This is a genomic window from Anditalea andensis (assembly GCF_000714815.1).
Classification (GTDB): domain Bacteria; phylum Bacteroidota; class Bacteroidia; order Cytophagales; family Cyclobacteriaceae; genus Anditalea; species Anditalea andensis.
The window spans coordinates 519044-601346 of sequence record NZ_JMIH01000024.1 but is presented as its reverse complement, the minus strand read 5'-3'; the positions used below and the strand labels follow the sequence as shown (position 1 = coordinate 601346).

Sequence of the window (82303 nt, the reverse complement as noted above, 5' to 3'; positions counted from 1 at the left end):
CATGATCTGGCGGTCGTATTTTTGGGAGACTTTGGCGATGTTTTGCTCCAGGTCCTCGAGGTTGCCGTGCCACTTGGGATAGTAGGAAAGGCCGATGATGTCATAGGGTACGTTCCGCTCCTGCATGGCGTCATAGAAATATTTAGTATCCTTGGCAGGGCCTACATGCAAATTGATCAGTGATTCGGGGCTTACGGCTATTACACCTTTGAAACCTGCATACAGCAGCTGGGAAAGGTTATTCCGTTCCTCGCCTCTAAGAAAAAGAGCTTATAATGAATTATAATTAATCAATTAATTACCAAAACTTTTATTGATCCAAATTTTCCTTATCTCTCCCAAAACTAAAGTACTTAAACCAATGACTCCAGTGATAACGGACTGTAATTCTGTCAGGAAAGAACTATCAAAATAAGAAAGCAGTCCGAATGCTACTAATAAAAAAGACAATAAGGCCCATTGTATATTTAAGGCATTGGCATTTTTCTTTCGGTAATTTTCTATTTTTTTTATTTCTTCCTCAGTAGAGATGGCTATAATAAAATATCTAAAAGTCTTGCTGAAAAGGTGAAGCTGTCCTCCAAATATGTCTTTAGTAAAAATCCCTTTTTGAAAAAGTTCTATAATTTCCTCTTTATTTCTATAATTTAGAAACCCCTCTTTACTAAAGGAATAACATACGTTTTTTTCCTCAATGCTTAATTCCGACCAAATATTATAAAAATATGCTTTACCATAACGTTGCAATAATAACCTAAGGTTTGCTCTATCATTAATTTTGGTATGCTTAGAAAAATAATCTTCAATAATTTTTTCATTATATACATTAGCATCATTGGTGACACCAGGAAGTGTATAAGTAATAGATACAAATTCAAAATAAAATTTACTAAACATTTCAGAAAATTGTATTTTATCAACTTCTGAATTCAAATTGTTATATAATTTTTTCCATGCTATACCAGAACTGATTATCAAATGTATGCCATCAGCGGACTTTAAATATAAACTGAATTTAGAAATAAAATCCTTTATTTCACCTATACAATGTATATTTTCCACCAATAAAACTTTTTTATTATTTTGTTGCAGACCAATTAATGCCTCATTATTTATTGGTTTAGTATAATCTACTACTTCTATCTCATTTAAAGAAACTTCTAAATTTTCATATATCCAATCCCTATTTTTTAAGTTGTCACATCCACAAAGAAAAATTCTCATATCCTTTACACTGCTTAATTTTTGTTTAATAAAAGGTCCTAAATGATTCAACCCTCTAATATTAAAATCAGTCCAGTATATATTTCTTACTAATTTTTTTATTAGCATAAATATTCCAAAAAACACTATGCAAATAAGTAAAAACACAATAAATATAAAAAACAAACCATTTTGACTACTTAGGCTAGGTAAAAAACCTATATTATTGCTAAAGCTATGTTGAAACTGAAGGAAATTAGGATAAATTAATTCCCTTAACAAGGGATCGAATCCATTGCTCATAGATGAGAAAATATGAGAACGACCCCTATAATATACATCGATATCTCTTGTAGGGACTATTTCAAAAAAATTATTTTGCTCATCAATATTCCCCACTTCACTATGATTTTCCTGGATCCTGTCCCAAAGTAGCATCTCATAATTAAATACGCTTGAGCTTATTATAAACCCAGGTATAAATCCAATGAATACTAACCAGCAAAATAAAGCTAAAGAATATGGATGAGTAGCAATACTTGATGCGGACTTAGATCTGGATGGAAGGAAAAAATGGTTGAATATCATAAAAAAACCGGCAATAAAAACACATACTATAAATACGTGTTTCAAGTAGTGGGTAAATTCAAACAGGTATAGCATTGCAAATGTAACCAATAAAAAAATTAGCAAGGCTATTACCCCTCTTTTTAACTGAACTATAGTTATTTTTTTTGGATGGAAGCTATTATAAGAAAAATTTTCCCAGTTATAGCCTTTATTTTTCTTCAAGAATGATTTACCTAAAGAAATTAATATCAATAATACGGTGTACAAAGCTATCCAAATTAAACTCTCTACAACCATTAACCCAGTTAGACTGTGGTTCATATTATCATTTATAAGATAAATAAACCAAATAGGACTGTCGGTGTCTGCAAGTCCAAATTTTGTGACCAGAGCAGTGTATTCTTTTCCATTTAAGTGCAATGGAAACTCCCACAAATGATTTGATCCATACTTATTTGTTTTAAACAGGGTTTGAAGATTCTCCCATTTATCCTCAGGAAGTGCCGTCCTAATTTGGGTGAACATAAATTCGAATTTGTCACTTGACAAAATAACTTCACCATTATCTTTTACTAAAAGGTATCGTTTAGATTTAGTGTGAAGGAGGGTATCTGTAAATTGAAATGTAATAGCTTTAAGTATTGAATCAGACTCAGCTGCGCTCATAACTATTTCTGGCTCACTGTTTTTTTCAGAAAAATTTCTATCTATAAAGAATTCATTTTTTGGTCCAAACCTAATATCGTCTGATCGGTTTTTATTATAAAAATAGCTTAAATACCGTCTATGGCTAATATTTATAAAAGAAAAATCAGCCTCTGGTGTCAATTCATGATTGGAAATCTGTAAATCCACAAGAGAAGCTTTGGTATCTGCTCTTATTACTTCATTGACTTTTAGAGATTTTACTCCTTCAGTTACATTTGGAAAATAATCAGTATATATGTTATTTTGGATAAAGCGAAAATCTCTTTGAAGGATATATCTGATTTTTTCAGCATAAGTTTTTTCGATTTCATGTGGATAAGTATAGTAAATTACAAAGGATAAAGCAAATCCGCTCATTATAAATATCAATAAAAGAGATACTCCCATTAAATATACCCTGTTTTTGCTCAGCACATCTCCTTTACCCATTTCAAAAAAAGAAATAAGGGGAAGGCTTAAAAGAAGTAAGCCAAGAATTAATGCCGTTATTACCATCAGGTTATAATTTACACTATAAGCAGCCTGGTTCATTTCCTCTTGTTTCTTCAGTCCTCCTACCCATAGTATGGAAGTACCAATCTGAATGGGAGAAAGATAACCTTTAAAAGTCGCTGCACTTATATCCATGGTAAATTGGCTCACATCTGAATTCGAAAAGCTATCTAACATCGATTTGCCGGCAAAAGGAATTTTAATTCCTGCTAAAACGGAAGGATGAAGAATTTCTCCCTTTTCATTGGCTAAAAAAATCACATTAAAAAAGCTGCTTTTTCTAAGCCCTCCTTGCATCCAATGGGTAAATGAAATATCAGTGCTTAAATAAGCAGTATCTAAAGACCCGAGTTTTGGATCATGCCCCCATTCACTCCATAAATTGGTATTTATACTATCAAATGAAGCATTTTTATAAACACTTTGAAATATAGATTTCAGCGGTATTCCGGATAAAGCTAAGGTGTTTCCAAATGAAAAAGTGGTGGTATCATTATAAAGCTTAGAATAATAATCGACCGTAAATTTAAATTTATTTTTATCCCTTTTTATAGACTCAGCCGCATCATAGTAATGATTTTTATCATTGGAACTTAGGATTAATCTATAGACAATAAAGGCACGGATTTCGATTTTTAATGCTTCTAAAGATTCTTGAAGATTTTCCCTGATTATCAGGACATTTCTAGCAGCTTGTTGTTCCAGCTCATATTTGTTTTTATTTGATTGCGCAAATAGATACGCCGCCATAAGACCTAATAGACCTATCCCAACCAACCAGATTATAATACCCCTTCCTTTCATGGCTCCTTAATTTGAAAATGATCTTTTAAGGATTTGATTATTCCATTGAGTATTATATCAGTTATTCTTCTATTTATAAACAACTTACCTCCTGCCCAAAGCAGAAACCTATCTCTTTTTCTGAAATTAATAATATTTAAAAGAATCTTCTCGGTGCGGTTGTAAATTTTATCCCTATAGCTTATTACCTTTTTCAAATCTATCTGGGGCCATAATGGCAAGGGTGTTTTATCATCGCGAGTAGAAAAAATAGGAATTATCTGTAATCCAGGAGATGGGTCAGTTTTTGATCTGAATCTAGGTTTCTCACTACTATCGAGATGTGCGTATCCATTCTTGAATATGGGATTATCTTCACTTTCCGGGACTGTAAAATGGTCTCGAAGAAATTTTTCACAATTGGCCCTGCCCAAATAAAAATCATGGATTCGAAATGACTTCGAAAGAAATCCTCCGAAGCCGTCTAAAGAGCCACAGGCTATGGCCTTATCCCCTTTTATCTTAACTTCACCGTTTTTCCCAAACACATACCGGACAGGTGAAATGATATATTGGCCTGCTTTATCTGATGCAAGAGATGCTGCCAGGTGTTCCGGTTTTACTCTCACCTGATTGAGCAAAGTTGAAATAATATTACTTATTGTACTTATAATGTTTTTACCAGGAATAATGGCTATTGATTGACTTGGAAACGGATCCACCATTAGTATGGTACTTCTAAATTTAGCATAATCCTGATTATCATTATCTCCAGGACCAACGAGGTCGTCCAGTATTTCTCTAACCTTTTCAAAAGGTTCATTATTAATCATCCCTCCATCTACCACAGTGGTAATATAGTCCTTGCCCGGTATGGGACGCTGGCCAAAATTTGTAATATAATTCAGCCAAGCATGCCTATTTAAAATGTCGGATCTCCTTGATACCTCTACTGGCGCCAATCCCAATGGGAAAGCTCCGGTTCCCATAGCAATCTTTTTATATCTTTCTAGGACACTCTCGTTACTATAATCGACCCTTTCCCATCCCTTAATGTCGGACACATCATCTTTTGAAAAAGTAAAACATCCATAGTCCTTATGATCAAGAATATGATAAAGTGTGTTTTTTTCATCATCCCCCTTAAACTCCACGATTTGCTCCATCCCGATTACATTGGTCATCGTGGCAAACACTTTTAGGTTTTTATGTACATATGATCGATAATATGGATGAGCCGAAGGGGCTTTAAATGTCCTATTGGCTATCTCTTCTATAAAAAAGGAATTGAATAGTGATTTAACTTCTCCTGATTTAATATCTCCGTTATCCAAGAGATAATCAAACATTTCCGGGTACCTAGCCGGATCCTTAGCATCTAATAGATCAACCCATGAATGATAAAGGGGATTAGATGGCTTATCATTTAGAATGGAAGTTTCATCTTTCCCTAGCTCATCAATGGGATCAAATTTTTTGTTAAGCGCAATACCCATTATCATACCTGTCATCCCTCCTGCAGAAGCGCCTCCTATTACAGAAATTACTACTTTGTGTTGAGGCACACCCTTAATATCCTTCCTTTTTTTCAGTTCTTCCCATTGATCCAATGCTTCCAAAAGGTAGTCCAGCACCCCTGCAGTATATGCTCCTGCCGAGATGGCTCCCGCAAGACAAAGACCAATATGAAACTCATTTGTGTTGTTCATAAAAGTTTAATTATTAATGGCACACTATCTCTCCCGCTGATTATATTAAGCCATTTAGTAATTTTATTACCCATGGTGCATTTACTGTTCTTTTTTCAGTTAATCCAGGAAAGATTATTTGATATTTATATCCAAATGGCAAACACTATAATAAAATTTCGATTTAGGCTATGTAGGGTTAAGACGAAGGCACCAGATAATTTAGAAAGTCAAACAGCTTAATTTTCTTGAGAATTTAGTTTAAATCCTACTCCTATGCTTATATACCAATCCCCATCCCATACTTTCTGAATTAAACTAGTATTGGTCAGGTCAGGTAATGAATTCAAATCTACATTTCTATATTGTTCGGCAATAGCGTTGACTTTTCCGAAAGCCATTCCTCCTGATATATTCAGACTAACATTTCTATCCGTAAAGGAAAATCCTGGTCCTATACCGACAAAAGGAGTTATATCTTCAGCAAAGGGCACAAAAAAAGCAAGGTTAAAATTAGGTCTAAACATATAGCCGGTCCTGTAGGAAATTTCTGAATTCACACCGATACCTAAGGATAGCTGATTATCCTGATCCATAACAGCCCGTAATTCGCCACTTTCATTTATCCGGGTAAATACATTATTATTTCTCAATCCGGTAATGAATAAAGAACTTCCCACATGCACAGCCAGGGAACGGGAAGTTCGAAATACTCCTGTATTGTACTTCTCCTCTATACCTTTACTACCATATTTTATTGTTGCTTCGACGGCAACTTCGTCAGCATTGGGTACAGTCAAAGAAAAAGGAGTGAGATTGATGAATTGAGGCTGATAATTTAAAATATGAAAATAGTAGTTAAAAGATTCTTCATCTAATAGGATAGAAGCATCAACAACTGACTTTTTAAGTTGCTGTTTGAATGCCTGAAGGGACCTATAGTCGACAATATTGAAATACTTTACCTTATTTAAAGCATAGAAAGTTGATTTAAAATAGTTCTTTATCTGTTCTGATTGAGATAAAATAGCCTTATCTCCATTAACGGACGCTGTTTCTATTAAATCATTAGTCTTAGGTAGTTCAGTTTGTTTTTTATAAATATCCGCTACTCCTGCATCATACTTATACTCTGTACCATTTAACGAAAATTTAATGCTTTGAAGGGAATCTAAATTAATATTAGAAGATATTATTGACAGACTCTTATTAACCACCAGAGATCTTTGCCTTCGGGTTGCAAAACTTGTATCTTGACTAAAAGATACTATTTGAAAGCCTCTGTTTTTTAAATGGCCTGATCCATCCAATAATAATACGCGGTGAGTTTTATTCCAGTTAAGGGTATCTTCATTGATCGAAGTAATGTTAGGTAATGGAGGGGGGATAAATAGGAAAGAATTGTTTCTAGATAGAATAGTGGACGGTTTTATATCTAATTTTATATCCATTTCTTCATCCTTATTGCTAAATATTGTTATCTTTATTTGGACAACTTCATTTATTGAAAAGAATTGATCGTAATTTTTAGATTCATAGGACTTTTCCAAATAATTTTTAAGAGATAGCACAGTCATCTGTTCTGCACTTGATTTATCGATATCATTTATTTTGAGTTTTAAGCTTTCTCTGCTGACTGGTTTGGAAGAATCAAATCGAATAGAATCAATATTTTCGGGTTTTATACCCTTTAATTTTATTTTCAGATTATCAAAATTTTTCTCTTTGGCCAAGTCGTACGTCACGGTGTTCTCACTATCATTTTTCCATATGATGGTATCCTCATTTTGAGCTAAGCTAATGATGGCTAAATGAGTAAAGAATAAGAATAAGGAAGTAAATTTGTATATCATAGGAATAAGTTTTAAGAAATCCATGGTTTAAGTTCATCATCAAATTCTAATAAATTGAGTATTTTCCTGATCTTAATGACATAAGAATAGGCATCGCTTCTTGCTACCAGTATTCCAATTATTTTATTGGTAGAAGATTCTATCACTACAGCACCGGAATCACCTTTTTCTGATTTAAAATCACAGACCAATAGTTCTCGCATTATTGATTTGCGGTTGGTAATCTTTACTACAAGTTGTGAATAATCCACTATCCTACCCTCCTTTTCATGGGAAGTTCTCCCATACATTTTCACCACTGTACCTTGGTCTCTTTCTGAGTTAATATCTTTAATTCCAGCTACTTCTTTTTTTTTCTGATGAGGTATATTTGTCAATTTAGCTGGGTCTATTAGTTCTGCTAAAGCTATATCTAAAAATGAATCATACCACCCCGCCTCTAACTTCCCTATCATTTGATATTTATTGCCATCCATGTCTACTGTGCCTGGGGATATAATATCTATAGCATTCTCTTTGAAAAATGTCCTATCCGGGTTTAAATCAATTTCATTTTTAAACAGTACATGACAGCAGGTCATCAGATAATATTTCTCTTTCCAAAAAACTTTTAATCCTATAGTACCTGTATCATTGGCATCCCTTCTAGAAACAGATAGTCCTAAACATTTTGTCGTGAGGTCTTTCCCTGTCCATACAGCCTCTTCTATAAGTCCTTCTTCTATGACGTCAGATGGAATCATATACTTTACTCCATTACTTCCTTCATAGTCAAAAAATGGAGGGATCTTATCAATGGTTTTTAAGTCAGGATTTTTTATGGCCACTTTAAATTGTATGGAGTAATACTCATGTTGAGTACCATTTATTATTTTTTTAAAATCACTTATGCCTTGAATTTCAGGAAACTGTTTAACCAAATCATATCCATTATATTGTATAAATTCTCTTATAATACCTTTTTGGGCATCCGGATGAAGATTTTCAAATAGTTTAAGAGTAGGAGTATTTAAGCTTACAGATAGTTTTCCACCAAATTCTGAATATATCCTCACATCTGTTGGGATAGAATAAGTTTTACCTTGATAATCAAAGCGAACAATCGAGGGAATACTATTGGTAGACGACTCTTCTAATGAAGATGGTCCTTTTTTGTTATCTACTAAGAATACTAGACAATCCATGTTAATCTGACCGTCTTCTGTCTGCTTTTTGCCCAATCGAATATCTCTACATTCATATTCTTTTATCCAATCATCCTTATGCTGCGAAAGAGCTTCTTGAATAATTTTAGGGTCTATAAGATATTCGTTATCATTTCTTTTTTTGCTTTCACCCCAGATCCTAGTAGCTATTTCGCTACCTTGTTCAGTAGCTTTTACACCAAAATAAAAAGACACGGCAGATATAACAAGCGTAGCCAGGGTAGTCAATATATTCTCTACTAATCTCTCATTTTTTGCTTCAACTTCAAATTGAACAGCATAGAATGCAAACAATATGAAAAATACAATTAGGAGTAAAGCTAAAGTAGCCCTAACTGTACCCGCAGGTAATCCAAAAGAATGGAATGCTTTTTTATCACTATTTATACTGGCCTTTTTAATAAAATTTACAACCAAAATACATATAATAATTACGCTGATGATGATCAGGTTTCCTATAGTAAACTGAAAAAAATTCAATTTTGAATAATCAGATACATATCTAGTAAATATAGCACCCACCAAAATACCTATGAGACATACAGCAATCCATCCAAAGGGAAATTTTCTTTTCATTATGAGTTCATAATAAATGATTGAATATTTTATTACTAATTTTTTTTTTAGTATAAATGACTTAAAATATCTAAAAAAGCTTTGAATATTATACTAGCTTTTTCATATATAGTACTTTGATTAAAAAATATTTTTTTTATAAAAAAGATATTAATTTAATTTATGTAATATCAAGATCTACGTAAATCTATCAAATTGTAAATCGGCATAAAATACCCCCTAAGGGGTATTTTTTTAAATAATTTAATCGTATGTGCATCAAAATCTAATAAATCAAGGTGAATAACAGAAATATTTGAAAATGGGTAGCACAAAATATATTATTAAAAAATATTTTATGTATGTTCTAATACTATCCATACCCTGCTTATTTATGGTTATGACAAGTACAGTCAAATTCTAATTTGCTAGAATAGTGGTCAGATTAATTGGTTAGGCAATTGGATAGTGGCATCCCCTTATCTATACTGAACTTCTGCTTCAATTAATTTGACGCTTATTGTATTTAAATTTGAGAAACCAAATATCTATTAGGAGTCAAGCTTACTTTTATATTTATATGATGAAGTAACTATTCGATAGTTTCTACTTCGCTGAAAAGTCTTTTACCTGAAAATAAATAGAAAAAATAGCTTTACGGGGACGCTGGCAATAATTAAGCAAAGATTGAAATTTGGGAGCAAATGAGAGGCGTGACAGAGGAATTCACATTTTTATTAATAAGGAACGATTGGATTAATGCCTTAATGCTTTAAAATATAGCATTTTTTTGAATTATCGATACATAAACCTTATTATTTTCAATATTCCAGGGATCTTAGGTAAACCTACCAATAATCAATTCACAACCATACATTTATCCCCGATATACTAGCATCAACATTCGCTGTTTTTTATATTTATCCAATAATCAATGCTAGAGGGTAAAGATGAAAATAAAAGGCTTTATAACCGAAATATGTGCCCTCCTATTGGCTTTGCTCTTTGCCTATACTGCCATCAGCAAGTGGAAAGACTGGGAGGGCAGCCGACATGCTTTATATAACCTGATCTTTCCTTTATGGATGGCCAAAATCTTGTTTTGGATACTACCTGTGGCAGAAATAAGCCTGACGGTAATTTTGCTGGTCCCAGGGTGGCGTAAGAAGGGCTTTTGTTGAGCAGTATACTGATGGGAGCTTTTACGCTTTATATAGGGCCTGCTGAAAAACTCAAAAACGGCAAATTCTTAAAACCAGTCCAGATTTGAATCTGAACTGGTTTTTTGTTTTTACTTCCTCCCTGGCCCACTCCATACCTGCAATTAACAGGTAATTTCGGATTGGCCATGCTAAAAAACTCAGGCAAAGGAGTGCCTCCACGGCCAATTTGACCAGGTTAAGCACTAATATGATGGAGGCGATCCACGATTGGCTTGTTGTTTTAAGCCTTGCCCTTATACGGTTCATTCCGTAGGCGTTCTTTCCCGCCCAAACTTTCCCTCTATCGGGTTCCTCTCTCCGGGACTTACGTGGTTTTCCACTGCCTACGCCGAGGGCCTTCCCAATGGCTTGGCCACAAGTTTTATCCCTTTTTCTATAAGCCATTTTCAGTTTTCCCTGGTGCAGTACAGTTTGTCCGCAAGTACTTTTGCCGGATAGAACCCAAATCTCTCCCTGTATTTTTCAACATAGTCCTTTAGATGGCTCCCTTTATTGAAGGCATCCCAGCAAACCGTGTCAAAAAAAGAATATCTATTTACTAGGCCAAAGTGGATCTCGGCTCCAAACTCAGTCTTGGCCCTTGCTTTCCCCGCACTATGGGACGTAAATGTGGCTCGTGAATACTCAGTATTCGGTCGTCAATCTGATGGTTTTTGCTTTCAACCATATTTAGCTGCTGGTCGTAAAGTGTTTGGATGATCCAATATTTCCGCTGATGCTTATGGTCAAGGGGAAAGTCTTCAAAATAGTCAAGCTGCTTTTCAATTGTCTTGAAGTTCCTCCTCAGATACTGAAGCTGTGATTTTAACTCTTACCGGATCGTCTTTTTTGATGGGTTTTTGTTCTGGGCTACCTTAGATAGGCTTTGCGGGCAGTTTGGCGGTAGGTCCGTGGTTTCTTTCCCTCTGACTTTTTTTGGCGTTGAACATCTATAATCTCTTCTGTGATCACACGTGCCTTGTTGAGCAATCCATGGTCGGTAGGATAAGCGATGTCCTGTGGGAAGACGGTTGCATCATAAATAACTTCTCCTTTGTTCTTGATGTCTCCGTTAGATGGGGGATCCCTCTCTTCTTTTTCACCTCCTTGACTTCCTTTTTAGCCGCTATTTCCATGGCAAAACCATATATCTTTTCATTCATCTCTTCAATGAACTTCTGACTGAGTCGCTTTCTTATATCAACAAACATTGACGGATCAAAAGGAGCCTCTTTCGTATAGTAACTGAAGCCCAGGAAGTACTGGAGGTACATATTTTTGCGTAATGGGCCACCGTTTCACGGTCATCCAAATTGAGTATATGCTTGATGATCACCGCTCCGATCAGTACACAGGGATTAAGTGCAGGTCTACCGGTCTGTTTGGGAGGATTACTTTTGTTGAAAAAATTGACCAGGACATCCCAAGAAATCTGGGAGCTGAGCACAACTCAACGGTTATTGGGTTCAAGCTGGTTGCAGAAGGGAGTCTCAAATCCGGAAAATGAAAGCTGGTTTGGACTCGAATATTCAATGCATGATGCACGCCTTTTGGAGTTCTTTTGCATATTCCCTTGCACTTGTACTCCATTAATTTCCGATCTTTTATGCATTTTTATACTTTATCGCAGACCCTATTTAGGACCAAAAGTATCAATTGTTGAGTTAATGTATTGGTTTGTTTAAAGCTATTGAATGTCTTCAGGTTTTAAAACTAAAAAGTGTCCAAATCCTGTATGATTATCCAAAACAGGGGAAATGCTTTTGTGTTGGTCTTGGATGTTGGCTCGGTCGGTTTCTTATTTGTTTGATAGTGCTGTGGGTGCATATCCAAACTGCTTTTTGAAAGCATAAGAGAAATGCGACAAATCTTCAAAACCTAATTCCAAATAAATGTCAGTCGGTTTTTTGTTCTTTTTGTCAATGAGAAAATGTGCTTCTTGTAAGCGTTTCTGAATTAACCAACGATTCGGTGCTTCATTAAAAATTTCTTTGAAGTCTCTTTTGAAAGCCGATAAACTCCTCCCTGTCATATAGGCTAAGCGCTGAATGCTTACATTGAACTTGAAGTTTTTATTCATAAACGCTTCCAAATTTATTTTTTCAGGTATGCCGTAGTCAAAAAATATCCCTGCAAGTTCGGGTTGGTTTTTCAGCAAAATGGTAAGCAATTCTTCTCGTTTTATGTCTGCAAATGCTTTATCAATTTTTCCCGAACGATTGTAATAGGGTACAAGTGATTGAATAAAGTTTGGTAACCATTCACGTTTGTCTAATTTTAAAAATGCTCTTTCTGATTTGAATTTTATAACTGTAGGCCTATGTTTTTCCTGAAACTTTTTTAAAAACGCTTCATCAAAAATGATGACTACTTTTTCAAATTCATTTTCTGTTTTTTCCTTGTTGTATCTCGCCAAGTGATTTTTAAAAAACAAACAGTATTCGTCTGCATGGATAGTTTGCTTTTTGTTTCCGTCATAGCCGTTAATTATTCCTTTTGCCAAATACAAGAAAAAATGTTCTGCAATAAATTGTTCAGGCGAAATTTCGGGGCCGATATAACAAGATTTTATGTCAGTTACTTTCATTGTTTACTACTATACATTTTTCCACCATTGTTTAAATATTTGACTGCTGTCGTTGACCCTTACTGTTTCGCCAATCATTGGTGTAGCTAACGTGTACGATTTTGAAAATCAGCTTAGCTGTTTCATTGAGCCATCATTTTTATATCTTTCTCGTCTAAAACATTTTTTGAATGCCTTTTTAAAGTTACGGTTATCATAGCATTACCAATTTCCTGAATAGTGCAGGTAGGAAAGAACAGGCTAAATAATGGATAAAATATTTTATGGGCCCAACGATTGTAGCCGTATAAATGCTTTTGTCCTTTGGCGGGTTTCATCAAAGACGGACGAAAATTGTATTCGCTTTTGAAAGGCATCTGTTTTAAGGTGTTTTCTGTTTTTCCTTTTACCCTTGTCCACATAATTTTACCCTGTTCGGTGCTGTCAGTGCCTCTTCCGCTTACAAAACAAAAAGTAATATCGGGGTTGGCTTTTAACAGTGCTCTTGCAAATGCTATCGTGGTATCATATGTGATGTAATGATATTTTTCTTCGGACATTCCTGCGGAGCTTATCCCTGCACAATAATAGCAGGCGTCGTAGCCTTTTATATCGTTTTCAAATTCCTGCAATTTAGTAAAATCAGGCACTAATAATTCTTTAAGTTTTTGATCCTTAATTCCGCAGGGCTTTCTTGAAATGCTTAGCACTTCTGATACTTTGTTGTTTTGCAGGCATTCCAATAGAACGCCCTCGCCAACCATTCCCGTAGTTCCTGTTATGATTACCCTCATTTTCTTATTTCTATTACGTTACTCATCGCATTCCTAATGTTATTAACTATGCTTTTACATCATCCATCGGGCCACAGAATAGTTCATTAACCATAATGGTATCCAAATATTCGTAAAAGCCACTGATTAAACCCTCTTTAAAGGTTAAAAGCAGCATCACATGATTTTCGTAAATACGGCCATCTTTTCGGATTCCACGAATATGAACATACAATGCTGCCCGCTCTTCGTCTGCTGTGATAGATTGAAGCGTCATTTTCATCCCATCCGGGAATCGTTCTGCTACGGTGGCCCATAGTTTTGCCTGGTTTTCGAGGGATTGGTAACCTCCAAACGGCCAGGATCCCTCACCGCCTAACCAATAAACACAATCAGGCGTTTTTAATTTGTTCATTTCATCGAAGTTTCCGGCCACCATTGCGTCGAAATACTTTTTTGCTGTTTCTTTATTTTCCATTGTCTAAGAATTTTATGCTGCAAAGATGAGCATAACATTTTCAAGTAGCTTTGTTGAAAAGCCCAATGTCCTTTTGCTGAGAAGTCCAATTTTTTGGGTGGTGGGTGGGATTTGTTTTCGTGGTGACCTATGTCTGCAAGGCAGGTGTTATGTCGGTCGGGGATGCCGAAAAAAAGAGAGAAAAGGAAAATTTCATCTGTTTATATTTTCTTTTCAACGGTCATAACTTGTCCCGTACGGTAGCGTCCTGAAAACGGTTGACACTTTGCCTATTCAAATATAGGTACTGTTTCTATTTCTGAAAAGATTATTCTAACTTACAATACCACGATGAAGCGGAATCAAGCTCTGCTGAGGAGCAACTTGCCGAAGAATAATCGTTTGGTCCGATAGCGTTGGTAACAGCAGGCCGATCCAGTAATGGTTCGGCTTTTTTGTTCCACTCATATTTTTTGCCTATAACGCGTTCGGTACCATGGCTTTTAAAACCTTTATCGTGTACCAGGACAGGGACAATATTTCCAAGTCCGTTATGGGGTCTAAGCTCATTGTATATGTTGATAACCTGTCCTATTGCTTTTTTTTTCATCCATATCTTCCCTTTTTTCAAGATCAATCAGCCATTCCTCTTTAAGTATGCCGTTGATACGTTCCGCAATAGCTTTCTCATGAGGGGAAGCAGGCTTGGTCATACTTATCCATACCATATTCTGTTCCGGCAACCCCGTGTAATCATAATTGCAATATTGGAAGTCACGGTCTGAATGGGGAACCAATGAATATGGAGGCAGGTTTTTGTTCGATGACACTGCCATTTTCAATGCAATTAAAGCGGATTCAGCTTTCAGATCATTAGAGACGTTCCATCCCACTATTTTTTGGGAATACGCATCAGTGATAAGGTAAAGATAGTATACAGTTCCGTTGAACTGCACATAGGTAATATCTGATACCCATAACTGGTTGGGCCTGGAAACAACCATGTTATTGACAAGATTTTTATGTTTTCTCAGCCAGTGGTGACTTTGTGTAGTGAAGAATTTTCGCTTTCTTTTCCTCACCAAAAGGCCGTTCACGCGAAGCAGATCAAAGAGCTTGTCCCTTCCCATTTTTATTCCCAGGAGGTCCATATCTGCCTGTAATAGCGGATATAGCTTCCTTACTCCCCAACGCGAGGTTTTTGATCTTTTCCTGATCTTAGCCACCAGACCCAATACCAGGTCTTCTTTAAATGCTTCCTGGGTATTGTATTTTTAAGCTTTATAATAAGCCAGTCTACTCTTGCCAAACAATGTACAAAGTTGTCACAAACCTACTTCCGGTTCTTCTTTTTTGAGTCTTTCAACTGTTTGGCACCAGACTTTTTTTCAAGGTCAAGACCATAGTCCTCTTTGGCAACATCAACCATGATCTTGTATGCCTTACCCTTTGGCTAAGGGCAAGCTTCTCTTCCAGCTGTTTTACCTTTTCTTTAAGCTTTTCAATATCGCCGTTTTCTACAGACATATTTTTCAATAGGGGAATAGGGTCGATGGTTGCTGCCCGTGATAGGCCCGCAAACATCCTCATCCATTCCAATATAGCAGATTTACATTTAATTCCATAAACCCGCCTTGCCTGTTCTTTTGTCATGGATCCTGAAAGCACCTCACTTACAATTTCTCTGCGGGTTACTTCTGAATAATGATTTAGATCTTTCATTTTTGTCCGATTATAGGTTGACAATATTTTTTTAAATTGTGTCAACCTATTTCAGAACACGACCCTTGCTTGGCTTCGGGACTGCCTGTCCCGATTCCTCGGGATTACCCCCGCGCTTAAGGGACTTTATTCACTTTATTATTATTTTCAAAGGTGTTCATGAATGCTCCGCATTTCACCCGTTGGAACGGTCAACTTTTTGACCTATATTCACCATTCAAGGCACACACATCACCTATACGCAAGCAGGGGTTTCGTGCTTTGTAGGACAGGAAAGTGGTATATTTGAAGTTCAGTTCTTCGTAGGAAAGTTTAGTGCTAAAAATCCCTGCCTGCGTATAGCTGTACTACGTTACATACCATTTAAAAACATGATGAAATATCTTCTATTTATTATAATGATTTTGCCATTTATAGCGAACGGACAACTACTAAAATCTGACAACATACTAATTGTTTATGATACAACAGCCGTAATCAAAACCGCTGATCTAAAAGACAAGAGCATTAAAATAATTAGCCCTGATTACACGATTAGTTTTGATAGAATCCAGGTATTAACCTCCATTGACAAACAAATAGAAGAACTTGAAGGTGATAAAAACCTGAAAGAATGGCAACTTGAAGCTATTAATAAGATAAGGAGGGTTCGTGATTTTTTAGCAAATGACCAAACTCATATATGGAAGGATTTTTGGAATGAAGGCGAATTTACCCCTATTGATGAAATCAAAAGCGATGAACTATTAACAAAAAAACTGTTTTGGGAACTGGCTTGTCCAATGCTTGATGAAGGACAATTTGAACTTATTATTAACTCAGAACCTCAGAATCAAATTCTAAAAACAACTTCAAACATTAATGGAGCAATTGCAACTGTTTTCGTAACTGAAGGAGGAATGGGTTTTTGGATGTGTCCCCCAATAACTATAGACTAAAACGGTATGTAATCGAGGTACTGTCTTAAATTCCAAGTAATTTTAAAGGTTTTTATTAAATTTACAATAGCGAAAAGCGGCGATTCTTTGCACGGAAATTCATCTACTGTAGGACTGGTTTTCTAACTTTTTTGGTGGATCCTTCGGATTCAAGCGAAAAGAAGGACTTAGACTCATCAAGATGACTACTTAAAGTGGGTCTGTGGTTTTGCTAATGCCATTGGCGGCACTATTTACATCGGTAGAGACGATAAGGGTAATGTGGTAGACTTATCTGATTATCAAAAGCTGTTGGAGGACATCCCCAATAAGATCCGCAATGCGATGGGCATTATCTGCGACATCAATTTGCAGGAGGCGTCGGGTAAGAAATTCATTGAAATTAAGGTAAATCCCTATACTGTACCCGTTTCTTTAAGAGGTAGATATTACTACCGTTCAGGTAGCACCAAAATGGAACTTACTGGGGTGGAGCTCAATGAGTTTTTACTTAAAAAAGCAGGTAAAACCTGGGATGATGTTATTGAAGAAGGAGCAAATATTTCGGATATTGATAGCCAGAGCATCAAAAAGTTCATAGAAGATAGTAAAGTGCAAGGTCGATTACCAGACACTACGGGTTTATCTACCGTTCAGATTTTAGACAAACTGCGATTGGTTGAAGAAAAAAAGCTAAAACGTGCCTCTATAATACTTTTCGGTAAAGACCCCAGTCGTTTCTTTCCCAACGTCACGGTAAAAATTGGTCGTTTTGGTTTAGATGGTTCGGATTTGAAATTTCAAGAGATTTTAGAAGGAAATTTGGTTCATTTGCTCAATGAAGTTCAGGTGCAGCTCAATTATAAATTTCTTACCCGTCCAGTTGATTTTGCAGGAATGCACCGCATTGAAAAAGGCGAATATCCGGTGGCTGCGCTTCGTGAAATGCTCTTGAATGCCTTGGTGCACAAAGCATATATGGGTGCTGCAATTCAGATTCGGGTGTTTGACACCAAGCTCTCCATTTGGAATGAAGGGCTTTTACCCCAAGGATTGGACATTGATAGTCTAAAGTCTGACCATAACTCAAGTCCCAGAAATCCCAAAATTGCTGATGCTTGTTTTAAAGCGGGATATATAGACACTTGGGGACGTGGTACGTTGAAGATTATTAATGCTTGCAAAGAAGCGGAACTACCTGAACCTGAAATTATAGAAAAAGATGGTGGTGTTCAGGTGACAATTTTTAAAATTTCTGATGGTGGTCCAATAGGTGGGCCAATAGGTGGTCCAATAAAAAAAGAAGATAGTGGCTTAATAGCTGATCTAACAGAAAGGCAAAAAGAAAACCTTGCAATAATTTTAGAAAACAACACAATCAGTAAACGAAAGCTAGCCGTACAATTGGGCATTAATGTATCTGCCGCTCAAGGCCATCTAGATACACTAAAAGAAAAAGGAATACTGGAAAGAAAAGGAGGAACAAGGGGTTCCTGGATTGTCAAAGATAATCGAAGCTAAGAAGGAGAGTAATGGGAGATAAAATGGAAGTTTAAAGATGGTACAATGAGTAAATTCACAGAATCAAAATTAGAGCAAGCATTTATAGAACTTTTAGGAAATGAAGGCTACCCGCATATTGTTGGTGGAAGCATTGTCCGTAGTGCTGATGAGGTTTTGATAGAGGAAGACCTTAAAAACTTTTTGCTCCATCGATATCAATACGCTAATCTTACCGAAACAGAAGTACAAATCATTATCCTTCAACTCAAATCTCTTCCTACGTCAGATTTTATACGAAAGTAATAAGAAAATCATGCAGTGGCTGGCGGATGGCTTTATTCTAAAAAGGGAGGACAGGTCCCAAAAGGATATTCATATCACGCTGATTGATTATGCAGGACTGGACCGTCAGCGGAAGAGCAAAAATCTGGATATTATAGCTGCTGAACCTGAAGTGCCCTATTCACCGGACACCAACATTTACAGATTTGTCAACCAACTCGAAATAGTAGGAGCTGAAAAACGGATTCCAGATGGAATCCTGTACATCAATGGATTGCCTGTAGTTGTTTTTGAATTCAAAACGGCCATACAGGAAAACACCACCATTCATGATGCCTATAGACAACTCACCCTCCGCTATAAAAGAGATATTCCTGAAAAAAAAAGAGTGAGATTACCTTTATAAAATGGGTTCTATGTAGACATTACTCCTTAAGATCGGAGTAAGGGAGACAAAGAAAGCACAGTAATTACATTACCATCGATGTTTATTTTCTTACTGGTTTAACAAAGTAAAAAATTTTTTATGTATCTATCTCATGGACGATGCTAAGGCTTGGTTATTCATCCATAATTCTTCCTCCTGCCAATTAGGATGCATTCCAAGGGCATTTGGATCAACATTAGGATATTTATCAAATAAAACTACTAATTTTTGAGCCATACTATTACCAGGAGCAACAATGTTGACTAAGTATTTCATAATGCAAAGATGAGCATATAGCTTTTGAAATTCATGTTGTTGAAGACTCACTGATATCCAGTTAAAAGGAGGCTTGGGAAGAACTTTGAAAGTGCCGGGAAGATTTCTATTCCACAATCTAGCATGATGGGCACAGTAATTTCTGATTTGCGCAATAGATTGCAGCCAACTAGGAAGGTAAGTATGGTTTACTGCACCATATTCTTTGGCAATTACATCTTTTGATTCCACTGTATGATTTAAGTTTCCGTACAATTTAGATAATGATCCAAAACTGGTATGTTCAAGCGTTTTCCAAGCAGGAGGAAATCGGCTGTCATCCTTATGCTTTTTAAAGTGATTTTTTATTATTGAATCTTTACTTCTACTTAATTCATCTTCAATTCCAGCAAGAGTTTTAACCAAAGAACGACTGTCTATAAAATGATCGAAATTTTGAAACCACCACGGATCGAACTCGTGGGAAAGGTGATATATTAAATTCGTTCTCAGACTAATTTCAATTTTTTCAATCGTGTCAAAAATTAACAGTCTAAGCTCTCTATCAAAGTTGTATAAAGCTATAACATCAGAAAATTTACTATTGGGCTTAAAAATATGGGCTTCCTTATCAGCCTGCATCGAGTGCCAATATTCTCCTAATCTATAATAACTTATATGAGTTAGAAAGTGATGGGCTTCTGAATCTGAAGCGATGTCTAATCCCCGACTTTTGAGCAGGGCTATTTGTTCTACGATGGTACTGGGTTTCTTTTCAAACATACAAAACAAAATACATTAATAACCCTTAAAAAGCAAAAGACACGCCCTGGGACGCTGATCTTACGGGTAGCGCGGCGTGTACTGTTGCCACAAAGGTAAGAAATAAATTAGAATTGTAAACATACTATTTACATTTTCATAGATGAAACCGAGCATGAGCAGAAGCTCCCACATTGGGATGCCTCGACAGCTTTCGGGGAAATATGCGGGATTCTCCCAAATAAATTCTGGACAGGCTATACTGTCCTTCGTCACGGGACAGGACGGACTGGGGGTATTATCATGCTTGCATAAGCTAACCAAGGTTATGTATACTCCTAAATTATCTGATACAAGAAACTGGCTACTGATACAATTATTTGCCTAAAATTTTCTTCCGATGGTTCACTCCCCAATCATGCAATTCTGCTATGACACTTTTTAGGGTCTCAGAATATGCTGTTGCCTTATATTCAGTCCTAACCGGAAAACCGTTGATGACTGTGCGTGTGATCAATTGATTGGCCTCCATGTCTTTTAATTCACTGGAAAGTACTTTGGTACTCAGCTTGGGAATACTTCGCTCGATCTCCCTGAAGTGTTTATTGCCTTCCCATATTGAAATCAGGATTAAGATTTTCCATTTGCCACCGATTATATCCATTGTATCTCTCACAGGCAATAATTTGGATATACATTCGTGATGCTCCATTTTTTTCATTTGTTTATATTTTGCTTTTCAATGGTCAATGAATCTTTGATGACTAAAATAATCATTGCCTTATGAGTCTAACAATTATTTTAGTCATGTCGATTTCATCATGCAACCATTAAGTGATTACCTAAAGGTAACTGATTACCTTTAGGTATCTGATTATAAATAGTAATCAAATATAGCTAAGTTTGATTCATTGAAAAACAAAACCAAATTAAAAAACAAAAAACAAGATACTTACCGTTTTATGTGTGCTCTTTGGCTTGATGATGTCAAACTCAGGTTTAAATAAATTCCTCAACTATATTCCTATGCCTGAAATGTCCGAAGAAATGATGCAGGTAATGAGTGGTTTTGTAGCCATAAAATGGATTTTTCCCTTGGTGGCAATTGTTGAAATTATTGCAGGAATATTAATTGCCATCCCTAAAACTAAGGCGTTGGGAGCCATTGTTATTCTTCCGGTTATGGTAGGCATTGTTATTCATCATGCCGTGCATGATGTAGAAACTATTGGAATCGCATTGGTTTTATTTGGAATCAATATCTGGGCAATAGTTGCAAATTGGCATAAGTATTTAATCCTTATAAAATAATATAAAGGGTTTAAGCTACTTATAGAAGAACACTTAGACCCAAATTATTTTTCATAGGATGATCAATTTCAACGAAATATCACCCGGCTCCTTCGCCAAAAATGTCCAAAGGGACATTTTTTTAACGCTCGGCCCTATATTTCAGTGCCTGTGTTACTGCCTTATGGATGTTCTTCTCGGGGCGGATGCCGTAGCTGTATTCTTCGAACGTAAGTTCATATTTAGTCATCAGCACCTGGCTTACCGCCTGTTGGAGCCATCTATCTACCACTGTGGGAACTCCAAGCAATCTTGTTTTTCCGTTTTCTTTGGGCCTCCCCGCATTCTGGCCCGAAGCTCCGCTTCGTCCTCCCTCTGATAGGCTGAGGCACATACCTATGGTTGAGAATGGACGTGGCAATCCTATCCCTGTTGCTTTCCAGAAAGGAAAGCATTTCGGTGACCTTCATGCCGTCCACCCCAGCCGATCCTTTGTTCCGCACCACCTGTCGGTAGGCTTTGTAAAGGTTCTTACGGTTGAGTACTTTTTCTATCATAATTTGTTAACCCTCCCCACATCCCGGCCCCTCACTAAAAATGTCCAAAGGGACATTTTTCTTAACGTTCGGTCCTGCTTAAAATGAGGCTACACCAATTTGGTACTCCCCAACGAATTTGGACGTAATCCAGCGTTCAGTCCTTCGTTACCCAGTGAGACCTCTGTAGATCTTACAGCTCGTTACCAATAACTACTATGACTTCGGCTGACTTCTTGGCTCATAGAAACCGAGTCTATTCCAACCCACCCTGCCATCTGGCCCATCGCTAAAAATATCCACTGGATATTTTCTTAACGCTCTGTCCTCTTGGTAAGGTGAATATCCTTGTGCCTATCCCGGCCATATCTACTACTTCGGCACTTCCTCCCTTGCGGAAGGTTTGGACTTCGGTTCTTGGATCAAAAAAGAAAGTTGGGCTTAGTTAAGAGAATAAAAAAACAAATCGATAAATTCGGTCTGACTAATGAGGATTAGAAATCAGCTCAAATTGAAGGATTTTCTTTGCGTTAGTCAGAATTTTGACAGGCCCGAAAATTTAAAACGAAATCTAAAAATGTACATTCCAAAAGTAAACTTGTCTACAGACAAATCAGAAATTATAGAGTTTATGAAACGGTTTAGTTTTGCGACAATTATTACTTCAAAAGGCAATTTTCCTACTGCAACACATTTACCATTTGTTGTAACGACCAAAGGCGACCAAATAGTTTTGACTTCACATTTTGCAAAAGCTAATGGGCATTGGCAAGACATTGAAAATAATTCTGTTTTGGTTATTTTTAGCGAACCCCACGCCTACGTTTCAACAAAAAACTATGACAAGGAACTAAATGTACCGACTTGGAACTACATTTCAATTCACGCCTATGGAAAAGGGAAATTAATAATTGAACAAGAAAAAACTTTTGAAATTCTTGAAGCAACAATTGACAATTACGAAACAGAATATCGACAAAATTGGGACAATTTTCCAGAAGAGTATAAGTTAAAAATGTCAAAAGGAATTGTTGCATTTGAAATCCTTTTAACAGACTTACAAGCTAAAAAGAAATTGAGCCAAAATAGAACGGGTACTGAGCAGAAAAAAATCATTGAAACTTTATCAAACAGCAAGGACACTAACGAAATAATCATCGCAGAATATATGAAGAAAAACTTAACGGACAAATAAAACAGCCGATAGTCGAGGTACAGTCTTAAATTCTAAGCAATTTTTAAAGGTTTTTATTAAATTTACAATAGCGAAAAGCGGCGATTCTTTGCACGGAAGTTCATCTACCGTAGGCTGGTTTTTTAACTTTTCTGGTGGATCCTGCGGATCCAAGCAAAAAGAGGGGCATAGGCTCATCATTTCTTATATCTAAAATGGAAGTATAGATCAAGGTATACGATTTTAAGTGGCATAGGAATTCAAAAGTCTAAATAGTAGCTACAAGTGGTGGAACCTACTACATTTTTTTTCTTAGATCCATATCTTCAAAAATGGCAGTATAAAAGGGCGCTTTTGAAATCCCCTATTTCTTTTCTGTGGGTCACCTTATCCTTGGCGGGTGGTTTTATTAATATTCCTTTAAATAAATTTGGGAACCCGTCATAAGTGTGTCATTGGATATATTAAATTCTCTTGTCATTACTCCCAAATTGCTAATATATCCTCCATTATCAGCCTTATAAATTTTACCACCTAGTTCACCCCAATTGAAGATATAATTATTTTCTTTTTGAATGATGCTAATTGAGGGCCAACCTATTGTGCTTCGATATACCCCGAGAATACCATCGTGTGATCTATTTATGGTCATTAGTTGACTTTCATTTGGATGGGAAATATTATTTTCATCATCAAAAGCTTTTTGAAAATTATCTTTTTCAATAGTAAAAGTTCTTTCTGCGTCATTGGAAGCAAATTTATTATAAGCATAATTAGCCATCAAATGAGGCAATAAATATGCTCTGTTATCAGTGGAAAAAGCAATGATTCCAATTTTGTTCTCTGGTATAAAAGATATATGAAAGCTTATTCCTGCTAGACCACCAAATCTTGTCAATATAGTTTCACCTTGATATTCGGCCACATCCCATCCAAGGGAATACCCTTTTCGTTTGTAAGTAAAATATTCTTTGTCCTGTGTTGTAGATGATTGGTGTAAAGCTTCCCATGAATTCTTGGTAAGTAATCTAGTATCCTTCCTGATATTAGCGCTTAACCATTTTGAAAGATCATTAATTGTTGATATTATACCTCCGGAGGCATGCATAGTGATGTCTTGTTTATAAAATCCAGTTTCAACAATGCCCCCTACTTTTGAAAAAGTATTAGAATGTCGAATACTTTTATAATCCACCTCACTGACTTTTGTGGTTGTATTAAACATTTTTAAAGGTTTAAAAATATGTTTATTCATTTCGTCTTTCCAAGAATTTCCCGTTTCTTTTTCAATAATTATTCCTGCTATTATTGGGCCTACATTGGAGTATCTAAAACTTCCAGATGGATCATAAAAATAATCTTTGTTGAAATCTTCAATTAATTCGGAATTATTACCACTATATCCCAAATACGCTGTCTTCCAAGTCAACGAAGAACTGAAGATCCCATGGGTGTGATTTAATAAATTTTTAATTTTTATTTTATCCGTATCAATCTTGGAATGGAAATGCAGATCAGGAAGATAACCGGTAAGGGATTTATCTAGGTCTATCTGACCCTTTTCTTCCAAGATTTTAATCAAAGTACCTGTGAATGATTTGGTATGGGAAGCTATGTAAATTGGAGAATGATTATCTAAAGATGTGATATTACCTTTTAAAATTTCATTGTTGAGTGCATAAGAATAAACTAGACCTTTTTCGTTTACTACTGCAAAAATAAAGTCACCCTGCATTTCATTTTCCGTATATATTGATTTTATTTTTTTTTCGAAATTTAACGAAAATTCAGAACTATTTTTGCTGTCAATGTGCTGACTTTTGCTATCAGTAGTTTTACATAATATTAAAATAAAAATTAAAATGTAAGTTCCAATATTTATAATAGTAGCCTTTAATAATTTTTTCATATTTATATGGTAATCATAAATCTTAATTTTGTTAGAAATTGTCTTTTTACTGTTTAGATTCATTATTATAGTTAAATAATTATACTATCTACTGAGGCTATATAAAAGCCATGTGAAATTTTTGTTTTTTTCATATAAACAAGATTATGTATTTAATTTTTATCGAAATAATAAAAGTGATGAAGTCATCCTTATTTGGGATGAAAAACCTATTGGGACCAAAGTGAAACCCTTTACAGTCGGCCGCAAAGCCTACCTGTTTGCAGGATCCCATGATGCGGCAGAAATGACAGCTGCCATGTACTCCTTCATGGCCAGCTGCAAAAAGAACAAAATCAATGAATTTGAGTGGCTCAGGGATGTCTTCGAAAGAATACACAGACACAAGCGAAAAGACCTTTATCAGCTTTTACCCTCTAACTGGGAAGAATACAGGCTTAAATAATAATCCCAGTTAAACAACATGCGGTTCGTCGGATGGATACAAATAATTACTCTTCTTGTGGAGTTACACAACAAAAGGTAGTTAAACAAAATCCTCCACTGCCAGCACATTGCATATCTCGATAATTATTACTCAAAACTACTGCATCTTTTAATTCCAAAAGATTTTCTTCAATCACTCCCACTGATTCATTAGTAATAAAACAAGTTAAAAATACCATAGCTGATGCTACAGCTAACGCTAAAACCATTGATGAGAAATAAAATAAAATATAGTCACCAGAAGTGACGAAGAAAAATTCCCCATTAAAAGTGAAAGATGGGATGGATCAGTCCGAATATCTGGGGATTTAGTATTATAACCATAGATTTTTGATAGGCTGAAAAGGAAAAACTCGACATTGGGTACGCGTCTAAACTGTGTTCTGAATGCTTTTATTTTAGCGTTGAACGATTCAGCCGAAGCAATTGTGCTTCTGTTTTCAAAGAAGTTGAGGATGGTTTCGTAGTGGTTTTGGATGGTTCGGGACACGGTGTTGAAGGATTTGAAACCTGCCTGTTCCACCTCCTTGTACCAGTGCGCCAGTTTGGTAAATGCAATTCCTTTGATTTCACTTGTCTGATAGAGTCTTGCAAGAGATCTTGCAAGTTTATATGCTTTTTGCAGATCAGGATAGCGATTGATTTCATGGAATTGGACTAATGAGCTCTGTTTTAGATAAATGCTTTGTATTTATCCTTTTGGTTTCTTAATAGTAGGTGATTGCTCTTTCTTTGCTTATGGTATGCAGTGTATCATTATTTTTTGAATCAAGTACTATAGATTCAGATTTTATCCAATTGCCATATTCGTCGTACGATCGAGTCTCTATTTCCAGTCTTTCTTTCTCCGGCTCTTCTATAATTTGTTTTATGACTTTATAGTCGCTGTTATAGGTAAATGTTTCTATTAAACTAATATCCCCATTTTGGTTATGTATTATTCTTTCTAGCAAGTTGTCATCCCTATCAAATTTTCTACTTACTTCCTCAATAGCTTCTCCATCGGGGTTTTTGACAGCATAATGAATTTCATTGCCTCTTTCATCAAAAGTAATTTCAAAAATTTCCTTTCGTATAAGTTTTCCACTGTAATTTTTTACCGTAAGTTCGATCAAATTTCCTGTGGTGTCATAAAGATATGATTTAACTATAGACGCCTCCTTGTCTAAAAAATACCCCTTGGTCTGATCCTCCAAATGTCCATTTTCATTAATTTTGGAAGCACTTTTTGGCATGTAATGTAAAGAGGTTTCCTGAGTGATCCTATTGTCACTGTCATACTTGTATTCAAAAATCCATTCTAAATTGTTTTCAGGACCTTTATATTTTTTGAATTTCACAAGATTGTCAGATCCGTCATACTCCCATGTATTTTTGTAACCAAACGCATCAGAATAGGGATAAACAGTCTTGAATTCAACTATCCTGGATTTTTCATCTTTAATCTCTGCGATTGTATAATCTATTTGACCGTCATCTTTGTAGACGGTTACCCGTTCATTACCATTATCTTCCATTAGACGGTCGGTTCTCATAAATAGCCCTTCATGAGGAAGGTTAGGGATATTGGCTTTATGCGTTTCCCATTCCTCTTCAGATGAAAACACCTTGCCCTCATAACGTCTTTTGTTTAGTAGAACTCCATCAATGGAATAGGTGTAAATGTCCTTTGACAGCGGATTCCCTGACATGTATTCTCTCCGTTCTATAATTTGACCTTCCGCATTGTACTTGTATTGAAAGACATGACCCTGATAGTCACTGATTAAAAATTTCCCGTATTTATTAAAGTCTGAAGTGGCAATGCTCACTTTTGGTTTTTCTCCATTATACACGATAGTGGTTGTTTCTTGGACTGATTTGACATGACCTGATAAATCTGCATTTTTCCAGTCGGAGTCTTCATAATCAATAGGGGCATGCTCAGCCGAAGGTTTTCTATCATTTTTATAATCCGGTGTAGCTGTTCTATTTTTGCTTAATTGACAGCTTACAAGCAGGTGGGAGCAAATAATCAATAAAATTATTGTAGCATGAAGGCGATTTTTTTTCATTGTGTTTTTAAGCAATTAAATTGGTTTTAAATCCACCACTATAGATAGTTTATTCAAAAAAGCAATCCTAATGCCTAAGGCAAGGTTTCTTGGTGTTAAGTGGCCGAGGGAATTTTAATCTAAAGAGAGCAGGCATCTAAAAGGAATCTTCAAATCGTATTTTTTACAAATAATTGAATATAAAATTGTCACATCTTTCAAATATTTTCAGCAGATCAAATGTTTTTATAGACGGTTACTGAAGATGCACCAAATATGGCAAAAGGAACGGACCACTCTGTAAATATACACAGGGTAGTGTTTTTTATCAAGGAAAGCATAGCTGTTTTCCATTACAGGCCGGATTCAACTGATATTCCTGCGGTCATGAACCAGCGTGATGGGCCCTCATTATTCCAGATCTTCTTAATTCCATCATGTCTTTTCTTTGTCCTGCCATGTTGGAATTTATTAAATTACGAGACCTGTATGTTTCATGAAATTGGCAAAATGAACGCTGTAATCATCGACTAATTTAATGATTCCCGGAATCGCGGACCCGGTAAGGGCGTAAACACTGGCCCAGTGCATTCATTGCAGTGTCTGTTCCGGCAGCTGTTATAGCTGATGCGGACAGTTGCGCAGTCGGTGCAGGCATCGATATGTCCTCCGAGGTCGGATGTGCGGCAGCGTTTCAGGGCCGACAGGGTGCGCAGCTGCCAGCTGTTGCGTTCTGATGGTGTTCTGCCTGATGCCAATGCTGCCTGGGTACGTCTGCCGGTTCATGGTCCGCACTCACCTGGCCATGGGATAGCGCCTGTCCAGCGGACTTTAAGCCCGACCCTTCCTGAGTGTGGGACATGAAGATAGACCATAGAAGTTTGGGGGCTTTGAGCAATTTTCTGACCTCTTCCCTGCTCAATACAACGGGAAGTCTCTTACCCCGCCTGATGGATGGCAGCTCAGTGAGATTATCTTTAAGCCCCTCCATACGGTAGGCTAAGCGCAGGGCATAAACAGTAAATTTAAAATAGGATCCGGAAGGGGTGCTGTGCTGCTGTTTGACCAGGTAGAGATAATCGATGATCTGTTCCGAATCGACCTGCGTAGGCAGGTCCTTGAAATGAAGGACCGGTTTTGCCAGATCGTGGGAATAATAGCCTAGGTTGCTTTCCCCTCTGCCGGCCACTGTGATTTTTTGGCGGAACTTCCCGTAAAGTTCCCTGAATCCTGCTACCTTGGTGCAGGCTGTCTCGATAAGGTTTCCTTTTCTTTATGATTGAAAGGAATAAATGATTGAATATAAAAGTTAAGCCTTATCGGCCAGTTTTTAAAACTACCGTAGGTTTAGTGCAACACCCAGTCTACCACACACCATGAGGTCTCAGACCGTCTACGGGATTAACCTTATCGTTAGCATTTATTAAAAAAAGATCCCCACTTTTATCTTGAATATATAGGGAAAAAAGTATTGTCTGAATTTGCCAAAAAAAATCCGTGGGGACAAAATATGCAAGTTCTCCATCAGGTAAAAGATGACAATGAACGGAGCTACTATTTAGAAGCAACTGCAAAATCAGGGAGCTGAACTGGTGCGAAAATCAGAACATATCTTTGATTCAATACTCATTTTGACTACACAAATCCTCAATTAGCCAACAAACAGTAAATTCTACCATACGACCTTTGTATTTCATAAATTAAAAAGAGCAATATGAAAATTGTATTAACAGGATCATTGGGTCGTATAGGAAAGCCACTAACACAAAGTTTAGTAAAAAACGGACATTCGGTAACCGTCATCAGCAGTAAAGCCGAAAGACAGAAAGAGATCGAAACACTTGGGGCAAAAGCAGCTATCGGCAGTATGCAGGATGTCGATTTTTTAAGTGCAACATTTAAAGATGCTGATGTTGTTTACCTGATGATAGCTTGGGATGCCATAGGTCACATCTTCGATAAGGATATAGACTTTCCCACTGAATTCAGCAATATCGCCGGCAAATACAAACAAGCAATAGTGCAGTCGGGTGTTAAAAAAGTGGTATACCTCAGTAGTATTGGGGCACATACAAACGAAGGCATTGGCAGTCTTTCAATTTATAATGGGGTTGAGCATATTATGAATCAATTACCTGCTGATGTGTCCATCAAATTTATGCGCCCGGTCGCATTTTATCCCAATATCTTCAGATTTATGGGGAATATCAAAACCGATGGGGCTATTATACAAAGTTATGGTGGCGACAAAAAAGAGCCTTGGGTTTCACCGTTAGATATAGCAGAAGCTATAGCAAAAGAAATGGAAGAACCTTTTAACGGCAGAAGCATTGGCTATATCGCAAGTGACGAAGTATCTCCAAATGAAGTGGCTAACATTTTAGGCGAAGCAATAGGAAATGATGACTTAGTTTGGCAGGTAGTTCCAGCTGAACAACTACTAAATGAGGTGCTTGCATCAGGTATGAATGAATGGGTTGCCAAAGGCTTTATAGAAATGCAAGCCGCACAAGGAAGTGGTCTATTATACGAAGATTTCTATAAAAATAAACCAAACTTAGGCAAGGTGAAAATGGCAGATTTTGCCAGGGAATTTGCATCAGTTTATAACCAATAAGTATTAAGACGATGAAGAAAATATTAATAACAGGAGCCAACAAAAGTATTGGTTTTGAAACCGCCCGACAACTATTGCAACAGGGATATTATGTCTATTTAGGTAGTCGTAGCATAGAAAGAGGGAAACTTGCCATAGAAAAACTTAAAAGCGAAGGGTTAACTAATGTAGCATTTATTCAAATAGATGTAAACGATTCTAATTCCGTAAATAAAGCAAGAATTGAATTGGGTAAAAAGACAGCTGTATTGGATGCACTTATAAACAATGCAGGTATTAATGGCGGAATGCCACAGGGAGCATTGCGTACAAGCATAGACCAATTGCATAATGTATTTAACACGAACCTGTATGGCGTAGTTAGAGTTACTCAGGCATTTGTAGATTTATTGCATAAATCAGAACAGCCACGTATTGTTAATGTATCATCAAGTGGCTGCTCATTAACTTTGCACAGTGACCCAACCTGGAAGTATTATGACCATAAATCTGCTGTGTATGCTCCTTCCAAAGCAGCTATGAATATGTACACCATAGCTTTAGCTTATGAACTGAAAGATACAAATTTTAAAGTGAATGCTGTTTGTCCGGGGTTTGTGGCAACCGATTTTAATGGGCATCGAGGCACAGGAACAGTTCAAGAAGCAGGAGCTAGAATAGCAAAATATGCCATAATTGGCGAAGATGGACCCACGGGAAAATTCATTAGCGAAGAACATCATTCGGAAACAGGCGAATGTCCATGGTAGAATACCAACCAAATATTTGGTAAATTTATAGAATGAAAAGAGCTAAAAATAATTTTCAAATATTTCAATCCTTATCCGACTTGCATCGAGTGCTTGGCTTACCGAAGCCATTGCACCCGATGATAAGTTTTACAGACCTCAAAGACATAAAAATCCTGTCAGAAGAATTAGGTAATTCTTTCATCCTTAACTTTTACAAAATTTCATATAAATCAGATCTTTGTGGACAAGCAAAATATGGGCAGAATTATTATGATTTTGGTGAAGGCGGTCTAGTTTACACAGCACCAAATCAAATATTTGAATTAAATCACAATCCGAGTACGGGGTATTTATTGCTAATTCATCCAGATTTTTTGTTAGGATATCCATTAGCTATAAAAATCAGGCAGTTTGGTTTTTTTGGGTATTCAGCCAATGAGGCATTACATATTTCTGATAAGGAGAAAAATATTATCTTTTCGATTTTTAAAATAATTGATGAAGAGTTACAAAGCAGAATTGATGATTTTAGCCAAGATGTAATTATCTCTCAAATAGAGTTACTGTTAAATTATAGCAATCGATTTTATAAGCGGCAATTTATAACCCGAAAAGCAGTAAACAACGACTTGTTACAAAACTTGGAAGTAATTTTAGGTGATTATTTTAACGGCGAAAAATCAGTCTTACAAGGAATTCCTACCGTACAATATCTTGCTGAACAATTAAATATTTCGGCAAGTTATCTAAGCGACCTTTTACGTTCTTTGATTGGGCAAAGTGCACAACAATACATTCATGATAAACTTATTGAAAAAGCAAAAGAAAAATTATCGACTACTGATTTGACAGTATCAGAGGTGGCTTATCAGCTTGGGTTTGAGCATCCGCAGTCGTTCAGCAAATTGTTTAAAACAAAAACTAATCTTTCACCCTTAGCATTTAGGCAATCTTTTAATTAAAAAACAGAAAAACAGGTAAATCGGATGTAGCCAATACTTTTACATACCTAAATATGTATCCGTCCGATTGGCCCCTTATTTCAGGTTTAATAAATAGGGGTTAATTTTGCGTTATAAAAAAGATCAGCAACGCAGCGTATCAGAACCTTTTTATCAGCAATTTTGAATCAGCAAATCGGAATTCGCCAGTTGGGAAGATCTATCAAAGTAGTATAAAACTATAACATCAGAAAATTTGCTATTGGGCTTAAAAATATAGGCTTCCTTATCAGACTGCATGGAGTGCCAATATTCTCCTAATCTATCATAACTTATATGAGGTACTGTCTTAAATAGCAAGTGATTTTTCTTAAATTTTTGATAGGCAAAAGCAGCGATTCATTGCACGGATTTCATTTACTGTAGGACTGGTTTTTTAACTTTTTTGGTGGATCCTGCGGATCGAGTTAAAAAATACCGTGATCAGGGTGGTTTCCAGGTTTAAATAATCATCTATATTAGGGTAATGAAATCATAAGCATACTGTGGATCAGCTTTTTCTATGGTAAGGGTGGAGTATGCGTACCCATGGCGGTAAATTTCCCAAGTTAGTCATAATTCGAAACCAAATGAGCAAGAGAAATTTTATTTTAGCAGGGTTCATTGTTCTAAAATTTGTTTTACAATATACCTTGATAAGTCCTGAATATGACTTACAGCGAGATGAATACCTTTATCTAGACCAAGCAAATAATTTGGCATTTGGTTATTTATCAGTTCCACCCGTTACTTCATGGATATCTTTCATTATAAAGCTTTTAGGGAATTCAGAATTTTGGATTAAGTTTTTCCCCGCATTATTTGGAGCATTGACAATTTTAGTAGTCTGGAAAACCATTGAGGAGCTAAAGGGGAATTTATTTGCATTAATCTTAGGTGCTACCTGTGTATTGTTTTCCCTACTGCTGCGACTGAATACCCTTTACCAGCCTAATTCATTAGACGTTCTATGTTGGACAAGCCTTTATTTTGTGGTTATCAAGTATTTTAATACAGAGAAGCAAAAATGGCTGTTTATAGGCGCATTGGTATTTGCAGTTGGCTTTCTGAATAAATACAACATTGTCTTTTTGCTAATAGGTTTATTCCCTGCCATCTTAATGACCGAACAACGTAATCTACTGACAAACAAGAAGCTTTATGCCGCCATACTTTTAGGACTGCTGATTATTCTTCCAAACCTGGTTTGGCAATACAACAACCATTTTCCTGTTTTTCACCATTTAAAAGAATTGGCCGACACCCAACTGGTGAATGTGGATAGGTGGAGTTTTTTAAGGTCACAGTTGTTGTTTTTTACCGGCTCTTTATTTGTTATCCTTTCAGGCATCTTTGCCCTAAAGTTCTATCGACCATTTACAAAGCATCGATCCTTTTTCTGGGCAATAATTTTTACCCTGGTTGTATTCTTGTATTTCAAAGCCAAAGATTATTATGCTATTGGAATCTATCCTGTTTATATTGCCTTTGGGGCAGTCTATCTTTCAGACATTCTAAGTAAAGGATGGAAAAAATATTTGAAACCCATTGCCATCTCAATTCCTGTATTGTTTTTTATTCCAATGTACAATTGGGCATTTCCAAATAAAGGCCCGGAATACATTGTAAAAAATGAAAGTACTTATAAGGCTTTAGGATTACTACGATGGGAAGATGGGAAAGACCATTCATTACCACAAGACTTTTCAGACATGTTGGGATGGAAAGAACTGGCATACAAAGTTGATAAGGCCTATTCAAATGTTCCCAATCCGGATAAAACGCTTGTTCTTTGCGATAATTATGGACAGGCTGGAGCGATAAATTATTATACAACGAAAGGGATTAGAGCTGTTTCCTTCAATGCAGATTACATCTATTGGTTTAATCTTCAACAAGATAACACTAACCTCATAAGAATCAAGCATAATTGGGAAAGAGAAAATGAATGGAGAGAAACAAGCCCCTATTTTCAAACCTCTATGATTGCAGACTCAATCACCAATAAATTTGCACGTGAATATGGAACTACCATCTTTGCTTTTATCGGTGCCAAGGTTGATATTAATGAAAGGATAAAAAACGAGATAGAAGAGGTGAAAAACTATCGCTAACTGCATCTAACACGTTTCTTAGTTGCAAACCATTAGCTGCCACCATAACCTCCCCCGTTCAAATATCAAAAGATGAAAAAATGGACGTTTCACGAAACCTTAGTTCTTTGACTTGAACTAACTTTGTACCATAAAATTACATTAATTATATTAAAGACAATTTTAGTCGCAGGAGCTTTATGGATATAGTACATTCAACTGATTAGTAGACCATATCCCCAGCTGGGTGTAGTATGCATATACACTCTTATATCCTTTCCACTTTGCAATTGGAAATGGCCGGAATTATCAATAATCCACATCTTTAAAACCATACCATCCAGCATAATTTATTGCATTTGAATACATATAATCCTAAGGTTTTTCCACGATTCATGGCCTTACCGGAATCTCATTTGGATTAGGCCTTCATTTTGAACACAAACTACCTGATTTTGAACACAAGTGGCAGGTACGCAAAATAGAACTTTGTCATTCATAAAAAATAAAACAGAATGAACAACAGTTTAAAAAACAAAGTCGTAATAGTAACGGGTGGCTCCAAAGGAATTGGTGCCGGTATTGCCAAGCAAATGGGTTTAGCAGGAGCCAAAGTGGTGGTAAATTATGCATCGAGCCAAGAAAGCGCAGATACAGTGGTCAGTAGCATCATCGAGCAGGGAGGAAACGCGATGGCAATAAAGGCAGATGTATCCAATCAAGCGGATGTGGAGCGTTTGTTTGAGGAAACCATCCATGCTTATAGACAGGTGGATACATTGGTAAACAATGCGGGGTGCTACGAATTTGCACCGCTAGAATCCTTCACGGAATCATCCTACAGAAAAATATTTGACCTCAACGTGCTGGGTATTTTGCTGGCATCTCAGGAAGCTGTTAAACATTTCAGTCCCAAGGGTGGGAGTATTATCAACATCACTTCATTTGCGGGTCCAAGACCAGAGCCCTATTCGGTGGTGTATTCGGCATCTAAAGGTGCTGCTGATTCCATTACTTATGCATTATCACAGGAGCTGGGGCCCAAACAGATCCGCGTAAACTCCATTCGTCCAGGTGGAGTGCTTACTGAAGGCGTAGCTAAATGGGGAGCCACTGAAGATTCCGAGGCAGTTAAAGCGATGATCGCCAGAAGTGCACTAGCCCGTATGGCCACTCCTGATGATATTGGTCAGATGGCCGTGTTTCTGGCCTCGGATGCCTCTGGTGTCATTACCGGACAGACCATAGAGGTTTCAGGTGGATTAAAGTAATCTTTAACTTAGTTTTATCATTACCTTTATACCAAAGGAAAAGCTGACAGGTTTTCTCCTTTGGTAACTTTACGTACGATATCATGAAGAAAACGGGGATTACCATAAAAAATGTTAATACGGTGTCTGAAATCCATCGCCTGCTGGGGCTGCCCCGGCCAAAACACCCTTTGATCACACTTATAAATCATACTGTCAACGCACCTGAACAGTCGGTCGGGGGCTACCGGTTAGTTTTAAACTTTTATAATATTTCCATAAAAAAAAGTTTTAAGGGTAAACTGAAATATGGCAAAAGCTATTATGATTTTGACGAGGGCACCATGTCATTTATGGCACCTCATCAGAGCATGAGCATCGATGGTGAATCGGAAAGAAATGCAGATGGATGGTCGCTATTGTTCCATCCCGATCTGATAACAGGGTATCCGCTGGCAAAGGATATAAAAAAATATGGATTTTTCTCCTATGCCGAAAATGAAGCACTTCACCTTTCAGGTGAAGAAGAAAAAATCGTCGAATCAATTGCCCAAACGATACAAGATGAAATTAACGGCAGACTAGACCAGCACAGCCAGGATATTATGGTCAAAAATTTAGATTTGCTATTAAGCAACTGCAACCGATTTTATAACAGGCAATTTTTATCCAGAAAAATGGCAAATAATGATCTACTGGCAAAATTTGAAGAGCAGTTAGAAAATTATTTTAAGGACAGTTATCCAGAAAAGTTGGTGACAGTGGAACAAATAGCCGCTGATCTTTGCATTACGCCATCCTATCTGAGCGACATGCTCCGTCAGTATACAGGGCTAAATACCCAACAGCACATCCATCAAAAGGTAATTGAAAAAGCAAAAGAGATATTAAGCACAACCCATTTATCCGTCACGGAAATTGCTTATCAGCTGGGCTTTGAGTACCCACAATCTTTCAGTAAACTGTTTAAGAAAAACACGCAGCAAACACCCCTGGAGTTTAGACAATCATTTGACTAACAGGTCACTATCCTCAATGCACCATCCTACCTGACCCTATGGGCTAAGCCATCATTGTGCCGTGTGCCTTATACCGAAAAAACGGTGGCAAAGGTACCCTCTCTGGCGCAAGGTTAAATATAAAAATAAAATCTACGCCAAACTGTTCAGCTAAAATTTAAAACATCACTCCCACCTTATTGGGAGATAAAAAAAGAGGTATTGGAGGCTTCCGTTTTGCCGGATCAGTCATCGGAAATTTAATTCATGTTTATCATATAACCTCCCTCCTACCCCATCATAGAATCTAATAAGAATGGGCTATGAAAAAAGTTAATTGTTTTTTTAAAAAAAGGATGAATACATACCGTGTTTAGGGTATTGTCTAGGTGTGGGTATAGGTATTCTTGGTGAATGTTGGGACAGGCAAAGACACCTGACCGAAGGATCCAATAAAAGCCATAGACCTAATGATAAGACTGATTCTATCACTCAAACACTTTTGGCTAAAACAAAAGGCGTTTTGGCTAAATCTGATAGCCAAAGTCGATGCAAATTTGCATAAACTAAAATAAACAGAAAAATGGAATTAAAAGGCAGCACTATTCTTATCACAGGAGGCACCAGCGGTATTGGGTTGGAGTTTATAAAACAACTCACCTTGCAGGGATCGGTTATCATCGTAACAGGGCGTAATATGGAGGCCTTGAAAAAAACGAAAAAGCAGTTCCCAAACATACATACATTTCAAAGTGATGTGAGTAAACCGCATGAGGTCGAACAACTTTACAGGGATGTTACCCGCCAGTTTCCAGGATTGAACATCGTTATCAACAACGCGGGAATTATGCGAAACTTGGATCTGCTGGATCATAATATAGGGCTGGAGGACCTTACAAGTGAAATCCAGACTAATTTATCAGGGACAATATGGATGACCCATCAGTTTCTACCCCATTTGATAAAACAAAAATCTTCGGGAATTATCAATATTTCATCTGGGCTGGCATTTTTACCATTTCCACTTTCTCCCATCTACAGTGCCGCAAAATCAGGTATTCATGCTTATACACAGGTACTGCGTCTGCAGCTGAAAAACACCAACGTAAAAGTATTTGAACTTGCACCACCTGCTACCGATACTCCTTTGATGGATAATGATAGTTTTTCGAAAGTCCTGGACAAGGACAGTGTCGGTCCAGTTATGAAAGTAGAAAAAATGGTCCAGGTAGCCATCAAAGGAATCCTTCATGACAAATTTGTAATTAAGCCCGGAATGTCCAAGGCATTGAGTGTAATGGGAAGGACTGCCCCCAATATATTTTTAAACTATATCGATAAAACCCTGGGGGAAGCCATCACTAAAAAGAAAGCTAAGTTATAAAATCGAGCATGGGAAAAACCTCTTAAAGAGGAATGATTATCAAATCACGGTTCCATCCCTACCTCCGGTACGGGGCAAGTTCTGGCCATTAAAAACAAATATCTAGAAATGAAAAATATCATAGCCTTACTACTATTATTGATGTCGGTCTTTCTGTCATTCAAACACGGATGGGACTCATTTAACTACCAAAAAAATCCTGCCTCATTAAAAATGATGAATGAATTAGGGATTGGCGAAGCACTAATTCCTTACCTTGGTCTTTTGACCATCGTGATAGGTGTATTGCTACTGATACCGAAAACATTTTTCCTGGGCAATGTACTGAATGCAATCTCCATCGTTTTGATAATGTCGTTAGCCCTGAGAGCAGGTAACTACAAAATAGCTTTGATAGAAATCCCGTTCTTAGCACTCCCTTTGATCATGATAGGGCTTAAATATCCGTTTAAAAATATAATTAGCTAATTTTAGGTATGGCAAATTCAAAACCATATAACATACAATCCATAACGGAAATTCACCGTTTGATGGGGCTTCCAAAGCCCCATCATCCCCTTATCGGAATAATAGATGCTTCGGAACTGAAAGATGATCCGAAAATAAGAGCGATACGATTTGACCTGTATGTCATATCGATGAAAAGAGGTTGCGACAAACTGATTTACGGGCAACAAAAATATGATTTTGATGAAGGCTTGATGGCTTTTTTTTCACCCGGGCAAATTTTGCGCGGCGATGAGACGGGTATGCCTACTAATCTTGAGGGTTGGATGTTGTTCATCCACCCTGATTTTCTATGGGGCACATCGCTGGCCAACAGGATAAAGAAGTATGAATACTTTGACTATTCCGTAAATGAGGCCCTGTTCCTTTCCGAAAAAGAAGAAATGCTTATCAATGGCATAGTAGAAAATATCAAAAATGAATATCACGCCAATATTGATAAATTCAGCCAAGACATCATTGTTTCGCATTTGGAAACCTTGTTAAACTATGCTGACCGCTTTTACCAACGACAGTTCATCACCCGAAAAATAAGCAGCCATCAAATCCTTGACCGTTTAGAGAGACTGCTTTCGGATTATTTTAATAATGAAGATCTGGTAAGCACAGGACTGCCTACGGTACAATATATTTCGGATCAGCTTAACATTTCCCCCAATTATTTGAGGGGTTTGCTCAAAACATTGACAGGTCAGAGCACCCAACAGGCCATACATGATAAGTTGATTGAAAAAGCCAAAGAAAAATTATCGACCTCCGAACTATCCATCAGTGAGATTGCCTACGCATTGGGATTTGAACATCCACAGAGTTTCAGCAAGTTTTTCAAGACCAAGACGCTGCAATCTCCGCTGGAGTTCAGAAGGTCATTCAACTGACCCGGCTTATATAAAAACACCCATCCTATAGCAATAGGAATTTTAAAGAGTGAAAAGCAGTGGTCTATAAAATCCCTTCCCGATTCTTATCCAATTCTTTAAGCAGCTTGTCAAGAAACCGGGGATGGTACGGTCCAAGATCTACTGCCGAGTTTGTTTTCAATGCGATAATTGGATTTAGGGTAACGGTAAAGTATAAGATTGATGAAAAGATGTTTGATGATATTATGATAAAAACTTATCCTGCTTAAAAAAAATGAGTTTTTATGATTAGCATTAATCCTTTGGACCAGCAGGAAAACCTGGAGTCATACTGGAAGAGTATTATTATCAATTAAATATAGTTTTGGCATTTAATTAATCCCGGCATTGTTTTCTACTCTTATATGTACAGGGCGTGTAGGATTAAAATGGTCATGAAATTTAAAGAAAAATCCAAAAACCCTTTCTATATCCGAATGGCCACATGGTATTATTCCTCCTATAGTCAACATATCATCATCTAACCATAACCCCACTATTAAAACTGCAATGGCTAACATTTAGGATGACACAAATGATATGGCCAAGCACCTGATGTGGAACTGATAAGATAATCGAACAGAGCCAGCTCCGGCAACAGCTGAATAGTGGGAAATATCCACCATGCATTAGCCCATCGGCTTAACATATATTGAAAATAACAGCTCTTGAAATTTATCCAGCTTAAGTAGTGTATTCATTCCTGTAATCCCAGTAGCCGATTCACTACTGCGATAAAACCAATGGTCAAGATATTTGTCAAATTAGCCTGACAGGCAGATCCCCAATTGTTTATTTTTTGTAATTTTGTCCTATGAAGCATGCTATTTCCCTTTCTGAATTTTATGCCCAAATCAAGACGGACAATCCCCATATAGCTACAGATCTATTGGGACATTTCAATGTGTTTGAAATTGAAAAAGTGCGTAAGCGTATGGCAAATTCCCCTGAAATGCCTTACGATAAACGCACCTATTTTAAAATTAGCCTTATAAAAGGGAGCAGCACAGTGGAGTACGCCGATAAGACCTTGGAAATTAAAGCATACGGACTATTATTTGCTACCCCAAAAATCCCCTATAATTTCAATCCTACTGGTGATGATCAGTCAGGCTATTTCTGTGTGTTTACCTATGATTTTTTAGCACCTGAAATGATCTGGGAAAAAATGGAAAACCTTACTGTATTCAGTCAGAATGCTACCCCGGTATTTGAAATCAGCAAAGCGGATTATGAGTCTTTTACCCTTATCTACCAAAAGATGCAGTCCGAGTTGGCCTCTGACTATGAGTATCGGTATGAGTTGCTGAGAAATTATGTGTCGGAGCTCATTTACAACGGGCAAAAGTTGATGCCTAAACGGCCTAAAGGAAGTGGACTAACGGCCAGTAAACGTATAGTTGGCCTTTTTATTGAGCTTCTAGAACGCCAATTTCCCATAGAAAACCCCCGACAAAGCCTACAACTGCGGAAAGCCGAAGATTATGCCAGCAGACTTGCCATTCACACCAACCACCTTAATAAAACGCTGAAGGAAGAGACTTCGTTTACCACAAAACAGTTCATCAATTTGCGCATTGCCGAAGAAGCCAAGACCTTATTGAGTAAAACTGACTGGCCCGTAACAGTTATTGCGGATTGTCTTGGTTTTGAAGAAACAGCACACTTTTCCAACTTCTTTAAAAAACATGTCGGCGATAGCCCATTGAAGTTCCGTGCCGGGGTGATGATTTGATTTTTGCAAGTATCCCTTTAGTAATCGCAACTGATATATTGTTCTGGTCCTTTAGCTTTGCATGATATAAAGTTTAACGCTAACGATAATGAATATGAACAAAATAGCATTGGTTACAGGCGGAAGCCGGGGATTGGGAAAAGATATGGCCTTGAACCTCGCCAAAAAAGGATTGGATGTCATCCTGACTTATCACAGCAAAAAGGAGGAAGCCGAGCGTGTAGTTTCAGAAATTGGTGAAATGGGACGTAGGTGTTTTGCATTACAACTGGATACGGGTAATACCAAAAGTTTCGATTCCTTTTTCAGTGAACTTGTTAGTAGACTATCTGCTACATTTAGTACAGACAAGTTTGACTTCTTAGTCAATAATGCCGGCATCGGTGTAACAGCAGCGTTTGCAGAAACAACAGAGGAACAGTTTGATTCTTTGATAAATATCCAATTTAAGGGACCTTTCTTCCTAACCCAAAAAGCAATGCCTTATATGAATGACGGTGGGGGTATTGTAAATATATCGACTGGATTGACCCGTATTATATTACCGTATTATCCCGCATACGCCTCCACTAAAGCAGCTATGGAAAACCTGACAAAATACCTCGCCAAGGATCTGGGCAGCCGGGGAATTCGTGTAAACATCGTAGCACCTGGTGCAATCGAGACCGACTTTGCCGGCGGAATGGTGCGGGACAATGCCGATATGAATAATCATATAGCCTCCCAAACCGCATTGGGCCGTGTAGGACTGCCATCAGATATAGGAAGTGTCGTTGCATTTTTATGTACTGACGAAGCAAAATGGATTACGGCACAGCGGATAGAAATTTCTGGAGGGCAGATGCTGTAGTTCCTGAAAGTAGGATTGAACCCATCCCAGCTCCAGTATGGAGAGCTATCTGAAAGGTTTGTGTATTAGAGTATTGAAACTTTTACAGTAAGTGTTTTTGCTCCTCCTCCAGCTTATGACACCATGGGAGGTGCAATATCAAAACTCAAACCCCTGCAGAATCGTTGAATTCAAAAACAAGGGGACCATCTGACTAAAAATTCAGGTGTCCCTGTTTTAAAATCGTTCAAGGCAGCATAATTTCATCTGCAGCTTTTCTATTGTATTCTGAAAAATAAATGGCTCAAGGAATTTATATATAGTAAAAATTCAAAAAAACAGCATCCTTGATTTGGTTACAACTATCCCCGATTCAGCTACATGCACTTAAAAGTAATTGCAGACATTTGTTTTATAAAATATATAGAACATGAAAAAAGACGAAAAGAAAACAGCACTAGTTACTGGAGCCAATACCGGCGTAGGTTTTCAAATAGCCAAGGCTCTTGCAGCTAACGGCTACAATGTTTATGTAGGATCCCGTAATTTGAAAAAAGGGGAAACAGCCGCTGCCGAAATCGGTGACATGGCAAAAGCTATCCAGCTGGATATTACAGCTAGCCATTCGATCGATGAAGCATTTAAGCTAATAGAAAGTGAATTTGGTTATCTTACATTATTGGTCAATAACGCCGCAATATCGAGTGCAGGAAGTCCGGGACGTACGATGGAAGAAACCCTTGGAGCACAGTTGCCCAGTGTGGCCTCGCTCAGTGAGATGCGTACCGTTTGGGATACCAATGTATTTGGTACGCTAGCAGTGACGCAGGCTTTTTTACCATTATTACGAAAGGCATCTGCCCCTCGCATAGTGACCGTTTCGAGCGCATTAGGATCTCTTACGATAAACTCAGATACTTCAAATCCTTACCGTAAATCATTCGACGCTGTCTATGGAGCATCTAAAACAGCACTCAACGGTATTTTCCTGTCCTTGGCGATCGAATTAGAGGATTCAGGAATCAAAGTAAATTTAGTAAGTCCGGGTTTTACGGCCACGGCACTGAATAATTTTCAGGGGACCGATACGGTAGAAGAAGGCTCTAAGGAACCTATACGGGTGGCATTGGCAGAAGATATCCCATCGGGAAGCTTTACAGGGCCCCGAAATTTCTCAGGATCCGACAACATTATTCCCTGGTAGAATCCAGCATGGTTTAAATAATTCGGGTAACATTAGAGTCATAAACTTCTTTTAAAATTTATAAGATTAATCTTTTGGTGTATTTATGAAAATAATGGATGAAATGGGTTTTTCAGGCGTTTTAATAAAAACAAATATTTCTGATGAAAAAAAGAGAGGGTAATATCATTCGTTTTATTTCTATAACGGAAAGCCATGAGGCTTTTGGTTTGCCTAAACCACAGCATCCATTAATAAGCCTGATCCATTTTGATGAAGGCTACCCATTCAATACAGATATGGCCCCTATTTATGATGTATTGAATTTCTATAAAATAACTTTCATCACTAAAAACGGCGGAAAATTAAAATATGGACGGGATTACTATGATTATAATGAAGGTAGTATGCTGTTTATAGCCCCAAACCAATTGGTAGGGACGACAGAATATAATAAAGATACCCATGCATATATTTTACTGATACATCCCGATTTCCTTTTAGGCTACCCTTTGGCCAAAAAGATAAAGCAGTATGATTACTTTTCCTATTCTATGAACGAAGCGCTCCATTTATCCGAAAAGGAAAAGGAGATCATCCTGTCCGTTTACACCAGTATGAACCAAGAACTCATGAGCCGAGTGGATGAATTTAGCCAAGAAGTGATGGTAGCCCATATAGAACTGCTTTTAAGCTATGTTAATAGATTTTACAAACGTCAATTCATTACCCGCAGGGCTGTCAACAATGACATTCTTCAAAAAACAGAAGCCCTAATCGATGAGTATTTCAACAGTCAGCAATCAGAAAATGATGGAGTTCCCACGGTGCAGTACCTATCTGATAAACTAAACGTTTCTCCAGGATATCTGAGTGATTTACTTAGATCACTTATCGGGCAAAGTGCGCAACAGTACATTCATATGAAGTTAATCGAAAAAGCAAAAGAAAAACTATGGGCAACAGATTTGTCCATCAGCCAAATAGCATACGAACTGGGTTTTGAACATTCGCAAAGTTTCAGTCGGTTGTTTAAAATGAAAACCGGAATAACTCCCGTACAATTTAGATCCACCTTCTAAACGCTTAATCGACATTTAGAGAGAATTATCACGCAATAATAAAACTAAAGAAATACATCAAAAACAGATTATAAACACAGGAAGGCTTTTATGCGGAAACAAGTCTGATCAAACTGAAACAGGCATATGATGCCTATAGGATCTATATAGCCCAGATAGCAGCGTGTGATCAAAAGATCCACGAAACCTTCATTAAGGCAAACCTAATCCTATATAATTATTCTGAAATTCACCAGCGTAAAAAGACAGTTTATAATAAATATAGCGCCGGTTAATCCAGTGGATAACTTAATGAGTGCCTAGGTTTGGAGATTTGAGACGCTATACTGAGGAAACTCAACATAGCCATCAACAAGAAATAGAGCAATTATTACGTGTGGAAAAAACACTGAACCACAGAGCGGGTATTTCTACATGAATAAACTGTGAAAAACACTTTGGTAAACTATCTAAATGAAGGTGAAATTTCCAGAGGAAAGCAATAAGAAGGATATCCTACCGGCATGAAACACAAAAGTTCATGGTCTTAAAATTATCTACAGATTTATTCCAGGTGCTTAAAAGCAGGAATGGCGACAATAATAAAAAATGATGAATAATTCCGCACCATATCTTGCAAGGCTTCAGGAGTTTGACGGTGTGTTCAAGGGGGATTTATTCCCATTGCTACCATTTTTTTTGTTTTTATAAGTGCCTGTATTTTACCTGTTGGAACGGTCAATTTTTTGACCTATATTCACTATTCAAGGCTAGCACCAGGTAGAGGCAAAATGGAGGCTAAGCGGCTTTGACGGAACATATGATCGTAATCCAATTTTCATTATTCGATTAAAATTTATATTAAAAACTTCCGGCTTCGGCTAAACCAAACACGTAGGCGGCAACCAGGGATAACAGACCAATGCGGATTTTATATTAACAAAATAGAAAATGACAGACAAGATGAATCAAAAAATCCCAGAAGCATACTTTGACATTGATAAGGCAACAAAAGAAAATGGTTTTACAATGTCCTCCGACCAATTGACCTGTTCCTTGCTCAAACTTCTCGCGGCTTCAAAACCATCGGGAAAATTCCTTGAGCTTGGGACAGGTACTGGGCTCTCAACAGCCTGGATACTAGATGGTATGGATAATAATTCTACTTTAATTTCAGTTGATAATGACGGAACCCTTTTAGAAATTGCTAAAAAACATTTAGGGAATGATGACAGACTGCAATTAATCCTTTCTGACGGTGAAGATTGGGTATATAATAATCTGGACCAAAGATTTGATTACATCTTCGCTGATACTTGGCATGGGAAATATTTGCTTTTAGATGAAGTATTGGATATGTTAAAAGAAGGTGGATTTTACATTGTAGATGATATGATGCCGCAGCCAAACTGGCCCGAAGGACATCAGGAAAAAGCGGTTAATTTCGTGCAACATTTAGAACGCCGAAGCGATTTGAAATTGACGAAACTGAATTGGGCAACTGGGATAATCATAGCTGTCAAGAAATAATATGAAAGTAGGGCAGCTGCCATCAGCACCTAAGCCAACATGGCTCTCTCAATAGTTTCAGAAGGCCTCTTTCTTCTCGGCTACCTTTCTTTCGGGCAAAGAGTTAATAGCTCCAAAAGGCCCAAGTTTATTAGCCGAGGACCTTAGGAGGTCAGTCAAAAAGAACATAAAAAAGTACACGATGGCAATAAACTTGACCATAATCATAGTAGCCCTAGTCGGAATAATTTTTCCTTTATACATTTTATTGACTTATCAAAAGGTAAATGCCAATATCAATCTGGACAGCAGATACCGTTTGGCAGACTATAAACAGACTTTAATCATATTTTGGAGCTTAACATTTATAATTTTAATCAATTATATCGTCTACAAACAGCCGGCCCTTCATTTTTACCCCAAATTTTCTTTAATAAACATCGGACTGATCATCTTAATTTTGGGTTTTGCCTATTTCCAATACACAACAACAAAAGTTACGGCAGATAACGCAAGCGCTGTCAAAGAAAAACTCAAAGACATTTATCACTATTTACCTAAAACTGACAAAGAACTAAAATGGTTTTTGTTCCTTTCTTTTAGTGCGGGAGTTTGTGAAGAAATGCTATTTCGCTTGTTCCTTTTTGAGTTTCTGAGAGAAAACGCAAGCCTGGTAACCGCGTTTATTCTGACAAATTCAATTTTTGCAATTACACATATCGGAACCGGAAAGGCCAATATAATCAGTTCGTTTATTTTGGGTATGCTGTTTTCTACCATTTACTATTTTACAGAAAATATCTGGATAGCTATAATTTTGCATGCTTCAATAGACATAAATGCAGGAATTTTGGGTTACAGGATTCATAAACTCACCAAAGCTGAAAATGAGACAAGCCTACCCCTAATTTTTAGCCCAATAGAAAAGTCCTGATTGATGTCCAGATCCACAGAGTATTTTTTGTATAAAAACACATATAGGCAATATATTTTAAAAGTTAAATATCTCTTCCATTCCTTATAAGCCATTATTCTTAAGAAATACAGATGATGTCAAGATGGTGGATTCATGCCGGGGCTGTTAAAATCTAAAAAGTCAATAAGACAAATCACCACCAGTAGTTTAACTCATCATTAATAGGGAAATCTACGGACCTTCTAACCCCTTCAAGGTATCGGTCTTTTAGGTGATATAGACTTTATGCTGACATTAAAGGGGGCAATCCTTTGATCATGAGAAACAACCTTATTTTTGTTTTCTATCTACCACCATACCTATTAATGCTATACCTGCCCAACATCCATTTATAAAGACACTAGGATAGGATACATCATACAAGGTATTGGTCAACAAAAAAACTGCTCCAATTAGATTCGCGATATGATATCTATAACTGGTAGATTTCCATTTTTTAGTCACAAGCAAATAGTAGGAAGCCAGAAAGCACAACGCTCCCAGCCATCCAAAACCATCCATCCAAAACTTAAGGTCTGCCATTATTATTTTTTATTTACTATCCATTTATTCACAGTATTTCTCTTTCCCTTGAACAGAATTTTTACTTGCTCCTTTTGAAGGTTCGAAATCGGTATTGAATATGTTCCTTTACTACCTTTTACTTTTCCGAATAAATGGTATTTATCTTCTTCGCCTGTTTGCCTAAACTTATTGGTATATGCACCCCAAATTTCTATATCTTCTGTTTCTTCCCCCATAAATGCCCATTTAAAAATTATTTCATTATCATTTTTTTCTATCTTAGGGTGGTATACTGAAATAGAATCAATAAGGGATACCCCATCTATTTCATTTATGTTTTCTTCCGGAACTGATATTTGAAAATGTCTGAGTAGTGTGGGAAGTATATCAACAATAGCAACTTGCTGATTTTTAAAATAATCATTCAGCCCATTAGCATTAGTAGATATCCATATATCCCTTTCTCTGTCTGATTGACCTCCATGATGTAATCCCGTATCAGGTTGTCTCCCATGATCGGTAGTGACGATAACTAACCAGTCTTCACCTCTATCTATTCTCTCCAATACGGAATCATATATTTTACCGGTCTGACGATCTGCTTCTTTCACAGCATCATATAACTCTGAACCATCTCCAAACCGATGCCCCATATCATCAGGATATTCTAGATATACCCAGCTTAAGTCTGGACCGTTTTCCAAAATATACCGGGATGCTTCTTTACTTACTTTTTCATCAATTTCTGATATATATTTTTTTTCTGGATCATGCGGATATAATATCGTGTCCAATTCAAATCCATCATAGGAATAATCCAGAAAGTAATTTCCGGTAGCAGCCATACCCTCACCTATCAATTTGGTCCTATTATCCAGCCAAGTAGAAAATATGGCTAGATGAGCTGAAGGCATAGCTTCTTTTAGATACCTGAAAACCGTCCAATAATTGTAATTGGGTCTTTGAATATCGTTATCAAAAACATTATGTTTGTTTACCCATGTTCCTGTCAAAAGACTGTTGTAACCTACTGCCGAAATAGTAGGTGTTTCAGAATAGCTTCCCCTTCCTCCTCCTACATAAGCTTTTGAAAAACCACCTGCCGCAGCAATCCTATCTATATGAGGTGTTTCCACCTGTTGGATTACATCATATGAGATCCCATCTAAAATGATAAAGACCGCTTTTTTTGGCTTTTCCTGAGCCAGCACCATTGAATTTATGATAAGTCCAATGATACCCATCAAAAATATTTTTCCCATAAAAATTTAAAATTGGATACATCAATAGAATACGGTGTGCTGATTTTACCTTTTATTGCCGAAGCAGCCACATGACAGCATTTACATTATCCTGCCCCCCAAATTGACGTTGAAGTGCTTCATTCATATTTTGGAGATTTAATTGTATTTCTTCTTGAGGATACATCCAGCGTTTAGGAATTCCTCCGGGATTGATGATTTGATTGGAAAGGCTCAATTCAGGAATACCCGTCCTTCTTTGATTGTAAAAAGATTCCCAACCGGAATTCATAAAAAGCGATGTATGTTTTTCTTCCAAAATCAACCGTAGCCCTTCTGCAGTTACATAACTGTTCATATGATGGTCAAGGTATGCTTCTGTTTCATGAGGTGAGATATTATTGAATTCCATGGAGGCCCTTATTCCCTCTCGATAAAATTCCTCAGCATCTCCCGGTATCCACCCTCTATATGCTGCTTCTGCAAGTGTTAGCATCAATTCAGGATACCCCATGAGTAGGGAGGGCTGATTTATGGGATCATTATAGTAACGACTGTCTATCGGCGACCCTGTTCCTGACAATATCAGGTTGGTATTTTCTGACAGTGGTGCCGCCCCTTCCAAACCGTTATAGGCTACAGGATTGGTTTCTTGAAGCTGTCTGCCATTATTGTCCCTGTCGGCATAGACAAATAATCTGGGATCCCTATTCCTTTTTAGCTTATCCACAAAACTCTTTTCCATATAATATGCAGTACGAAGGTCATTTGAATTGAAAAACGGATATCTGTTTCCTTCTACGTCCAGGTATTGTAAGGCGCCATTATCCATATTACTTTCGAATAGAGGAAACATCTCAGGGTTAGAGAATATTTCAGCAAATTTGCCCTTAATATCAATGACAGAATTATTTTCTTTTAAGGACATGCTCATTAGAACCCTAAGGGAAAAGGAGTTGATAAGCTTTTTCCATTTCAAAATATTTCCCTGATAAATTATATCTCCCAAAATATCTCCTGAATCAGCCGTAAGCAGAGAATTAGCTGTTTTTAGATCTGACAAAACCTGTATGAATATACTTTCCTGGGTATCATATTCAGGTTTAAAATTACCTGCTTCTCCTTTAGTCGATTCAGTGAAAGGTATGTCACCAAATGTATTGGTCAGCTTTATAATATAATAAGATCTGAAAAAAAGGGACAGGGCCTTATAACTATCATTGCTTGTTCTTTCTGCCTCTACTGTCAATTTAGCTACTTGCCTGAGTTGATCATAGTCGGCAAAACTTGCTCTCTGCCAGCCATAATATTGGTTGTCAGAAGCACTATTGGTAAAGATCAATTGTCTGCTGGCCAATGCGGCACTAACCTGCACAGTGGAAAAAGCATCCACTTCTATGGCAGTAAGCAATAAACTGGGTTCAGCCTGAACTGGTCTATTAGGGTCTAACTGTAAATCTTCAAAAGATTCGCAAGCCATCATACCAAACAGTATTATTATACTTATAACTCTATTATATGTTTTCATCAGATAATGTTTTTTCAATGTTATGTGGATCTAAGGTGGTCCCCTGATATACCCCATTAGTCATCAGGGCAATATGGGGGCATCTCAGTGTAGGATAAACTTCGGTCATGCGTGGTTTAATAAGAAATCACATTTTCAAGGGTTTAAAAACTTAGATTGATATTGAATCCAATATTTCTCACTGATGGCGTTTGTAAATTATCTACTCCAGAATCAGGATCGATGTCCTCTAGATTTGACCATAGCATCAGGTTCCTACCCACCAAAGATATTGAAGCATTTTGAAGGAAGGATCTATTTAAAAAGGCAGCTTGCAAATGATAGGTGAGACTGAGCTCTCTCAGTTTGACAAATGAAGCGTCAAAGAAGTGGGTATACTCAGCATTTAATGTGGTTTTGTTCCAGTCGATGTAATTTACAGCATTTTCATTTTCTGCATAAGTTCTGGAATCTTCTAATATATTACCGAATGCATCAAAAGAAACATTACCACCTGTTACTACTACACCATCTGCCACGTAGGTGGCTAAACCATTGTTAGCATCTTCCCTAAACTGGTTGACCGAACCTGGGTGAGTGCCTCCCCACCACATTTTTTCGTGTGTTTGCGAATATATTGTTCCCCCAATTCTGCCATCAAATCCAAAACCTAACGTTACGTTCTTGTAATTAATAGTGTTTTGAATACCAAATATGTATTTGGGATTGGTGAATCCCATCATTCTCTGATAAGGATCTCTAATTGGATATCCGTTCTGGCCTATGATTAACCTGTTGTCAGGTGTTCTTTGGTATTGGCTGGCAGAAAATATCTGGTCTGTCCTTTCTCCCACCAGAATATTTCCAAACCTATCTGAACCATCAAAGCTTTCAGAAAGTATCCTTTGATAGGTACTCCAGTTTAAGTTTATGTTCCAGGAAAAATCATTTCTCAGTATCGGTGTAGCATTTATCATCAGTTCCCAGCCTTTTCTGGTAAATTCGGCACCATTTTCCAGTCTGGTAGTAAAACCCGAGGCTTGGGAAACTGGTACTGAGATCAGGTTATTAAAATCCCGGATCCTATAATAAGTCAAATCAAGCCCCAGTCTTCCTCTTAAAAACTTGGTGTCGATCCCTATCTCATAACTGTCAGAAGTCTCAGGTTGAATATCGGGATTGATCAGGGCACTCGGAAATATCAATGATGGATTTCCTCCCCATACCACTCCCGGGTTAAATGCCTGGATGTGGCTATAGGGATTTATAGCGTTGGATCCATTAGCAGGTCTTATTCTTCCGTCAGAAACCCTCGACCAACCTGTCCTCACTTTTACGAAATCAATTGGCCTCGGAAAATCAAGGAAATCGGATATGGTTCCTGCAAAGGTAATGGATGGGTAAAAAAACGAATTGTTACTGACAGGGAGGGTTGAAACCCAATCATTTCTACCGGTTACTGTAAGAAACAGGGCATTCATGAATTCAATATCCACTGTCCCAAAGGCCGAATTGACCTGTTCTCGGGTCAAACTATTGGAACCGGAAAGCGGCTGTTCGGAATTAGCTACATTATAAAAATTAGGAATAGCAAGGCCATCTGTATTCAGACTTTCACTCCTAAATCTAATAAACCGGTTTGATCCGCCTGCATTGGCATTGATCACAAAATTGTTACCCAGATTTTTGCTATAACTTAAAAATAAATCAGTGTTCATATTTAGCTGAGCGGAATTATTAATATAAAAATTCCCTCGTGAGACTCTACCATACTTAACATAGCTTTTTGGTTCTTTATCAGTTCTTTCCAGGGCATAAACATTCATACCCGTTCGGACAGTGAACTTTAAATTTTCAGTTGCATCATAATCCAACTTAATCTGTCCATACGTATTGTCCTTATGATAACCTCTCAGATACTCGTATGCCTGAAAATAAGGATTATTGTAATAAGAATTATTAAAATGCTTCTGCTGAAAGCCTTCCCTGCCGGGCACCCAATATTCTTTCAGATCCCTGACATCTACATCAGTACCTGTCCATAACACTAGATTATACAGGTAATTTTCAGGCCCATATGGTGTTTCAGGAAAATTCTCGGTATACTGTCTGTTATAGGTCATGGATGCATCTGCAGAAATTTTTGTGGAAAGCCTATAGCTACCCGCTACAGAAAATGAGGTATTATGAAGTTCAGTATTGGGGACCAATCCCTTCTGATAAATGTGGGAAGCTGAAATCCTGTAATTTCCCTGCTCATTCCCGCTAGTAAGGTTAACATTATTGGTGGATATCAGACCCTGCTGGAAAAAATTCCTGATGTTATCAGCACCACGGGAAATAAATGGAATTGGTATCCGCTGCCCTGTTTCTGGATCTATTGGGCTATTATATTGGGGCCTTTCCACAAAACCGCTTGGAGTGGATGGATCTATTTGGTTCAATCGAGGTCCCCAGATCCAACCAAATCCTTCTGTACCGCTTCCTGATCCATCTACATATGCGTACTGCCCATTATCGCCATTGCCATAGGTAGTCTGCACAGTAGGGATCACTAGGTAACTAGGCTGAAACATCGTACTTGAATTAATTTCGACCCGTGTCCCTTCACTACCCCTTTTGGTGGTAATCATTAAAGCTCCGTTTTTTCCTATAGCGCCATAGAGTGCTGAGGCAGTAGCTCCTTTAAGTACATTTATACTTCCAACATCATCGGCATTTATTTTCCAAAAATCATTTTCAGTACTTGGTATTCCATCAATTACGATTAAAGGCCTCGCTCCCCTCAGTGAAATTTGCGGATCTTGAAAAAGAGCTGTAGAATTATTTATTTGCAGGCCTGCAACCTGCCCTGTCAAAGAATTAATAAGATTGGGCTCTCGGGCTTTAGTGAATTTTTCCCCAGCCACTTCCTGGACAGCATAACCCAGGGATTTCACATTTTTTTCAACACCCAAAGCAGTTACCACAATACTTTCAAGATCTTTTATATCCGGTATCAATTGGATGTCAATTATATTTCGGTTGCCAATCACTTCTTCGACAGACAGGTATCCAATATAAGAAAACAAAAGTGAGTTGGAAAGATCCATTACCGCCAGGCTATACTTGCCTTCCAAGTCAGTAACTACACCTGTCGAAGAATGCTTTAGCAACACTGAAACTCCTGGTATCGGATTTCCATCTTCATCTATTACAGTACCCGATACTGTTACATTTTGAGCTAATAAATGCTCTGGAAAAATCAATGCCAATAAAGACATGATTACCATAAGTAAAACTCCATTGTAAAAATTTTTCATTTGCCCGGATTTAGGATGATTTTAAAGTAGGGCAAAGTAAGTTTATGATCTTTACTTTATGGATAAGCCATTTTTATGATATCATTAACTATACGTACTTTCAATTAATTTAATGTTAATTCAATTAATTGAATACTCATTCAACTATTAAAATTAAATATTTTTTTAGTTACTTTGCTTTTATGGGACTATCAAACATTTCAGATCTTCGAAAAAAAGAAATAGTAGAGGCATTTTATAAAACAGCTATTAAAGAAGGGTTGGAAAGCACATCAATAGCTAAAATTGCAAAATCATTGGATATCCCGCCAAGTCTGATTGTCCATTATTATAAATCTAAGGATGAGTTGGTCAATGCCCTTATTAATCACTGTTTGGAATTATACCTGAAAATTTTTGAAAAAACCTATGATTCTGCAATAGATTCATCACAAATGTTACCTTCCCTCATCAATAGAATGTTTTCTAAAGACTGGAATGACCTTTTTGATGATGGTGTATATTATAGTGCCTATGCTATGGTTTTCAGAGAACCTAAATTCCGTGAAAAATTCAGCAAGATCCATAAAATCCTTCGCCTTAAATTAAGTGAACTTCTCAAAGAGTGTAATGAAACAGGAATGATCAAATGTATAAATCCAGACCAGACCGCAAACCAGATATTTTTTCTTTTAGATGGTACTTATTTTTACATCAATATGCTGGAAACTTATAAAGAACAGAATGAGCACCTTGAAAGCAGTAAAAAACTCGCATATAGCATATTAGGCCTATAAAATTTTCAGAATTACCCATAAAAACACATATAATTAGGTATTTTATACAGAAAATTAGGTAAGGTTATATTTTTAAATGGTTTTATTATGTTAACGGAAATGGATACAATCTCAAACAAGATGAAGTATAAAATGGGCAAAATCATTTAATAGAAAAGACCAACAGATGGAAAGCATAGAACAAATCAACTACATAAAATCACCTATTGAAACGGTGTATACAGCACTTACATCAGAAGAAGGCTTAGGGAAGGTATGGACAATGAAGTTAAAAGTAAAACCCGAGAGGGGATTTATCAATGAATTTGATTTTGACGAAGGCTACCTCACCAAAATGAAAATCATAGACCTGCAGGAAATCAGCAAGGTAATATGGGAGTGCATATCCTCAGATCAGGAATGGAAAGGGACAGGGATATCATTTGAGCTAACGCAAAACGACAATATCACAACCGTGCTCCTGAAACACTATAAATGGAGAGAATTGACTGATTATTATCGATGGTGTGCTTATAATTGGGCTATGTTCCTATATAGCCTAAAGACCTACTGCGAAAACCAGAAAGGAATGCCTTATCAGGAGCGGGAATTATGAGAACGGACAAAAATCAATGCACCGCCCACATCACCTTCACCACCGGAACATACGGATATCATGGTACTTCCCTACTATTTGCCGAGAAGGAATAGGACTCTTTTTCGGATGAAAATTACGGTCAAGAGATTTTTATGCTCCTTCTGTCCGGCATTAACGGCTTCATAAATTTCGTATTTAATCATGCTGTACATTAAATGTACTTCTATTTCATATTGTACCTGCCCTATCGGTGGTGTCCTGTATGGTTACCCATCTCCTTTACAGCGTTACATCAGACGTCACCTTGTCCCGAACAAAGTGGTGTGAAGGGTACTATTATACGGCTTTTGCTTAGATCAATGAGGTTTCACCGCATGGCTAATAAAAGCCCTCTGCGAAAGGACCGGTATGCGGAAACCATCACTTAAACCGTCTACCCCATACTTCCCTTCGACCGTACCTTTTTTTCCATGCGGAGAAATCTCTTATACCTATCCCCTCCTGAATCAGCTCATGGCTACCGATAACTTTATTATCAAAGAGAAACTCTGTGGCAGCATCGGGGATAAAAGGCATATTTTTATACTTAATCCTTAAACAATTACTTTAAATACTTATCTAAAAATTGGTACACGGCTTTTCTGGCTGCTATGGCTTCAAGTATTTCCGGATAGTATTGATAGGCATGCCAGCCCCCTTCGCCGACCAAAAGTTCTGTAGGGACACCTCCTTCTTTCAATTTCCAAAAAGTCCGGACCGAAATGCTTAGGAAAAGGTCCCTGGTTCCGGTAGCCAAAATAGTAGGAGGAAAATCATCCTTATATTCTGCAAAAACCGGTGATACCTGCGGATCATTTAGGTTAGCAGCGGCTGGTAAATATAAATCTTTAAAGAGTTTATCAGCGCTGTTTTTTAAAGCAATCACATCTCGCCCATCATTAAAGTAATAAGAGTCATTTCCTGTGAAATTAAGGTCCAGGGCAGGCGTGAACAATACGTTTGCATCAGGCATTCTGAGATTTTCAGTTTGGGCTTTAAGAAGCATAGATTGTATTATTTGTCCACCACCTGATATGGATGAACTTACCATTTGTTTTTCGGGAAACCGATGGACCAATGCTTTATACACCTCAAGGGATGCGTCAATGGCTACAGGGTATTTTACTTCGGGCGACAATGGGTAATCCACGGAATATACAGTATAGCCGTATTCATTGGCCATTAGCATGGCCGCTCTCTCATAAGGAGTCCCCATCATAAATCCTCCACCGTGTAGGTGGAACCCTATAATGTTCTCTCTGCCGGGCTGAATGGTATTCGGTTGGATGATAGCTACCTTTACATTGGCGATTACCGTGTCCCTTGTGGTGAATCCAAAACGATGGTGCATGTCCTCCAACATCCAGTTTTCATAAGCATTCCATTGTTCTCTGGCCATTAACTTCTGCTTGTCGTTTAAGTTGATAAGCGGGAACCGGTAATACTTAAATGATCTGAGTGAATCTTGGGCCTCTTGGCTCATATGGACCAATTGTTCCGGACCGGCGATTTTGACTCGATAGGCACAACTGGATAAGGAGGCCATCGCTACTGTTAATACAAGAATAATTTTTTTCATTGATGTTCTTTGTTTTAAATATTACCACAAAGTTACAATGGATGACTGTTGGCTATTTTCGTCAGAAGTTCTTATTTGTTTGTTAATACGTTCACATAGAATGATGAAGAATAGGAATGCCTATGAGGATCAGCCTAAGTACCGATCTCACTCGGTGCAAATCCATAATGGTTTTTGAAAGCGAAGGAGAAATGTGAAAGGTTTTCAAAACCCACTTCCAGATAGACATCGGTAGGCCTTTTTTTCTTTTGCGCCATGAGGTAATGCGCCATTTCCAAACGTTTCCGCTGTACCCATCTTTCAGGGGTGGCTTCAAAAATCTTAACAAAATCTCTTTTGAAGGTAGAAAGGCTCCGACCCGTTAATTTAGCGAAAGTGGCTATCGGCACATTGTATTGGTAATTCAGGTTCATGAATTTTTCCAGGTCTATTTTATAGGGGTCCCTGAAGTCAAAAAGAAAGTTTTGGAAGGAAGGATCACTTTGCAATAAAAGCTCGATGGCTTCCCGTGTTTTAAGTCCGCATATTACTGAGGAGAGTTTTTCGGGATGACCTTCATAGGGTATCAGTGAATCAAAATAACCTTTTATCACCGGGTTTCCGGAAAGCTGAATAACTGATTTTCCCTGATAAGCATGTTGTTCACCAATATTGTTTTCCGAAGCGAACTGCCTCAAAGTTTTCTGGTCAAAAAACACTCCTATCATTTTAAAGGGTTCCCCAGTTGGGGATGGTTTTTTGTATTTTTTGACCAATTGGTTCCTGCGCATCAAACCTATGGTACCCGGTTTCACTATATAGGAACCTTCATTGGTAAAATACTCAGCTTCACCGGACAATGTAATACCCAGACTATGTTCCGGTAAAAATTGCTCAGAACTCTGTTCTTTTTGATAAGCACAGGAGTACAAAATGTTATGTTGTATGATTTGTTGACTTTCCATAGGCTATTATTTTGCCTGGGTCATAATTAATCTGTCCATCATATTGTCTGTTAAAATGCTTTTTAAAGTTAACAATAATTTCGCATCCCATTTTACATATCTGGTCTGAGGTCGCTTAGTGGTGATGGCTTTAAAAATAAGCTGCGCAATGGTTTCAGGGGCGGAAACATTTGCGGCTACTTTTTCGAAGGAATTATAAACTTTGGAGGCAAGCTCTTTGTAAGGGCTATTGCCCGAAACCCTCATTAGGCTTTCAAACGCAATGCTACCCCATTCCGATTTTGTCGCACCCGGTTCCACCACGATTACAGCTATACCAAAAGGTTTAACTTCCATCCGCATACTATCACTCAGGGCTTCCAGGGCAAATTTGCTTGCATGGTACCATCCACCCATGGGCATGGCTACTTTGCCCCCAACTGAAGAAATATTGATGATTTTACCCTGACCTTGTCCACGCATCTTGGGCAGTACCAATTGAGCCAAGCGCATAGCCCCCATCACATTGACCTCCAATTGATAGCGGGCATCGTCCATGGACACATCTTCAATGGCTCCATAGGAACCAAATCCGGCATTGTTTATCAATACATCTATCCCCCCGGCTTCTTTCATAATTTGATGGACTGCAAGCACCATACTTTTATCATCGGCAAGATCCAGTGCCACAGGTGTGACGCCCAAACCTTTCAAATCATCCATTCTTTCTATCCTACGGGCTGCACCGTACACATTGAACCCTTTTTCTACCAGCAGCAGGGCAGTTGCTCTGCCAATTCCTGCTGAAGCACCTGTAACCAAAACTGTTTTTCCCATTTTATGTATATTTTACAATACAAAGGTCTATGGTTTCCAGGAAATGAAGTTTGTTGAAAAGTCCAAATTTGATTGGTGAAAGGACCATAAAAATACTATCTCATTCTTTGTGACATGCACTATGCTGCTATATTAGCAATATAATGCTTGGGCATTTCCGCCATAAATAATATTAAATCCAAAGTTACATGATGGGATTTTCATACTTTCTAAATTTATTTAAAATCAAATGATACTTGCTGACTACCACGGTATTTCACCTGTTTCCGGATTATGGAATTCACTGATAAATTTACCACTGGGACCTTCCTGACCTATCATAGCATATTTGGCAATGCGGACGCCCGCATTTTCTGCTGTATCTGTCCCATTCTGATTGTTAAAATCTGTGGCGACAAATCCTGGATCAACTGCATTTACTTTAAAGGCTGTATTCCGTAATTCATAGGCAAGACATACTGTGTACATGTTCATGGCTGCTTTGGAAGGACCATAAACTGCTGCCTTATGATCATAAAATTCCCAACTGGGATCGCTGTGCAAAGTAATGGAGCAACCACTTGAAGATACATTCACAATACGAGGTTCGGTGGACTTTCTTAGTAAATCGATAAAGGACTGGGTAACCCTTACTACTCCAAAGAGATTCGTATCGAAAACCCCTTTAAATGTATTGATGTTCGAATCGAGTGCTGTTTGGGGGAAACCTCCGCCACTTATCCCGGCATTGTTAATGAGTGCATCCAAAACTTTGGATTTTCCACCTATTTCAGCACGGGCGGCAACTATGGATTCCTGATCGGTTACATCTATTTGTATAGCTGCTACATTGTCCAAACCTTCTGTTTTAAGCTTATCTACTGCTTCCAAACCGTTGTCAATTTTGCGGCTGCCGAGATAAACAAAAAATCCATTCTTTAACAGCGCCCTTGCCGTTTCATATCCTACACCTTTATTTGCTCCTGTGATAAATACTGATTTCAAATCTCTCTTATTTAAATTTACAATGTAAAGTTGCTTTTTTTGGAAATGAAATCATTTACCATATGGTAAAAAGTGTTTCAGCGGATGTTTTTTCTTATTCTGCTTAGAGATTGCTGTGTAATGCCCAAATAAGATGCAAGCTGTGATAATGGAATTCGGTTGGAAAGCTTCGGAAATTTCTCCAGAAATGTCAAATACCGGGTGGTGGCATCTTGTGCGACCAATGGGCTTCTACTTTCCAATTTTTCAATTAAAGTCTTTTGAAAAATCCGCTTAACGATAGTGTCCCAGCCAATAATGGTCTGGTCAATTTCTTCCCAATCAGACTTAGAGATGACTAAAAACTTGCAGTCGGTCACCGCTTGTATGTATTCAGAGCTTTCTATATTATTTTCAAAACTCTTCATTTCTACCACTAAATGGTTTTCATCAAAGAAATATCGGGTTATATCTTCCCCTCTATTGTTATAATAGCAAACCCTTACCACACCCTCTACAATAAAGCCAACCTGATGTGATATTTTTCCTGCCTCTGAAAAATACTCATTCTTATTAATTTCCAGTTCTCTTACTCTCTGGGATATAAATCCTATTTGCTTTTGGTTTAAATTTCCAAAATGCAATATGTATTCTATCAACTTATCCATGGGGTTTTTATTTCAAGGTACCTTACTACCAAATAGTAATATTTACAATTTCGCTAGGCAGGAAATTAACTCAATCATTTATGGCACATTGCTTTGCTAGGGCAATTTGAAGCCCACCATCATTTCTTACTAAGCATGATCTACCTTACCATTGATTGATACTAAGCCAAAATTTAATAATCAATCAAATAAAAATAATACAATCAAAAAGCCAAGTGTTTAAGAATATTTAGTCTGAAATCCGAATGTATTACTATTAATATCAGAATATTAGGATTATTAAGTAAAATCAGAATTTTACTGATACTCTACTGGTCGATAACTCTCATTTATTTGGTAGGAAATATAAGAATATATCTTTAAGTTTCTGATCATCTTATCCCTTTTGCCTATTAAAGGGAACATATATTTGATCACCTTCTAATGAGAATGAAATCCTCCCTATTACTACTGATGATGTTATGGGCATACCAGATATATGGCCAGCGCCATAATTTTAATATCAGCAGATTGACTACCAGGGATGGCTTATCCAACAACCATGTGACTGATGTATTGGAGGACAAAATGGGGTTTATATGGATAGGTACCTATGACGGACTGAACAAATGGAACGGGTATGATTTTAAAATTTACAGGAAAGAAACAGGCAACAGCAATTCTTTGCCAGGCAACTTTATTCTTTCCCTGGAAGAAGACAATGCCAACAATATCTGGATCGGCACCAACAATGATGGGCTGACCCGATATAATATAACTGAGGACAAATTCTATAGGTACGGTACCGTGGTGGGAGATGAACATTCCATACCGGGAAATATTATCAGATGCATAAAAGTGGATAAGCAGAACAATGTCTGGATAGGAACAAACTACGGACTGGTCAAATATGATCCGATAACCGATACGTTTAAGCGGTTTACCTTCCCTAAAGGCATGGTTTATACCGGTACCATAGATGTAAGAAGAATCCTCCAGATCAGTGATACTGATCTTTTGATACAAAACAGCCTGGGACTTTACTCCCTCAATCTAGAAAATGAGCTTATCCAAAAGGCAGGGTATGAGTTCCCTGGATATCATGATGGTCTATTTACTAAAAACGAGCCTATATTTTTTGACAGTAATGCCCATCTTTGGGTGGGGGCTACAGATGGACTGATAAGGTTCAATACAATAACAGGGGAATCAAAAAAGTATATAAACAAGGAGAACGATCCCGGAAGCATCAGCAGCAATGCCTTTTCTTATATATACGAAGATAGCAGAAAAAATGTCTGGATAGGCACGAGAAACAGGGGAGTAAACAGATATAATGCTGCGTCTGAAAACTTTACGGTCATCCAGGAAGAGGCCTATACCGGCAAGGGTCTGACCAATAATATCATCACCAATATCTACGAAGATTCCAATGCCAACATGTGGTTTTCTACCCAAGAAGGAGGTATCAACCATTTTAATTATAAGTACAGGGAGTTTCAGTACTATGCGCATAACCACCTGGACCAATCCAGCATTAGCAGTAACAAAACCGGGGTATTCCAAGAAGATGAGCAAGGGAATATATGGATAGGAACTAAAGAGGGTGGCATCAATAGGTATGACAGCGATACGGATGCTTTCCAACGCTACAAACTTACCTCTAAATTTATTTCTCCAAGTATACTGGGTATAGAAGTCAGGGACAATAACCAGCTCTATACCGCCGGATGGGATATGGGACTTTTTAGTTTCAATACAAAGACCGGCGAGGCAGTAAACCTGATGGATGGCGCAAAAATCAACAATAAACCGATCAGCCTAAATATAAAAGGGATGAAGCTGGATACTAAAGGAAACCTATGGCTGGCAACCCATGAAAAACAAGGCATTACCGTATATAATCCTGCAGAGCATAAATTTTATAATGCCGCTGATCCAGGACCCTATGATCCCCAACTATTGGGAATAGAATATGCAGTTTCCATGATGGAAGACAGTAAAAACCGATTATGGATCATTTCCTATGCCGGTATATATATGTATGACACCATGCTGCATAGTATCAAACATGATCCGGCGGACAGAAATACTTTAGGCTCCAATTATACTTTTGATATATTTGAAGACAGTGGGCATACTGTATGGGTAGGAAATGCAGGCGGTCTGGATAAAATAATAGAAAATGGCCGGACATTTACAGTTGAAAGGTACAGTGAAAAATTTTCCTTGCCCACTAACATTAAGGGTATATTGGAAGATAGCAAAGGCAATCTCTGGCTTAGCGCCAACCGGGACATCATCAGGTTCAATCCTGTCACAGAAAAAATCAAGCAGTTTGCCATTCATGATGTTCCAAACCAGGAATTTTATGAAAGGTCCAGGCTGAAGAGCAGGACCGGAGAAATGTTCTTTGGAGGCATTAACGGATTTATCCGCTTTCATCCGGATAGTCTGGTGGATTTTAAGAATAAATCGCGTGTATATATTGTTGATTTTCAGTTGTTCAATAAGTCCCAAACTGTAAACGGAGATAATTCCCCACTGGTCAGAAACATTTTAGAAACCTCACAGGTAAACCTGTCTTATGACCAATCAGTCATCACTTTTGAATTTTTGGGACTGAATTATAATGCCTTCCAACCTTTGGAATATGCCTATAAAATGGAGGGTTTTGACGAAGACTGGTATTTCGTAGGGGAAAAACGGTTTGCTACCTATACCAACCTTCCTCCGGGAAAATATAACTTCAGGGTACATCTGGTAGAAAATAACGTACTACAGGAGGCAGGTACCTTTCTATTGCTGGAGATAAGTCCGCCATTTTGGAAAACAGGATGGGCATATGGAGTATATTTTGTGCTGATAGCATTAACATTTTATTTGTTCAGGAAAGCCATCTTATACAGGGAAACGCTACGAAATGAAATCGAACTGGAAAAATTAGAAATAAAAAACGCTACAGAAACGAACCTGATGAAGTTGAGATTCTTCACCAATGTTTCCCATGAATTCCGGACACCGCTTACGCTGATAAAAGCACCTATAGAAAAACTATTAAGCGCCACAGAGGATATGGACAGGGAGGAAAAGAACTACCACTATAACCTTATAGAAACTAATACCGCTAAACTTTTAACCCTGGTGAACCAGCTGATGGATTACCGGAAACTGGAAGCCGGGAGTCTTGTACTGGAGACGTCAAACGGTGATATCGTAGCCTTTTGCAAAAAAACATGGTCCATCTTTCAGGTATTGGCAAACAAAAACCATATCACCTACGAATTCCATTCTGAAGTAGATTCCCTGATGATGGCTTTCGATGCAGATAAACTGGATAAAATCATCAGCAATTTGCTATCCAATGCTTTTAAAAACACCCATGAGCAGGGCCATATCAAGTTGATCATCGAAAAACATCCTGACGGTCCGGACGGGCAAACCGGGTTTGTCCATATTAAAGTACAGGATGATGGGGAAGGTATTCCAAAAAAAGAATTAAAACGGATTTTTGAGCGGTTCTATAGCGTCCCCAGAAAAGATACCGATGTCAATAAAGGAACCGGAATAGGCCTGGCACTATCTAAGGAACTGGCAGAACTTCACAAAGGGGAAATCCGGGTGGAATCAAAAAAGGGAGAAGGGGCTACCTTCACCCTATCTATTCCTTTTGCAAAACAGAAAATGTCTAATCACCTACTCAATCCAATTACCCGTCAGATCAAATCGGAAACTGTCGACAGAGAGATGGACCACATGATCCTCGGTATCAAACCATCCGAAAACCCTAAGATACTGATATTGGAAGATGATGCTGAACTGAGGGATTTTTTAAAAAATGAACTCAGCTCAGGCTTTCAGGTAATCACAGCCGTCGATGGTGAAGAAGGGCTGGAAAAAGCATTTTTAGAAATTCCCCATATCATCATCAGTGATATTACCATGCCAAGGATGGATGGGGTAGCATTCTGTCAAAGGATAAAAGCGGATCATAGAACCAGCCATGTCCCACTGATCCTTCTTACGGCCAGACATGCCCGGGAAAAACAGCTGGAAGGGCTCACCTCTGGTGCAGATGATTATATATTAAAGCCTTTTAATCTGGAAATCTTAAAATTAAGGATCAATAACCTGCTCCATTCCAGAAAAGAACTGGCCGAAAAGTTCAAAAACAGCCAGGAACTTACTTTCGAAAATGATCAGGTTGAGGATAAGGACAAGATCTTGATTCAGTCCATTATTGACATAGTACTGGCCAATCTGGAGCAGGAAAAAATCAATGCTGATTTTATAGCCCAAAGAGTGAATATGAGCAGGACATTGGTATACCTGAAAATAGAAGCGCTTACCGGGCAGAGTGTAAATGAATTTATCAGAAATATAAGGTTAAAAAAAGCTATCCATTTACTAAAGGAGAGCTCTTTAAATATAACAGAGATAGCCTATACGGTGGGATTCAGCAGCCAAAGTTATTTTTCTCGTTCTTTTATCAAGCAATTTGGTATGTCCCCAAAAAAATTTCTGGAAATATACAGATAGTCATTAGGCTTTAAAGCACATAATGGACTAGGATCCCTTTACCCAATTAATACTGTGAAAATAAAATATTTAAAAGGCACCGTGCACATATATCAATGTGCAATATAAATGCGCAATGAATACATACATGTTGTTGTTATAATCTACACGATCAATATTATTTAATAATAAACATGCTAAATAAAGCCTCATCCTACTTTTGAACAATAGTACATGTTATATGTACAATAATGAACTGACTTTTTCTCCTTCCTGGATAGTATTGTGCCACTATTAAAGTGAAACAGTAAACCTAAAATCATGAGCACAATAACAAAACCCCAAAAAAAAATACCGGCTTTGATGCTGGGCTTGACCATGCTCCTGGGAGCCTGTGTGGGAAGCGAAAATGAACTGGTACTCCCTGAGCCTCCTGTGATGGCAGCATCAGTAAATGCCACTGATATACTGGCAGGAGAAAGTATCGTCTTTACCGATAATTCTACTAAGGTTTATCAAAGATCCTGGTCCTTTACAGGAGGTGAACCTGCCACTTCGGAGGAACAGGAGGTAACGGTGATGTATGCTAGAGGAGGGACTTATCTGGCCAGCCTTTCGCTGACCTATATAGATAACCGTGTAGAAACAAAGGAATTTACCATAGAAGTAGAAGGGCCGGAAGAACCGGAAGTACCTACCCTGGCCTTTTATTCAGAAAACCCCAACCATGATGAAACTGCTGCTATTAAGTGGCAAAGAAACAATCAGTTTACCATCTCTGAGATATCTTCCGGGACCTATGAAGGAGCCAAGGCCCTCTCTTTTACCACTGATGGATCTTCGGACTGGGCCATGGCCACTATCACCCCGGAATCCGGAACAGTTGACCTATCTGAATTTGCAGCAGGGGCTTATAATTTTGCCATAAGATCCACGAGCACCGGTACCCTTGACATCAGACTGCAAAGCGCGGGTAACAACGCTGTTATACGGTTTACCGCGTCTGATGAGCAGTATGGCTTTAAAAGAGATGGAGAGTGGCATAAAGTGTCCATCCCACTGGCTGATTTCAAAGCCAACAGACCGGGACTGAACCTGGCCGCAATCAATGCCCTCATGGTACTCAGGAGTGACGGTGATGTCAGAACAGCCAATAATTATGACTTCTACATAGATGACTTTTATGTGTCAATGCCTATCCCCGAATAGTCCCGGTATCCCCCTGAATAAAAGAAATCATCGATTAACAAATAAACACCCATAACATGACTCAAAAATTACTCATTTTGATGTGCTTTGCCATGCTTTTGGTAACCCAAAGCTTTGCGCAGAGCACCATCACCGGTACCGTAACGGACCCTGAGGACCAAAACCTGGGGATCCCTGGCGTGAATGTATTGGTAGCAGGCACTACCAGAGGCGTAGTGACAGATATAAACGGAAGTTTCACCATCAGTGCCTCTGCGGATGATGTCTTGGTCTTTTCCTTTGTTGGCTACACCACTCAGCGTATTACCATAGGTAACAGATCTACGATCAATGTATCCATGGCGCCTGATATGCAGGCTTTGTCTGAAGTAGTAGTAGTCGGATACGGAACCCAGAAAAGAAGTGACATCACAGGAGCAGTGGCCTCCTATCAGGCGGAGCAGCTGGAAACCATGCCTACCATATCCATAGGCCAAGCCCTTCAGGGCCGTGTGGCTGGACTTGCTGTCAGCACAGCAGGATCAGGTGTGGAAGGAGATGAAGTCAACCTACAGATCAGAGGCAGAAATTCCCTTGCCGCCAGCAATGCACCTTTTATTGTCTTGGACGGAATTCCCTATAACGGCAGGCTCTCTGAAATCAATCCTATGGATATAGCATCTTTAGAAGTCTTGAAAGATGCTTCATCGGCGGCCATATATGGTGCGAGAGCGGCCAATGGGGTGATTTTGATCACTACCAAAAGAGGAACCCCGGGAAAGGTCAAAATAAATTACGACACCTATTTTGGGGTAGATCAGATCGCCAATATTCCTGATATGATGGATGGGAATACTTTTTACCAAACTAAAGTAGACCGATATGGCCAGGGTATAATAACCGCCTCAGAACAGACTGCTTTTGAAAACGGAGTCAATACGGATTGGTTGGATCTGGCTACAAGAACCGGTACAAGACAGCAGCATAACCTTTCTATAGCAGGAGGAACGGATGACACCCGGTATTTTATATCCGGTAACTATGTAGACGCTAAAGGGGTGGCAAAAAATGATGATGTGAAGCGGTTTACCTTAAGACTGAATGTTGATACAAAAATCACGCCCTGGTTGACTCTGGGTACCAGTAACCAAATGGCGAAGGTGGACAGAAGTGCAAATGCCGCTAATTTCGGGCAGGCATTCAATATGAACCCTTTGACTACTCCTTTTGAGGAGGATGGACGTACGCTTACCATCTTTCCATGGCCTGAAGATCCTTTCTTTTCAAATCCATTAGAACCTTTTAATCAACTGAATGAGGACCATACCCGGAGATTGATCACTAATAATTATCTAGAGATAGACCTGCCGTACATTCCCGGACTGTCTTATAGGGTAAATGCAAGTTATGATTACAGGTACAGGGCTATAGATACATATTCCGGCAGAAATACAAGGGCAGGCCTACAGCAGGGCGGAGTGGCTACTACTAATAACTGGCAAGAAGAGGACTGGATAGTAGAGAATATCCTATCCTATAACAGGAGTTTTGATAAGCATAACATAGGATTCACCGGTCTCTACAGTGCGCAGGAGAGATGGAGTAAAAACCATAACCTGACAGCGAACGGCTTTCCAAGTGATATCATGACAAATTTTCAATACAACCTGGCCACGGTGTGGACACCTTCTGATGCTTATACCCAGTGGAACTATATCTCACAGATGGCAAGGATCAATTATTCTTTTGACAGCAGGTACCTATTGACCTTGACTGCCAGAAGAGATGGTTACTCCGGATTTGGAGAAGCTACCAAATTCGGAATATTCCCATCAGCAGCCATAGGCTGGAACATAGACCGAGAGCCATTTATGGCCCAAATCCCACAGATCAGTGCCATGAAACTCAGGGTGTCCTATGGAGAAAACGGAAACCAGGCCATAGCCCCTTATTCCACTCTCCCCGGTTTGGCAGGGCAGAATTACCTGAATGACAGCAGGGAAACAGCCTTTGGGTTTTACCCTTCAGGAATCGGTGACCCCTCACTAGGATGGGAGACGTCCAGGTCTACCAACTTCGGAATGGACTTCGGCATATTTGGAAATAGGATCCAGGGATCACTCGACTATTTTATCACCAATACTACTGACCTGCTGCTCAACAGGAATATTTCCCAGGTGAATGGTACAGGACAGATCCGCCAAAACATCGGAGCTACGAAAAACCAGGGGATGGACCTTCAGATCTCCAGTGTGAACATAGACAACAGAGCTTTTAAATGGACCACTGATCTGACGTTTTCATACTTCAAAAATGAAATAGTAGATGTAGGGTTGAGGAACGAAGACGGTATGCCGGCGGATGATGTGGCGAATAGGTGGTTTATCGGCCAGCCTTTAAATGTCAACTTCAGCTATCTGTTCGATGGTATCTGGCAGATAGGCGATGATATCGTGAACTCCGCCCAGCCTAATGCCAGACCGGGTGATATCAGAGTAAGGGATGTAAACGGTGACGGCCGAATCGATGCCTTGGACAGAACATTTATCGGCAGGGCAATACCTGACTTTATAGCCGGTCTGAACAATATTGTCTCTTATAAAAATTTCTCTTTACAGCTTTTTATCAGTACTGTACAGGGATTGACCAGAAGTAATGAGCTGATGAATCCATTCTTTGATGGAAGGACCAGAACCCTGAACAGAGCATGGTGGACGGAAGAAAACCCGAACAACAGCTGGCCGGCAAACCGGGACGATTCCAATGCCTACCAGGTGCAGTATTTCGGAAGAGCCAATAACGCCAGTTTTGTCAGGTTAAACGACGTCACTTTAAGTTACAGATTAAACTCCCCTATGCTGAGCAGGCTGAACCTCGGCCGTGCTGAAATCTATGTTAACGGTAAGAATCTGGTCACTATCACGGATTGGGAAGGAACTGATCCTGAACTGAGCAGCCAAAGAAGCATCCCATTCGTGAAATCTTACATTGCAGGTTTTAGAGTACAGTTTTAATTGACGAAAAAAATGAAAAAATCGATATACATATTTATGATACTGATCTTCTGCTTAACTATAGGATGTGTAGAAGAAGATTTTCTACAAGAGGATCCCAGGGACAATCTTTATGCAGATAATTTATTTGAGAGTTATCAGGGATTCAGACTGGCTACCAATGCCTTACTGGATTTTGTAAGGGATGAAAGAGAAGATAAAATCCAGTCTGCTGAACTGGGATTTGGCTGGAAAATCGGTGTGGATAATGGCTGGGCCAATACAGAATTATCCTGGTCCCGAGGTATCAACCAATATAACGTGGATTTAAATCCTGAAATGCAATTGATGAACGGGGATACTGATGGCAATCCAGGTGTCTTCCTATTGATGTACAGGGCGATAAACTCCTGCAACATGGTCATAGCGCGGGCAGAAAATCCAAACATAGATTGGCAGGGAACATCTCCCCAACAGATTGAAGCCAACAAAAACCTAATATTGGGTCATGCCCATCTCATCCGCGCCTGGGCTTATCGCCATTTGGTATATACGTTTGGTGATATACCTATTACAGTGGAGGAGATAAACGGTCTGAACTATAGAAATGACTGGGACAGAAGACCGGTAAGAGAAGTACAGGAACTTATCGTTTCGGATCTTCTTTTGGCGGAACAGTTTTTACCTCCCGTTTCTGACAGTGTTTTGGAGCTTTCCGGCGCTATAGCTTCCCATTACCTGGCAGAAATGTACCTCTGGATGGATATGCCGGAACTGGCCAAAACTAAAGCTGAATCGGTCATCAACAGCGGAAATTTTTCTCTGATTACGGAGAGGTTCGGAGTAAGAAGCAACCAACCGGGAGTACCTTTCATGGATCAGTTCTATGACGGCAACATCACCCGCCAGCAGGGCAATACAGAAGCACTTTGGGTTTTTCCCAATTCTGATGTTTTAAGTTTACCTGGTGCCAGTTCCAATTCCATGAGAAGATCCTGGGTCATCAATTATAACGGGTATGCCCCATATACTCCTGAAAACGGAGGAAGGGGAATAGGCAGACTGGCCATTACAGCATGGGCTTTCAGCATCTACGAGCCGCAGGATCACCGGTTCAGTGAATTTGCCGTGAAAAAGTATTATATCGGCAATAACGGTGACACCATAAGAACCCAAACGGCACCATCCCAGATGAATATAAACAACAACAGGTGGGCCAGCACACGAAAGTGGGATTGGACCTACAATGATCCGAATCTATGGAATGCCAATTATGCCTTTGCTGACCAGGTTTATTTGAGGGTAGCTGAAACCTATCTGCTGCTAGCAGAAGCAGAAATGAAACTGGGTAACCTGTCTGCTGCGGCGGAACTGATCAACCAGATCAGAAGAAGATCAAATGCCTCTGAAATTACTCCCGGTCAGGTAAATATTGATTTTATACTGGATGAAAGATCCAGAGAATTGGTAACGGAAGAACACAGGAGACATACGATGATCCGTACCGGTAAATTAGTAGAGAGAAACCGGCTCTATAACAGGTTTGCAGCCAACATTCAGGATTTCCAGGTATTGCTTCCACTGCCCCAGCGGGTCATAGATGCCAATACAGGAAGGGTAATGAACCAGAATCCGGGATATTGATCTAAATACCTATTATGCTATTGAATCTTATAATAGGGCCTTTATAAACTTCTTATATGTTTTTGTTTGATCTATATGCTTTGGGATCAGATATCATTTAAAGTATAAGATAATGTGAGCCGGTCATACTGCTCATTTTTTAAGGCATAAATAAATAACAATTAAACCCATCCAAAAATAATGGAAATGTATCTTAAACAAACAGTATTCATCTTTTTGCTGGCTTTCTCTTTATCCTGTGTAGAAACACAGGAGAATAACCCTCTACTGGTAGAGCCCGAAGAAGAAACAGCCGTGGATCAGGTCATCCGCCATAAGGCCGCATTTAACGTGGGTGCCGCTGTAACGCGGAATGAACTGAACAGCGCCTCATATGCCAATACTTTAAAAACACATTACAGCCAGATTACGGCAGAATATGAAATGAAGATGGCCCATATATGGAATGGGGTCAATAATTACAACTGGACTAACGCAGATGCCCTCGTAAAATTTGCCGAAGACAACGATATGGAGGTTCATGGACATACCCTGGTATGGTATAAATCTTTTCCTAATTGGTTTAAAAATGCCAATTATGATTCGGCGTCCTTTGAAGGCCATGTCAAAACGTATATCGAAACAGTAGTGGGACGGTACAAAGGTAAAATTATCAGCTGGGATGTGGCCAATGAAATTTTTCTGGATAATGGCGGTCTAAGGTCCACGGACTGTCCCGTATTTAAAACCTTTAAGGATCCGGTAGCATTTTATGGAAGATGTTACCGGTATGCCAGAGAAGCGGACCCTGAGGCAAAACTTTTCTATAATGACTACAATGTCGTATTGGCGGGAGGTAAGAGAGGGGCAATGAGATCTATGGCCACCCGGTTTAAATCAGAAGGCTATCCTTTGGACGGTATAGGTGATCAGATGCATTATATGGAGACTACAAACAGGAACACCATCAAAAACGGCTTGGCAGATATGGCCCTTACCGGCCTTTTGATCCACATCTCGGAGCTGGACATCCGCATCAATACAGGCCAGTCGGATAATTTTGTCTATTCTACCACCGAACAGCAGAAGCATGCCAATGCCTATAAAGAAATAGTGGAAGCATACGAGGCCATACCCCAAAGCCAAAAGTTTGCCATCTCCACCTGGGGCCTTCATGACGGAAGTACGTGGCTGACAGACTGGTGGCACCCTAAAGAATATCCTCTTCTATTTGATGACAAATTCGAGAAAAAACTTACTTATGAGGGTTTTCTCAATGGTCTGAAATAATCCTAAACCTACCACTAAGGATTATTCCCCTTCATCATCTATTTAATATGGGAGAACCAGGGTCAATAAAAGCAAAAACAATCATGCCCCCTTCACCACATTTGGCTTTACCCATGTGATAGGTGGAAGGCGACGTTAAAAAAAAATAAAAAATACAAATGAAAAAAGCCATTATTCTTTTTACCATGGCTGGCTGCCTGGCAACTTTCAGTCCATCTGAGGCACAGGAGCTCAATGGATATACGACAGTAAAAGCACGCAAAAACGCAGATGACCCCCATTGGGCAGACTATCAGGCTAAAACCATAGGTACATATGCTGACCTGGTAGATAAAAATAAAGAACCTGCTCTCAGCCAATTTGGTGGATGGGAAATCAATAAATCCAAAGCTACAGGTTTTTTCAGAACCGAATGCCGTGAAGGCAGGTGGTGGATCATAGATCCTGAGGGCAATCCTTTTATCCATAAAGGAATAGCTGTATTCCGAGCAGGAAAGTCAGAAAAACAGCAAGCTGCCATGAAAGCCAAATATGGTAACAACGAACAGTGGGCCAAAGCAGAATCAAAAATGTTGAGAGATAATGGGTTTAATGGTCTGGGAGCTTGGTCTGATGTGGATCAGATCAGGCAACTGGATCATCCCCTGGTATATACGGTGATCGTTAGCCCCATGGGAAATTATAAATCAGATCATATCAAAAAATACGGCGGAGCATATAAACAGGCAGGTTGGCAAAACTTCCGCTTTGATCTAGCCATGGTTTTTGATCCGGAGTTTGATAGGTACATAGAAAATGCCATCCAACCTATAGCCCAATATGCGGATGACAAATACATGCTGGGGATCTATACTGACAATGAACTCCCATGGAAAAATGATGCTCTTGACAGGCATTTAAAATATCTGGCCAAAGATGAGCCAGGGTACATTGCCGCACGTACATGGATGGACGAACGAAAGGGGTCAGAAAGTACTTTGGAAAACATTGACGATGAAGATAGATTGGCTTTTTCAGCTTTCTATTTTGAAACATATATCAAGAAGGTCAGTGCGGCAGTAAGAAAATGGGCGCCCAACCACCTCTACCTTGGATGCAGGTTCAACCAGGAAAAGGAAGAGCTTCAGAATCCGGCCATCTTCAAAGTAGCCGGTGATTATGTTGATATCATTTCCATTAACCATTACAGAAAATGGGAACCGGATCAGGAAATTATGGAAAACTGGGTAAAGTGGTCCGGAAAACCCTTTATCATCACAGAATGGTACACCAAAGGGGAAGATTCAGGATTGCCCAACCGGACAGGAGCCGGCTGGAATGTGCCCACCCAGGAAGACAGGGGGAAATTCTACCAGAATTTCGTCATTGAACTGCTTAAAAGCAGAGGGAATGTAGGCTGGCACTGGTTTACTTATCAGGATAATGACCCTCTGGACCTGACAACCGATTACTCCAACCGTGATTCCAACAAAGGAATAGTAGATAGCCAGTTTAACAGATATCAGCCTTTAATGGATAAGATGAAGGAGTTGAATGAACATGTCTACAACCTTATAGAACACCTGGACAATAATTAATCATCTCTATTTCTGTATTAAGCTACCTATGAGCACTGACCTATTTGAATTTTCTATGAAAAAGTATCCCTATTATTTATTAGTGTTAGTAATGTTTATAACCGGTTTTGTAGCCGTTGCCCAAGAGATCGAAGAAAATAAAAACCTGATACAAAATGTCAAAGGCAGAAAATTGCTAAGCCTAAACGGCCGGTGGAATTACATCATCGATCCTTATGAAATGGGTTTTTATGATTACAGATATGAGCCTTTTGACCAATCCAAAAATAGAACAGGGGGCTTTTATGATAATAAAAATCAAAGCGATAAAAGTGAATTGATTGAATATAATTTTGATTTATCCCCTCAACTCAATGTCCCCGGTGACTGGAATTCCCAAGATGAAAAACTTGATCTTTATGAAGGTACCATTTGGTATAGGAAAGTATTCAGGTATACTCCGGAAACCGGTAAGAAATATTATCTCTATTTCGGTGCCGTTAATTATGAAGCGCATGTATATGTAAACGGCAAAAAAGCGGGTATGCACAAGGGAGGATTCACCCCTTTCCAATTTGATGTGACCGATAAATTGAAAGATGGAGAAAACTTCGTCGTAGTAAAAGCGGACAATAAGCGGAAAGCAGAAGAAGTACCCACAGTCAATACTGATTGGTGGAATTATGGTGGCATCACCCGTGATGTATATATAGTGGAGTTGCCTGAAAGCCATATTGCAGACTATAAGGTACAGTTAGAAAAAGGGAATTTAAATCTGATTACAGGATTTGTACAACTGGACGGGGATAGGTCTAACCAACCTGTTACTATAGCCATACCGGAGCTAAAAATCAATACCACTGTTTCTACAGATGCTTCAGGAAAGGCAATTTTCTCAATTCAAGCTAAGAAGATCAGCCACTGGTCACCAGATAATCCCAAACTTTACGATGTAAATGTCAGCACCGCTTCAGATAAAGTGAAAGATAAAATAGGTTTCAGGACTATAGAAATAAAGGGTACTGACATTATGCTTAATAACAAATCAGTTTTTCTGAGAGGCATATCCATTCATGATGAAAACCCCCTGATCAAAGGCAGGTTTAGGGGTCAGGGTGATATGAGGATGATGCTGGAGTGGGCCAAGGAGCTAAATTGCAATTATGTAAGGCTGGCACACTATACCCATAATGAAGAAATGGTAAGACTGGCAGACGAATTAGGCCTTATGCTCTGGGCTGAAGTGCCCGTCTACTGGACCATTGCATGGGAAAATCCGGCTACTTTCCACAATGCCAGACAGCAGCTTACCGATATGGTGGACAGGGATAAAAACAGGGCCAGTGTAATCGTATGGTCTATAGGCAATGAAACGCCCCTGAGTGAGCCCAGGCATAAATTTATGGGAGAAATGGCTGCCCATGCCCGGTCACTGGATGATACCAGACTGGTAGCGGCTGCGCTGGAGGTGCACCGTGAGGGAACCGACATAATTGTCAATGATCCATTAGGAGATAAACTTGACTTGGCAAGTTTTAACCAATACGGCGGATGGTACTGGGAAATGCCCCAAAATCTCCATCAATACAATTTTAAAATTAAACTAAACAAACCTGTCGTCATTACCGAATTTGGAGGCGGAGCAGTAGCCGGTTTCCATGCTGATGCAGAAACAAGGTTCTCCGAAGAATTTCAGGAAGAAGTTTATATACATCAACTGAAAATGCTGGAGAAAATAGAGGCCCTTAGAGGTATGACCCCGTGGATCCTGGCAGATTTCCGCTCTCCCCGGCGCCAGCATCCGGTATTTCAGGATTTTTGGAACCGTAAAGGCCTGCTTTCAGAAACCGGACAAAAGAAAAAGGCCTTCTATGTGCTAAAAAATTACTATGACAAAAAGGAGCAAGAATATAAATGATTGGGAGTATAATTGGTGCAGGAATATAAATAGCCGAAATTACATTCCTGTACTTAACGCATTTGAAAAAAAGCGTTTGGTTAAAAAAAATGGGCACACCAAATATCAAAACTAAGATAGATGAGCATTGTTATTTCAAATAGCAAGTGAATTTACTGTATCCTGAATTTTCACTACTAAAAATTAACGTTCCATTACCAAAAAGTTCTTTTTCTGAAGGGCTGGGAAATTTATAGCGTGGATCTCAAGAGGTGCTTAGTTTTTCTGACCCGGAGATATATGGTAGATGTGAGGAATCGTACATATGATATCAAGGAGCTTTTCGGGGTGTTTGCAGTTCTCCATAATTTGATATTTGATATGGTCACCCTAATAATAATTTGTAAAGCTGACAAAGTATACCTTTCTTTGGAGTCATACAAATAGGTATTTTTTATGAAGAAAGCAGCAGCAACACGCCTGTCAATCCTACAAAAAGCATTTGAACTGATTTACACCAAAGGTTATCAGACAACCAGTATTGATGACATTATCGCGACTACCCAGGTTACCAAAGGTGCTTTTTACTATCATTTCAAGACCAAAGACGAAATGGGTGTTGCCATCATCAACGAAATCCTGAAACCGACACTTTCGGATAGCTTTATACGGCCGTTACAAAAAGGCCAAAATCCATTGACCAGCATTTACAATTCAATGTATGAACTATTGATGAAAAATGAGTTTTTAAAAGTGGAATATGGTTGTCCTGCTTCAAATTTTACGCAGGAAATGACACCATGGAACGCTGACTTTAATAAAGTTTTGAAAGAACTGACGCACCAATGGGCTAAGGAAATGACCACCACTATTGAGAACGGAAAGAAAAATGGATTTATACGCAAAGACATAGACGCAAAACAGGTAACATTATTTGTAATGTCAGGCTATTGGGGCATACGGAATTTTGGTAAATTAGAGAATAGCAAAAAGGTATATCTTTCTTATCTTAAACAACTTAAAAACTATCTAGAGACACTTAAATAATTTTTTATCCAAAAAAATACTAATTAGTATGTTTTTATATACATTTGTATCCTCTATAAAAATATGAAGACAATATGTATTCTACTTTGCTGTTTTTTCATTCTTGGGTTCGTTGGCTTGTATTGGTATTTCTGGTGTATTCGATCTACAGAGCCATTATGGGTTATACCAAAAACAAAACCTTTTCCAAAACAGACAATGCCATCAGACATTGGACGGCCACTGTAGCCCACATTCAATTGATGGTGGGAATAATAATCTATACGCAAAGTCCGGTGGTAAAATATTTCTGGAGAGACACCACATCCGCTTTGCAAAATATGGATGTAACATTTTACGGTTTAATCCATATTCTATTGATGCTGACCGCTATTATTATATTGACTATCGGTTCTGCACTGGCCAAACGCAAACCAGCTGACAAAGAAAAATTCAGGACCATACTGATGTGGTTCTCTATAGCCCTGATCATCATTTTTATTGCCATTCCATGGTCATTTTCACCATTATCTAACAGACCTCTTTTCAGAACATTTTAATTATGAAAAAGTATTTTATCACTACAATCGGACGTCTAAGGCTTTTTGCAATCCTAGAGGGTATATCATTACTTGGGTTGGTTTTCATAGCAGTACCTCTAAAATACCATTTTGATAATCCTGCCATATCCAGATCCCTTGGGCCTGTTCACGGCGCATTGTTCCTGTTTTTTGTGTTCAACGCTTTGCATGTAAGCATTGAGCGACAGTGGAAATTCAGAGAAACAACATGGAAAGTCCTGGTGGCGTGTCTGATTCCATTTGGCACATTTTACATTGACTCTAAAATATTGAGAAAATTAGAAAAGGACGAAAGCTAACTGACTGGCTTAAAAGCACAAGCGGTCTCCGGAATGATCATTTTATAGGGTTCAAACCGATGATTGTTACAGACAGGAGATTCCATAATTCGACAATCACAATTTGGGTCTGGGGGTAAACACAGCACTTTTCCATAAATATTATCGACCTTATCAGGTGCATTTTTTATCATATAATAAAATTGTTTTAAATTCACTAAATATCTCCAAGCATAGGCGGCAGCATGTAATGGCGTCAGACCGAGGTCAGTGTTTCTATGGGCTACCAAAAACCATTGGCAGCAAGCTTATTAAATTAGCTGCGCTGATTTCACCCGTTATACAACACAACATGATACTTATGTTGATAAACAAGTAAATATTTGACGCTATGAATACTGTGGATCTATTGGCCAACCAAACCGAAAATGCTTACGAATGGACGAATAAGCTTATCCAATCCATTCCTGCAGAAAAATGGGATGTAATCCCAGGTCAAATACGTACCAATGTCACCTGGCAGACAGGGCACCTGATCATGAGTTTCTATTTTCACTCCATAATGGTCATTAAAGGTCATCAAATGGATGTAATCCAGAAGATACCGCTGCAAGAATATAATAGATTATTTACCAAGGCCAGCCCGCTTAATACAATAGGTAAAACCACTCCTACTGATTTGATAGCTCAATTATATTTTGTTCAAAATAAATCATTGGAAACCATCCGGTCCTTACAAGACGTCGAGCTGCTACATGAACTTGAAAAAACAGACGTCCCACATCCTATTGCCAAAAATAAATTTGATGCATTGGACTGGAACATCAAGCACACCATGTGGCACTGCGGACAATTGGGAATTTTAAAAAGGATGGTGGATAAAAGATTTGATTTTGGATTACAAATAAACGATTAAAAAATGTCAGCACTGGATATAAGTATTTGATGTCCGAAGATTAAGACGGTGAAAACTTTTAAGAATCCATCGATAATTTCTATCTTTGTACCCTGTTATACTGATTCCAACATATCATCTGAGTCTTTTTTAAAAGACATGCTCGACAAAACGAGGCATTAGCACCTGGAAATCTTCCTGTTTTTTGTGCACAGATAAACATATACCATTTATTCAAAAGATTATAAACAAATAAAGTTGATTTCGTATCGATTGCGCCATCACTTTGCTATGCGTCTGGCAGGTCAATAAGTAATGATCTACATTGATTATAAATAAAATCGAACAGGTCGCATAGCTCTAAGTTATGGAATGCTATCATCCTGAGAAGTGCAGTAACTATCAGTGGCGGCCCAAGCGAGATTCCAACCCGTTTCCTTCGTTACGGGAAAAGTTATGGCCTTTTTTAAAAAAAATATAAACAGATGAAAAGGAAACCGTTAATAAGTAATAATATAGAAGTCTTTTATAATAGAGCATCTGAAGAAACCCGGCTAGATAAAGGTATGGGTATATTTGAATTTGAAAGGGTAAAGTTTCTGATAGATAAATATATTCCCTTTCCATCTTCCACTATATTGGATATTGGCGGAGGGACGGGAAAATATTCAGAATGGCTAGCAAATAAAGGCCATCAGGTTCATTTAATAGAGCCCCTTCCCAAACACCTTAAAATCGCCCAAAACAGAGCCGAAAAATTAAAAAACAGATTTTCGGTTCACAGTGGAACATCTCAAAATCTGGATTTCCCAAATGATTTTGCAGACCTCATCATTTTGCACGGCCCGCTTTACCATCTTCAGAAAAAAAAGGACAGAGAGTTGGCCGTCAAAGAAGCAAAACGGGTTTTAAAAAAAGAGGGTATCATTTTGGGCTTTGCTATAAATTATACTGCTTCGACTCTGGCAGGTCTTTTAAATGGGCTTATTCACAAAGAAACGTTCTTTGAAATGTGTAAAAAAGAATTGACCATAGGAATGCACCATCCTCCGGATGATTACCCCTGGCTTTTGGCAGAAGCGTATTACCATAAACCTGAAGAACTCAGAAATGAATTTGAAAAACAGGGTTTGACCTACCTAAATATGTATGCAGTGGAAGGAATGATCTGGCTGGATAAAGATTACTTTGCCAGTATGTCGGATGACAAAAAGAAAAGCACTTTAATAGAACTTTTGCATATAACTCAAAACGACCAAGATCTTTTACCATTTAGTCCGCATATGATGATAGCCGTTAAAAAAAAAAACAATCTATGGAAAATAAAGACAGGTACTTCAAAGCATTGATTGAGGACAATGGGCAACTGAATGAAATAGACCTGGGGGAAAACCTGGGGCTGGATGAAAAAGAAACGAGAGAGATTATAGTTCTCCTCCTGTCCGAACATAAAATTGAATATGTAGAAAACAGAATGTGCAGTTATAGACTTATGAAAACATCTAAAATAAAAAATAAAAGCAGGTAGTCCGAGGATGTCTGCAGGCCATACGATAAACCTGTGGACCTCCACCTCAGCGGTACGTGTCCGGAATAGCCTCTCCCCTATATGTGGGTATGCTGGAGCATGTTTCACACTTCTTAATAGGGATTATAATTTAGACTGCTAGGTTCTTGATAAGCATCAGGCGATCAGTATTATTGGTCCGGCAGCCAAAAGCTGGTCTTCGGGAGGTTAACCCCTCTCCTATGGGCTGTCATTCACATCGGTATCTTTTGAATACAGCCCTTAAGTGCCCCCCTGTTATACATTGGACCGGTCAATAATTTGGTTTATATTGACCGGTCAGGGGGCACAGCGCCTTGGATACAGTGGGCAATATTTAGAATCTTAAAGAAGTTAGGGTAAGCTAGAAAATGTAGTTATGAAGCCCCTCGTCATCCCACTGATCCCAAGTGTCTGTCATTATCAAGAAAATCCTTTATGAATGAAAAAACCGAAATATTAGAAAAACATTTCAAGACATACCAGTTGCATATAGGTGAATATTTTGTAAAAGAAGGACAATATTCAAAGGTGATAGGGTATGTTGAATCAGGATTGCTTCATGCTTATCAAAAAGACTATAAAGGTGAAACGATTACAACCAACTTTTTCCTACCGGGATCATTCTGTGGTTCGTATTATAGCTTTTACCGTCAGGCCCCTGCCTTAGAGTCTATTAAAGCAATCACTGAGGTCCGGATCCTTACTATTGGTTATGATAAACTGCAAGCATTATTTCGTGAAGACCACATTATTAACCAACTCGGCAGATTGGCTATAGAAGAAGTGTGTATTGCAAAAGACGTCCGGTTTTCTAAAATGCTAACACTTGGTGCCAAGGACCGTTACCTATGGTTTATAAAAGAATACCCATCAGTACTTGAGAAATCCCCTTTAAAACACATAGCAAGTTATCTAGGAATGAAACCAGAATCATTGAGCAGGATCAGAAAGGAATTGACTTCTTAACCTAGGTCAATCCAAGTCTGGATTTATTTAAAGACCTTTGGTGTCATATAAGATATAAATCTATGATTCAGGCATTCTCAAAATCCTTAACATTTAAGGAAGGCGACGGTAAACTCCATGGTTTTTCCACTGGTATGGTCAAGGTGAAATCCACCTTTAGGACAGCCAAAGGAAATGTGCTGACCTCCAAACTCTGTATTCTTATGGACAATGAGTGGACGGAATATATGCCTATTATGGTTTGGGTAATCGATCATCCAGAAGGGGTTTTTGTGATTGATTCTGGCGAAAACGCTCGGGTGACTAATAAGGGATATTTTAAGGGTGAAGGGTTGATATTGAATTACATCAATACTACATCGTTTATCTTTGATGTAAAAGTAGAAGAAGAGGTAGGGCCTCAATTAAAAAGTCTCGGATATAATGAAGACCAAATAACAAGTGTGATTCTAACTCATTTGCACCTGGACCATTTTGACGGGTTAAGTTACTTCGAAAACACAGAAATTATCATCAATCAATTGGAGTGGGACAGTCCAAGTTTTGCGCTGCCAAGTTTGTATCCTGAATGGTTCTCCCCCAAAAAAGTACAGCTAAAGACCTCCAAGAACAGTCATTTCAAAAATTCCTTACCACTTGTTAAATCAGGAGAAATAGAATTGGTACACACCCCGGGACATACTCTGGGCCATTGCTCTATACTCCTTAAAACCTCTGGTTTGGATTATCTGATAGCGGGAGATGTAACCTACAATCAGCACCAATTAGAAAACAACATCAATGCTGGCGGCCATCAAAATTTTAAGTCATCACAGACTACTTATAAGGCTATAAAAAGTTATGCTTTAAAACATAAGCTGGTGTATCTTCCTTCCCATGATATTCAGGTATTTGAAAGAATGGGTAAAAACACATATTTAAGGCAGTAAACTAATGTTTTAAGCAGTAAAATTATGGAGAGTTTAGGAAAGGAGCATTATACTCCACTCTGTACAACTATCGGTTGGATTCAAAAATTCATACCCCTCAGTATACTAGAAAGCATTTTTCTAGTATACAGTATGTGCAGGCAAATGTGCAGGCGCTCCTATCATGTGGTCGTCCCATATATTATGCTACAGCCAGTCACTCTATTTCTGATAAAAAAACCTTCTATTCACCCATTTATACAGACTACATATTTATCAAATGGTAAATTTTGTTCACTAAATTTGCTTTTATGAAAGAATTGATTCAATATATATTACAATTTGGTAATTTGAACGAACAGCAGATAGCCTTAATTGAGCAGAAGGTTTCTGAAATATATCTTCCCAAAGGTCAGTATTTTTCAGAAGCCGGTAAAATCCCCCGGCAGGTTGGTTTTGTTCTTGAAGGTGTTTTTAGGTTTTGCTATTACAATAATAAAGGAGAAGAAATTACCGATTACTTTATTGACGAAAACCATTTCGTAACAGACTACCTGAATTTTGATGCCAACATGGCGGCTTCCGAATATGTGCAGGCAGTAACGGATTGTAGATTATTGGTGTTTACAAAGCAAGATTGGGACGATATCAATAATACCATCATTGATTGGGATAAGATAGTAACCAAAATCGTCCAAAAGTGCCTGACATTAAAAATAGAAAGCAGAAGCCCATTGGTTTCAGAGGATGCTACTACCCGCTATCTGTCCTTTATAGAAAAATTTCCTGCTCTGGTCAATCGTGTTCCGCTTTCTTATATAGCTTCCTACCTTGGCATTACACAGCAATCACTGAGCAGGATAAGAAAAAATATCCGCTAAACCCGCTTTTTAACATTTGGTAAATCCTTTCATTTTTTATCGTGCCACCTTTGCATCAGTAAATATCAAAACATAAGCAAAATGAATTCAAAGAATCACGAAAACCCAAGAAGCATAGTTGAAAATGCAGTTAAAAAGGCGTTTATCACAGGGGCCAATAAAGGCATAGGTCTGGAAACAGCGAAGCAATTGTTGCAAAAAGGATTCTATGTTTACATCGGCAGCCGAACCGCGGAAAATGGTTTACTAGCCGTAGAAAAACTGCAAGCCGATGGATTTACAAACGTAGAGGCCATTCAGATTGACGTAACTGATGACCATTCGGTAAGAAACGCCCGACACGAAATCGGCAAAAAAACAGACCGTTTGGATGTTTTGATCAACAATGCAGGTATTAATGGTGTGAAATTAGATGGGAAAGGAAATTATATTCCACAAACCTGGTCAGCAAAAGAAGCAACAATCGATACTTTCAAAGAAGTATATGAAACCAATGTTTACGGTGTGGTAAGGGTTACACAGGCATTTTTGGATCTACTGGATAATGCACCCGAGCCCAGGATAGTAATGGTAAGTTCTACCGTAGGGTCATTGTCACTTCAAAGCGACCCCAATTGGTTGGCTTATGAATTCGGGAAGTTTGCAGTCTATGGATCTTCAAAATCAGCCTTAAACATGTATACTGTTCATTTGGCTTATGAACTTAGGGATACTCCGTTTAAAATAAACATGGTGGACCCGGGCTATACCAAAACTGATTTCACAGGTCATAATGGTGGCGAAGTCGAAGAAGCTGGAAAACGTATAGTGAAATATGCGTTGATAGACGAAGATGGGCCAACAGGTAGATTCTTCAGTGAAGAAACCAATCCTGAAACAGGTGAAATTGGTTGGTAAAGAGTGGTTGATCATTTAAAGCCCGGCAAAAGTGTTTGCCGGGCTTTTACCATAGGTATTTGCTATGATTTTTTTCAGTGCTGCGGTCCTTAAAAATAAAGTTAATATAAGTCATTTTTAAGAGATAACCATGTGGAGTAAAAGAGTAAGCTACCTGAGGTGTAAAAGCACCCCAGCCATCTCTGCTGACAAGTTAGATGGCTTCCAGCCTTAACTATTCTTTTTAAAGTGTTTGTCCGTATTCCCGAAGACCTCTTTT

76 protein-coding genes and 3 pseudogenes are annotated in these 82303 nt (G+C 38.3%); 44 read left to right on the top strand and 35 right to left on the bottom strand.

What is annotated here, in order from left to right:
• From EL17_RS24400 to EL17_RS18900, 5 genes and pseudogenes are all read right to left on the bottom strand, one after another.
• Positions 1-231: pseudogene (locus EL17_RS24400) on the bottom strand (glycosyl hydrolase 53 family protein); the annotation flags it as partial.
• Between the two features lie 63 nt (positions 232-294).
• Positions 295-3777 (bottom strand): hypothetical protein, encoded by a 3483-nt coding sequence (locus tag EL17_RS18915; RefSeq protein WP_035077531.1) that lies wholly within the window; start codon positions 3775-3777, stop codon positions 295-297.
• A complete protein-coding gene (locus EL17_RS18910; protein ID WP_035077528.1) occupies positions 3774-5465 on the bottom strand; it encodes a patatin-like phospholipase family protein in 1692 nt (563 codons plus the stop codon). The genes EL17_RS18915 and EL17_RS18910 overlap by 4 nt, the downstream gene beginning before the upstream one ends.
• A 218-nt stretch (positions 5466-5683) precedes the next feature.
• A complete protein-coding gene (locus EL17_RS18905; RefSeq protein ID WP_164675155.1) occupies positions 5684-7297 on the bottom strand; it encodes a hypothetical protein in 1614 nt (537 codons plus the stop codon).
• 11 nt (positions 7298-7308) lie between these two features.
• Positions 7309-9078, bottom strand: a complete 1770-nt coding sequence (locus EL17_RS18900; protein ID WP_035077522.1) for a chymotrypsin family serine protease — start codon at positions 9076-9078, stop codon at positions 7309-7311.
• Positions 9079-10007: 929 nt separating this feature from the next.
• Here EL17_RS18900 and EL17_RS18895 point away from each other — a divergent pair.
• Complete coding sequence (locus EL17_RS18895) at positions 10008-10238, top strand: MauE/DoxX family redox-associated membrane protein (RefSeq protein ID WP_035077519.1); 231 nt, start codon at positions 10008-10010, stop codon at positions 10236-10238.
• A 51-nt stretch (positions 10239-10289) separates the two neighbouring features.
• On the opposite strand, the gene EL17_RS24110 is transcribed toward EL17_RS18895, so the two are convergent.
• From EL17_RS24110 to EL17_RS18865, 8 genes are all read right to left on the bottom strand, one after another.
• Complete coding sequence (locus tag EL17_RS24110; RefSeq protein WP_051720170.1) at positions 10290-10664, bottom strand: hypothetical protein; 375 nt, start codon at positions 10662-10664, stop codon at positions 10290-10292.
• Positions 10665-11227: 563 nt separating this feature from the next.
• Positions 11228-11533, bottom strand: a complete 306-nt coding sequence (locus tag EL17_RS24105; protein ID WP_051720168.1) for a transposase — start codon at positions 11531-11533, stop codon at positions 11228-11230.
• Between the two features lie 524 nt (positions 11534-12057).
• Positions 12058-12846 (bottom strand): helix-turn-helix domain-containing protein, encoded by a 789-nt coding sequence (locus EL17_RS18885; RefSeq protein ID WP_035077516.1) that lies wholly within the window; start codon positions 12844-12846, stop codon positions 12058-12060.
• Between the two features lie 122 nt (positions 12847-12968).
• Positions 12969-13619, bottom strand: a complete 651-nt coding sequence (locus tag EL17_RS18880; protein WP_035077513.1) for an NAD-dependent epimerase/dehydratase family protein — start codon at positions 13617-13619, stop codon at positions 12969-12971.
• Positions 13620-13665: 46 nt separating this feature from the next.
• Positions 13666-14076 (bottom strand): nuclear transport factor 2 family protein, encoded by a 411-nt coding sequence (locus EL17_RS18875; RefSeq protein ID WP_035077499.1) that lies wholly within the window; start codon positions 14074-14076, stop codon positions 13666-13668.
• Positions 14077-14383: 307 nt separating this feature from the next.
• Positions 14384-14665, bottom strand: a complete 282-nt coding sequence (locus tag EL17_RS23625) for a hypothetical protein (RefSeq protein WP_051720165.1) — start codon at positions 14663-14665, stop codon at positions 14384-14386.
• A complete protein-coding gene (locus EL17_RS18870; RefSeq protein ID WP_164675154.1) occupies positions 14622-15281 on the bottom strand; it encodes a DDE-type integrase/transposase/recombinase in 660 nt (219 codons plus the stop codon). The genes EL17_RS23625 and EL17_RS18870 overlap by 44 nt, the downstream gene beginning before the upstream one ends.
• 136 nt (positions 15282-15417) lie before the next feature.
• The gene (locus tag EL17_RS18865; protein ID WP_035077496.1) at positions 15418-15777 is read right to left on the bottom strand and encodes a hypothetical protein; all 360 of its coding nucleotides are present in this window, start codon (positions 15775-15777) and stop codon (positions 15418-15420) included.
• A 371-nt stretch (positions 15778-16148) separates the two neighbouring features.
• On the opposite strand from EL17_RS18865, the gene EL17_RS18860 reads away from it, so the two are divergent.
• From EL17_RS18860 to EL17_RS24095, 5 genes and pseudogenes are all read left to right on the top strand, one after another.
• Positions 16149-16715 (top strand): hypothetical protein, encoded by a 567-nt coding sequence (locus tag EL17_RS18860; RefSeq protein ID WP_035077493.1) that lies wholly within the window; start codon positions 16149-16151, stop codon positions 16713-16715.
• Positions 16716-16913: 198 nt separating this feature from the next.
• Positions 16914-17165 (top strand): annotated as a pseudogene (locus EL17_RS24210) (AlbA family DNA-binding domain-containing protein); the annotation flags it as partial.
• 3 nt (positions 17166-17168) lie between these two features.
• Entirely contained in the window at positions 17169-18215 is a 1047-nt protein-coding gene (locus EL17_RS24280; protein WP_316932678.1) for an ATP-binding protein, read from the top strand.
• A 45-nt stretch (positions 18216-18260) separates the two neighbouring features.
• Positions 18261-18500 carry a hypothetical protein gene (locus EL17_RS24100; RefSeq protein ID WP_035077491.1) on the top strand — a complete coding sequence of 80 codons (240 nt, stop codon included), beginning with the start codon at positions 18261-18263 and terminating at the stop codon, positions 18498-18500.
• 10 nt (positions 18501-18510) lie between these two features.
• Positions 18511-18885, top strand: coding sequence for a type I restriction endonuclease (locus EL17_RS24095; RefSeq protein ID WP_035077487.1), 375 nt, complete (start codon positions 18511-18513; stop codon positions 18883-18885).
• A 126-nt stretch (positions 18886-19011) separates the two neighbouring features.
• Here EL17_RS24095 and EL17_RS18840 read toward each other — a convergent pair whose 3' ends face one another.
• Both EL17_RS18840 and EL17_RS18835 read right to left on the bottom strand, forming a co-directional pair.
• Positions 19012-19944 (bottom strand): Abi family protein, encoded by a 933-nt coding sequence (locus EL17_RS18840; RefSeq protein WP_051720161.1) that lies wholly within the window; start codon positions 19942-19944, stop codon positions 19012-19014.
• 355 nt (positions 19945-20299) lie between these two features.
• On the bottom strand, positions 20300-20644 hold the full coding sequence (locus EL17_RS18835) for a winged helix-turn-helix transcriptional regulator (RefSeq protein WP_035077484.1): 345 nt from the start codon (positions 20642-20644) through the stop codon (positions 20300-20302).
• Positions 20645-20889: 245 nt separating this feature from the next.
• Here EL17_RS18835 and EL17_RS18830 point away from each other — a divergent pair, with 245 nt between their 5' ends.
• Entirely contained in the window at positions 20890-21234 is a 345-nt protein-coding gene (locus EL17_RS18830; protein WP_240486024.1) for a DoxX family membrane protein, read from the top strand.
• Between the two features lie 121 nt (positions 21235-21355).
• Here the strand turns inward: EL17_RS18830 and EL17_RS23620 are convergent, their stop codons facing one another.
• Together EL17_RS23620 and EL17_RS18825 are read right to left on the bottom strand one after the other, a co-directional pair.
• Positions 21356-21505 (bottom strand): hypothetical protein, encoded by a 150-nt coding sequence (locus EL17_RS23620; protein WP_240486023.1) that lies wholly within the window; start codon positions 21503-21505, stop codon positions 21356-21358.
• Positions 21495-21770: a hypothetical protein gene (locus EL17_RS18825; RefSeq protein WP_051720159.1), complete on the bottom strand. Its 276-nt coding sequence runs from the start codon at positions 21768-21770 to the stop codon at positions 21495-21497. The genes EL17_RS23620 and EL17_RS18825 overlap by 11 nt, the downstream gene beginning before the upstream one ends.
• A gap of 556 nt (positions 21771-22326) precedes the next feature.
• Here EL17_RS18825 and EL17_RS18820 point away from each other — a divergent pair.
• The gene (locus EL17_RS18820; protein WP_035077479.1) at positions 22327-22944 is read left to right on the top strand and encodes an FMN-binding negative transcriptional regulator; all 618 of its coding nucleotides are present in this window, start codon (positions 22327-22329) and stop codon (positions 22942-22944) included.
• Between the two features lie 388 nt (positions 22945-23332).
• Here the strand turns inward: EL17_RS18820 and EL17_RS18815 are convergent, their stop codons facing one another.
• The gene (locus EL17_RS18815) at positions 23333-24832 is read right to left on the bottom strand and encodes a serine hydrolase domain-containing protein (protein WP_035077819.1); all 1500 of its coding nucleotides are present in this window, start codon (positions 24830-24832) and stop codon (positions 23333-23335) included.
• A gap of 112 nt (positions 24833-24944) precedes the next feature.
• Between EL17_RS18815 and EL17_RS24395 the strand changes: the two genes are divergently transcribed.
• Positions 24945-25277: a transposase domain-containing protein gene (locus EL17_RS24395; RefSeq protein ID WP_051720157.1), complete on the top strand. Its 333-nt coding sequence runs from the start codon at positions 24945-24947 to the stop codon at positions 25275-25277.
• A 46-nt stretch (positions 25278-25323) separates the two neighbouring features.
• Here the strand turns inward: EL17_RS24395 and EL17_RS18805 are convergent, their stop codons facing one another.
• The 3 genes from EL17_RS18805 to EL17_RS18795 all read right to left on the bottom strand — a co-directional run bounded on the left by EL17_RS18805 (position 25324) and on the right by EL17_RS18795 (position 27372).
• Positions 25324-25527: a hypothetical protein gene (locus EL17_RS18805; RefSeq protein ID WP_035077476.1), complete on the bottom strand. Its 204-nt coding sequence runs from the start codon at positions 25525-25527 to the stop codon at positions 25324-25326.
• Complete coding sequence (locus EL17_RS23180) at positions 25518-25961, bottom strand: transposase (protein WP_262482689.1); 444 nt, start codon at positions 25959-25961, stop codon at positions 25518-25520. Before EL17_RS23180 ends, EL17_RS18805 begins: the two co-directional genes overlap by 10 nt.
• Before the next feature lie 64 nt (positions 25962-26025).
• Positions 26026-27372, bottom strand: a complete 1347-nt coding sequence (locus tag EL17_RS18795; protein ID WP_035077474.1) for a hypothetical protein — start codon at positions 27370-27372, stop codon at positions 26026-26028.
• 255 nt (positions 27373-27627) lie between these two features.
• Between EL17_RS18795 and EL17_RS23175 the strand changes: the two genes are divergently transcribed.
• Complete coding sequence (locus EL17_RS23175) at positions 27628-27885, top strand: hypothetical protein (RefSeq protein ID WP_084166269.1); 258 nt, start codon at positions 27628-27630, stop codon at positions 27883-27885.
• Positions 27886-27932: 47 nt separating this feature from the next.
• Here EL17_RS23175 and EL17_RS23170 read toward each other — a convergent pair.
• Positions 27933-28150 (bottom strand): annotated as a pseudogene (locus EL17_RS23170) (transposase zinc-binding domain-containing protein); the annotation flags it as partial.
• 915 nt (positions 28151-29065) lie between these two features.
• Here EL17_RS23170 and EL17_RS18780 point away from each other — a divergent pair.
• From EL17_RS18780 to EL17_RS18770, 3 genes are read left to right on the top strand one after another with little or no spacing between them, the layout of a single operon-like run.
• Positions 29066-29968, top strand: a complete 903-nt coding sequence (locus EL17_RS18780; RefSeq protein ID WP_035077468.1) for an NmrA family NAD(P)-binding protein — start codon at positions 29066-29068, stop codon at positions 29966-29968.
• A gap of 11 nt (positions 29969-29979) precedes the next feature.
• Positions 29980-30717, top strand: coding sequence for an SDR family oxidoreductase (locus tag EL17_RS18775; RefSeq protein WP_035077465.1), 738 nt, complete (start codon positions 29980-29982; stop codon positions 30715-30717).
• Positions 30718-30749: 32 nt separating this feature from the next.
• On the top strand, positions 30750-31661 hold the full coding sequence (locus EL17_RS18770) for a helix-turn-helix domain-containing protein (protein ID WP_035077461.1): 912 nt from the start codon (positions 30750-30752) through the stop codon (positions 31659-31661).
• A gap of 153 nt (positions 31662-31814) precedes the next feature.
• Here the strand turns inward: EL17_RS18770 and EL17_RS24090 are convergent, their stop codons facing one another.
• Positions 31815-32000: an Abi family protein gene (locus tag EL17_RS24090; protein ID WP_084166268.1), complete on the bottom strand. Its 186-nt coding sequence runs from the start codon at positions 31998-32000 to the stop codon at positions 31815-31817.
• Between the two features lie 269 nt (positions 32001-32269).
• On the opposite strand from EL17_RS24090, the gene EL17_RS18765 reads away from it, so the two are divergent.
• The 6 genes from EL17_RS18765 to EL17_RS18740 all read left to right on the top strand — a co-directional run bounded on the left by EL17_RS18765 (position 32270) and on the right by EL17_RS18740 (position 38789).
• Positions 32270-33793 (top strand): ArnT family glycosyltransferase, encoded by a 1524-nt coding sequence (locus EL17_RS18765; protein ID WP_035077809.1) that lies wholly within the window; start codon positions 32270-32272, stop codon positions 33791-33793.
• Between the two features lie 494 nt (positions 33794-34287).
• On the top strand, positions 34288-35043 hold the full coding sequence (locus EL17_RS18760; protein WP_035077458.1) for an SDR family NAD(P)-dependent oxidoreductase: 756 nt from the start codon (positions 34288-34290) through the stop codon (positions 35041-35043).
• Between the two features lie 83 nt (positions 35044-35126).
• Positions 35127-36041 carry a helix-turn-helix domain-containing protein gene (locus EL17_RS18755; RefSeq protein ID WP_035077456.1) on the top strand — a complete coding sequence of 305 codons (915 nt, stop codon included), beginning with the start codon at positions 35127-35129 and terminating at the stop codon, positions 36039-36041.
• Positions 36042-36603: 562 nt separating this feature from the next.
• Positions 36604-37404: an SDR family oxidoreductase gene (locus EL17_RS18750; protein WP_035077453.1), complete on the top strand. Its 801-nt coding sequence runs from the start codon at positions 36604-36606 to the stop codon at positions 37402-37404.
• Positions 37405-37512: 108 nt separating this feature from the next.
• Positions 37513-37872 carry a hypothetical protein gene (locus EL17_RS18745; protein WP_035077450.1) on the top strand — a complete coding sequence of 120 codons (360 nt, stop codon included), beginning with the start codon at positions 37513-37515 and terminating at the stop codon, positions 37870-37872.
• Between the two features lie 8 nt (positions 37873-37880).
• Positions 37881-38789: a helix-turn-helix domain-containing protein gene (locus EL17_RS18740; RefSeq protein ID WP_035077447.1), complete on the top strand. Its 909-nt coding sequence runs from the start codon at positions 37881-37883 to the stop codon at positions 38787-38789.
• A gap of 353 nt (positions 38790-39142) precedes the next feature.
• On the opposite strand, the gene EL17_RS24200 is transcribed toward EL17_RS18740, so the two are convergent.
• Together EL17_RS24200 and EL17_RS24390 are read right to left on the bottom strand one after the other, a co-directional pair.
• Complete coding sequence (locus EL17_RS24200; protein ID WP_035077444.1) at positions 39143-39331, bottom strand: DUF4260 family protein; 189 nt, start codon at positions 39329-39331, stop codon at positions 39143-39145.
• Entirely contained in the window at positions 39325-39459 is a 135-nt protein-coding gene (locus EL17_RS24390) for a DUF4260 family protein (RefSeq protein ID WP_164675151.1), read from the bottom strand. Before EL17_RS24390 ends, EL17_RS24200 begins: the two co-directional genes overlap by 7 nt.
• Positions 39460-39624: 165 nt before the next feature.
• Here EL17_RS24390 and EL17_RS18730 point away from each other — a divergent pair, with 165 nt between their 5' ends.
• The 6 genes from EL17_RS18730 to EL17_RS18705 all read left to right on the top strand — a co-directional run bounded on the left by EL17_RS18730 (position 39625) and on the right by EL17_RS18705 (position 46061).
• Positions 39625-40545, top strand: a complete 921-nt coding sequence (locus EL17_RS18730; protein ID WP_035077441.1) for a helix-turn-helix domain-containing protein — start codon at positions 39625-39627, stop codon at positions 40543-40545.
• Positions 40546-40639: 94 nt separating this feature from the next.
• Positions 40640-41395, top strand: coding sequence for an SDR family NAD(P)-dependent oxidoreductase (locus tag EL17_RS18725; protein ID WP_316932677.1), 756 nt, complete (start codon positions 40640-40642; stop codon positions 41393-41395).
• Positions 41396-41804: 409 nt separating this feature from the next.
• Positions 41805-42578 (top strand): SDR family NAD(P)-dependent oxidoreductase, encoded by a 774-nt coding sequence (locus tag EL17_RS18720; protein ID WP_035077434.1) that lies wholly within the window; start codon positions 41805-41807, stop codon positions 42576-42578.
• A gap of 143 nt (positions 42579-42721) precedes the next feature.
• Positions 42722-43639 (top strand): helix-turn-helix domain-containing protein, encoded by a 918-nt coding sequence (locus EL17_RS18715; protein ID WP_035077432.1) that lies wholly within the window; start codon positions 42722-42724, stop codon positions 43637-43639.
• Positions 43640-44581: 942 nt separating this feature from the next.
• Positions 44582-45148, top strand: coding sequence for an O-methyltransferase (locus EL17_RS18710; protein WP_240486022.1), 567 nt, complete (start codon positions 44582-44584; stop codon positions 45146-45148).
• A 181-nt stretch (positions 45149-45329) separates the two neighbouring features.
• Complete coding sequence (locus EL17_RS18705) at positions 45330-46061, top strand: CPBP family intramembrane glutamic endopeptidase (protein WP_051720154.1); 732 nt, start codon at positions 45330-45332, stop codon at positions 46059-46061.
• A 312-nt stretch (positions 46062-46373) separates the two neighbouring features.
• On the opposite strand, the gene EL17_RS18700 is transcribed toward EL17_RS18705, so the two are convergent.
• The 4 genes from EL17_RS18700 to EL17_RS18685 all read right to left on the bottom strand — a co-directional run bounded on the left by EL17_RS18700 (position 46374) and on the right by EL17_RS18685 (position 52657).
• A complete protein-coding gene (locus EL17_RS18700) occupies positions 46374-46625 on the bottom strand; it encodes a CBU_0592 family membrane protein (RefSeq protein WP_051720152.1) in 252 nt (83 codons plus the stop codon).
• Between the two features lie 2 nt (positions 46626-46627).
• Positions 46628-47869: an alkaline phosphatase family protein gene (locus EL17_RS18695; protein WP_035077428.1), complete on the bottom strand. Its 1242-nt coding sequence runs from the start codon at positions 47867-47869 to the stop codon at positions 46628-46630.
• A gap of 52 nt (positions 47870-47921) precedes the next feature.
• Positions 47922-49376 carry a SusD/RagB family nutrient-binding outer membrane lipoprotein gene (locus EL17_RS18690; RefSeq protein ID WP_035077426.1) on the bottom strand — a complete coding sequence of 485 codons (1455 nt, stop codon included), beginning with the start codon at positions 49374-49376 and terminating at the stop codon, positions 47922-47924.
• 143 nt (positions 49377-49519) lie between these two features.
• Complete coding sequence (locus EL17_RS18685) at positions 49520-52657, bottom strand: SusC/RagA family TonB-linked outer membrane protein (RefSeq protein WP_035077424.1); 3138 nt, start codon at positions 52655-52657, stop codon at positions 49520-49522.
• A gap of 182 nt (positions 52658-52839) precedes the next feature.
• On the opposite strand from EL17_RS18685, the gene EL17_RS18680 reads away from it, so the two are divergent.
• Both EL17_RS18680 and EL17_RS18675 read left to right on the top strand, forming a co-directional pair.
• Entirely contained in the window at positions 52840-53433 is a 594-nt protein-coding gene (locus tag EL17_RS18680; protein WP_035077423.1) for a TetR family transcriptional regulator, read from the top strand.
• A 166-nt stretch (positions 53434-53599) separates the two neighbouring features.
• On the top strand, positions 53600-54028 hold the full coding sequence (locus EL17_RS18675) for an SRPBCC domain-containing protein (RefSeq protein ID WP_035077421.1): 429 nt from the start codon (positions 53600-53602) through the stop codon (positions 54026-54028).
• 402 nt (positions 54029-54430) lie between these two features.
• On the opposite strand, the gene EL17_RS23605 is transcribed toward EL17_RS18675, so the two are convergent.
• The 6 genes from EL17_RS23605 to EL17_RS18650 form a co-directional block, all read right to left on the bottom strand.
• Positions 54431-54586: a hypothetical protein gene (locus EL17_RS23605; RefSeq protein ID WP_164675150.1), complete on the bottom strand. Its 156-nt coding sequence runs from the start codon at positions 54584-54586 to the stop codon at positions 54431-54433.
• 25 nt (positions 54587-54611) lie between these two features.
• On the bottom strand, positions 54612-55628 hold the full coding sequence (locus EL17_RS18670) for an alpha/beta hydrolase fold domain-containing protein (RefSeq protein ID WP_035077413.1): 1017 nt from the start codon (positions 55626-55628) through the stop codon (positions 54612-54614).
• A gap of 134 nt (positions 55629-55762) precedes the next feature.
• Positions 55763-56572 carry a helix-turn-helix domain-containing protein gene (locus EL17_RS18665; protein ID WP_035077412.1) on the bottom strand — a complete coding sequence of 270 codons (810 nt, stop codon included), beginning with the start codon at positions 56570-56572 and terminating at the stop codon, positions 55763-55765.
• A gap of 6 nt (positions 56573-56578) precedes the next feature.
• Positions 56579-57388, bottom strand: coding sequence for an oxidoreductase (locus EL17_RS18660; RefSeq protein ID WP_035077410.1), 810 nt, complete (start codon positions 57386-57388; stop codon positions 56579-56581).
• Between the two features lie 243 nt (positions 57389-57631).
• Positions 57632-58372: an SDR family NAD(P)-dependent oxidoreductase gene (locus tag EL17_RS18655; RefSeq protein WP_035077407.1), complete on the bottom strand. Its 741-nt coding sequence runs from the start codon at positions 58370-58372 to the stop codon at positions 57632-57634.
• A gap of 77 nt (positions 58373-58449) precedes the next feature.
• A complete protein-coding gene (locus EL17_RS18650; protein ID WP_035077405.1) occupies positions 58450-59019 on the bottom strand; it encodes a Crp/Fnr family transcriptional regulator in 570 nt (189 codons plus the stop codon).
• A 423-nt stretch (positions 59020-59442) separates the two neighbouring features.
• On the opposite strand from EL17_RS18650, the gene EL17_RS18645 reads away from it, so the two are divergent.
• From EL17_RS18645 to EL17_RS18560, 17 genes are all read left to right on the top strand, one after another.
• On the top strand, positions 59443-63537 hold the full coding sequence (locus EL17_RS18645) for a hybrid sensor histidine kinase/response regulator transcription factor (RefSeq protein ID WP_084166267.1): 4095 nt from the start codon (positions 59443-59445) through the stop codon (positions 63535-63537).
• Between the two features lie 300 nt (positions 63538-63837).
• Positions 63838-64725, top strand: coding sequence for a PKD domain-containing protein (locus EL17_RS18640; protein WP_035077402.1), 888 nt, complete (start codon positions 63838-63840; stop codon positions 64723-64725).
• A gap of 56 nt (positions 64726-64781) precedes the next feature.
• Positions 64782-67718, top strand: coding sequence for a SusC/RagA family TonB-linked outer membrane protein (locus EL17_RS18635; RefSeq protein WP_035077400.1), 2937 nt, complete (start codon positions 64782-64784; stop codon positions 67716-67718).
• Positions 67719-67730: 12 nt separating this feature from the next.
• Entirely contained in the window at positions 67731-69341 is a 1611-nt protein-coding gene (locus tag EL17_RS18630) for a RagB/SusD family nutrient uptake outer membrane protein (RefSeq protein ID WP_035077398.1), read from the top strand.
• A gap of 186 nt (positions 69342-69527) precedes the next feature.
• A complete protein-coding gene (locus tag EL17_RS18625; RefSeq protein ID WP_164675149.1) occupies positions 69528-70610 on the top strand; it encodes an endo-1,4-beta-xylanase in 1083 nt (360 codons plus the stop codon).
• 158 nt (positions 70611-70768) lie between these two features.
• Positions 70769-72187 (top strand): glycoside hydrolase family protein, encoded by a 1419-nt coding sequence (locus EL17_RS18620; protein WP_035077396.1) that lies wholly within the window; start codon positions 70769-70771, stop codon positions 72185-72187.
• 55 nt (positions 72188-72242) lie between these two features.
• Complete coding sequence (locus tag EL17_RS18615) at positions 72243-74084, top strand: glycoside hydrolase family 2 protein (protein WP_035077799.1); 1842 nt, start codon at positions 72243-72245, stop codon at positions 74082-74084.
• 435 nt (positions 74085-74519) lie between these two features.
• Positions 74520-75110, top strand: a complete 591-nt coding sequence (locus EL17_RS18610) for a TetR/AcrR family transcriptional regulator (RefSeq protein ID WP_035077394.1) — start codon at positions 74520-74522, stop codon at positions 75108-75110.
• A gap of 74 nt (positions 75111-75184) precedes the next feature.
• A complete protein-coding gene (locus tag EL17_RS18605; protein ID WP_035077393.1) occupies positions 75185-75649 on the top strand; it encodes a hypothetical protein in 465 nt (154 codons plus the stop codon).
• 2 nt (positions 75650-75651) lie between these two features.
• Positions 75652-75969, top strand: coding sequence for a DUF3817 domain-containing protein (locus EL17_RS18600; protein WP_035077391.1), 318 nt, complete (start codon positions 75652-75654; stop codon positions 75967-75969).
• 370 nt (positions 75970-76339) lie between these two features.
• Complete coding sequence (locus EL17_RS18590) at positions 76340-76864, top strand: DinB family protein (RefSeq protein WP_035077387.1); 525 nt, start codon at positions 76340-76342, stop codon at positions 76862-76864.
• A gap of 464 nt (positions 76865-77328) precedes the next feature.
• Positions 77329-78192, top strand: coding sequence for a class I SAM-dependent methyltransferase (locus EL17_RS18585; protein WP_051720145.1), 864 nt, complete (start codon positions 77329-77331; stop codon positions 78190-78192).
• The gene (locus EL17_RS18580; protein WP_035077385.1) at positions 78159-78371 is read left to right on the top strand and encodes a hypothetical protein; all 213 of its coding nucleotides are present in this window, start codon (positions 78159-78161) and stop codon (positions 78369-78371) included. The genes EL17_RS18585 and EL17_RS18580 overlap by 34 nt, the downstream gene beginning before the upstream one ends.
• A gap of 456 nt (positions 78372-78827) precedes the next feature.
• Complete coding sequence (locus EL17_RS18575) at positions 78828-79358, top strand: Crp/Fnr family transcriptional regulator (protein ID WP_035077383.1); 531 nt, start codon at positions 78828-78830, stop codon at positions 79356-79358.
• A 62-nt stretch (positions 79359-79420) separates the two neighbouring features.
• Positions 79421-80287, top strand: a complete 867-nt coding sequence (locus EL17_RS18570) for an N-acyl homoserine lactonase family protein (protein ID WP_051720142.1) — start codon at positions 79421-79423, stop codon at positions 80285-80287.
• Between the two features lie 290 nt (positions 80288-80577).
• Entirely contained in the window at positions 80578-81147 is a 570-nt protein-coding gene (locus tag EL17_RS18565) for a Crp/Fnr family transcriptional regulator (RefSeq protein ID WP_035077382.1), read from the top strand.
• Positions 81148-81228: 81 nt separating this feature from the next.
• Positions 81229-82044 carry an SDR family oxidoreductase gene (locus EL17_RS18560; RefSeq protein WP_051720140.1) on the top strand — a complete coding sequence of 272 codons (816 nt, stop codon included), beginning with the start codon at positions 81229-81231 and terminating at the stop codon, positions 82042-82044.
• The last annotated feature ends 259 nt before the right edge of the window (positions 82045-82303 follow it).

Bases quoted from the DNA above. Each gene is read 5' to 3' on its own strand.
- EL17_RS18915 (WP_035077531.1), bottom strand. From the start codon at position 3,777: ATGAAAGGAAGGGGTATTATAATCTGGTTGGTTGGGATAGGTCTATTA.
- EL17_RS18910 (WP_035077528.1), bottom strand. From the start codon at position 5,465: ATGAACAACACAAATGAGTTTCATATTGGTCTTTGTCTTGCGGGAGCC.
- EL17_RS18905 (WP_164675155.1), bottom strand. From the start codon at position 7,297: ATGATATACAAATTTACTTCCTTATTCTTATTCTTTACTCATTTAGCC.
- EL17_RS18900 (WP_035077522.1), bottom strand. From the start codon at position 9,078: ATGAAAAGAAAATTTCCCTTTGGATGGATTGCTGTATGTCTCATAGGT.
- EL17_RS18895 (WP_035077519.1), top strand. From the start codon at position 10,008: ATGAAAATAAAAGGCTTTATAACCGAAATATGTGCCCTCCTATTGGCT.
- EL17_RS24110 (WP_051720170.1), bottom strand. From the start codon at position 10,664: ATGGCTTATAGAAAAAGGGATAAAACTTGTGGCCAAGCCATTGGGAAG.
- EL17_RS24105 (WP_051720168.1), bottom strand. From the start codon at position 11,533: ATGTACCTCCAGTACTTCCTGGGCTTCAGTTACTATACGAAAGAGGCT.
- EL17_RS18885 (WP_035077516.1), bottom strand. From the start codon at position 12,846: ATGAAAGTAACTGACATAAAATCTTGTTATATCGGCCCCGAAATTTCG.
- EL17_RS18880 (WP_035077513.1), bottom strand. From the start codon at position 13,619: ATGAGGGTAATCATAACAGGAACTACGGGAATGGTTGGCGAGGGCGTT.
- EL17_RS18875 (WP_035077499.1), bottom strand. From the start codon at position 14,076: ATGGAAAATAAAGAAACAGCAAAAAAGTATTTCGACGCAATGGTGGCC.
- EL17_RS23625 (WP_051720165.1), bottom strand. From the start codon at position 14,665: ATGAAAAAAAAAGCAATAGGACAGGTTATCAACATATACAATGAGCTT.
- EL17_RS18865 (WP_035077496.1), bottom strand. From the start codon at position 15,777: ATGAAAGATCTAAATCATTATTCAGAAGTAACCCGCAGAGAAATTGTA.
- EL17_RS18860 (WP_035077493.1), top strand. From the start codon at position 16,149: ATGATGAAATATCTTCTATTTATTATAATGATTTTGCCATTTATAGCG.
- EL17_RS24280 (WP_316932678.1), top strand. From the start codon at position 17,169: ATGGAACTTACTGGGGTGGAGCTCAATGAGTTTTTACTTAAAAAAGCA.
- EL17_RS24100 (WP_035077491.1), top strand. From the start codon at position 18,261: ATGAGTAAATTCACAGAATCAAAATTAGAGCAAGCATTTATAGAACTT.
- EL17_RS24095 (WP_035077487.1), top strand. From the start codon at position 18,511: ATGCAGTGGCTGGCGGATGGCTTTATTCTAAAAAGGGAGGACAGGTCC.
- EL17_RS18840 (WP_051720161.1), bottom strand. From the start codon at position 19,944: ATGTTTGAAAAGAAACCCAGTACCATCGTAGAACAAATAGCCCTGCTC.
- EL17_RS18835 (WP_035077484.1), bottom strand. From the start codon at position 20,644: ATGAAAAAAATGGAGCATCACGAATGTATATCCAAATTATTGCCTGTG.
- EL17_RS18825 (WP_051720159.1), bottom strand. From the start codon at position 21,770: ATGATAGAAAAAGTACTCAACCGTAAGAACCTTTACAAAGCCTACCGA.
- EL17_RS18820 (WP_035077479.1), top strand. From the start codon at position 22,327: ATGTACATTCCAAAAGTAAACTTGTCTACAGACAAATCAGAAATTATA.
- EL17_RS18815 (WP_035077819.1), bottom strand. From the start codon at position 24,832: ATGAAAAAATTATTAAAGGCTACTATTATAAATATTGGAACTTACATT.
- EL17_RS18805 (WP_035077476.1), bottom strand. From the start codon at position 25,527: ATGGTTTTAGCGTTAGCTGTAGCATCAGCTATGGTATTTTTAACTTGT.
- EL17_RS18795 (WP_035077474.1), bottom strand. From the start codon at position 27,372: ATGAAAAAAAATCGCCTTCATGCTACAATAATTTTATTGATTATTTGC.
- EL17_RS23175 (WP_084166269.1), top strand. From the start codon at position 27,628: ATGGCAAAAGGAACGGACCACTCTGTAAATATACACAGGGTAGTGTTT.
- EL17_RS18780 (WP_035077468.1), top strand. From the start codon at position 29,066: ATGAAAATTGTATTAACAGGATCATTGGGTCGTATAGGAAAGCCACTA.
- EL17_RS18775 (WP_035077465.1), top strand. From the start codon at position 29,980: ATGAAGAAAATATTAATAACAGGAGCCAACAAAAGTATTGGTTTTGAA.
- EL17_RS18770 (WP_035077461.1), top strand. From the start codon at position 30,750: ATGAAAAGAGCTAAAAATAATTTTCAAATATTTCAATCCTTATCCGAC.
- EL17_RS18765 (WP_035077809.1), top strand. From the start codon at position 32,270: ATGAGCAAGAGAAATTTTATTTTAGCAGGGTTCATTGTTCTAAAATTT.
- EL17_RS18760 (WP_035077458.1), top strand. From the start codon at position 34,288: ATGAACAACAGTTTAAAAAACAAAGTCGTAATAGTAACGGGTGGCTCC.
- EL17_RS18755 (WP_035077456.1), top strand. From the start codon at position 35,127: ATGAAGAAAACGGGGATTACCATAAAAAATGTTAATACGGTGTCTGAA.
- EL17_RS18750 (WP_035077453.1), top strand. From the start codon at position 36,604: ATGGAATTAAAAGGCAGCACTATTCTTATCACAGGAGGCACCAGCGGT.
- EL17_RS18745 (WP_035077450.1), top strand. From the start codon at position 37,513: ATGAAAAATATCATAGCCTTACTACTATTATTGATGTCGGTCTTTCTG.
- EL17_RS18740 (WP_035077447.1), top strand. From the start codon at position 37,881: ATGGCAAATTCAAAACCATATAACATACAATCCATAACGGAAATTCAC.
- EL17_RS24200 (WP_035077444.1), bottom strand. From the start codon at position 39,331: ATGTTAGCCATTGCAGTTTTAATAGTGGGGTTATGGTTAGATGATGAT.
- EL17_RS24390 (WP_164675151.1), bottom strand. From the start codon at position 39,459: ATGTTAAGCCGATGGGCTAATGCATGGTGGATATTTCCCACTATTCAG.
- EL17_RS18730 (WP_035077441.1), top strand. From the start codon at position 39,625: ATGAAGCATGCTATTTCCCTTTCTGAATTTTATGCCCAAATCAAGACG.
- EL17_RS18725 (WP_316932677.1), top strand. From the start codon at position 40,640: ATGAACAAAATAGCATTGGTTACAGGCGGAAGCCGGGGATTGGGAAAA.
- EL17_RS18720 (WP_035077434.1), top strand. From the start codon at position 41,805: ATGAAAAAAGACGAAAAGAAAACAGCACTAGTTACTGGAGCCAATACC.
- EL17_RS18715 (WP_035077432.1), top strand. From the start codon at position 42,722: ATGAAAAAAAGAGAGGGTAATATCATTCGTTTTATTTCTATAACGGAA.
- EL17_RS18710 (WP_240486022.1), top strand. From the start codon at position 44,582: ATGAATCAAAAAATCCCAGAAGCATACTTTGACATTGATAAGGCAACA.
- EL17_RS18705 (WP_051720154.1), top strand. From the start codon at position 45,330: ATGGCAATAAACTTGACCATAATCATAGTAGCCCTAGTCGGAATAATT.
- EL17_RS18700 (WP_051720152.1), bottom strand. From the start codon at position 46,625: ATGGCAGACCTTAAGTTTTGGATGGATGGTTTTGGATGGCTGGGAGCG.
- EL17_RS18695 (WP_035077428.1), bottom strand. From the start codon at position 47,869: ATGGGAAAAATATTTTTGATGGGTATCATTGGACTTATCATAAATTCA.
- EL17_RS18690 (WP_035077426.1), bottom strand. From the start codon at position 49,376: ATGAAAACATATAATAGAGTTATAAGTATAATAATACTGTTTGGTATG.
- EL17_RS18685 (WP_035077424.1), bottom strand. From the start codon at position 52,657: ATGAAAAATTTTTACAATGGAGTTTTACTTATGGTAATCATGTCTTTA.
- EL17_RS18680 (WP_035077423.1), top strand. From the start codon at position 52,840: ATGGGACTATCAAACATTTCAGATCTTCGAAAAAAAGAAATAGTAGAG.
- EL17_RS18675 (WP_035077421.1), top strand. From the start codon at position 53,600: ATGGAAAGCATAGAACAAATCAACTACATAAAATCACCTATTGAAACG.
- EL17_RS23605 (WP_164675150.1), bottom strand. From the start codon at position 54,586: ATGCCTTTTATCCCCGATGCTGCCACAGAGTTTCTCTTTGATAATAAA.
- EL17_RS18670 (WP_035077413.1), bottom strand. From the start codon at position 55,628: ATGAAAAAAATTATTCTTGTATTAACAGTAGCGATGGCCTCCTTATCC.
- EL17_RS18665 (WP_035077412.1), bottom strand. From the start codon at position 56,572: ATGGAAAGTCAACAAATCATACAACATAACATTTTGTACTCCTGTGCT.
- EL17_RS18660 (WP_035077410.1), bottom strand. From the start codon at position 57,388: ATGGGAAAAACAGTTTTGGTTACAGGTGCTTCAGCAGGAATTGGCAGA.
- EL17_RS18650 (WP_035077405.1), bottom strand. From the start codon at position 59,019: ATGGATAAGTTGATAGAATACATATTGCATTTTGGAAATTTAAACCAA.
- EL17_RS18645 (WP_084166267.1), top strand. From the start codon at position 59,443: ATGAGAATGAAATCCTCCCTATTACTACTGATGATGTTATGGGCATAC.
- EL17_RS18640 (WP_035077402.1), top strand. From the start codon at position 63,838: ATGAGCACAATAACAAAACCCCAAAAAAAAATACCGGCTTTGATGCTG.
- EL17_RS18635 (WP_035077400.1), top strand. From the start codon at position 64,782: ATGACTCAAAAATTACTCATTTTGATGTGCTTTGCCATGCTTTTGGTA.
- EL17_RS18630 (WP_035077398.1), top strand. From the start codon at position 67,731: ATGAAAAAATCGATATACATATTTATGATACTGATCTTCTGCTTAACT.
- EL17_RS18625 (WP_164675149.1), top strand. From the start codon at position 69,528: ATGTATCTTAAACAAACAGTATTCATCTTTTTGCTGGCTTTCTCTTTA.
- EL17_RS18620 (WP_035077396.1), top strand. From the start codon at position 70,769: ATGAAAAAAGCCATTATTCTTTTTACCATGGCTGGCTGCCTGGCAACT.
- EL17_RS18615 (WP_035077799.1), top strand. From the start codon at position 72,243: ATGAAAAAGTATCCCTATTATTTATTAGTGTTAGTAATGTTTATAACC.
- EL17_RS18610 (WP_035077394.1), top strand. From the start codon at position 74,520: ATGAAGAAAGCAGCAGCAACACGCCTGTCAATCCTACAAAAAGCATTT.
- EL17_RS18605 (WP_035077393.1), top strand. From the start codon at position 75,185: ATGTATTCTACTTTGCTGTTTTTTCATTCTTGGGTTCGTTGGCTTGTA.
- EL17_RS18600 (WP_035077391.1), top strand. From the start codon at position 75,652: ATGAAAAAGTATTTTATCACTACAATCGGACGTCTAAGGCTTTTTGCA.
- EL17_RS18590 (WP_035077387.1), top strand. From the start codon at position 76,340: ATGAATACTGTGGATCTATTGGCCAACCAAACCGAAAATGCTTACGAA.
- EL17_RS18585 (WP_051720145.1), top strand. From the start codon at position 77,329: ATGAAAAGGAAACCGTTAATAAGTAATAATATAGAAGTCTTTTATAAT.
- EL17_RS18580 (WP_035077385.1), top strand. From the start codon at position 78,159: ATGGAAAATAAAGACAGGTACTTCAAAGCATTGATTGAGGACAATGGG.
- EL17_RS18575 (WP_035077383.1), top strand. From the start codon at position 78,828: ATGAATGAAAAAACCGAAATATTAGAAAAACATTTCAAGACATACCAG.
- EL17_RS18570 (WP_051720142.1), top strand. From the start codon at position 79,421: ATGATTCAGGCATTCTCAAAATCCTTAACATTTAAGGAAGGCGACGGT.
- EL17_RS18565 (WP_035077382.1), top strand. From the start codon at position 80,578: ATGAAAGAATTGATTCAATATATATTACAATTTGGTAATTTGAACGAA.
- EL17_RS18560 (WP_051720140.1), top strand. From the start codon at position 81,229: ATGAATTCAAAGAATCACGAAAACCCAAGAAGCATAGTTGAAAATGCA.